The organism is Pelagovum sp. HNIBRBA483 (assembly GCF_040931995.1).
GTDB lineage: Bacteria > Pseudomonadota > Alphaproteobacteria > Rhodobacterales > Rhodobacteraceae > JAEPMR01.
Map to the genome: position 1 here is coordinate 282313 of NZ_CP162412.1, position 113013 is coordinate 395325.

Sequence of the window (113013 nt, forward strand, 5' to 3'; positions counted from 1 at the left end):
ATCTCTGGCGGCGACGGTGACGATGTCATCTACGGCGATGGCGGCGCAGGCACCGATAGTCACGGCACCGATGGCGGCGATGGCCACCGCAACCAGACCGGCCAAGGCCATGAGAGCCACGGCGAAGGCTACGGCTACGGCCACGAAGGCGACGGTCATGACGGCGAAACCGCTGCCACCAGCTTTAATGATACGATCAATGGCGGCGCAGGCGACGATACCATTTTTGGCGGTCAGGGGGATGACACCATCTATGGCGGCGCAGGCAATGATGTCATCGACGGTGACGGCGGCGCCTATGATGACGGCAGCCATGACGGTGATCGTCACCAGAACCAGACCGGCCAAGGCCACGAAAGCCACGGTCAGGGTTATGGCTATGGCCATTACGGTGATGACCACAAAGATACCGGCACCTATGACGACAATATCAGCGGCGGCACGGGCGATGACACGATCATCTCCAGCAAGGGCACCGATACCATAGACGGTGGTGATGGCCGCGATACCTATACCTCGCAAGGCGGCAGCGTCACTGACGAGACGATCAATGTCACCGTCAACAACGATGGCGACGGCACGGTTGAGAAGGCCTCGACAGGCACCACCGATACTGTCTCCAGTGTCGAGAATTTCGTCGCGGACGAGGCCGCAGCGGAGGCCGATGAAATCACGCTGACAACTGCCGTTCAGCAAGAGGATATCGCCACCGATATCGAAGGGCTGGACGATAACTCTTCTGGTACTTTCACGCCGGTCTATGGCGGCGCGGCGGTTTCGTTTGGTCCGGGCACCGATTACCTTCTGTCGAACATCCTCAATGGCACCTCGCCGGATGGTCAATTGCCCGCTTATGGGCCGAATGGCTCCTATTCCATCACCGCCGGTGATGAGGACGGCCGCGTTGGTGATATCACCTTCTCTAACTTCGAAACGATCAACTTCAACATCGTCTGCTTTGCACGCGGTACGCGGATCTCTACCCGCAAGGGCGAAATCGCGATCGAAGACCTCCGCCCCGGCGATGAGGTAATCACCGTCGATCGCGGCTTCCGCCCGATCCGTTGGATCGGTTCAACGAGCGTCGCCGCGCAGGGCAAATTCGCCCCGGTTGTGATCCGCAAGGGAGCAATGGGCAACAGCCGCGATCTGCGCGTCTCGCCGCAGCACAGGATGCTGGTCAAGGGCTGGCATGTCGAACTGCTCTTCGGCAAGCGCGAGGCTCTGGTGCCCGCCAAGGCACTGATCAACGATGAAACCGTGTTCCAGCTTGAAGGCGGCAGCGTCGAATATTTCCACATGATGTTCGACACCCACGAGCTGATCTACGCCGAAGGCATCCCGTCCGAGAGCTTCCATCCCGGTCAGGTCGGCATGGGTGCCTTCGCCGAAGAAACCCGCGAAGAGATTTTCGAACTCTTCCCCGAACTGCGCGAGCGTCTCGAAAGCTACGGCGGCTCGGTACGCGAGTCGCTCAAGGTGAGCGAAGCCAAGATCCTTGCCGAGAATCCTGACATCCTCACACTTGTTGAGGAGGTCTGATCCGAAGCGGTGGGGCATGTCGGATCAGAAAGGCCGGGCTGATCAGCCCGGCCTTTTCTTTTGCCAACACCCGTGTTTTCGGCAGGTCAGATCAACTGACGCCATCCCGCACGTTGAGCAGATTGGTCAGCCAATCAGGGTCCATCTCCGGAACCGAGGACAGCAAGAGCTGCGTATAGTCCGGATAGGGCGGAGCGAGGATCTCGCTCTTCAGCCCCTGTTCCACAACTTTCCCTTGGAACATCACCACGATCTCGTCCGAAATCGCCTGCACGGTCGCAATATCATGGGTAATAAAGAGATAGGTAATCCCAAACTCCTGCTGCAGCCGCATCAGTAGCTTCAAAATACCTTCTTGCACGATCTGATCGAGCGCAGAGGTAACTTCGTCACAAATGATCACCTCAGGCTCGGCCGCCAATGCCCGCGCGATACACACACGCTGCTTCTGACCACCCGAAAGCTCCGAGGGCAAACGATCAAGAAAGCTCTCATCCAGCTCAATCATATTCAGCAGCTCAATGACGCGCTTCTCCCGCGCGCGGCCCTTTAGCCCGAGATAAAAATCGAGCGGCCGCCCGATGATTTCCTCTACCGTTTGCCGCGGGTTCATCGCGGTATCGGCCATTTGGTAGATCATCTGGATCTTTTGTAACTGGTCCTTCGAGCGATCCTGAAGCTTGGGCGGTAGGGCTTTGCCATTGAACCGTACTTCGCCATTGGACTGCGGCAGCAGCCCTGTGATCACCCGCGCCGTTGTCGACTTGCCAGAGCCGGACTCGCCAACCACAGCCACCGTCTTACCGCGCGGCACTTTGATCGACACATTGTGAAGCACCTTCACGGTCCCGTAAGCAGCATCGACGCGCTCAATTTCAAGCGCAATATCGTCACTCTTTTCTTCGGGCTTCTCTAGCGAGCGCACGGACCAAAGCGATTTGGTGTAGGCCTCTTGCGGATCGGTCAACATCTTGCGGGTTTCGGCTTCCTCAACCTCGTCACCATAGCGGAGAACCTTGATGAAATCCGCCATCTGCGCCACGACAGCAAGGTCGTGGGTGATGTAAATCGCCGCCGTGTTGAACTCCTCGACGATCTTGCGCATCGCAGCGAGCACTTCGACCTGCGTGGTCACGTCGAGCGCCGTCGTCGGCTCGTCAAAAATGATCAGATCAGGCCGCGGCGACATCGCCATCGCGGTCATCACCCGCTGCAACTGACCGCCCGATACTTGGTGCGGATACCGCTCGCCAATGGCTTCGGGGTTCGGCAACTGTAACGCACGATAAAGGTCTATCGCATCCTGTCGGCTCTCGCGATCAGGGCGGATGCCTTCGCGCGTGGCACTTTCCACCGTTTGGTCAATCAGCCTGTGCGCAGGGTTGAACGATGCCGCTGCCGATTGCGCGACATAAGCGATGCGCGTGCCCCACAGATGGCGTTTCTTCCTTTCAGGCAGCGTCCGCAGGTCGATCCCGTCAAACATGATCGAGCCACCCGTGATCTTGCAGCCCGGTTGCGCATAGCCCATCGCGGCCTTGCCCAGCGTCGATTTCCCCGCGCCGGATTCCCCGATCAGCCCCATCACCTCGCCACGGCGCAGCGTCAGATCAACGCCTTTGATGATGTGATGCCAGCGCTCGTCAGAGAATCCGTCAATCCGGATGTCTTTCATCTCAAGGAGGATATCGCCCTTATTATTAGTGCTCATCACGAAGTCCACTTGTCTGATGCAGGAACCAGTCGACAATGAAGTTCACCGCAACTGTCAGAAGCGCGATTGCAGCCGCCGGCAGCAGTGGCGTCAGCCCTGCCTTCAGGTCATAGGCTGCGAATTGGATCAGTGAGGCGTTCTCCCGCACCATCGAGCCCCAGTCTGCGGTCGGCGGTTGAATGCCAACGCCAAGGAAAGAGAGCGCCGAGATCGTCAGGAATACGAAGCAGAAGCGTAAACCAAACTCCGCCACCAAGGGCGGCATGATGTTCGGCAGGATTTCGCGGCGCATCACCCAGCCCAGCCCTTCGCCGCGCAAGCGCGCCGCTTCGACATAGTCCATCACCACAACGCCAACCGCGACCGACCGCGTCAGGCGGAACACGCGGGTCGAGTCCAGTACCGCGATGATCAGGATCAGGCTGGTGACGGTCGAACCAAAAATCGAGAGCAACATCAGCGCGAAAATGAGGCTTGGGATCGCCATCAAAACATCCACTGCACGGCTCAGGATCTGGTCAAGCCAGCTCCGGTTTATTGCGGCGACCAAGCCCAGCCCGCCTCCAATCAAGAAGGCGAGAAAGGTGGTAACAAGCGCAATGCCCATCGTATTTCGTGCGCCGTAGATCAGGCGCGAGAGGATATCCCGCCCGATCTGATCGGTGCCGAAAACATGCCCATCACCCCAAGGAAGATATGCCGCAAAAGAGCTGTCCGCTTCGCCATAGGGGGCCAATACCGGCGCAAAGAGCGCGACGATGATGTAGAAGGTCACGACGATCATGCCGAACCAAGCCGTCACGGGCGCTTTCTTCAATACAAGCCAGATCCGTTCCGAACGGGTCCGGCGCTTGCGAACGGCACCGACTTCCGCGGCGGCCGAGTATGTTTCGGGTGTTTCGCTCATCTCGGGTGCAACAATCTCGGGTTGGTAACGATGCCAATGATATCGGCGATCAGGTTCAAAAGGATGTAGGTCGCGGCAAAGATCAGCGCGCAGCCCTGCACCACGGGGATATCCCGCGAGGTCACGCTATCAACCATCAATTGCCCGACCCCGGGATAGACAAAGACAACCTCAACCACGACAACGCCGACCACCAGATAGGCGAGGTTGAAGGCGATCACGGTGGCGATCGGCGCCCATGCATTCGGCAGTGCGTGCTTGATGATGACCTCGCGCTGCGACGCGCCCTTGAGCCGCGCCATTTCGATATACGGGCTGGCCAGCAGGTTGATAATCGCCGCCCGCGTCATCCGCATCATATGCGCGACGATGACCAGCGTTAGCGTCATGGCGGGCAGGGCGATGCGGAACAGCCGCTCCATGAACGGTGTGCTGGCATCCACATTCGCCAGCGACGGAAACACCGGCCAGAGCGAGGCGAGCAGCAGGATCAGGATATAAGCAACAAAGAACTCCGGCGTGGAAATCGTCGTCAGCGTCGCCGCGTTCACCGTCCGGTCATAGGCGGAATTTCGGTAGAGCGCGGCCGTCACACCAAGGAACAGCGCCAGCGGCACAGCGATCACCGCGGTGACAGCGGCGAGGAACAACGTATTCGACAGGCGCGGCGCAATCAGGTCGATCACAGGCCGCGAACGGTCCACGCCGGATGAATTGCGCCCCGAGAAGGATGTTCCCAGATCGCCTTGAAGAACACCCGCGACCCACTCGACGTATCGGATCGGCGCAGGTGTATCGAGCCCAAGCTCCCTGCGGAAGGCCGCCACAGTTTCCTCGGTTGCTGCCTGTCCAAGCACAGCTTCCCCGAAATCACCGGGCAAAAGCGAGACAGCACTAAAAATAATGGCGGATACGATAAATAGCGTCAGAAGGCCCAAACCTAGGCGCTTCAGCACAGTCGCGAGCACTGGATGCAAGCTTCTTCCCCCTGTCTTCCCCTGTTTTTATCTGCTTCCGCCTTCTTTTTGGCGGCGGGTGTCCCGTCATAAGACAGAACCGATGCGTGGTTGTAAACCTTTTTGCCGTCACCTCGCGCACCCGCCAATTATGGATGAGCGACATTTCCCACGTCGAATTTGAGCAAAATGCTGGACCTGACGCGCGGAATCGGTTGGTATCTAGGGGATCCCTCTCTGACTGCGGTCGAGACGAGGGAGCAAACAGGGAGAAAAAAGTGAAAAAAGATATCTACCTCAAGAACAAAGCGTCCCAACTGACCACCGGCCAGATCGACCGGCGTTCGTTCATCATGTCGTCTCTTGCCGCTGGCGTCACTCTGCCCGCCGCAATGTCTATGGCAGATATGGCAATGGCCCAGACGCCGAAGTCCGGCGGTCTTTTCCGTGCTGGCATGGCCTACGGCTCAACGACAGACAGCCTCGATCCAGCGACTTTCGAAAACGGCATGATGACCATGGTGGGCTACACCTATGGTAACACGCTCACCGAGATTGCCGCTGATGGCAGCCTCATTCCTGAATTGGCCGAAAGCTACGAGCCGTCCAATGGCGGCGCAACTTGGGCCTTCAACCTCCGCCGTGGTGTTGAATTCCACAACGGCAAGACGCTAACCGCTGACGATGTCTTGGCGACCTACGCGTATCATATGGGCGAGGACTCGACCTCTGCGGCCAAGGGTCTGCTTTCCGCAATCACCGGAATTCGCAAAGAGGGCGACTATCAGGTTATCATCGACCTCGATTCCCCGAACGCCGACTTCCCGTTCATTGTGTCGGATTACCACCTGCTGATCCTGCCGGCCGAGAATGGCGAGGTCGACCCGAACTCCGGCATCGGTACCGGCGGCTATGTCATGTCCGAGTTCGATCCGGGCGTACGACTGCGCAGCACGCGCAACCCGAACTACTTCAAAGAGGGCGCAGCCCATTTTGACGAGCTTGAGTTGATCTCGATCATCGACGTAACCGCTCGCCAGAACGCTCTGATGAGCGGCGATGTCGACACCATCAGCCGGATCGACCCCAAAACGGTGAACCTGCTGGCCCGTGCCCCGAACCTCAATATCCTCGAAACCACCGGCACACTGCACTACACCTTCCCGATGCGCCTCGATACCGCGCCGTTCGATAACTACGATCTGCGCATGGCTCTGAAGCTGTCGCTCAAGCGTCAGGAACTGGTGGACAAGATCCTCCTCGGGCACGGTGCTGTTGGTAACGACCACCCGATCTCGACGGCAAACCGCTTCCATGCAAGCGACCTGCCGCAGCGCGAGTTCGATCCGGAACTGGCCGCGCATCACTACAAGAAGTCCGGCCATAGCGGTCCGATCCAGCTGTCCTCTTCGGACGCGGCATTTGCAGGCGCGGTCGACGCCGCTCAGCTCATCGCCGCCTCTGCTGCCGAAGCAGGGATCGACGTTGAAGTGGTTCGTGAGCCTTCCGATGGTTACTGGTCCAACGTCTGGAACAAGAAGGGCTGGAGCGCCTGCTACTGGGGTGGCCGTCCGACCGAAGACTGGATGTTCGCATCGGCTTATGTCGAAGACACCGAGTGGAACGACACCGCTTGGCGCAACACTGAAGCTGCCAACCAGTTCAACGCGCTGGTCAAAGATGGCCGCTCCGAACTGGACGACACCAAGCGTGCCACGATCTACGCCGAATGCCAGCGCCTCATCAATGATGACGGCGGCGCCATCGTCGCGATGTTCGCCAACTACATCATGGGCCTTGGCAATGGTCTGACCCATGGCGAGAACGTTGCCGCGAACTGGGATCTCGACGGCCTCAAGGCGCATGAGCGCTGGTGGTTCTCGTAAGTTCGACCCCATAAAAATGCAGCACCCGGCGGTTTCCGCCGGGTGTTTTCGTTTTGGCTCAGTTGATTTGGGATCGGCGTAGCGCCCTTACGAGCGGCGCAGCGTGTCCCCGGCATTCAGCTTGGGCGAAATTTCGATCAGCTGCGGCTTCTGCTCCGCGCCTTCGGCATTCTGCTCCGAAATGATCCGCGCCGCGGCTTCTCCAATCTCGCGCCGGCAGGCATCCATCGTCGCCAGTCTGCGCGGCAAGCCATCAAGCAATTCCACACCGTTGAAGCCTGCAAGCCCGATCTCACTCGGAATATCGACACCCTTTTCCAACAGATGCAGCAATCCACCCGCGCCGATCATGTCGTTAGAATAGTAGAGGAAATCCAGATCAGGCGAGCGTTTCAGCATCGCCTCTGTCATTTCGCGCCCCTTCGCCAGTGCCGAACCACCGGAGTAGAACTCCTGATCGACGATCTCGATACCGGCCTTGGCGAGGGTCTGGGTGAATCCTTCAAAACGCTTACGCGCGCGGTGATCCAGCGGCATCTTGGTGCCCATGAATCCGATCTTGCGATAGCCCGCCGCGATGATCTCCTCGGCCATGATACGCCCCGCGCGCCGGTGCGAAATGCCCACGCAAGAATCGATCGGCTGCCCGTCGATATCCATGATCTCCACCACAGGGATACCAGCCCGCGCCAGCATCGCCCGCGACGCTTCCGAATGCTCAAGCCCAGCAATGATGACACCCGATGGCCGCCATGACAGCATCTCGAAGAGCACTTTCTCTTCCCGCTCGGGCAGGTAATCAGTGACACCCACGACCGGCTGAAGCGGCGTATCCGCGAGCACGTCGCTGATCCCAGAAAGCACCTCGGGGAACACCATATTCCCCAGTGACGGGATGATAACAGCAACAAGATTGACCCGCTGTGATGCCAAAGCGCCTGCGATCTTGTTTGGCACATAGCCAAGCTTCTTGGCTGCTTCCTGAACTTTTTGCCGCGTCGCCTCGCTCACATCGCCCTTATTCCGCAAAACGCGGCTGACGGTCATTTCACTAACGCCGGAGGCTTCCGATACATCCCGCAAGGTGAGTGGGCGTTTATTGTTATTCGTCACTGAAAAGGGTTCCTCATCCAGTCCTTTCTCATTTGTTAGCGTTTGTAGCACGGCTTGTCCAAGCCTCATGCGCCTAAACATTGACCTCAAGCGCGTAACACGGCATTCAGCCAGAAGCGGCTTCGTAGCTCAGGGGATAGAGCAACCGCCTCCTAAGCGGTAGGTCATAGGTTCGAATCCTATCGAGGCCGCCATTTATTCCGCTCCACTGGACGCTCTGCCCATCCAGCCTCTCAGAAATTTCCGCGGCTTGTTCTTGACCGTGCGCCGTCCTAATTGGATGCATGAGAACATTGGCCGCCCCTTGGCCGCGACTTGGAAAATGCCGCACACATGACACACCATCCCCATTCCATTGATGCCGACCTGCTCGCGCAAATTCGCAGCCGTTTCGCACATGTCGATACCTGCCCGTTCGAAGGCGAGCGCGTCTTTTTCGAAAATGCAGGCGGCGCTCTGACCCTGAATTCGGTTGTCGAAACCTCAGCGAAATTTGCTGCCATTCCCGACAATCAGGGCCGCGATAACCCTGCCGCCCATGCACTTGTAGCGATCATCGAAAAGGCAAAAGCCGATATGGCGGTCTTTTTCAATGCGCCTGAGGGCAGGTTCTTCGTGGGTGAAAGCGGCACCGAACTGCTCTTTCGCCTGATCCGCAGCGCCTGCCTTGGCACCGAGGGCGGGCAGGTACTCGGCAGCACGCTCGAACACCCCGCAACCCGCAGCGCCGCCCGCCATTGGTCCGAGGTCGCGGGTAAATCCCACGTTCTCGTGGCGCATGATGATGCAACCGGCACCGTCGAGCCGCAGCATTATGCCGCCGCGATCACACCCGATACCCGCGTCGCCACGATCCTGCACACATCGCCCGTCTCCGGCATGGGGGTCGATGTGGCCGCCATCGCCGCCGAAATCCGCAAGGTTGCGGCGGAGTGCATCATCATCGTTGATGGCATCCAACACGCGGCGCATGGGCGGCTTGATATCGCCAGCTACGATGTCGATGGCTATGTCGTCTCGCCCTACAAGGTGTTTTCGCGGCACGGCTATGGCCTCGCTTGGGTGTCAGACAGGCTCAATGCCCTCAAGCATGAGCATCTGATCGACGCGCCCGGCAATCCGTGGGAATTTGGCACCCGCGATACCGGCTCCTACGCGACCTTCTCTGATGTTGTTGATTACTTCGACTGGCTCGGCGGCGCAGTGTCCGCTGCCACCGACCGGCGCGAAAGGATCGTCGCCGCAGGGGAGGCCATCCATGCACATGAAGCGGCGCTCACCCATGCAATGATCCACGGCACCGGCAATAACAAAGGTCTGGCAGATATGCCGGAGGTCACGATTGTCGGCGGTGTGGATAACCCCCGCCGCGAAGGGCTGGTCACGATCGCGGTCGCAGGGATGGATGCGCCGGATGTCGTGACCGAGCTACGCAAACGGGGCATTCGCACCCATACGCGCAAGGCGGATCACTACTCCGCCAATATCCTTGCGCCCTTGGGGATGAGCGCCGCCGTTCGCGTGTCGATGTGCCATTATAACAGCGAAGCGGAGGTCGCTAAATTCCTCCAAGCCATGCGCGAAATCACCGAAGCCGTGCGCTAGCTTACCAGTCAGGCGCCGTTCGGGTTGGTGAGTTTCGCAACGACCCGCGCGGCGTCTATCTGCCCCACGGCCACGCCATCCCGCGTCACGCCGATGACATTGCTTTCCGCCAGCGCGGTCATCACCTCTTTCACCGGGGCATCATGCGCAACACTTTGCGCGGGCGCGGCGGTCGTTGGTTCCATCACATCACCAGCGGTCAATACCCCGAGCGGGTTCATATGCGCCACAAAATCCGCGACATACTCATTTGCGGGGGCCGTGAAGATCTCCTGCGGGGTGCCGCATTGCACAATGCGCCCACCTTCCATGATGGCAATCCGGTTGCCGATCTTAAACGCCTCGTCCAGATCGTGACTGACGAAAACGATGGTCCGTTTGAGCCGCGCTTGTAAATCCAGCAACTCATCCTGCAATCGTGTACGGATCAGCGGATCAAGCGCCGAGAAAGGCTCGTCCATCAGCAGGATCGGCGCGTCGGTGGCAAAGGCGCGGGCAAGCCCCACGCGCTGTTGCATACCACCTGATAGCTCGCCCACCTTCCGCTCTGCCCAATCAGCAAGGCCAACCAGTTCCAACTGTTCGTCGGTTTTGCGCGCGCGTTCCGCTTTCGGGATGCCCGCCAGCTCCAGCCCCAGCCATGTGTTTTCCCGCACGGTGCGCCACGGCAGCAGCCCGAATTGCTGGAACACCATCGCCACATGCCGCTGGCGAATATCGCGTAGCGTTGCGGCTGCGGCCTTGGTGACATTGACCATTCCGCCTTCGGTACGCACCTCGACAGAACCGCGCACCACTGGATTGAGCGCATTCACCGCCCGCAACAGGGTTGATTTCCCGGAACCCGAAAGCCCCATCAACACAAGGATTTCCCCTTCGGAAACGTCAAGGCTGCAATCATGCACGCCCAGAACCTGCCCAGTAGCGGCCTGAATCTCCGAGCGGCTTTGCCCCGCATCCATCAGCGGCAGGGCAACTTCGGGACGGTCGCCAAAAACGATCGACACATTGGAAAAGCTTACAGCGGTCATTTGCGGTCGATCCTCAGCATACGGTCCAGAAGAATGGCCAACACCACGATGACGAAGCCGGATTCAAATCCCAGCGACGTATTCACCTGATTGAGTGCGCGCACCACCGGCACGCCAAGCCCGTCCGCGCCCACAAGCGCTGCAATGACCACCATCGAAAGCGACAGCATGATCGTCTGGTTCAGCCCCGCCATGATTTGCGGGAAGGCATAAGGCAGTTCTACCTTCCACAAGACCTGCCTTGGCGTCGCGCCAAAGGCTTGCGCGGCCTCCAACAGCGGTTTCGGCGTGGCGGTCACACCCAGATGCGTCAAACGGATCGGCGCGGGCAGGACGAAAATCACCGTCGCAATCAACCCCGGCACCATGCCGATCCCGAAGAAGACAATCGCGGGGATCAGATACACAAAGGTTGGCAAAGTCTGCATCAGGTCCAGCACAGGGCGCATCCCCGCATAAAGCCGCGGCCGGTGTGCCACCGCGATCCCGATTGGCACGCCGATCCCCATACAAACGACGCAGGCAGAAAGCACCAGCGTCAGGCTCTCGGTGGTTTCTTCCCAATAGCCTTGGTTCATGATGAACAGAAAGCCCAGCACCACCAAGCCAGCAAGTTTCCAACTGCGTTGCATGGCCCAAGTCAGCCCCGCGAACAGCGCAATGATAATAAGGGGATGCGGGCTTTGCAGCACCCACAAAATACCGTCGATCAGCGCTTCCATGCCATCCGACAGCCCGTCGAAGAACCACGCGCCATAGGTTTGCAGAAGGTCAAAGACCCACTCGGCATAGTCACCAATCGGTATCTTGTTATCTGTCAGCCATTCCATTCCGTCGCCCCGTTCCGATCACGTCCGCCAGCGTTTTCCGCCGGTCTGTCGTTTCTTGTAAAAACCCCCGGCGCGCTGGGCGGGCCGGGGGTCAGTGGTGCTTAGTTCAGCGCGGCGCTGACAGCGGCCATAGCGTCACCGCCATCGGCGGTGGTGACACCGTCGAGCCAGCCGTCCAAAACGCCCATATTGGCCTTCAGCCATGCAGCAGCGGCCTCGTTCGGATCTTCGCCATCATCGAGGATCGCCGCCATGATCTCGTTTTCCATCGCCAGCGAGAACTCGAGGTTGCTGAGGAGCTGACCGACATTGGCGCACTCCTCGACATAGCCTGCGCGCGTGTTGGTATAAACCTGCGCGCCGCCAAAGTTCGGGCCGAACCAGTCATCGCCACCGCTCAGGTAGGTCATGTCGAAATTGGCGTTCATCGGGTGCGGTTCCCAGCCGAGGAAGACAACCGGCTCGCCACGGCGGTCAGCACGGGCCACCTGTGCCAGCATGCCCTGCTCGGAGCTTTCAGCGACTTCAAAACCAGACAGGCCGAACTCGTCAGCCGCAATCATATCCATGATTAGGCGGTTACCGTCATTGCCCGGCTCGATGCCGTAAATTTTGCCTTCAAGCGCGTCTGCATGGGCGGCGATGTCGGCAAAGTCGGCGATGCCAAGATCGGCAGCCGCTTTGTTGACGGCCAGCGTATATTTCGCGCCATCGAGGTTCATCCGCACGGTATCGACGGTGCCTGCCTCGCGGTAGGGCGCGATGTCAGCTTCCATCGTCGGCATCCAGTTGCCGAGGAAGATGTCGATGTCGCCATTGGCCAGCGAGGTGTACGTCACCGGCACGGAAAGCACCTTCACGTCCGTCTCATAGCCAAGCGCGTCGAGCACGGTCGTCGTCGCGGCGGTTGTCGCGGTGATGTCGGTCCAGCCCACATCGGAAAAGCTAACGGTGCCACAATCCGCCAGCGCAGGGGACGCCGCCACGAGGGCCAGCGCCGATAGCATCGGTTTGAATTTCATCTTCGATCTCCCGTTGAAGATTTTTCTTGATTGACGAGTCAATAAAAACCCATCTAGGTTTGCAATGCAAATAAAATATCAGATGGGACCGTGATGCCAAAGCTCGGAATGGAGCCGATACGCCGCGATGCGCTGGTCAAAGCGACCATCGCCGAGATCGGCGCAGCGGGCACGCTGAGCGTTACGGTCAGCCAGATCGCGCGGCGGGCAGGGGTGTCCAGCGCACTGGCGCATCACTATTTCGGCGGCAAGGAGCAGATTTTCGAAGCCGCCATGCGCTTCACGCTTGATGTCTACTCCGCAGAGGTGCGCGGCGCTCTGGTCATGGCAAAGGATCACCGCTCCCGCGTCGAGGCGATTGTGCGCGCCTCCTTCTCGCCCCGCAATTTCCGGCGCGAAACCGTGGCGGCATGGATGAACTTCTACGTTCTGGCGCAGGTGTCTGAGGAGGCCCGCCGCCTTCTGACGATCTATCAGCGTCGCCTGCGCTCCAACCTCGCACATGATCTGCGCCCGCTCGTCGGCGCCCGCGCGCGCAGCGCTGCCGACCGTATCGCCGCCCTCATTGACGGTGTCTACCTCCAGCAATCGCTTGGCCGCAACGCCCCCGATGGCGCACAGGCGATTGCAGAAGTCCTCGGCTATCTCGATCTCGAACTCGCGAAAGGTCTTTCATGACGCGCCCGAACATCCTTATTCTGATGGTGGATCAGCTCAACGGCACGCTTTTCCCAGACGGCCCCGCCGAGTGGCTTCATACGCCCAATCTGCGCAAACTGGCCGCCCGCTCTGCCCGCTTCGCCAATGCTTACACTGCCAGCCCGCTCTGCGCGCCGGGTCGGGCGGCGTTCATGTCCGGCCAGTTGCCCAGCCAGAACGGCGTTTATGATAACGCCGCCGAGTTCTCGTCCTCCATTCCAACCTACGCCCACCACCTCCGCCGCGCGGGCTATCAGACCTGCCTGTCTGGCAAGATGCATTTCGTCGGCCCTGATCAGCTTCATGGGTTCGAGGAGCGGCTGACCACCGATATCTACCCGCCCGATTTCGGCTGGACGCCCGACTACCGCAAACCCGGCGAGCGGATTGACTGGTGGTATCACAACATGGGTTCGGTCACCGGCGCGGGCGTGGCCGAGATCACCAACCAGCTCGAATATGATGACGAGGTTGCCTACAACGCCCGCGCCCGCATTTACGATTATGCGCGCGGCGCGGATGAGCGCCCTTGGGCGCTGACCGTCAGCTTTACCCATCCGCATGACCCCTACGTTGCCCGCCGCAAATACTGGGATCTTTATGAGGAGTGCGCCCATCTCGCGCCCACGGTCGCCCCGATCGCCTACGAGGATCATGACCCCCACAGCCAGCGGATTTTTGACGCCAATGACTGGCGCAGCTTTGATCTGACCGATGAAATGGTCGCCCGTTCGCGCCGCGCCTACTTCGCCAACATCTCCTATATCGACGATAAAATCGGCGAGATCATAGAGGCATTGGAAACCACCCGTCAGGCAGAGAACACCATCATCCTCTTCGTCTCTGATCACGGCGATATGCTTGGCGAGCGCGGTCTGTGGTTCAAAATGTCCTTCTTCGAAGGCTCCGCCCGCGTGCCAATGATGATCGCCGCGCCGAAGGTCGCCGCAGGCCGGATCGACACGCCCGTATCGAATATCGACGTCTGCCCCACGCTCTGCGATCTGGCAGGCATCGACATCTCCGAAATCATGCCGTGGACAACCGGCGAAAGCCTTGTGCCGCTTGCCAACGGCACCCCGCGCACCAGCCCCGTCGCGATGGAATACGCGGCCGAGGCCAGCTACGCCCCGATGGTCGCGCTGCGTCAGGGGCAGTGGAAGTATACCCGTTGTTCGCTCGACCCTGATCAACTGTTCGATCTGGAGTCTGATCCGCATGAGTTGGTGAACCTCGCGGGCGATCCGGCCCACGCCAGCACCTTGGCCGAGTTCCAAGCCATCGCTGTTGCCTGCTGGGATCTTGCCCGCTTCGATGCGGATGTCCGTAGTTCGCAGGCGCGGCGCTGGGTGGTCTACGAGGCATTGCGTAACGGCAGTTATTTCCCTTGGGATTACCAGCCCCTGCAAAAGGCATCCGAGCGCTACATGCGCAATCACATGGATCTCAATATCCTCGAAGAAAGTAAGCGTTTCCCGCGTGGTGAGTAACCGATGCGATTTGCATCGCGAGTGTAAGGAAGTCGAATGAAAGCGGAATTTGTTATCGTGGGCGCAGGCAGCGCGGGCTGTGCCATGGCGTATCGGCTCGCTGCGGCAGGGCGCAAGGTCATCGTCATCGAATTCGGCGGCTCAGATGCTGGCCCACTCATCCAGATGCCGGGCGCGCTCTCCTATCCGATGAATATGAAGCTCTATGATTGGGGCTACAAAACCGAGCCGGAGCCGCATCTGGGCGGGCGCAGGCTGGTGTGTCCGCGCGGCAAGGTGATCGGCGGATCATCGAGCATCAACGGTATGATTTATGTGCGCGGCCACGCGCATGATTTCGATCATTGGCGCGATCAGGGCGCGGCCGGCTGGGGCTATGCCGATGTGCTGCCTTATTACAAACGGATGGAGGATTGGCACGATGGCGGTCATGGCGGCGACCCCGCTTGGCGTGGCAAGGGCGGTCCGCTGCACGTCACCCGTGGCCGGCGCGATAACCCGCTGGTGCAGGCTTTCGTCAAAGCAGGCGGCGAGGCGGGCTACCCCGTCACCGGCGATTATAATGGCGAGCAGCAGGAAGGCTTCGGCGCCTTTGATATGACCGTCTGGAAAGGCCGCCGTTGGTCCGCTGCCAGCGCCTACCTCAAGCCCGCGCAAAAAACCGGCAACTGCACCGTGGTGCGCGGCCTCGCCCGCCGCATCGTCATTGAGGATGGCCGCGCCACTGGAGTCGAAATCGCGCAAGGCGATCAGATCTCCGTGGTCGAGGCCAGCAACGAGGTGATCATCGCAGCCTCCGCGCTGAACTCCCCCAAACTCCTGATGCTGTCGGGTATCGGCCCCGCCGCGCATCTTGCCGAACACGGTATTCCCGTGGTGGCGGACCGCCCCGGCGTCGGTGAAAACCTGCAAGACCATCTGGAACTTTATATCCAGATGGCCGCCAGCCAGCCGGTGAGCCTTTTCAAATACTGGAATATCTTCGGCAAGGCATGGGTCGGTCTGCAATGGCTTCTGGCAAAAACCGGCCCGGGTGCCTCCAACCAGTTCGAAAGCTGCGGCTTCATCCGCTCGTCAGCGGGCATTGATTACCCCGACATCCAGTACCACTTCCTGCCCATCGCCGTCCGCTATGACGGGCAGGCAGCGGCAGAGGGCCACGGCTTCCAAGCCCATGTCGGCCCGATGCGCTCCAAGTCACGCGGCAACGTGACCCTGCGCAGCGCCGATCCGGATGCCGATCCGGTGATCCGGTTCAACTACATGTCCCATCCCGATGATTGGCAGGAGTTCCGCACCGCGATCCGCCTCACCCGCGAAATCTTCGCGCAACCGGCCTTCGCGCCCTATGTTCGGCACGAGATCCAGCCCGGCGCTGATGTGCAAAGCGACGATGCGCTTGATGATTTCATCCGTGAACACGCCGAAAGCGCCTATCACCCTTGCGGCACTTGCAAGATGGGCGCGGCGAGTGACCCAACGGCCGTCGTCGATCCCCATGCCCGCGTCATTGGCGTTGACGGGTTGCGCGTGGCGGACAGCTCGATCTTCCCGCGCATCACCAACGGTAACCTCAACGCGCCGTCGATCATGGTGGGCGAAAAGGTCAGTGACCTGCTCCTTGGGCGCGATCCCCTCGCCCCCGATAACGCCAAGCCGTGGGTTCACCCCGACTGGCAAAACGCCCAACGTTAAGCCGCGCATGGCGGGCAGGGTGGAAGAGCGCCCCACCCGCCGAGCGCGCCGTCACCCCGCCTTCAGATAGGGGATAGTTCCGGCAATATCCGTGTCGTCGATCACGCGGAAGTTGGAATGGCTCCCCGCCTGCCGTGCCTGTCCATAGGGCGCGTATTCAGGGTCCGCCGCAAAAGCATCCAGCGCCGCGCGGGACGGGAACTCCAGTATCGCAATCAGTGTGCTGCCGTTTGCTTCGCCTTCCAATGTCTCGATATTGCCGCTGCGGGAGAGGTATTTCCCGCCATGTTTTTCAACCAACTTATGCACGTTGCCAGCATATTCCGGCACCCAGCCATCGTCGGTCACGGTAATGTCTGCAATTAAATAAACACTCATGGTTTCGCTCCTATTCTGTGGCCGGTCGGATAGACCGAGCCGATGCCAGACAGCCTGCCAAACGCCCGCGACACCCCTCCAGTCCCGAAACTGGAGCGGCCAGTACAGAAACTGGACTAGCCCGATGCAGCGTATGGGGTACGATGGCAGCACATAGCACAGGGGGAGTGACATGGCTCAAGCTGGATACAAGCAATTCTGCCCGCTCGCGATGGCGGCTGAAATTCTCTGCACCCGCTGGACGATGGTTCTGATGCGCGAGTTGATCGCCGGTTCCACCCGTTTCAACGACCTGCGCCGTGGCGTGCCGAAAATGTCGCCAACGCTCCTTTCCCAACGCCTCAAGGATTTGGAAGAAGCTGGCATCGTCGAGCGTAAACCCGTTCCTTCCGAGCGCGGCGTCTTTGAATACAGCTTAACGGAAGCTGGCCGTGATCTGCGCGAGGTGGTCATCGCCATGGGCATGTGGGGGCAGAAATGGGTCGAGTCTTCCCTCTCGCTCAAGAACCTCGATCCCTCGCTCCTGATGTGGGACATGCGCCGCAACCTGAACCCCGATCCGCTGCCCGACAAACGCACCGTGATCCAGTTTCTGTATCACGACCTCCCCTCCACCAAGCGCGACTGGTGGCTGGTGATCGAACCGGCAGGCGAGGTGGACCTCTGCTGGGCCGATCCCGGCTTCGAGGTTGATCTCTACGTCTCAACCGACCTGCGGACCATGACCGCGATCTGGATGGGCGTCACCGACGTGGAGACGGAGCGCGACAAGTTCGAGTTCACCGGCCCGCGCGAGATTTCCTCTACAATCCAGACATGGCTCGGCCTCAGCCCCTTCGCCGTGCAGAAAAAGCTTGTTTCTTGAGTAGGGCCACCGCGCCTAATTGCCCGCATCAAAGACCGACAGCGCCAGCTCCAGCGAGTCGCGCACTGTGGCGCGATCCGCTCCGCCCGCGCGTTGCATGATCGCCAGCCCGATCTGCGCACCCAGATAATGCGCGCCTGTCTCAATGGATACGCCACCCAGATCGTCCCCCGCATCGCGGCACCGCTGTAGCACCTCGCGATAGGCACCCTCCGCCGCGTGATCGAGCGTCTCTATCCGCTCTTGCGTCACTGGCCCGAATCTGTGCTTGCCGTTCCGCATTTTGTAGAACATGCAGCCCGTCGCCATCCGCGGATCGTCGCAGGCAAACTCAACCAGCTTCGCCAGTATCTCTCCCAGCCTGTCCCCTTGCTCTAGGATGCCGAAAACATCACCCAGAACGTTATCCGCATAACGGTCCAGCGCCGCTCTGGTCAGCCCGTCCTCGTTGCCAAATTCCCGATAGACCGACGGCTTTGAAACGGATGCAAGCTGGCAGACGGTATTCATCGAAACATCCGCAGGATTGGCCTTCCAATAGGCATCAATCGCCACATCAAGCAGTTTCTCTGCGTCTAGCTTCTTTGGTCTACCGCGCATTGTTTAATCGTATACCTTTTTATACTAACCGGTATTTAATTCTTGACCCAAGTGAGAATTTATTCGTACCAATTGGTGCATAATTCATTCACGCACTGCCCGCAAAGGACATTCGATGTCGGATTCACTGGTTTCTACACTAGGTTTGCTCCTCTGTCTCGCCCCTGCGCTGGTGCACGGGGTCGAGGTTATTCGCCCGCTCTGGGCGCGGTGGGTGGTCAATTGGGTGCTACCGTTCTTTGCCCCCGGCGTGCCAAAGCCCAAACAGTTCCTGACCCATGATACACAGCTCGCCATGCTGGACGGCGCGCTGGGCGCGGCTCCGGATGAGCGCCGCCGCGCAGGTGAGGATTACATCTTCCTCATGCTCTTCGAGCAGCGGCAGGGCGCCTTGGCCTTTCTCGCCATCGCCGCGGGCGTCGCCTATGGCTTCGCCCAGCCATTAGCAGACCGGCATATGCTGCACTTCATTCTGGCGATCATGTCTGCGCTGTTCATGCTGGTTAACGCCAATCATGCAGGCATCCGGTTTCTGGGAACGCATCCCAGAATCTCTCACAACGGCCGTAATGTGGGGCTTGTTTTTGCACCGTTCTGGGCGCTGTCCACTGCGCTGAACTTTCTGGCGTTCCAAGCCGCAACCATGTGATCGCGCGGCTAGGACGCTGGGATGTACAGCGTCTGCACCGCCCCGCCTTCTGCGTGATTGCTAACTTCAAGGTGGCCGCCCAATCGCAGGGCGGCCTCCATCGCGATGGTCAAACCGATCCCCAAACCACGAACCGTTCCGTGTCCTTCGGTCAACCGTGCAAACCCGCCTATCACATCCGTTAGACGGTCGCGATCAAAGCCGGTGCCAGCGTCCACGAATGCAATGCTGACATAGTCGTCATCATCGTCGATGCGCACGGTCAACGGCACGTTTGAAGGGGTGTATTTCTTAACGTTGTCGAGCAGCTCGGCAATGGCAGCCTCAAGGATTTCCTTGTTAGTCAGGAATACTTGCCGCGACCGGACATCAAAGAAAAGTGGCCGATCAGGAGCGTCTTCAAAGAACGCCCGCGTCGTCTTCTCGACAAAATCAGCAATATCAGTGCGCACGAGCATATCGCTCCGGTCATCTTCTCGCAGCGCAACAAGTTTGTCCGATTTGCCAACCATCTCGGTGATGCGCATGCCGGAATCGTGGATCATATCCACTTTCTCCGCAGTGGCATTATCAAGCTCCGTATTCTCCCGTAACAGGCTGGTCAGCCCGACAATGGCGTTCAGCGGCGTTCTGATTTCGTGATTCACGCTACGGAGGAACTGAAGCCGGCTCTCTCCCAATGACTTCGAAAGCCGCAGCGCCTTGTTCAACTCGCTGCCGAATTTCGAGTGATAAAACGAGAAATAGGCAAGTTCCGCCCCGACCATCGAAAAAATGGTCAAACCCACCAGCAGGGTTGAGACAAGAAGCGCCGTATTATCGACAATTTCGAAGTTCGACAAAAGATAAAAGTGAAGGAAAATCGAAACCAGCCACAGCAGAAACGACAGGCCCGCCAACGCGGCTGTAAGGCGCTTGTACCTGTCCCAGTCAAAAAGCGCGAAGGGCAATCCGGCGGTAAGTACAAACATGAAGGAAAGATGCCCATCATCATGCACCACTAATGACCCCCAGAAAATCGCCGCATTGGCAGCCAGAATCCACACGATACGCGCGCTGAAATGTTTCTCGACAGAGTGCAGAAATATCGCGGCCAAAAAGCCTGCAACCGAAAGCCCCGCCGCCGAGAACAAATGCGGCGCCCTCAACATCAGGGCCAGCAACGCCCAAGCGATCCCAAAGACCAGCGCCAGCCTGACGAGCGTTTTGGACAGAAAGATATTTGTGTCGTCACCAGCGGTTTGGGCGGGCATGTTTTTCCAGTCGGAGCTTCCTGTTCTCAAAACGTTACCAGTTTCCCGCGGGTCGCGCCACTGTCGGGCACGTCCGTCAAAATCGCCGCTTCCGGTACCTGACGCAATACGCTCGAGGTGGCTCAGAATGAAGTGCTGCTGCGGCTCACGCCCCCAAATGCCGCTCGCCGCGTTTCTTCGCCAGCGCGATCTGCTTTTGCCGCTCGCGGAAACGCGCCTTGTCGGCTTCGCTCGTCTCGTCATGGCACAGATGGCAGGACACGCCTTCCTCATATTCCGGCTTTGCACGATCTTCCGGCAGGATCGGGCGGCGGCAGGCATGGCACAGCTCATGCGGGCCTTCCTTCAGCCCGTGTTCCACCGATACCCGCCCGTCAAACACGAAACAGGCGCCGTTCCACAGGCTCTTCTCGGCGGGCACATCTTCCAAGTATTTCAAGATACCACCCTTCAGGTGATAAACCTCCTCAACCCCCTGTTGCAGCAGGTAGTTGGTCGATTTCTCACAACGGATACCGCCGGTGCAGAACATTGCGATCCGCTTGTTATGGAAACGCTCCTTGTTTTCCTCCCACCACAGAGGAAACTCGCCAAAGCTCTTGGTCAGCGGGTCTTCGGCCCCTTCGAAGGTGCCTATCGCGACTTCGTAATCGTTGCGCGTATCAATCACCGCCACATCCGGCGCCGATATCAGCTCGTTCCAATCAGCTGGCGCCACATAATGCCCGACCGAGGCACGCGGATCGACGTCAGGTTGCCCCATCGTGACGATCTCTTTTTTCAGCCGCACCTTCATCCGCGCAAACGGTTCTTCCTCGGCGGTGCTTTCTTTCCACTCCAGATCGGCACAGCCGGGCAGGGCGCGGATATGCGCCAGCGCCGCGTCAATGCCCGCGCGTGATCCGGCGATGGTGCCATTGATTCCCTCGCGGGCCAGCAGCAACGTTCCCTTGACACCCTCGCGCTGGCACAGATCAAAGAGCGGTCCCTTCAGCGCGGCAGGATCGGGGAAAGGGGTGAAGTGGTAGAGAGCGGCTATCGTGTACATATGCGGCCCATAATACTTGCGGTTGCAACGCACAATAGCGCGGATTGACCCATACCCGCAGCAACGATAGTTTTGTCGAACACTCACTTTTAGATTGTTTATTTTATGCAGACTCCGGAACACGCCCTCGTCGTGGTTGACGTCCAGAACGACTTTTGTCCTGGCGGGGCGCTTGCTGTCGCCGAAGGGGATCAGATTGTCCCCGGAATCAATGCGTTAATGAAGCAGTTTCACACTGTTGTGCTTACGCAGGATTGGCATCCTGCGGGCCATTCCTCCTTCGCTTCCTCGCATGCGGGCAAGGCGCCGATGGAGCTGATCGACATGCCCTACGGGGCGCAAGTTCTCTGGCCCGATCATTGCGTTCAGGGCAGCACTGGTGCGGCGTTCCATCCGGATCTCGAAACAGACCGCGCCAGCCTGATCATTCGCAAGGGCGCGAACCCCGAGATCGACAGTTATTCCGCGTTTTTCGAGAACGATCGCAAAACGCCGACGGGGCTGGTGGGCTATCTCCGCAACCTGAATATCAAACAACTGACCTTTGTGGGCCTCGCGACCGATTTTTGCGTCAATTTCTCGGCGCTCGATGCGGCCAGCCTCGGCTTCGCGGTTTCGGTCAAGTTGGACCTGTGCCGCGGGATTGATCTGGACGGCACTATGGCCGCGACGCTGGAAGGATTTGGGCTGAAAGGGGTCGCCCTTGAATAGGGCAGAAAATAATAGCGCTGACTCCGCACTCTACGCAGACACACTCGCCAACTTCGAGCATTCTCGCAGTGCCGCGGGTCGCCCTGTTTGTTATGCGCGCGAACAACTCAGGTTCGCTCTCCTCCGCATATTACTGATCATCGCCGGCAGTTTGACGTTCTTTATCTTTGCGAACGAGCGCATTGCGTGGCTGGGCCTGATCATCTGCCTGCTCACCGAACTGTCCGAAGATGCCTATCTCATGTGGATGCGCCGCCAGTCTGGGCGCTTTCTGGCCTCGAGGGTCAACTTTGTCTTGATCTGCCTCTTCGCCTTTTTCCAAGCCAGCGGATTCTCACTAGCGACTTGGATGACATGGCTGATCACGCTTGAGTTCTTGCCTGATGTGACGATGATCCTATTCCTGAGCGTGGTCGCGGCGGGCGCATCTTATGTGATCTCGCACATGTTCTGGCCCGCAATTTTGCGCACCATCCCTCCGGCGATCGCCGCTTTCTATATCGTTAATTTTACGTTCGCTAACCTCACAATAGAACAATCTTCGGGGTTCTCGATTTTCGTCGCGACAACTCTCCTTATCGCCATCCTGACCGCCATGCTCATTGGCGCGGTCTATTTCAGCATGAGAGATAGGGAGAAAATCCGCCGAGAGCTGCTCGCTTCGCAGGTCGCGCTGGCTGATACGATTGCCGATTTGCACACGAAAGCCGTTGAACTGCGCAAGATGGCAACGATCTCCGAACAATCCGCCGATCCGGTCGCAATCATCGATTCAGGTGGGCTGATCACATGGATCAACCCCGCCTTTGAAAAGACTTTCGGTTTCTGCACATCTCAGGCCCATGGCCGGACACTTCGTCAGCTCATTGGCGGTGAGGAGACGGATGAAAAAGCCATCGCGAAGGCCGATGAGGCGATACGGACGGGTCAGCACACCCGCTTCGAGATCGCCAACTACACCAGGGACGGGATCCGCATTTGGACCGAAGCAAGCCTGAATCCAGTTCTCGGTGATGAAGGCCAGCTGGAGCATGTCGTCTGCATCATCCGCGATATCGGCAATTTCAAACAGCGCCAGTCACGCCTCGTTGCCGCGCGTTTCCAAGCGGAGCAAACCGCGCGTGCGCGTGCCGATATACTGGCGAATATGAGTCACGAAATCCGCACCCCGATGAATGGCATCCTCGGCATGACCGACCTGCTGATGCAGACACAACTTTCCGGCGCTCAGCGCGCTTATGCCGAAGCGATTGAAAGTTCCGGCCGCAGTCTTCTGACGATCATCAACGACATCCTCGATTTCTCGAAGCTTGAGGCAGGCGCACTCGAAATTTCGCCCGTCCAGGCATCCGTGACGCGTGTGATTAACGATGTGTTCAACCTGTTGCGCCCGATGGCCGATGCCAAGGCGCTCAAACTGGAATGCGAAGTCTCCGATGATGTGCCCGAGTTGGTCATGGTCGATGAGGTACGCCTGCGCCAAATCCTCACAAACCTTGTCGGCAACGCGCTCAAATTCACCGAAGAGGGCAAGGTGAGCGTCTCCGTTCTTGCCGAGGCAGGTTCATTGATCCTGATGATTACCGATACCGGCATCGGCATTCCATTCGACAAACAGGAGCGCATATTCGATCAGTACGCTCAGGTCGCAAGCGCGCAAAACCGCGCCGTCAGGGGCACCGGTCTTGGGTTGGCTATCTCGCGGCTTCTGGCGCGTTTGATGGGGGGCGATGTGACCATCGCTGAGTCGGTACCTGGCAAAGGCACCACGTTCCGTGTCTCGGTTGAATTCAGCCATGTGGCAGAGGCCAAATTCGTCGAGGAGTCTGGCCGCAGCAGCGAGGAACGGATCGCCTTCCTCAAAGACCAATTCAACGGCCGGACAGTTCTCATCGCAGAGGATAACGCCCTCAACGCAACCCTGCTGGAGACGTACCTGTCCAAACTCGGGATCGAAACCATGGTCGCGGTCAACGGCCTGATCGCGGTTGACCGTTTTGCCGAACATCGCCCGTTCATGATCTTCATGGACGTCAACATGCCTGAAATGAACGGTCTCGATGCCTGTCGTGAGATTCGCAAGATGCGGGGCGAACAGCCGCTGATCATCGCCCTCACCGCCTCTGCTTTCGATCAGGACCGCGAAGCCTGCCTTGAGGCGGGGATGGATGAGTTCCTCTCCAAGCCGCTTTTGGGCGACGATCTGTACCGCAAACTCGAACAGATGTTTGAACAGGGCGTCGTGGCCTAACCAATTCCTGCTTGGCGCAGGCCCCTTTGATCCCGTATCACTACCGAGCACCTCAGGAGGCCGCGCATGGACATCGCCACCCGCGTCTGGAACCACAAGTGGAAGATCGACCCGATCGTCCGCTCCCTCATTGATACCGATTTCTACAAGCTTCTGATGTGCCAGTCGGTGTTCCGCAATCGCCGCGACACCACCGTCACCTTTTCCCTGATCAACCGCAGCAGCCACGTCCCCTTGGCAGAGCTGATCGACGAGGGCGAACTGCGCGAACAGCTCGACCACATCCGCTCCCTCTCGCTCTCCCGTGGCGAAAGCACATGGCTGCGCGGCAACACCTTCTATGGCAAGCGCCAGATGTTCCGCCCCGATTTCATGGAGTGGTTCGAAAACCTCCGCCTGCCGCCCTACCACCTCGAAAAACGCAATGGCCAGTATGAGTTGACCTTCGAAGGATCCTGGCCCGAGGTCATGCTGTGGGAAATCCCCGCCCTCGCCGTGCTGATGGAGCTGCGCTCCCGCGCCGTGCTCGACCGCATGGACAAGTTCGAGCTGCAAGTCCTCTACGCCCGCGCGATGACCAAGCTCTGGGAAAAGATCGAGCGCCTCCGCGCTGTTGACGGCCTCCGCCTCGCGGATTTCGGCACCCGCCGCCGCCATTCCTTCCTCTGGCAGGATTGGACCGTACAGGCGATGATGGAAGGCTTGGGCGACAAATTCGTCGGCACCTCCAATTGCCGCATCGCCATGCGCCGCGATATCGAGGCCATCGGCACCAACGCCCACGAGCTGCCGATGGTCTATGCCGCGCTGGCCGAAGATGACGCCGCGCTGGCCCGCGCTCCATATGACGTGCTGGCCGACTGGCACGAGGAGCACGACGGCAACCTCCGCATCATCCTGCCCGACACTTACGGCACCGAAGGCTTCCTCTCCCGCGCCCCCGACTGGCTCGCTGGCTGGACAGGTATCCGCATCGACAGCGGCGCGCCCGAGGCTGGAGCCGAAACCGCGATCCGCTGGTGGAAAGAGCGCGGCGAAGACCCCCGCGACAAGCTGGTGATCTTCTCCGACGGACTGGACGCCGACCGCATCATCGCCCTGCAAGAACAGTTCGCAGGGCGGGTGAAGGTTTCCTTCGGCTGGGGCACGCTCTTGACGAACGACTTCCGCGGCTTGGTGAAAGACGACGCGCTGGCGCCGTTCTCCCTCGTGTGCAAAGCCGTTAGCGCCAATGGCCGCCCGACGGTCAAGCTGAGCGACAACCCGAATAAGGCGATGGGGCCAGACGCCGAGATCGCCCGCTACAAGCGGGTTTTCGGCGTCGGTGAACAAAAGCCGCTGGAAGTGGTGGTGTAGCCCCGCCCGAACAGCGCCGCAGGCGCCGGGCGCGCGCCGGACCGCCCCCACGGTCTGGCGCGATGTCACCCGCGAGCAACGCCCTAAGGTCATCCGGTCTTGGCTGGCATAAAGCGCCATGTTCAGAGGGAAAGGCGCCAGCCCTCGGTCCGGCGCGTGCCCTTCGACTTTCTACGATTCAATTAAAGCGCATCGCCAAGGCGGTTTCCAAGATCCCCTCGGTATTCAGGTAATCACTCCACCTTCCCCCTCAGCGCCTTCACTTCCCCCCGCTTCTTCTTCTCGTCCAGCCGCCGCCGGACGCTTCCCTTCGTTGGGCGGGTAGGGACGCGGCGTTTGGGGGTTTCCGTGGCTTTGCGGATCAGCGCCACCAGCCGCTCCCGCGCGATCTCGCGGTTGCGGGCTTGGCTGCGGGTGTCTTGCACAAAGAGCACCACCGCGCCTTCGGTCGTCCATTTCTGCCCCGCCAGTCGCTTCAGCCGCCGCTTCACCGCCTCCGGCAGCGAGGGGCTCCGCGCCGCCTCGAAGCGCAGCTCCACCGCCGTCGAAACCTTGTTCACATTCTGCCCGCCTGGGCCGCTGGCGCGGGCGAACTGCTCGGTCAGTTCCCAGTCCTGAAGGGAGATGGTGTCGGTGATCTGGAGCATCTCTTTACGGGGCGGTTCGGGGTGAAAATCAGGGCCAGTCTAGCCGAAAAATGCTGCAGGTGCGATATGCATAGGTTGTGCATCAGTTGTGCATGGATTGTGCACCGCATATTCGGGCATTTTGTGCGTGGTTTTTCTGCGCTGCAGCGAATGAAAAAGGGCCGCCCTGGCGACAGGTGCGGCCCTTCGAAAGTTCAGGAGGTGGGGTCGGTTAGATCACGTCCCACCTGGGGGTTTTCGTCAGCCAAGGGCTGCCTTAGCGACGGACCTCCCAAGTTGTCCCGACACCTTTCTCCAATACCTTTCTAGACACTGGATCACCTCCTTTCATTGATTTCGCCTATGGGTAAGGTGCCACAGATTTTGTATCTGTCAAATAAAAATCCACTACTAATCGTAGTTTTCCATACGGCCTCACCGGGTTTCGGTGGTGTCTGCGTCGCCCTCGGGGTTCACGAAGGTCAGCAGGACAAGGCCGATCACGAACAGTCCGATCACCGGCGAAACGCCCAGCCGCGGGCTTTGGGTCCAGAGCGTGAAGATCCCGATCAGAGCAGGCGCCAGAAAGGCCGTCGCCTTGCCGGAAAGTGCAAACAGCCCGAACGCTTCCGTCGGCCGCCCCTCCGTCGCATGCCGCACCATCATCGTCCGACTAGCCGCATACACAGCCCCCCCCGCCCCACCAATCGCGGCGCCGCAGAGGTAGAAAATGATGTCCGGAAGATTGCTACCTTCAGCCAGCGGAAGGCCGAAAAGGCTCTCGCGCGTCATCCCGACGATGATCGTGCAGACAAGCATAAGTACCCAAATACATACGCGAATTACCGGCTTTGGCCCAAAGCGGCTATCGAACATGCCGCCGATATATGTGGCTATTCCCGCAGTCACAGCGCCGACGATCCCGAACACCGCAATCATCGTCAATGACCAGTCCAGAACCAGTCGCGCATAGACCCCGCCAAAGCCATAAAGCGCGTTCAAGGCGTCCCGATAGAACATCGAAGACGCAAGGAAGCTTGCTAGGCTGCGGCGCTTGAACACCGAGGATATGGAGGCTCTCAGGTCGCTTAACGCGGCTCCAATTCCGCCTTGCTTGACCACAGGTTTCGATTCCCTGACCCATAGGAAATAGGGGATCATAAAGACAATATACCAGATCGCGATAAAGGGGCCTACGACGCGCGTACCCTCTCGGCTTTCGGGGTTAAGCCCGAATGCTGGCTCCGTACCGATGAGCGTCGTTCCTGCGGTATCATTCGCCTCGAAAAAGAACAAAAGCATGATGAAAAGGCTCAATACACCGCCCCAATAGCCGAAGGATGCACCCGATCCGCTGATCTTCCCAATCGCCTCACGGCCACCAAGACTTGGCAATTGTGCATTGGTAAATATCAGCGCGAATTCGGCGGCGATAAAGCCAAGCGAAAAGGCATAAAGGGTGAACCATAGCCCGCTTCCATTGGGCAAAAGATGCCACATCATCCAAGCGGAAATAACGTAAACGACGGAGAAGCCGAAGATCCATGGCATGCGCCTTCCAGTGCTGTCCGCATAAGCGCCGAGGACTGGACCGAGGAAGGCGATGACCAATCCCGCCATTGTCTGCCCCAAGGACCACATCGATTGCGCGCGCGCGTCGGCTGCCTCTTCCGATAATCCGTTTGTCAGGAAGAAATCGGCCGCAACACCCGCAAAATAAGGCCCAAAGATAAAGGTTAGCCCAAGGGTATAGTAAGGTTGTGCCGCCCAGTCGAAGCACATCCAGCCGAAAACCCGCCTCTTGTTCATCGGGAACCCCATCCGTGTGTCTGCCGTCAGTAAGACCGCCAATGTGGCTTCATGGCAAGCATTCCGTTCCGGTAGCCATTAAGGGATTGCCCTGTGTGGCAATGATGACTACCTCACTGACGTAGACAGAAAGGACGGCCATGGTTTCCATTTTCCAGATTTTGATGCTGATCCTTGGCATCGCGCGCTTCTTCATCATCGTTCATTTTGTGATGAGCTGGCTTATCGGCTTCAACGTACTGAACGTCCGGCAGCCGTTGGTCGCCCAGATATGGTATGGGTTGCAGCGCTTGCTTGAACCGATCTACGGGCCGATCCGTCGCATGCTGCCGAATATGGGCGGGCTGGATCTTGCGCCACTCGTCGCGCTGATCGCGATCTATGCGCTCGAAATCATTCTGCGGAACAACGTCGCCGTCTTCTACTAAGAGCAGCGTAAGCGGCCCTTGCCTGATGCTTTCGGCTGTGGGATCGTAGCGTTAACGAGCAGTTCAGAATAGACAGGTACATTTCCCCATGAGCGCTGCCACGCTTCTTCGGGATGTTTTCGGATTCGAAGACTTCCGCCCCGGACAAAAAGAGATTGTCGAGGCAGTCGCTGAGGGTGAGCAGACACTGGCGATCATGCCAACAGGAGGAGGCAAGTCTCTCTGCTTTCAATTACCGGCGCTGATGCGCGATGGCCTCACGGTCGTTATCTCACCGTTGATTGCCTTGATGCGGGATCAGGTGCGCGGCCTTTCTGAGGCAGGTGTCAAAGCGGCGGCGTTAACGTCGGCTAACACACCCGAGGAAATGGACGCGATATGGAATGCGCTTGCGTCAGGTGAATTGAAGATCCTCTACATGGCGCCAGAGCGCCTCGCGTCCGGAGCCATAGCACCTGCGCTGAGGAGGGCAGGCATTTCTCTCATCGCCGTGGATGAAGCGCACTGCGTCAGCCAATGGGGTCACGATTTCCGGCCGGATTATCTGCGCATCGGTGAGTTACGCCGCCAACTCGATGTACCACTCGCGGCCTTCACCGCGACCGCCGACGCAGAGACCCGCGACGACATCGTCCAAAAGCTCTTCGCCGGTGCGTCGCCTCGTGTCTTTTTGGGTGGCTTTGACAGGCCCAACATCCATTTGGCCTTTGCTGTAAAGGACAAACCGCGAAACCAAATCCTTTCTTTTGTTGAAAAGCGCGCTGGGCAAAGCGGCATCATTTACTGCGGCACGCGAGCGAAAACCGAAACTCTTGCCGCCGCGCTGGCGCAGGCCGGAAAGCGGTCCTGTTTCTATCATGGCGGGATGGAGCCAGAGGATCGAAAGATCGTCGAGGCACGTTTCCAGCAAGAGGACGGATTGATCGTCGTCGCCACGGTTGCGTTTGGGATGGGTATCGATAAGCCAGATATCCGGTGGGTTGCTCACGCGGATCTGCCGAAGTCAATTGAGGCATACTATCAGGAAATCGGCCGCGCAGGCCGCGACGGGGCACCTGCAGAGACGCTAACGTTGTTCGGTGCAGATGACATTCGCTTTCGCCGCCAACAGATTGATGAAAGCCTCGCACCAGCCGACAGGCGTGATGCAGATCACGGACGCCTGAATGCCTTGCTCGGGTTGGCCGAAGCGCAGAAATGCCGCCGTCAATCGCTTCTCGCATATTTTGGCGAAACCAACGCGGCCTGCGGCAATTGCGACCTATGCGATGAGCCGCCCGATATTTTTGATGCAACGACGCCTGTACGCATGGCGCTGTCTGCTGCCTTGCGTACATCAGAGCGTTTCGGTGCCGGTCACCTTATAGATATTTTGCGCGGGATAGAGACGGATAAAGTCCGCGCATGCGGGCATGAATCTCTCCCGACCTTCGCTGTTGGTAAGGAGTTCGACAAACGCCAGTGGCAGGCAATCTTCCGACAGATGATGGGGCTCGATCTTGTCCGCCCAGACAGTGAACGCCACGGAGCGTTGCGGATGACAGATCATGCCCGCCCTATCCTGCGCGGCGAGCAGGAAGTCACCCTTCGGCGCGATAGCTTGTCCGTTACCCGAAAGGGGCCGGTGGTCAAAGCGCTTGTTTCCGAAGAAGATGCGCCATTGCTCTCCGCGCTGAAAGCAAAGCGCCGGCATTTGGCTGAGGCAGCCGGCGTTCCGGCCTATATTATTTTCAATGATCGAACATTGATAGAGATGGCTGAAACCAAGCCAGAAACACTCGACCAGATGTCTCGTATCGGCGGCGTTGGTGCCAAGAAACTTGCATCATATGGCGAGGCTTTCCTTGAAGTCATTAATCCGGACGCAGAGATTCCCCATCCGCGCAGGGCGAAGCTTGCCGGCCAGCGAGAAGGCGAGGTTTTTGACCGGCTGTTGGCTGTCCAAGCGGAGCTTTCCCGCGGGACAGGTGGACATGAGAAACCGCTGACCTGCTCTGCGTCTCTGCTGGCGCGCGTCGCAAAGGCACGACCCCGCGATATATCGGGGCTCACAAAACTTCTTGGTGATCGTCATGCCGAGCGTTTCGGCGACGCATTCCTAGAAATTCTGAAAGAGGCTTGAGGTCTCCGGTTCGCTGCCTAGATGGTGCTGCACGAGATGAGGTATCCCGATGCAAACGTTGATTTCGCCAGCAAAGTCGCTTGATTGGTCGCCGGTCGCTATCGAGCCGACAACGCCTGTATTCCTGAGGGAAGCCCGCAGTCTGGCAAAAGTGTCGCGCCAGCTTTCTGCAGCGCAATTGAAATCGCTGATGGGCATTTCGGACGATCTTGCCCAGCTGAACCACGATCGCTTCAAAGCGTTCAAAGCCAATCCCGATCAATCGGTGACAAAGCCAGCGGTATACGCATTTAACGGCGATACCTACCAAGGCTTTGATGTGAAGAGTCTCGACGAAGGTTCTTTGCTCTGGGCGCAGGATTACCTCCGTATTCTTTCCGGCTTGTATGGTTTGTTGCGCCCGCTGGATGCGATTCAACCATATCGGCTCGAAATGGGCAGCCGCCTTAAAACCGCTGCTGGCAAGAACCTTTACGAATTTTGGGGCGACAAGATTGCCAATGCCCTGAACAAAGAAGCACAGGATCGCGGAAGCGATACCTTGGTCAATTGCGCGAGTGAGGAATATTTCAAAGCCGCAAGCCGAAAGGTTCTTGCCGTCAACGTGGTCACCCCCGTGTTCATGGAGGTGAAGACCGGTAAGCCGAAGATCGTAAGTTTCTACGCGAAGAAAGCGCGTGGTGCGATGGCACGGTTCATCTGTGAAAACAGAATTTTGGAACCGCGGGACATCCGCAGTTTTGACGTTGGCGGCTATCGGTTTGAGCCAGCGCTTTCAGAGGAAAATCGGCCTGTTTTCTTGAGGGACGACCCTGCCATTGATTAATCGCGGCCCACTAGCGAAGAGATGATTTGAGCTTTTGGAAATCCTGTGTTCATCATGCTGGCAACGGTCGGCGGGGTGAACAGAAATGACAGATTTCCTAGGTCAGATTGAAGCCGAATTGGATGAGATCCGAGCGGCAGGCCTTTTCAAACACGAACGTGAAATTCAGACGGCACAAGGCACCCATATCGGGGTCAATGGCCGTGAGGTGATCAATCTTTGTGCCAATAACTATCTCGGGCTTGCCAATCACCCGTCTTTGATCTCTGCGGCGCAAACGGCCATGGAGACGCATGGGTTCGGCATGGCTTCTGTTCGTTTTATCTGCGGTACGCAAGATTTGCACCGACAACTCGAAGAGGAGCTGGCGGCGTTTCTCGAACAGGAAGATGCGATCCTTTTCGCGGCCTGTTTCGATGCCAATGGCGCATTATTCGAGCCTCTGATGACCTCGGAGGATGCAATTGTCTCCGATGCTCTCAATCATGCATCAATCATTGATGGCATTCGCCTAAGCAAGGCAAATCGGTACCGGTACAATAACTCGGACATGCAGGATCTGGAGAACCAGTTGAAAGCAGCCAGATCCGATGGCGCCCGCCGGATCATGATCGCTACCGACGGTGTCTTTTCGATGGATGGCTATTTTGCCAACCTGAAAGACATTCGCGCGCTGGCGGACCGTTATGAAGCGCTCTTGATGGTCGATGATTGTCATTCAACGGGTTTCATTGGCCCACAGGGGCGTGGAACTCCGGCCCATTTTGGGGTGAAGGCGGATGTGATCACCGGAACGCTCGGTAAGGCACTTGGGGGGGCGCTTGGCGGCTATATTGCTGGCCCCAAACCTATTGTTGATCTTATGCGTCAACGGGCACGCCCCTATCTTTTTTCTAATGCTCTCCCGCCTGCTATCGTTGCTGCGGGCATTGAGGCGCTGCGTTTGGTACGGGAGGGTGATCAACTGCGCGAAAGCCTGTTTAATAATTCCCGATATTGGCGCGCTGGCCTTGAGGAGCTTGGGTTTGATGTCCTTCCGGGAGAGCATCCGATTATTCCTGTGATGCTCTATGATGCGAAATTAGCGCAGAATATGGCTGCGCGGCTTTTCGAATTGGGCGTTTTCGTTTCGGGCTTCTTTTTCCCCGTCGTCCCACAAGGGCAGGCGCGCATTCGCACCCAGATGAACGCAGCGCTGACAAAGGTGGATCTTGATCATGCGTTGGGAGCGTTTGAAACAGCTGGGCGTGAAACAGGAGCGCTATCATGAGTAATCAAATGCAGGCTCTTACCAAGTCTAAGCCGGAGGCTGGCCTTTGGCTTGAGCGCCATCCGGTGCCGGAAATTGGCCCCGATGATGTGCTGATCAAAGTCAACAAAACCGGTATTTGTGGAACGGATATTCATATCTGGAATTGGGATGATTGGGCGGAGAGAACGGTGCCTGTCCCCTTGATAACCGGCCATGAGTTTGCGGGCACTATTGTTGAACTTGGCAAGGATGTTACCGGCCTTGAAGTCGGCCAACGTGTCTCTGGCGAGGGGCATCTTGTTGGTAAGGACAGCCGCCAAAGTCGGTCGGGCAGGTTTCACTTAGACCCTGCGACACGCGGTATCGGGGTCAACGAACCGGGTGCATTTGCAGAGTATCTGCGGTTGCCGGCCTTCAATGTTGTTCCTCTCCCCGACACCGTATCAGATGACATCGGCGCTATTCTCGATCCTCTTGGCAATGCGGTTCACACGGCGCTTTCGTTTGATCTGATCGGCGAGGATGTCCTGATAACAGGTGCAGGGCCGATTGGCATCATGGCGGCTGCAGTCGCGCGGCATGTCGGTGCCCGTCATGTCGTGATAACCGACATTAACCCCTACCGCCTGCAACTCGCGGAGCAGGTAACGGACGTCATTCCCGTGAACGTGGCGGACGAGGATTTGAAGGACGTTATGCAACGTTTGAAGATGAAAGAAGGGTTTGACGTTGGGCTTGAACTGTCCGGCAATCAACGCGCACTCGATCAGATAGTCGAGGCTCTTGTCATGGGCGGGCGCATCGCGCTTCTTGGTATCCCGCCCGGCAAGTCTCCTGTGGATTGGAGTAGGATTGTATTTAAGGCAATTACCATCAAAGGGGTCTACGGCCGCGAGATATTTGAGACTTGGTATAAGATGATCGCGATGCTCGAGAATGGGCTTGATGTGTCGGGCATTATCACGCACCGATTCAAAGCCGCTGATTTTAAAGACGGTTTTGATGCCATGCGAAGTGGTATGTCAGGTAAGGTCGTCCTCGACTGGACCTAGCGCGACGCGGCGGTTACGAGCGGTGTGAGACTGCTTATCCCCAACTACGCGGTGTGGCGACGGCCGCGCGCAAGCTGACCGATTACGGAGATCCTGTTGGACGCTTCATTCCCCTTCACCCGCGATCTTGTTCTTATCGGAGGTGGCCATGCGCACGCGCTCTTCTTGCGCATGTGGGGGATGAAACCTTTGGCGGGTGTCAGGGTTACCGTCATTGATCCTGCGCCAGCCGCTGCCTATTCAGGTATGCTGCCCGGCTTCGTTGCTGGCCATTACCAAGCCGACGAACTGTCCATAGATCTTGTGCGGCTGTGTCGCTTTGCGGGCGCGCGGTATGTTGCCGCTGCAGCGACTGGGATTGATCGTCATGCGAAGCAGGTTCTGGTCGAGGGTCGCCCGCCTATTGCATATGACGTCGCTTCAATTGACGTCGGCATTCACAGCAAAATGGAGGTCAAAGGCTTCGCGGAGCATGCGGTCGCGGTAAAGCCGTTATGGCGCTTCGCAGAGGCATGGAACAGGTTCACGGTCACCTCCAATGCTGGTAGCCGGGTAGTTATCATTGGCGGTGGAATTGCGGGGGTGGAGTTGGCGCTCGCCGCAAAATATGCGCTGGGTGACAATGCCGAGGTTTGTATCGTCGATCGTGCGAAGCTGTTGTCCGGCTTTCGGAAACATACGCGGGATAACCTTCTAGAAGCATTAAGGCGAGCAAAGATATCTTGGCGCGAGGGCATTGAGGTTTCCACCATAGAGGCTGGCAAGGTCTGTTTTAGGAACGGACAGGAATTACCAGCTGATATGGTCCTCGGAGCGGCCGGAGCGCGACCGCATGCGTGGTTGCAGGAAACTGGTTTGAACCTCGTCGATGGGTTCGTCGTAGTGGACGAAACGCTACGCGCGTCGGATGAAAGCATTTTTGCAGTCGGAGATTGCGCGCATCTTAGTTTTTCGCCACGCCCGAAGGCTGGTGTGTTCGCCGTAAGGCAGGGACCTGTCCTATTCGAAAACCTCCGAGCAGCCCTGTCAGGCAACGCTTTGCGGAATTATCGGCCCCAGAAAGACTACCTGAAACTTATTTCGCTCGGTGGTAAGAGCGCATTAGCCGAAAAGTTTGGTCGTTCTCTCCAAGGTCCCTTTTTGTGGACCCTCAAGGACCGAATTGACCGTAATTTCATGCGCCGGCTGGGCGAACTACCGAAGATGCAGAGGCCTGATCTGCCGATCGATCGGGCCGAGGGCCTTCTGGAAGAGTACGGAAACGAGCAACCCTGCGCAGGGTGTGGCGCGAAAGTTGCGGGCTCTGCCCTTGCGTCTGCACTCAGCGATATCCCGATTAACGAGCGAACGGATGTTACTGTTTTTGCGGGTGATGACGCAGCGTTGGTGCAAATGGGGGATGCGCGGCAGGTGTTAACGACGGACCATCTCTCAGCGCTGGTAACTGATCCTGTATTGATGACGCGAATTGCTATGGTTCATGCTCTTGGCGATATTTGGGCGATGGGCGCAACGCCACAGGCGCTTCTTGTTTCGCTGACATTGCCGCGCATGTCTGTAACATTGCAAGAGCGCACCATGAAAGAAATCATGCGCATCGCTCAGCAAGATGCGCATAGATTTGGTGCTACAATCGCTGGTGGGCATAGTTCATTGGGTGCGGATCTCGTTATCGGCTTCTCTGCGACAGGCTTACTCTCGCGTGACCCGATAACCCGAGAGGGAGCAAAAGTCGGTGATGCATTGATCCTGACAAAGCCGATAGGAAGTGGCGTTTTGATGGCCGCCGAAATGCGGGGGATCGCCAGAGGCGCGGATGTAGTGCAGGCTTATGAAATGATGTGCCAACCTCAAAACGTTGCATCTCAAATCTTGTCGGGCGCAAACGCAATGACCGATGTGACTGGTTTCGGCCTCGCAGGTCACCTTGCGGGTATTTGTGCTTCGTCCGGTTGCGGAGCTAAGATTTGGCTGGAGAACGTTCCGGTCCTTGAGGGCGCCGAGGTTCTTTCGCAGCAGGGTGTTCGCTCAACGCTTTTTGAAGTGAACAGGGCGAATGCTGGAGCGATTTTTGGGGCGTCCGGTGCTCGGGCTGACCTTCTATTTGATCCACAAACGGCTGGGGGTCTCTTGGCTGCAGTGCCTGCTGCCGAAGTCGGAAGTTGTATGAAAAGTTTGGTGGAAGCTGGATACACAGCGGCCCATATCGGAGAAATCACCTCAGATGCCGGAGCAATTCTGGTGACTTGAGCGCTTGTCGGATCTCGGCGGCAATGTCTTTAAGTGCACGATCCGCCAGTGATGGCGCATCAATGACTTTGATTGTTGACCCCGCGTTGTTATTTCGAGAGCGGGCGTATGAGGGGTCGTAGTGCTCACTCATGAGAGAAGAAACGAGTGCAATCCGGTCATCGGCAGCTAACAGGCTCTCCCAGTTATCGACAATCTCATGCCCTCTGAACTGCCTGAGCGGTTGAAGCTTTTCGGCCATTCGTTCTGGATCATCGAGAATATCCTTGTAGGCGTGAACAAGATACTCCGCCCGCTCTTTCAGAGGCGCCGTAATCTCAATTCGCGGCGCGGCTCGCATGAGTTCCCAGAGGCGAGGTGGTATATTGATTTGCCCGATCTTGCTGCTTTCTGCCTCCAGCAGCAGGGGGTGTTCTCGGTTTAGCGTAGTGATCTTCGTTGCGAGTAGTGTTTCAAATGCTTTCTGACTGGGCTGCCCGCCCTCTAGTTCGCCAAGCAGTGACCCACGATGATTGCTAAGGCCTTCGAGATCAAGTGTTTGGGTTCCGTCCCCATACAAAACGTCCAGTAAGGAAGTTTTCGCTGTGCCTGTAAAGCCGTCAAGGAGCACTACTTTGAGATCGAGAGGATCGTCATATAGAATGCGATGCACGAGCTTTCTGAAGGTTTGGTACCCCCCCGAAACTGTCTCTGCTCTCCACCCTACCTCTTGCAAGAAACGACTGAAGAAACCGGACCTTTGACCGCCTCGCCAACAATAGATCAATGGCCGCCAGCTCCCCTCCATTTCCGAAAGCGTTTCTTCAAGGTGTCGAGCGGTATTCTTTGCGACCAGAGCGCCCCCAATTTTTCGTGCTTTGAAAGGGCTTTCCTGTTTGTAGATTGTTCCCACAATGGCGTGTTCTTCGTTGGAGAGAACGGGGAGGTTGATCGCGCCGGGAATATGGTCTTCCGCGAATTCGGCTGGCGAGCGCACATCAATCACCGTGTCATAACCGTGGGACATCAGGTCTATGAGTGATGAGAACGTTTGAGCCATAGGCGGCGTCTATCTGATAAGAATTGGCGCAGAAAGTGAAATAAACTGGCTCCCTCTGCGGCGTTGCGTGCCCATGCTTGGCCTTTATTTGATGTCAGTGTTTATTTTCTCGCGTCCTCTCGAGGTGAGAACGAAGACGTCTTTTCCCTCAAAGACAGCAGGCATAATTTCCCGCCCCTTTGCGGCGCCACCATCAAGATTGACCCTGTTGCCATAGTGGGTTGGCGAGTCGACGATGGTGTGCCCATGAATGACCAGCGCTTCATGGGGTTGGGTGTGATTCAAGAATTCATCTCTGATCCACAAGAGGTCTTCTTCGCGCTGCTTTCGCAGGGGGATATTCGGACGTATCCCCGCATGGACAAACAATAGGTCCTGCGTCTGGTAGCTAAGTTGCATACCTTCAAGAAATTCAACGTGCCTACGGGGCACAGCATCGCGGGCGTCTTTGTGAATGTCACGTTGGCTCCGCCCTTCACGAACTTCAACGCCGTAAGAGGCAAGCGTTTTGTCGCCACCCAGGCGTGGGTCGAGCCAGTTCAGCCCGAGTCGCAGACGAAGATCATGTTTGGGGGTTGGCTCAAGGTACCAGTGTAACATTCTGTCATGGTTGCCTTTGATAAAGATCCAACCCGGGTTTGCTTCTTGGCAGGTGATAAGGAGATCAAGGACTTCACGGCTCGCAGGCCCTCTGTCTGTAACATCGCCCAAGAAGACAACCTGCGCATCTTGATCTCCATCTGCCTCAATGCGCTCCAGTGCTTGTTCAAGTAAGGCGATCTGCCCATGAATGTCGCCGATAGCATAGATCATTCCGTCACCTCAATTTTCTGGCGTTATGCAATTTCAGTTAGGGAAATTCCATTGATAGATTGATCGAACGGCGTGATCGCCGCGAAAAACTTGGCGATCACTCCATATCGATGTATGGATGATGACGGAATTCCATCATGGGGGCGAATGTGGCGCGACGTCCGACTGCAAACGATGTTGCTCGCGAAGCGGGTGTGAGTGTAACGACCGTCGATCGTGCAATGAATGGCCGCGCAAGGGTCAGGGAAGAGACCATTCGAAAGATCGCCGAGGCTGCACATCGCATCGGTTACCATGGCAAAGGTTTGTTTGAAGATCGGCTCAAGACTGTCGTTCCCGAGGTTACATTTGGATTCATCCTGTCCAAGAAGGGGCAAGAATTTTACCAGATTTTCGCGCGGGAGATTGAGAAGGCTGTCGCGCAGCGGACCGATGTTCGAATCCGTGCTGATATTAGGTACGCATCGTCCCAGGCGCCGGACGAGTATGCGCGGTTGTTGTCAGAGTTGGGCGAGAGTTGCGATGCAATTGCCTGTGGTGCCGTCAACGACCAACGCCTCACCCAAGTGGTGCAGAGGTTAAAAGACAATGGTGTTCCTGTCTTTTCGATCCTTAATGACTTTGCCCAGGGTGTCAGGAAAAATTATATTGGCACCAACAATATGAAGAGCGGCCGGGTGGCCGCAGGATATCTCACACGGACTCTCAAGCAGTCCGGCAAGCTCGCAATTTTTGTTGGTGGAAACCGATGGCACGGCCATGATTTGCGCGAGGTCGGATTCCGTTCATTCGTTCGAGAGGTAGATCTCGGCTTCACTGTCCTTGATACGCTTGTCAATTTGGAGACGCGGCAGGTGACCTACGAGGCAACACTCGACCTCCTTAACCGCCACCCCGATCTGAAAGGTATTTATGTTGCCGGGGGTGGAATGGAGGGGGCGATAGCGGCTTTGCGGGAGATGCATCCTGCTCCTCGGGTTGGGCTTGTAGTAAACGAATTGACCAGTGAAAGCCGTGCCGGGATGATTGATGGTTATGTCTCGATGGTTATGCAGACACCGCTCGAAATTATTTGCCCTGAATTGGTAAACCTGATGGTCAAGGCGGCCCGAAAAGACGACGATGGCACTGTCGGCCAACATTTTCTCGATCCCCTTATCATCCTCCCAGAGATGCTTGCATGACGTAAAATCATCATTTTGCGTGCGCAGAAAAACGTCATTTTTGATGTGAAAATCCCCCATCAAGCTTGACCGAATCTCATCTGCGCAGCAACGTCGCCTCAACCTATGCGGTGCCACTGGGCAAAACGCGGGTGACGGGAGGAAATATGCACTTTTCGCTTAATCAAATGACGGTGCCTGACATGGGCTTTGCGTCATTTCTGGATTTAGCGGTGCAGCTCGGTTGTTCCGGCGTCGAAGTGCGAAACGATCTAGGCCGACCTCTGTTCGATGGTATTGGCGCCTCTGAAGCTGGCGCATCAATCCGGCGCAAAGGGCTGATCCTCTTTGGCGTGAGCCAAGTTTACCCGTTCAACGATTGGAATGATGAACGAGAAGTGGCGGTTAGACGGCTGACAGAAGCAGCTGTCGAGGCGGGTTCGAAGTCGATCAGTTTGATACCTAGGAACGATGGAACCGGTCTCGGGAATGGGGAGCGTCAGGCGAAGCTCAGGTTGGCACTGCGTTCAATTTTGCCGATTTTGCGAGAGTTCGGGATGATTGGTTTGGTTGAGCCGTTGGGATTTGGGCGTTCCTCGTTGAGGTCCAAAGAGGAACTTGCGCAAATGATTTCATCTCTGGATGCAGAGGCCGAAATCAAGATCGTTCATGACACGTTTCATCATACGCTTGCTGGAGGCGGCGCGCTGTTTCCCGAGGGCACGGGGATCGTCCATATTTCAGGCGTAGTCGATCCGCTGCTCTCGATCGGAGAGATGGAGGATGAGCATCGCGTGCTCGTTGATCATCGTGACCGGATCGGAAATATCGATCAAATTGCTGCGTTGCTATCGGCTGGGTATCGCGGCCCGCTCTCGTTCGAGTGCTTCTCGCCGGAGATTCACCGGCTCGAAGATGCTTTCTCGGCGATAAAAGGATCAATGGATTTCATATCTTCCCAAATTGCCGCAACCGCGGCGTGAGGGAATGTGAATGACCCCGATTTGGGGTTTCCGGCAAAAATAGGTGCACCGGACACCAACTATGGGAGGAAAACCATGAAAAAGACCCTTATTGCATCTGGTGTCGTCGCGTTGATGTCGACAACAGCCATGGCTCAGGAAATCGGAGCAACGTTTTCGAGATTTGATGACAACTGGCTGACGGTCCTGCGCAACGGCATGGTCGAATATGCATCGACCATTGATGGCCTTGTCTATCAGCAGGAAGATGCGACCGATGATATTGCGAAGCAGATCGACCAAGTTAAGAACTTCGTCGCCTCTGGCGTGGATGCGATCATCGTGAACATCGTTGATACGTCTGCCGGTGCAGCCGTTTCTGCTGCTGCAGGAGATGTGCCGCTTGTTTATGTGAACCGTGAACCTGACAACGTCAATGAACTGCCACCGACGCAGGCTTTCGTTGCTTCAAACGAAATCGAGTCAGGTACGCTCTCCGCGTTTGAAGTTTGTAAGAACCTGCGCGCTGAAGGCAAAGGAAGCGGCGCGCGCGGCTACCTGATGAACGGCCAGCTTTCGAACCAAGCGGCGGTTCAGCGCTCGAAAGATGTCTACGATGTTATCGGCATGGACATGTGTAACTTCATGGAAATCATCGACGAGCAAACAGCGAACTGGTCGCGTGATGAAGCGCAAGACTTGATGACCAACTGGATGTCATCTGGCGAACCGTTTGACTTCGTACTGGCAAACAACGACGAAATGGCAATTGGCGCAATTCAGGCCATGAAAGCTGCCGGAATGGATATGGCCGATTTTCAGGTCGGTGGTGTTGACGCATCGCAAGATGCTCTTCTTGTGATGGCGGCAGGCGATTACGATGTCACCGTATTCCAGGACTCTGTTGGTCAAGGTACGGGTTCGATTGACGCTGCGCTGAAGCTTATCGCTGGCGAAAAGGTTGATCAGAAAGTGTACATCCCGTTCGTTCTCGTCACGCCTGAGAACATGGGCGACTTCCTCGCGAAGAACTAAAGGTCCGAACCAGAAAATTCGGGGCGGCGCTCTTTCGTGCCGCCCCTACTTTAAAAGTCAATCGCAGGGGAGGCGAGCATGGCGGATACCAGCCACGGGACTGGCGGTCTTACATTCGACAAGTCCAAGAGGAATTGGCCCAATGAGCTCAATATCCTATTGGCCTTGATCATCATTATCGTGATTTTTGAGGTTATTGGCCAAGTCGCACCTTACATGCGTGGTCAAAGCTTCCTCTTCGATACAAATGACCGTTTTGACAGCATATTCAATGAAGCACGTCTCCAGATTATCATCCTACAAGTTGCGGTAATCGGCATTATCGCGCTCGGGGTCACGCAGGTCATCATCACTGCTGGGATTGATCTTTCATCCGGTCCCCTAGTTGCTGCGACGGCGATGATTGCGATGAGTTTCGCGCAGGTTGCAGAGGTTAACGGATTCGCAAATCCGAAGGCGATATTTGGCCCTTGGGCCATGGATCTGCCCGTCGTCGTACCGGTCGTTATCGGCCTCGCATTCGGTGCGTTCATTGGTGTGATAAACGGAACCTTCATTGCCTACTTCCGTATCCCACCCTTCATCGCTACTCTTGGTATGTTTCTAATTTGTCGGGGGATTGCGCTTTGGTGGTCCGGCGGTAATCCGATCTCGTTCCCCACGGAGGGCTATGCGTGGATCGGTTCGGGAATGATGCCGGTGGTCTGGTTTGTCATTCTCGCGATTATCTTTCAGTTCATCATGAGCTTTACAGTTTACGGCAAGCATACCTATGCAATCGGCTCCAACGAAGAGGCCGCGCGGATGTCAGGTATCAACGTTCGGCGGCACAAAGTGATGGTCTACATGATTGCTTCGATGTTGGCTGCGTTTGCGGGCATCGTGCTGAGTTCGAAAGCGGTGACCGCTCAGGCGGGCATGGGCGAGTTCTATGAACTTTTCGCAATCGCTATGGCGGTCATCGGCGGGATTAGTCTGACAGGCGGCCGCGGTTCCATAATCGGCACGGTACTGGGCGCTATGGTGATCGGGGTTATCCGGTCTGGTTTCACATACATCAAACTTGATGGTTCCTACCAGCTGATGGCCATGGGCGGCATCATCATCGCAGCGGTCATTCTTGATCAGTACCGCCAGCGTAATCGCGCTTGAGCTTGGGGAGAGAAGAAATGAGCGACGAATTCGTTCTGAGAACCGAAGACCTAACCAAGCACTACGGTGGCGTTCATGCGCTTCAAGGTGCGAATTTCAAGCTCCGGAAAGGTGAGCATGTTGCGATCATGGGCGACAATGGCGCGGGTAAGTCGACATTCGTTCGCCAGATCACCGGTGTGGAGCAACGGACCCGTGGCAAGGTTTGGCTTTACGGTGAGGAGGTGAACTTTGCAGGCCCGCTCGATGCGCGCGAAGCAGGAATCGAGACGGTTTTCCAAACGCTGGCTCTTGCTGATGATTTGGATGTGCCTGACAACCTGTTCTTGGGTCGCGAGAAGACCTACGCGAACTGGTTGGGTCCGTTCCGTTTGCTTGACTACAAAGGGATGCGGCAGGCGACGATTGATGGCCTGAACCGGACGGCGGTAAAAATCCCGAATATCCGTAACACAATCCGGAACATGTCAGGCGGTCAGCGCCAATGTGTTGCGATTGCCCGCACCGCGACTTTCCATTCTAAGCTTACGATAATGGATGAGCCGACGGCAGCGCTTGGCGTTCAGGAAACTGCTCAGGTGGAAAATATCATTCGGACGCTGAAGGAAGCCGGTGAGCCGTTGATCTTGATCAGTCACAACATGCGTCAGGTTATGGATCTTGTTGATCGTATCGTGGTCTTTCGACGTGGCCGGATCGTTGCCGATCTCAAGAGAGACGAGACGGACGGGCAAGATGTCGTTGCTTATATCACGGGGGCGAAGACCCAACCTGAGTTTGATGTCGAGGGCGTAACCTGACGCCAATGCTGGTCTAAACTCACTGAACTTGCAGCAGTAACTGGTGGATTGCTGCGACACACCTGCGCCGTATCTTCCGATATGGCGGAACAAAGAGCGCCCAATGGCCCAAGTAACAAAAACACACGGCTCACATGATGTAAGCGTCATGCTTGTTCATGCCGCGGCTTGTCAGTCTGGCCGCACGATTGCTGTTCAACTCTTCGTTGGCGCCTCCGGGCGTTGCGTAAACGTTGGGACCGATCAGGCAAAAGGCGGCGTTACCAGCACTAAGATGCCAGCCGGGTGAGGGGCGCACAATCCATTGCGATGACCCGCGTGGTTGTTGACTATTATCGATTTGTCCCTGCGGCATAGCCTGAATGAAGGAAGAACAAATGACAGTTAGATTTGGTGTTTTGGGGGCAGGTCGCATTGGCCAAGTTCATGCTGGCGCGATTGCATCGGTCGCCGGTGCTGAACTGACTGCTATTGCCGATCCTATCGCCGCTGCGGCCAAGAGCGTCAGCGAGAAGTATGGTTGTGATGTACGCACAATAGACGAGATTGCGGCGAGTGATGATATAGACGCCGTCATCATTTGCACACCGACAGACACACACGCGGATCTGATTGAACAGTTCGCGAAGCTCGGGAAAGCGATCTTCTGTGAGAAGCCGGTTGATCTGTCGCTTGAACGCGTACGGAAGTGTTTGGCTACCGTGGAGGCCGAAGATGCCACGTTGATGGTCGGGTTTAATCGCCGGTTCGACCCAGATTTCATGGCGCTGAAGGCAGCGATTGATACCGGCCAGATTGGTGATGTGGAAATGCTCACAATCACCAGTCGTGATCCGGCGGCTCCTCCTATTGAGTATATCACACGCTCCGGTGGGATATTCAGGGATATGACGATCCACGATTTTGATATCGCCCGCTGGTTGCTGGGCGAGGAGGTGGACTCGGTCATGGCAACGGCCTCGGTTCTGACCGACAAAGCAATTGGTGAAGCTGGGGATTTTGACAGCGCAAATGTTTTGTTGCGAACGGCCAGCGGCAGGCAGGCAGTCATCACAAACTCGCGCCGTGCTATATATGGTTATGATCAACGGATCGAGGTTTTGGGTTCGGAGGGGTTGGTCGCAGCAAAGAACCGCCACGAGTCCAACATAGAGACTGCAGACTCAAACGGCTATAACCGCCCGCCACTGCTGAATTTCTTTATGACCCGATATACCGAGGCCTACGCAAACGAGATCAAGGCTTTTGTTGCGGCGGTTTCAGATGGCGGTCCAACGCCAACGGCAGGAATGGACGGGCTCATGGCCATAGCGCTTGCTGAGGCGGCGGTTCTCTCGGTCAAGGAAGGCAGAGCGGTTTCACTTGCCGAGATATTGAACTGAAAAGGGGGCGGTTGAGATGTCGCGGCTTGATATCATTACAATCGGTCGAAGTTCGGTTGATCTCTATGGCGCTCAGGTGGGTGGCCGTTTGGAAGACATGGGTTCTTTCAACAAGTACATCGGGGGTTCACCAACGAACATTGCCTGCGGAACTGCGAGGCTTGGCCTTAAGTCTGCGGTCATCACGCGTGTCGGTGATGAGCATATGGGGCGATTTATCTGCGAGCAGTTGGCCCGCGAAGGGGTCGACACGCGGGGTGTCATAACCGATCCAGAACGGTTGACCGCACTTGTCTTGCTGGGAATACGCGACGAGGAGCGGTTCCCTTTGATATTCTATCGGGAAAACTGTGCCGATATGGCCCTTTCTGAACAGGATATAGACCCGGATTTCATTAAGGAAGCGCGTGCGGTTGTCGCAACGGGGACCCACCTATCCCATCCTCAGGTGGAAGCCGCGACCCTTCTAGCGCTGAAAATTGCGCGGGCGAATGGAATTCAGACAGCGCTCGATATCGACTACCGGCCCAATCTTTGGGGTGTGGCTGGGCATGGAGATGGAGAGAGCCGTTTTGTTGAAAGTGAAAAAGTCACGACCAAACTGCAATCCACTTTGCATTTCTTCGACCTGATTGTCGGCACGGAGGAGGAGTTTCACATCGCAGGTGGAACGACTGATACCTTAGCCGCCCTAAAAGCCGTTCGCGCGGTTTCCGAGGCGACTCTGGTTTGCAAGCGTGGGGCCGCTGGCGCCGTTGCGTTTGAGGGCGACATTCCCGATAGCCTCGATCTTGGCCAAACAGGCGCTGGTTTTCCAATTGAAGTCTTCAACGTTCTTGGTGCCGGTGATGGTTTCTTCTCTGGCCTGCTAAAAGGATGGTTGGACGGAGAAGATTGGCCGACTGCGCTGAAATACGCCAATGCATGCGGCGCATTCGCTGTCAGCCGACATGGCTGCACACCGGCTTATCCATCGCTGAAAGAACTCGAGTTCTTTCTAAATTGTGGCGTCCAGAGGCCAGATTTGCGTAATGATGCGGAGCTTGAGCAGATCCATTGGGCGACGAACCGCCATGCAGACTGGACGACGCTTCGAACCTTTGCATTCGATCACCGGATGCAACTCGAGGAGATGGAAGGCTATACGCCGCAAAAAGGTTCCGCTTTCAAAGAACTTTGCCTCGATGCCGCTCTTCAGGTGCAAGCTGGGCAAAATGGGTTTGGCATTCTCTGCGACAATCGGATCGGTCGAACGGCATTGCATCGCGCATCAGGTACGGGTCTATGGATCGGACGACCGACGGAATTGCCCGGATCGCGCCCGATAGAGTTCGAGCCTGAATTGGGAGAAGACTTGGGGCAGCTTGGCGAGTGGGCGCGCGAGAATGTCGTCAAGCTGTTGGTGTTTGCACACCCTGATGATGATGCGGAAACACGCGCGCGTCAGGAGCGCCGCGTAAAGCACCTCTTTACCGCAGCTCGGCGGAATGGGCTCGAGTTTCTGTTGGAAATCATTCCCTCGAAGGTCGGCGCTGTCGATGACGAAACATCGGCAATCCTGATCAACCAATTCTATGCAGCGGGGATTTACCCTGATTGGTGGAAGCTGGAGCCTTTCAAAACAGATCCGGCATGGACCAATGCCGTTGCAGCTATCGAGAGCAATGATCCGAATGTTCGTGGAATTGTCGTGCTCGGGCTTGAAGCTGAGGAAGCTGAATTAGCCAAGAGCTTTGCACTTGCAGCAAGGCAACATTTGGTGCGCGGCTTTGCTGTTGGGCGGACGATTTTCGGCAATGCCGCTAGAGCGTGGATGCGGGGGGAGATCAGCGATGCGGAGGCTCGCGACGAGATGGCCACAAAGTTCAGAAGGCTCTGTGAGATTTGGGATACGGCACGGGAGAATGCGACATGACCAAGACAATTAGGCTGACCGCTGCGCAGGCGATGGTTCGCTATCTTGCGGCGCAAAAGATTGCCTCGGGCGAGAATTTTATCGCGGGCTGTTGGGCCATTTTCGGGCATGGGAACGTCGCCGGGCTGGGCGAAGCTTTGTACCAAGTTCAAGATGAAATCCCAACCTATCGCGCGCATAACGAGCAAACGATGTCGCACACGGCGATCGCGTATTCCAAGCAGCTGCGCAGGGATCGCGCGATGATGGTAACTTCCTCAATCGGGCCGGGTGCCACGAACATGGTAACGGCCTGCGCGCTGGCTTATGTTAACCGCCTTCCAGTCCTGTTTGTTCCAGGAGATGTTTTTGCCCATAGAGGGCCTGATCCGGTCCTTCAGCAACCAGAGAATTTTGCAGATGGCACCGTTACGGCGACTGATACGTTCCGACCGATCTCTCGTTATTTTGACCGCATTACTAGACCTGAACAGCTACTGACGGCCCTCCCGCGTGCGATTAGGACGATGACCGATCCGGCCGATTGTGGGCCAGTGACGTTGGCATTCTGTCAAGATGTGCAAGCGGAAGCATTTGATTGGCCAGAAGCCTTTTTTGACGAAAAGGTCTGGCGGCGTCGCGTCCCTCAGCCTGATCCAATTGAGGTGGAGGCAGTCGCGGCGCTTCTGCGAGAGGCCAAGCAGCCGGTTATCGTTGCTGGTGGCGGAACGCACTATGCGCACGCTACCGAGACATTACGCGCTTTCGCTGAGGCACACCAAATCCCGGTGGTGGAGACGCAAGCTGGCAAATCGGCTCTGCCGTGGGATCACCCCCTGAATCTGGGGCCGGTAGGTGTGACAGGCGCAACCAGCGCCAATTCAGTATGCGGTCAAGCGGACCTTGTTCTTGGCGTGGGTACACGGTTCCAGGATTTTACGACAGGTTCATGGTCGCTGTTCGAAAATCCAGAGCGACGTTTGGTAAGCCTGAATGTGCAGGCATATGACGCGGCTAAGCGCGGGGCGGAGCCACTCTGCTGTGACGCCAAAGCTGGGCTTGAAGCACTTTCGACAGCCATTTCGGGCACAGTTTTTGAAGCGCCTGATGCATCGCTAAAAGCGGACTGGTTTTCGTTGGTGGATCCGCTGACGGATGCGCCGGAAGATGACTCGAATACTTTGCCAACCGATATGCAGGTTGTTGGCGCAGTTCAACGAACTGCAAGTGATGGCACGGTCGTCATGTGCGCTGCCGGCACGATGCCTGGCGAATTGCACAAATTGTGGAAGGCCGGAAAACCCGGGTCGTATCACATGGAATATGGCTTTAGCTGCATGGGCTACGAGATTGCTGGCGCAATCGGTATCAAGATGGCCGAGCCGGAGCGGGATGTGGTCTGCTTTACCGGCGACGGGACCTATATGATGGCCAATTCTGAATTGGCTACCGCATGCATGATGGGGATCAAGTTTACGCTGGTAATCACCGATAACAGAGGGTTCGGTTGTATTAATAGGCTTCAGATGGGGACAGGCGGAGAGGAATTTAACTGCCTGCTAGACAAATCCTATCATGTAAAACCGTCCCAAATTGATTTCGCGGCCCATGCGGCTTCAATGGGCGCAAAAGCCGTGAAAGTAACAAGCATTGCTGAGCTTGAAGAGCATCTGAAACGCGCAAAATCCCATGATGGGGTCTATGCAATCGTGCTCGACACAGACCCTTATCCGAGCACTCCACATGGCGGATCATGGTGGGAGGTCGGCATTCCTGAAGTCTCGACCCGTGAGAGCGTGCACGCGGCAAGAGCAGTATTTGATGAGAAACGTCGCAAACAGCGCAGCGTATAAGGAGCTGACAATGAGCGTTAGGGTCGGGATTTCACCGATTGCATGGCAGAACGACGATCTGCCTGACATCACTTCAGAGTTCACCATGGAGCAAGCTTTGAAAGAGGCACGCGAGATTGGGTATACTGGTGTAGAGCGCGGGCAGAGAATGCCGCAAGATACGGAGAGCCTCAGGGTTTATCTCGACCGTTACCAGCTTGCTTTGTGTGGCGGTTGGTGCTCGGGCAACCTGTTGGTCAATGACATCGAAACGGAAAAGGCCGCGATCAAACAGCAAGTCGAACAATTCATCGCGCTGGGCGCGCCGTGTATCGTTTATGCGGAATGTTCAAATACCGTTCAGGGTCAACTCGGCACGCCAGTGAATAACAGGCCGAGGTTATCAAGCGATGAAATCAAGTCGTACGGAAGAAAGCTCAGCGAGATAGCGAAGTGGACCACCGATCTAGGTATGCCGCTGGCATATCATCACCACATGGGATCGATCATCGAAGCAGAAGCCGAAGTTGATGCATTGATGGATGGCTCGAGTGAGCAGGTGACGCTATGCTTCGATAGCGGACATCTCCTTTTTGGTGGTGGTGATGTGATGGCGACCCTTAATCGTTGGGCCAACCGTGTGCATCATGTCCATTTCAAAGATATCAGACCCGACATTGTCGCGGACGTTCGAGAGAACGATCGAAGCTTCTTGGACGCGGTAATAGCAGGCGCTTTTACAGTTCCAGGGGACGGCTGCATCGACTTTCAGGCGATCGCGAATGTATTGAAGGGGATGAATTACGAGGGCTGGATTGTTGTCGAAGCGGAGCAAGACCCAGCCAAGGCCCCCCCGTTCGAGTACTCCAAAATGGGTTATGAGCACATCCTCAATGTATGTGACCGTGCGGGCCTTCCCGTGAGCCAATAGAGGAGGGAACCATGAGGCATGGTGTCTATTTCGAAGAAGCGGATTGTGATCTGCCTTCATTCCAAGAGCTGATTTCGCGCAAGCTATCAAAAGACAGTGTGCCGCTTGTCGACGAGGTGGAAAGGAATATCCCGATCTACGATATGGATCGGCTGCGTGACGTGTTGAATACGGAAATGCGGCAGGAACTTATGGCAGAATGGGCGGCGGTGTTTTCTGCACATTCTGGCATTGTTGTGCTAAAGGCGGCCTACGGTGACACTGACTGTATCGATGCTGCATCGGAAGTGTATCGCAAGATCATTGATGAGGAGCGCACATCAAGCTCTGGCGGAGATCATTTCGCCGCGGCGGGAGCCAACGATAGAGTGTGGAATTCTCTCCAGAAACTCTGCTTGCGTGCGCCGGACGTATTCCTGCCATACTTTGCGAATGACCCGATAGCGGCTGTTTGCGAGGCTTGGCTTGGCCCCTGGTATCAGATGACTGCGCAGGTGAATCAGGTCCGTCCAGGGGGGAAGGCGCAAACAGTTCATCGAGATTATCATCTGGGGTTTCAATCGTCGGCGGATGTGTCGCGGTTTCCAATACAGGCACATCAGATCTCTCCATTGTTAACCCTACAAGGGGCAATCGCGCACGTTGATATGGAAATTGAGAGCGGGCCTACGAAACTCTTGCCGTATTCGCATCTCTTTGAAGCGGGTTATCTTGCGTACCACAACCCAGAATTTGGACAGGTTTTTGAGGATAATTTCGTCCAACTGCCGTTGAAAAAGGGAGATGCTATTTTTTTCAATCCTGCCGTCTTCCACGCGGCGGGAGAAAACAAAAGTAACAACGTAAACCGGCTAGTGAATTTATTGCAGATTTCATCGGCTATGGGGCGTGCGACAGAGGCTGTGGATCGGGTTGCTATGTGCAAAGCGCTCTATCCATCTGTGCTTCGCGCTTGGTCTGACGATGGGCTCTCCGAGGCTGAGCTTGACGCGGTCATCGCTGCAAGCGCCGCGGGATATTCTTTTCCGACAAATTTGGATAGCGATCCGCCTCTGGGAGGCATGGTGCCACAGTCTCAGGCGTCATTGATCAAAGATTCGATTATGCAGCAAATGCCTTATGAAGCGTTTCTGGAGGCGTTGTCGGCTCAGGTGGAAAGACGCAGTGCGTAAAGGGAGTGTTCGATGTCAAAGCTGCATTTGAAGCCATCGGGTACGAATGGAAAGGTGCATGACGTCACCCCTGACTCTGCAGGTTGGGATTACGTTGGATTTTCACTTTATCACCTTCAGGCAGGGGAAAGGGCGCGCGAGGCCACAGGCGAGCGAGAGGTCATCCTCGTTTTAGTTGAAGGAAAGGCGAGTATAACGGCGGCTGGCCGAGAATGGGGTGTTCTCGGCGATCGCATGAATGTTTTCGAAAAGACGCCGCCCCATTGTCTCTATGTGCCCAATGGTAACGAATGGAGCCTTGTTGCCGAGACAAACTGTATCGTCGCTGTTTGTTCGGCGCCTGGTGCTGGCGGACATGAAGCGCGGCGAATTGGACCGGCAGGTATTACTCTTACGCAGCGGGGCAAAGGCGTAAATACCCGCTTCATCAATAACATTGCAATGGAAGCCGAAGACTATTGTGACAGCTTGTTAGTGACCGAGGTCTTCACCCCTGACGGTAATTGGTCGAGCTACCCTAGTCACAGGCATGACGAGGATAATTACCCAAATATAACATATCTGGAGGAAACATATTATCACCGCATAAACCCCGCTGATGGGTTCGGCATCCAAAGGGTATACACCGAGGACGGATCACTCGATGAAACCATGGCCGTCAAAGACGGTGATGTGGTGCTTGTACCTCGTGGTCACCATCCTTGCGGCGCGCCATATGGATTCGAGATGTACTACTTAAATGTTATGGCAGGCCCCCTTCGGAAGTGGCGGTTCAAGCCCGATCCGGTCGTGGCGTGGATCATGGAAAGAGATTCCTAGAAAGGTTTTTCGAACCTCTGGGCTTACGGGATCGCCAAGGTCTTCGACTGCGCATCAAATTCTTTGGCTGATATGAAATTTTCACTTGTTTTTTCATTGCTGTATGGCAACGTGAAAAAATATGGAGGATTTTCATGTCTCAGTTGCGCGCGTCTGATGCACTTCTTGATCCGGTCGAGACGCTCGGCGCGGACATCAGAGCATTGCGGAAGGCTCGCGGACTAACCCTTAGCGCATTGGCCGAAAAATTGGGCCGCTCGGTAGGCTGGTTGAGCCAAGTTGAGAGAGATATCTCCTCGCCGTCTATTGATGATTTGAGAGAAATTGCGGGGATGCTGGATGTTTCCATATCAAGTCTTTTCCGCTCAAATATGCGTGGTGCCGAAAAGGGCCACGTCGTTCGTGAGGGCTCTAGGCGACCCATTGGCAGTAGGGAAGTTGGACTGGTTGAGGAGTTGTTGTCACCTGACCTCACGGATGACTTTGAAGTGGTCCATTCGACGTTTGAACCTAGTGCAATTCTTTCGAAGGCCGTGTCCCGACCGACCCAAGAGTTGGGTTTTATAGTCAGTGGGCAACTGACTTTGTGGATTGGACCTACAAAATACGAACTTTCTCAGGGGGATAGCTTCCGAATTAAGGGCGAGGCATTTCGCTGGGAAAATCCGCATCAAGATCAATGCAAAGTAATTTGGGTGATCGCGCCGCCGATCTACTAGGCGGCTTTAGGGAGAGAAAAGAATGAGTGATTTTCCGACGACCGCGCGCGTTGTTATCATTGGGGGAGGTGCTGTTGGTGCCTCATGTGCTTACCACATCTCCAAGGCTGGTTGGGATGTTGTGTTGCTTGAAAAAAATGAACTAACGGCGGGCAGTACATGGCACGCCGCTGGCAACTGCCCTTCCTTTTCGACGAGTTGGGCGGTCATGAATATGCAGCGATATTCGTTGGACTTGTACCGCCGTCTGGCCGACGAAGTCGACTATCCGATGAATTATCATGTTACGGGATCAATCCGGCTCGGTCACAGCAAGGAACGCATGCAGGAATTCGAGCGCGCTCGGGGCATGGGCATATATCAGGGCATGGACCTTGAAATGATGCAGGTGTCCGATATCAAGGAGCGGTATCCTTTCATTGAAACTTACGATCTGTCGGGTGGGCTATATGATCCGGATGACGGCGATATTGATCCGGCGCAGCTTACCCAAGCGCTTGCCAAAGGTGCGCGCCAGATGGGGGCAAAAATCCTTCGTTTCACGCCCGCAACTGGCGTCAGCAAAGAGAATGACGAGTGGATCGTTCACACCGAAAAGGGTGATATACGCTGCGAAAAGGTCGTGAATGCGGCGGGATATTACGCGCAAAGGGTCGGGGAGTGGTTCAAGCCGTTTGGCGGTCGCACGGTGCCGATGGCCGTGATGAGCCATCAATACTTTCTCACTGAGCCGATCGAAGAATTGGAGCGCTGGTCGAAAGAGAACGGGAAGCTCCCTCTGCTGCGCGATGTGGATTCCAGTTACTATCTAAGGCAGGAAAAGTACGGCTTGAACTTGGGTCCGTATGAGAGAAATGGCAAAGCGCATTGGATTACACCCGATGATCCGATGCCGGATGACTTCAGTTTCCAGCTATACCCCGACGATCTTGAACGCCTTGAGTGGTACATTGAGGATGCGATGGCGCGGGTGCCTATCCTTGGCGCATCGGGTGTAGGGCGGGTCATCAACGGCCCGATCCCATATGCGCCGGATGGTTTACCTCTCATTGGTCCGATGCCTGGGGTGAAAAATGCCTATGAGGCCTGCGTTTTCACCTTTGGCATCACGCAAGCCGGTGGCGCGGGAAAGGTTTTGGCTGAGTGGGTAACCGAAGGGCAGACCGAGTGGGATATGTGGGCTGTCGATCCACGCCGTTTCACGGACTATACTGATCCCCAGTATTGTATCGACAAAGCAATGGAGGTTTATGGCCACGAGTATGCGATGCATTTCCCGTGGCATCGGTGGCCAGCTGCTCCGGATCGCCGTTTGTCGCCTGTTCATGATAAGATTATCGCGCAGGGCGGCCAGATGGGCGCTTATAATGGCTGGGAACGGGCGAATTGGTTTGCCCAATCCGGCGATGATACCAGCGAAGAAGCAACAGAGACTTGGGCGCGATCCGGCCCTTGGGAGCCGCGTATTCGGGAAGAATGTGAAGCGGTCAGGGACAATGTCGGTGTGCTCGACCTGCCGGGCTTTTCGCGCTTCAATCTTGACGGCGAGGGTGCCTCAGACTGGTTGCGCAGCCGGATAACAGGGGCTTTGCCAAAGATCGGCCGCATGAACCTCATCTACTTTGCTGATGAAAGAGGCCGCGTGCTGACTGAGATGTCATGTTTGCGGCATGGTGAAAACCATATGACGCTAATCACTGCAGCAAGCGCCCAGTGGCATGATTGGGAAGTGCTCTGGCGAAACCTCCCCAGCGGGCTGACATTGACAGATCGTAGCGCAGATTTTTCAACATTGATTGTCGTGGGTCCACAATCGCGCGCGCTCTTCGAGCAAATCGGTACAGATGCGGATCTGAGCCAAACATGGCTGAGTCATCAAACTGCAGTTGTTGCGGGTCGTCCTTGCTTGCTTGCTCGGGTTAGTTTTGCTGGCGAGCTCGGCTGGGAAGTCCACGCAGAAAACGAACATATTCCGGCACTTTATGAATCTGTAATTGGCGCTGGAGCCAAGCCATTTGGCATGTGGGCTTTGAACAGCCTGCGTTTAGAGAAGGGCTACCGGACGTGGAAAGGTGATCTATCAACAGATTACAGCGTTCTACAAAGCGGACTGGAGCGCTTTGTAAAATGGGATAAGCCTGACTTCGTCGGAAAAGCCGCAATGGAAGTGGAGCGCCAGCAAGGAATTTCTAAACGTTTTACCACATTGGTCATCGATGCACCCGAAGAGTTCGACGCGCCATACATGGCGACGATCTGGAAAAACGGTGAAATCGTTGGCGAAGTGACCAGCGGAGGTTGGGGTTATCGGGTCGGAAAATCCATTGCTCTCGGGATGGTTAAACCTGAATTGGCTACCGAAGGTACGGCGCTCGAAATCGATATTTTTGGAACACGCTTCGCCGCGACCGTGCAGGCCGATGCTCCGCTGTGGGATCGCGATAATGAAAGGCTTCGTGCATGACACAGCTCCCGAATAAAGCGCGTGTTGTTATCATCGGGGGTGGGGTTGTTGGATGCTCAGTGGCATACCACTTGTCCCAACTCGGGTGGACCGATGTGGTTTTGCTTGAACGGAAGCAATTGACCTCTGGGACGACGTGGCACGCAGCGGGCTTGATCGCGCAGCTGCGCGCTACGGCTAATATGACCAGACTGGCAAAGTACAGTCAGGAGCTCTACGGCTCTCTGGAAGCAGAAACCGGCGTAGCGACCGGTTTTAAGAGAGTCGGGTCGATTACCGTTGCTCTGACTGAAGAAAGGCGGGAGGAGATCTTCCGCTCGGCGGCTATGGCGCGTTCCTTTGGTGTGGAGATTGAAGAGATCTCACCGGACGAGGTCAGGAAGCGTTATCCTCATTTGAATACAGACGACGTTAGAGCCGGTGTTTATCTCCCTAAAGACGGGCAAGGCGACCCTGCGAATATCGCGCTGGCATTGGCTAAAGGAGCGCGCCAGCGCGGTGCAATTGTGCGAGAGCGGGTAAAAGTTAGCGCGATCAAACGATTGGGCCGGCGTGTCACGGGAGTGGATTGGCTGTCAGAGGACGGTGATCGCGGCCACATTGCCTGTGACATGATTGTCAACTGTGCGGGCATGTGGGGCCACGAGGTTGGCAGGATGGCTGGGGTGAACGTACCGCTGCATGCGTGTGAACATTTTTATATCGTCTCGGAACCCATCCAGGGCCTAACGCAGCTGCCCGTCCTCCGGGTGCCTGACGAGTGCGCTTACTACAAAGAGGATGCAGGGAAGATAATGCTCGGGGCGTTCGAGCCCAACGCAAAACCCTGGGGGATGAAAGGCATTCCCGAGTCTTTCGAGTTTGATCAACTTCCTGAGGATTTCGATCACTTTGAGCCGATTCTAGAGGCTGCTGTGAACAGAATGCCCATGTTGGCAGAAGCGGGGATACATACGTTTTTCAACGGTCCTGAAAGTTTTACTCCTGATGATGCATACCACTTGGGGCTTGCGCCTGAGATGGACAATGTATGGGTGGCAGCTGGATTTAATTCGATCGGTATCCAGAGTGCGGGTGGGGCAGGTATGGCCTTGAGCCAATGGATGGATGCGGGCGAAAAACCATTTGATCTGGGTGATGTCGACATTTCCAGAATGCAGCCTTTTCAGGGAAACAAGCATTACCTTTACGAACGCTCAAAAGAGACATTGGGCCTTCTGTACGCAGATCATTTTCCGTTCCGTCAAAAAGCAACAGCGCGTGGGGTGAGGCGAACGCCGTTTCATTACCAACTCGCAGAGAATGGTGCCGTATTTGGCGAACTTGCCGGCTGGGAACGGGCGAATTGGTACGCGCGAGACGGGCAGGAACGGGAATATGCCTACAGCTGGAAACGGCAGAACTTCTTCGATAACGTGGCCGAAGAGCATCGCGCCGTTCGGTCTGGGGTTGGCATGTATGACATGTCAAGTTTCGGGAAACTCCGAGTCGAAGGCACGGATGCGGAGGCGTTCCTCAACCGCGTATGCGGTGCGGATATGCGCGTTCCAGCCGGAAAGATTGTTTACACCCAATTCCTGAATAACAGAGGCGGCATCGAAGCGGATGTTACTGTCACGCGTCTTAGCGAGACGTCTTTCCTTGTGGTGACCCCTGCAGCTACGCGTCTCGCTGACGAAACGTGGCTTAGGCGACATGCCGAAGGGGCGAAGGTGGTCATTGTTGATATGACCGCTGCTGAAGGCGTTCTCGCAATTATGGGACCGAAATCGCGGGAGGTCTTACAAACGATTTCCCCGAATGATTTTTCGAATGAAGCAAACCCGTTCGGAACCGCGCAAGAAATTGAATTGGGCTTCGGTCTTGCGCGGGTGCATCGGGTTTCATACGTCGGGGAGCTAGGCTGGGAAATTTATGTTTCCTCAGACATGGCGGCACATGCGTTTGAGACATTGCTCAAAGCTGGCGAGGAGCATGATCTCAAGCTTTGTGGAATGCACATGATGGATTGTTGCCGCATTGAGAAAGCTTTTCGCCATTTTGGGCATGACATTACCTGCGAAGATCATGTGTTAGAGGCCGGGCTCGGTTTCGCTGTTGGCAAAAACAAAGGTGATTTCATTGGGCGCGCCGCCGTCGAGGCCAAAAAAGAAAGTGGTTTGGAACGGCGTTTGTTGCAATTCAAGCTGACCGAGTCTGAGCCACTACTTTACCATAATGAGCCGGTTATCCGAGATGGTGAGATTGTTGGCCATCTCACATCTGGCGCCTATGGACACCATTTAGGCGCCGCTATCGGTATGGGGTACGTTCCCTGCAAGGGTGAACGCGCCGAGGATCTATTGAGCTCGCTCTATGAAATAGATGTCATGGGCACCCGAGTGCGTGCGGAGGCGTCGTTGAAACCTATGTACGACCCAACTGGTGCGCGCGTGAAGACGTAGACCTCGGATATCGTCTGCGCTAAGCGGAGGCATGTCTGATGTCTATTCACCACCTAATGATCCACTCGTGATCCTACATGAGGATCACGAGCTACTCGTCGTTGATAAGCCGTCAGGCTTGCTCTCAGTGCCGGGAAAAGGTGAGCATCTTTCAGACTGCCTTTTAGCGCGGGTACAGGCGGCTTTTCCGACGGCGTTGCTTGTACACCGGCTGGATAGAGACACCTCTGGCGTTATCGTTTTCGCTCTTTCACCTCATGCCCAACGGCATTTGGGCCTCCAATTCGAAAGACGGCAGGTGAAGAAGACCTATGTTGCGCGCGTGTGGGGCGAGATCAGCGACAAGAAAGGCTCTATAGATCTTCCTTTGATTGTTGATTGGCCAAACCGCCCGCTACAGATGGTCGACTTCGAGAACGGAAAAAAGGCGGTGACTGACTGGCGTGTCGTGCGCGCGCGGGCTGGGGAAACACGCGTTCGGCTTATGCCGCAAACGGGGCGCAGCCATCAGCTAAGGGTTCATATGAAAGAGATCGGTCATCCGATTCTAGGGGATCCGTTTTATGCCCACGGCCCAGCAAGGGAGTATCCGCGCCTTATGCTGCATTCAGAGACTCTCCAGTTGCGCCATCCTGACGGCGGTGCGGGGGTCCGTATCAACGCACCTGCACCCTTCTAGCTTCCATTTGATCCCGCCGCCGACTGGTGCGTGCTGTCTCGGTTCGTGTCATCGCTAAGAGGTAAACGCTTCGATGGTGCACGACGATGTTCTTTATGTGAATGTCGAAGAGAAGGATTGATTCGAGGTAGAGACTTTATGGCGAGTAAAGCGCCTCCTTTAATTATCGGCTGGAGAGAAGTCATTCAGTTGCCAGAACTGGGGCTTTCTGGCTTGAACGCAAAGATCGATACCGGTGCGCGTACATCGGCGTTGCATGCCCGCAAGATTGCGACCTTCCAGAAAGACGGGGAAACTTGGGTAAGGTTCAATGTACGCCATCGCGAGGTCGCAGGCGCTGTTGATTGCCAAGCGCGCGTAGTGGATGAGCGTTGGATAACGAATACATCTGGTAAGCCTGAAAGCCGCCTGATTATCAGCACGATGATGCAGCTTGGTAAGCGGTCTTGGCGAATCGAGTTATCTTTGGCTGACCGGAAGGCGATGACGATGCCGATCATTCTCGGGCGGACAGCACTCAGGCGGCGTAATATCTTGATAAGTGCAGGTCGGTCGTGGGTGACCCAAAAACCTGGAAAGGAACACCAATGAAGATCGCGATGTTGGCTCGAAACGCGAACCTGTATTCCCACCGACGCCTTGTGGAAGCCGCAAAAGCTCGTGGGCATGAGTTGGAAATAATCAACACGCTTCGATGCTATATGAACATTGCCAGTCGTCGTCCCGAGGTATGGTACAACGGAGAAAAACTGCCCCGTTTTGATGCAGTTATCCCGCGTATCGGTGCCTCTGTAACGTTCTACGGGCTTGCCGTGCTTCGACAGTTCGAGATGATGGGCGTGTATCCTGTCAATGAAAGTGTCGCGATCGGTCGCAGTCGCGACAAACTGCGTTCGATGCAACTTCTTGCGCGGGATGGAATCGGGCTTCCTGTGACAACATTCGCGCATGACCCTAAACAGACCGAAGAGGTTATTCGATTGGCTGGTGGTGCTCCGGTCGTTGTGAAACTGCTTGAGGGAACTCAAGGTATTGGCGTTGTCTTGGCCGATACAGAACGATCTGCAAAGTCAGTGATCGAGGCTTTCCGTGGGGCGGGCGTCAATATTATGGCGCAAGAATTCATCCGAGAGGCCGGCGGCAGCGATATTCGTGCGCTGGTAATCGGAGGGAAGGTTGTCGCAGCGATGCAGCGGAGTGGAGCGAAGGGTGAGTTCCGCTCCAACTTGCATCGCGGTGGAAGTGCCAAAGCGGTGAAGATTACGCCGGAAGAACGCGCGACCGCCATTAGGGCCGCCAAGACGCTTGGTTTGAATGTCTGTGGCGTTGATATGTTGCGCTCCAATCACGGGCCGGTTGTGATGGAGGTGAATTCGTCACCTGGATTGGAAGGGGTCGAGAAGGCTACTGGGCGAGATATCGCCGGAAAAATCATCGAGTTCATTGAGAAAAATGCGAAAGATGGAAAAACAAGAACCAAAGGCAAAGGGTAGATGCGGTTCTGCGCGTAGTTGACATAGATGACCTTGCGCTTCAGTGAGGCCTGCAAGCGCCAAACTTTGAAAAGGAAACGCTGTGTCTGATGATCGCCTCATTGTTGCAATGGATGTTCCGAATGCTTTGGCTGGCCTGGAGTTGGCGCGTAGGCTTGGCGATACGGTCAGCTTTTACAAGATTGGTCTTGGCATGCTGACCGGTGGGGGATTGGCGCTCGCGGATGAGCTGAAGAGAGAATACGGAAAGCGCATTTTTCTGGACATGAAGTTCTTCGATATCCCAGCCACGGTTGAGGCAGCCGTTCGCGGAATTGCCCAATTTGATCTAGATTTTTTAACAGTGCATGGCGATCCGCACGTTGTTCGGGCTGCGAAAGAAGGTGCGTCTGGAACTGATCTGAAAATCTTAGGTGTAACAGTGCTGACTTCGCTTAGCCGCGAAGATCTGGATGCAGCTTGCATCAAAAACGGGGCAATCGACGAATTGGTGGTTGAGAGAGCCATCAAAGCCTTTGAGGCCGGCGCGGACGGTGTGATTGCAAGCCCCCAAGAAGCGGCTCGAATTAGAGATCTTCCAGAAGCGAACAGAAAATTGATCGTCACGCCCGGTGTGCGCCCGACAGGGGCTGATCTAAACGATCAAAAGCGTGTCATGGCTCCGGCTGACGCGGTGAAAGCGGGCGTTGATCATATCGTTGTCGGGCGCCCGATCTGGCAAGCTGCTGACCCTGCTGCCGCTGCAAAAGCGATAGTGGAAGAAATGCAGCATGCTGACCAAACTGCCGGATGAGGGGAGCTCAAACATTTTTCCTTCGCTAATTGATGACTAGGCGAATTGAGAAATTGTTTGGGTCAGCTTTGTTGGCTGCACCGAAATTGGACAATTGTCGTTTCGCGAATCGCGGCATAGTTTTCTACGCATGCCATCAATGTGCCGAGACTGTTGCGCGACGTTTGAGGTGGGACCTCGCTGTCCCTCCTGCCGCAGTCCTCGGACCGTTTCTCATCTGGAATTATTTAGCCTTCACATCGCGCACATGGATTGCGACGCATTCTACGCAAGCGTGGAAAAACGAGACAATCCAGAACTTCGAGACAAACCCGTTATAATTGGGGGCGGTCGACGGGGGGTGGTGTCGACCGCTTGCTATCTGGCACGGATCAAAGGTGTTCGTTCAGCGATGCCGATGTTTCAGGCACTTCGGCTGTGCCCTGAAGCGGTAGTTGTTAGGCCGCGGATGGACGCCTACGCTGAAGTCTCGCGTGCTATTCGCGACATGATGTTTGATTTGACCCCTCTGGTGGAGCCGCTCTCTTTGGACGAAGCATTCATGGACCTGTCGGGGACTGAACGTGTGCATGGTGCCCCGCCGGCGGTCGTTCTGGCGAGGCTTGTTAAGCGCATGAAGGCTGAGTTGGGAGTATCTGGTTCGATCGGTCTGTCACACAATAAGTTCTTGGCAAAAATCGCTAGTGACCTCGATAAGCCGCATGGTTTTTCAATCATTGGGGTTGAGGAAACGACGGATTTTCTAAGCCGCAAACCAGTTCGCATGATCTGGGGCGTGGGACCATCTACACAAGAAAGTCTGGCTTCGGCGGGGATACGCACGTTCGACGACCTTTTGAGATGGGAACTGGAAGATTTACAGAAACGGTTCGGGAACACCGGCGCGCGCCTCTGGAAGCTTGCGCGCGGGCAAGATGCGAGAAGTGTTTCCAACTCAGGGAACATTAAGACCATTTCAAATGAAACAACGTTTGAGTCGGATGTTTCGTCAGTGGATGTACTGGATGGATATTTATGGCGCATGTCTGAGAAAGTCAGCGACCGTGCGAAGGTGCAATTGAAGGCTGGGCGCATCATAACGCTGAAGTTGAAAACAGCTGATCATAAAATCATTACGCGACGGAAGAGCCTGCATCAGCCTACGCAAATGACCGAAAGCATTTATGGCGCCGCGAAAAATATGCTAGATCGTGTCGCGTTGGGTTCTTCTTTCAGATTGTTGGGCGTCGGCTTGGGTGGCCTTACGTCTTCGAACGAAGCGGATTTGGAAGGCGATCTGTTGGACCCTGATGCAATGCGTCGCGCAAAGGCTGAGCGGGCTACAGACAGCATTCGAAAAAAATTTGGCAAAGGGTCAATTCTGAAAGGACGGGCGTTGCGTTGAAATCTATTCGGCTGCGATCTTCGATGTTCTTGGCCTGCCAATTTCGACGATCTCCGCGATGACGCGATCAAGGCGAGATCTGAAATCGTAAAAGCCTTCAAGGCGTGTGATCTGTTTCTCGTTCATATAGAGCGATCTGTTTATTTCTATCTGAACAACATGTTGATGAAATGCCGGGTGGCCGTAGCGCTGGGCAATATAGGCTCCTGCGAAGGGCTGATTATGAGCCACTTGAAAACCAGCAGATGTGAATGCGGCCTCAATCTTGTCGACAATGAGTTTTGAACATGCACCACCGAAGCGGTCCCCCAGCACGATGTCGGGTCTTGGGGTGCCCTTTCGAGTTGCGCTGCGCAAGGCTTCATCGGGCATTGAATGACAGTCGATCAGGATTGATTCACCAAATATCCTTTTATTCTCAAGGATAAGTTTCTGCAGTTCTGTGTGATATGGCTGCCAGTATTCGGAAATTCTCCTATTAGCTTCTTCGAGGCTGATCTTGCCGTGATAAATATGGCGCCCGTTAGCGACAACGCGCGGTACAACACCTAATCCGTTAGTAACTCGAGCAGATTGGGGGGCTTTGCGAACGCCTGTAATCAGCGCAGGATCAAGATCGTCAGATGCGCGGTTCAGGTCCAGGAATGCACGCGGCGCGTTAGCTAGGAGCAAGGGTGCGCCGTGTTGGATCGCGCTTGAGAACAGTTCATCAACGAACGCGTCCTCGGACGAGCGTATTGCCTGCATATCGAGGAGTGTTTGATCCATCAGGGCACGACTGTAATTTCGCCCGCTGTGTGGCGAGGCAAAAATCACACTCGTCTGCTGATCTCTTGGACGGTGAACCAAAAAACTTGTGATCGTCATGGGGCCTCCTCGAAAAAAAGAATAGCGCATAAATCCGTTTTGCCAAAAGCGCTTGATCCCCCCAGCGACTCTTTATATAGACCCGCTCACCCGAAGCGGTTTTCCGCCTCGCATGTTTGATCTATGTGCGTGACTATTCGGTAAGGGCGGTTAGCTCAGCGGTAGAGCACTACGTTGACATCGTAGTGGCCACTGGTTCGATCCCAGTACCGCCCACCATGAATTTGCCGGGTGTCGGTTGGAGCCGCGCCTGTAATGAAACCAAGGCGCAATCCGCGCGCCGCGACATGAGGAGAGGGACATGAAAGTTCGTAACTCGCTTCGCTCGCTCAAGCAGCGCCACCGCGATTGCCGCGTAGTGCGCCGCAAGGGCCGCGTTTATGTGATTAACAAAACGCAGCGACGGTTTAAAGCTCGCCAAGGCTAACGCTTCTGGCAGAATGAAATGAAGGGGCTACACGAAAGTGTGGCCCTTTTTCTTTGGCCGGCTGGTTTTCTAGCGTTATGTTTAGGTGGAAGAATTCTTGAGAGAGATAAGATGCTAAATCCCCGTCGAATGATCAGTAGAGCGAGTTTTGTCATTTTGACGGGTCTTTTGGGGCTTCCGGCAATCGCGCAGGATTTCTGTGGCGGAGTAGGCGCCGAGGGTAAATGGATCGGCGGAACAGCTGAAGCTTCTGATATTTCGGTTGCGGGGGACCATCGTGAGCAGATTGCGCTTGTGCTTGGCTCAGCGCCTTATATCGCCTTGTTTTCCTTGAGCGCTCCTATGGAAGTTCGGTTGGAGGCGGCGGGGCGTGCCGGTTCAGACACCATTATTGAGTTGCTTGACTCCAACGGCGCTTCGCTCGCTTTCGATGATGATTCGGGAGGTGGTTTTGATTCACGTTTGGAGCTTCCGCTTTCGTCTGGAACCTATTGTTTGCGTGTTGAAAATTATGAAGACACCCCGATGTCGGCATTCGTGCGTGTTGGGCGGCCCGAGCACGAACCACTGACAGTTGGGATCGCGAGCGCTGACAATTCATCCAATTCTGTTGCGATAGGTGAAGGTTGTGGTGATGGGTTCTCTCAGGAATTACAGCTCGGATTGCCCGGCGTTGGAGCTGTGATTGATGTGCCAGCATGGTCATTTTCCTTGCCGGTGCCGACGGCCGTCTCAATTACAGCGGAAAATGAGGACGCTGATCCGCAAATCACACTTTATTCAGCGGATGGTGCCTATATCGATGAGAATGATGATGCGGTCGGGTTAAACTCGCGACTTGATGTCAGGCAGCCGCTGGCAGCTGGTGAATACTGCATCGAGATGCAGGCTCTCTCTGATGAATTCGCGCCAGTCACCGTTACGGTGAGTGAATATGATCCCGATGCGGCCATGATGGCGATGTATGATCAAGGCATCTCTGCGCCACCTCTGGACGGCTCGTACCCGATCGTTGATCTGGGTGTTTTGCAGACGCGCATGCGGAAGGACGTGCAAAACACGGATACCGCCACTTGGTACACGGTCACTGTTGAACAGACCGGTCTGCTACTGGTTGAAGCGATATCAGTGAATTTCGAGGGTGATCCAGAGATGAGAGTCTTTGACGATTTCGGTCGTGAAATCGCCTACAATGATGACTTTGGTTCGGGATATGACTCTCAAATCGCTGTAAGGCTTAACGCTGGTACCTATATGGTTGCGTTGCGAGAAGTAAACACCGGTGCTCAAGCATTCACACGTTTACTGATGGAGTTGTTTGTTCCGGCACAATAACCGAAAAGTACCCAGAAAGAGATTCAAACTCCTGAATGCCACTTTCGAGGACGCAGTTGATCTTTCGACCCGTGGCTCGGAATGATGAAAGAACTTCAATAGATCCGGAAAGGCATTGGATGGGTACCATAACTCTGGTTCGGCATGGGCAGGCGAATTCATCGGCAAAGGACGAAGATGGCTATGATCGCCTGTCGCCACTTGGGTGGCAGCAAGCGGAATGGTTGGGTGATTGGTTTCGGGATCAGGAAGAGAACTTTGATCTGGTCCTGAGTGGCAGTTTGCGGCGCCAAAGGGAAACATCGACAGCGATTGGCTTCAATACACCCGAGATCGATCCGCGCTTAAATGAAATGGACTATTTCAATCTCGCCGCGGCATTGCGTGAGGTTCACGGAGTGCCAATGCCTGAAGGCGATGGTTTTATTCACCATATGGAACATGTTTTGGAAGCTTGGCATCGTGCAGAGATCGCCGGCAACGAGACATATGAGTCGTTTGAATCTCGAGTGAATGGTGTACTCGAATTAGCAACTCAACCGGGAAAGAATGTGCTCTGTGTCACATCCGGGGGTGTGATTGGAATGGTTCTTCGACATCTCTTGGATCTTAACCCACGCCGCATTGCGCATGTCCTCGCACCGATCAGAAACAGTTCGATCCATCGCATTCATGTTTCACCCGCTGGGGCCATTCTTGCTGGATTCAACTCGGTGCCGCACCTTGAGGCTGTAGATAGGCGCTACGCACAAACTTTCTTCTGAGGAGTCGCTATGCATCTATGGGTTAGAGCTGAGTGCCGAGAGACTGAAAGGCGCGTCGCGCTATTGCCGGAACAGGCTGCCAGATTGGTAGCAAAGGGTGTCAATGTCACGTTGGAGAGAAGTGACGTTCGCATTATTCCGATCGAGGGATACGAGGCAGCTGGATGCACGATTGCGTCAGCGGGTGGGTGGGAAAACGCCCCAGAAGACGCCTTTGTTCTTGGTTTGAAAGAACTTCCTGATGACGGTTCGCCACTACGACACAAGCACATTATGTTCGGTCATGCCTTCAAACACCAACCAGCTGGCAAAAACCTTTTGAAGCGTTTCGCGGTTGGTGGCGGGGAATTGCTGGATTTGGAGTATCTGGTTGATGAGGCTGGGAAACGTGTTGCTGCTTTTGGGTACTGGGCTGGATTTGCCGGAGCCGCGGTTTCAATAATGGGTTGGCTTAGGCAAAAAGAACTCATTGGTGATACTCACCTGTCTGCGTTCCCTCATTCAATGGAAATGATTGAGCCACTTAGAACTGCGATTATGAGTATGAAGAGGCAAAGGCCATCAGTCCTAATTATTGGAGCGCTGGGGCGTGTAGGTACAGGCGCACGAGAAGCTTGTGAAGCATTAGGGCTTCAAGTCACACTCTGGGATCAAGAGGAAACGGCGCAAGGTGGTCCATTCCACGAGATTTTTGAGCATGACATTTTGTTGAACTGTATTCTTGCCCGACCAGGATGCCCGGTATTTGTTCCTGAGGACGCCAAGGCGATGCCTCGCAGCTTGAGCATGATAGGTGACATCGCCTGCGACCCAGAAAGCGACTTTTCGCCGATCAAAGTGTATAATCGTGTGACGACTTGGGATGATCCCTACTTCCGCGCATCGGAGGACCCAGTTTTGGAAGTAATGGCTGTTGATAATCTGCCGTCGCTGCTCCCCCTTGAAAGCAGCGAAGACTTTTCAGAGCAGCTATTCCCATTCTTGCTGGGATTGTTCGGTTTGGGTGCTCAAGAAGACGCTACGGTATGGGAGAGGGCGCGGCAGACATTCGCGCTTCATGTGCCTCGTATTCAATAGAGCTGATCTTCTTCGTCTGAGGCGGATATTCCCAGCGCATCCAATCCATTTTCTAGGTGATCGGCAAGATGCGGAGAGCCTTTGAGGTACTCTGAAGTTGGTGTTGTTGCTTCTGCGCGAGCCGTAGCAATAGCTTCCCCGAGTTCTTCGGCTTCAAAGCTGCCCCGTCCGATCCAGAAGAGGGCAACCAATGAGGCCTGCTCGTCTTCGTTGAGCCGCTCTACGAAGGCGTCAAATTCTCCCTCTCCACGATCCAGTTCTCGTGCAAGGATAATGACTTCGGCTACTTTGTCGGTCGATATTGCGAGCATTTTCGTGCCCTTTCCTTAGCGTTATTGGACTAAGAATGCAGCACTGATGATAGAGATACATTGATCTCACGCAAACTTACTTCCGGCCGAATAGGCGGAAATAGGCCCAGTCCGGTAGAAATTGAGAGAGCCGGAATACCCAAGAGAAGATAGTTGGGAAGCTTTTCTTGAACTTGCCTGTTTCCATATGTTTTCGCATTTCTACCGCTGCATCTTCTGCCGAAAGGATGAACGGCATATTGAAATCGTTCTTGTCGGTAAGGCGTGTCTTGATGAAGCCGGGGTTGATAAGCTGAACTTCAACCGGCGAATTCCACAGGTCTGCCTGCATTGATTCAGCGAGCGACATCATTCCAGCTTTTGAGGAGCAATAACCGATCGCTCCGGGTAAACCTCTGAAGCCTGACAGCGATCCAGTGAGGACGATATGTCCTCTCCCGCGGCGCAGCATATTGCCGATAACGGCGCCAACAACGCGCGAAGCACCCAGAAAGTTTATCTCGCCCATGAGATCAGCTTTTTCATTGTTCCACTCGTAAGCGCTCATCGGCCAGTATACGCCCGCAAGATAAACAACGCCGTCAAGCTCTCCGATTTCGCTGGCGGCGCTCTCCACAGAATTTCGATCGGTTACGTCAACGGGGATAGCCAACGCCTTGCTCGGGAGTTCAGCAACAAGTGATTGCAGTCTGTCAACCGAACGGGCGGAAACCACGACTTCACACCCTGCGCGACTAAGCTCGTGCGCAAGGGCGCGCCCAAGACCCTCACTCGCCCCGATCAGCCAGTAGCGTTTCCCGCTCCAAATGCGCTTGTTCATGATGCCTCCTGATGTAGCGATAACATAGGTGCTCGGATTTGACCGTTATCCGTAAAGTTCTTGTTGGTAGAATTTATGTGATGTTCGACGGGAGGCATGTTCTAGTATTTGGCCACATTTGCGAAACCCATTATGAGATTTGTTCTCGCGGAATTGAAACGAGCACTCCGATCGCAATGACTTTCAAACTAATAGGAACCAGCGCGTAAAGCATTGAGAGTATATCCAGAGAAAACGCTGTTTGCTGTTCTGCATCGGTGGAGAAACCGGATGCTTCCAAAATCGGGAGAACTGTTACGGCGGCTATGGCGAGCGTCAGTTTGCTTGAGAATGACCAGAGCCCAAAACCTTGGCTCCCGTTAGGAGAAATTTCTGACATTCGCTTCGCAAACAGGGCGGGTAGGAGGGTAAGATCTGCACCGATCGATGCACCAGATGCCAGGCAGATGAGCGTGAATAAAATCAAGTCCCCTGCTGACAAGAAATATGCGCTGCCGAAGCTCAAGATCGCCAAAATCATTGCCGCCATCAACGCCCGACGTACCCCGATGCGACCGGCGATAGCCGACCACATTGGAGCGGACACGGCTGCCGCCAAGAAGAACAAGACCAGCAAAGGCCCTTCCCAGCCCCGCGCCATCAATTTTGATTCGACGAAGAATAGAAAGAGAGTGGAGGAGACCGCCAGCGGCATGGCGTTGATGAGTGCCAGTATGAGGAGGCTCCTGGACGGGCGGTCCAGGATCACGGTTCTTATGGAAGTGGGGTCACTTTTGATGTTGGAACGCCTCCCCGCTTCCTTGCGGAATGCAAGGATTGCAACCACCGCCAAAGCGGCGAAACACCAACTAAAGATTTGAAATGGAGCGGCGCTAAAGTTGACTAGCAACGCGGGCGCAATTGCGGCGATACAAATCCCAATGAGTGCTCCGCTTTCCCTCCATGCCGCGAGGCGAAAGTGGCCACCTGAGAGGCGTTCGCTTGCAGCAATGCCAAAGGCGTAGAAATTGATTGAAAGAAAGCTAAAGGCCGAAAAAAGTCCGGATATGGTGAGCGCGAACCACAACAATGGGGTTAATAGAGGGTTCGATGAAAATAGGCCGATCATCGAAATAGCGAGTAGAAAGCCACCCAGTGAGAAAGCTAATGGGCGCCACTTTCCGATTCGCTCAGAGATCCACCCCAGAATGGGATCCTGAATCACATCGAAGAGCCTTAGAAAGAATAATACGCTTCCCAGTGTTGTCAGCGATACGCCGAAATTGTCTGCGAAGTACTTGGGCGCGTAGATGTAAATTGGAAGACCGGCAGCTGATATGACACCTGCCATTAGAGAGTACGCGGCCAGCGGAACTGCCCGCGCTTCTGTGGTCATCGTGAAACCTCTTCCAGTGGCGGTTGTGGCCGTGAACGAAACGAGACGCCTTTCTGCCACAGTCTCAGAGCTTGCCAATGGATTAGTGCTAACACGCGCCGTGAACCCAGTGGCCGGCGCAGCAGTGCCCAAAGTATGCTGAAGCTTGTCAGCGGAGTCCGATTGCCCGAAAGGGTCGCGATGAGCCCACTTTCAGGAGATGTAAATTCTATTCTGATCGCGATTCTATCGGCGCGTATATCGAACCTAAAGGAGTATTCCCCTGCCACTGGCTGAAAGGGCGAAACATAGAAAATCTTCTTTGCCGTTAGTGTTTCATCGGCGCGGATTGGGCGTAGATCATCATGATGGCAAAGATAAGAGTGGCGATCACCGTAGGTGTTGTTCACCTCTGCAATAACGACGCGAAGGACGCCTTGCCGATCATAGCAAAGCCAGAAGCTGACGGGATTGAAACAATGCCCTAGTATCCGAGGCTGAGCGATTATTTCGATGCGTCCATCAAGCTCAATTCCGTTCTCTTCTAGAGTTTTTCTCACCCATTTGGCGCCGGAGCCTTTTTCCGGCGCGCCACCGTGGTCGCTGTCGTTGAGAGAGGCTACGTTTCGCGCATTCCTACTGAAAAGATAAGGAGTCGGGAGCGGTTTTTCGGCGTCCATCATCACATAGTCCACGGTGTAGCGGAACGCATTTTGAGTTGCGCCCCGCCGCCCGTGATAAGTTTCACCAGCGATGTGATGGATGTATGTCATTCTGCGGCGACCCCAACATTCGCTTCGGAAAGGTCTATGCCGCGAACGACATCCAAAGCGCTTGCAAGCCCGTCTTCGTGGAAGCCATGTTTCATCCAAGCACCACAAAACCATGTGCGATTGGTCCCGTTGAGCTGTCTTGCAGCATTTTGAGCGGCCAGCGCTTTTTGATCGTAGACCGGATGCCGGAGTGTCACCTCGTCCCAAATTAGCTTTTCATCAATTGGGCGGGTGCTGTTCAGTGTCACGAAGAAATCATCCCGCCGCAGCCACGGTTGAAGGGAGTTCATCCAGTAGGTGAGATCGATGCGATCCGAAGGTTTGTCTTTATCTTCAGTGTAGACCCATGAAGACCAAACCTTTCTTGATTTTGGCATGATCGAAGCATCCGAGTGCAAGACAATAGAGTTCGGTTGGTAACTGATTGCACCAAGCACCGATATTTCGTCCGGTGAGGGGTCTGCAAGCAGTGCTAAGGTATCGTCAGAATGTGTGGCGAAAACGACTTCATCAAAACGTTCCCATTCGCCGCCCCATGTTTTGATTTCTATACCTAGCACATCCCTTCTGACTGCCTGAACTGCTGTGCCGAGCCGGATGTCAACGCCTCGCTGACCCATCGCATTTTCGAGCCGAGATACATACTCGCGAGAGCCGCCGTTCACCGTGTACCATTGGTGCTGGCCAGAGTGATGGAGCAATGCATGATTCTCAAAAAACTGAATCATTGCTCTCGCCGGAAAATCCATAATCTTCTCAACGGGTGTCGACCAAATAGCGCCCGACAAGGGAGCGAGATAATAGTCTCTAAACCAAGAACCTAAGCCCAGTTTCTGGATAAGCGCGCCGACTGTAAGGTTGGGGTCCTGAGATGTTTCCAGCGCGTGCACGTTGAAATGGAAGATGTCCCTGCACATACGCAGGAACCGCGGGTTCAGCATGTTTCTCTTCTGCGCGAAAAGAGCTCCAAAGCCCGCCAAGCCGTATTCAAGCCGTCCACCGTCAATCGATGCACCGAAAGACATGTTCGACTCGACCACTGGAACCTCTAGCTCGTCAAACAATTCTGCCAGATTGGGGTAGTTTGCGTAATTGAAGACGATAAAGCCTGTATCGACAGCGCAATCGGCGTTGGGGCCTGCAAGTCGAGTGCGGGCATGGCCTCCCAGACGATCTTCACTTTCGAAAAGAACAACGCGATGGTTTTGAGACAACTTATAGGCTGCTCCCATTCCAGAAATTCCGGCCCCGACCACGGCAATCGTCTTTTGCGCCAGGGCGCTTTTCTCGAACGGCATCAAATTGTCTCCAGTGAATTTGTCTTTGTCGCAGAGAATACGGCGGGGGTCTATAAACGGATTATAAATAAGAGACTTATATCGTTTTGATCCAATTTCGTGCTGTCGCCGTAACAGATACGACCGCGTGACGTGATCCTATCTCGGAAAATAGATGCAGCCGCTGATCGGCCTGTTTATAAGCAGGGAGCAGAGACTTCATCTGGCCGATTGGAACGAGTGGCGTGAGCGAGAATATCAAACCGAGTGCAAAGACTTGGGTCGAGGAAATGCAACGCATTCAAGAGGCGGCAGATAGCCGTGCGTTCGCGGACCTTTACCAGTTTTTTGCACCACGGGTGAAAGCATTCATCATCAAGACGGGTTCAACGCCCGACGTAGCAGAGGAAGTGACACAGGAAGTTCTGGCAACAGTTTGGCGAAAGGCCAAGCTGTTTGATCCGACTAAAGCGAGTGTATCGACTTGGATTTTTACCATCGCACGAAACCGTCGGATTGACATCGTTCGAAAGGTGCGACGGCCTGAACCTGAAGATCTTGTATGGGGGCCTGAGGCGGAGCCGGATCAAGCAGATGCGATGGCTTTGCAACAGGAAACTGAGCAACTGAGCGAGGCACTTGCAAATTTGCCTGAAAAACAGCGAATATTAATTGAGAAAGCCTATTTCAGCGAGCTGAGCCACAGAGAAATTGCGGAACAAACCGGTTTACCACTGGGCACGATCAAATCGCGAATTAGGTTAGCGCTTGAAAGGCTGCGCTACAGCATAAAGTGAAGCAGAAATGACCGAAATAAAACATCACCTTACCGACGCCCTCTTGATGGCTTACTCTGCAGGTTCAATGCCTGAAGCTTTCAGCTTGGTCGTGGCAACCCACATTTCGATGTGTGATGACTGCCGTGCGCGAATGGGTAGTTTTGATGCTGTTGGTGGGGAGCTGCTTATGGAAGCGGGCGCTGCCGAAATGACGGCAGGCTCACTGGATGCTGTGATGAGAATGATCGCGGGAGAAGAACCTGAGCCGTTGCTTGAGAAATCGCATGATAATGTAGAGTATCTTTTCCCCGAGCCGCTGCGCAATTACGTTGACTGCTCTCCGGATGACATCAAATGGAAGAAAGTCGGCGGAGGCGTATCGCAGTTGGTGCTTCCGACAAAAGGGGAAGGAACAGTGCGATTGCTAAACATCCCAGGTGGTGTAGCTGTGCCGGATCATGGGCATAGAGGAACGGAACTAACTTTGGTGCTTCAAGGTGCGTTTAGCGACGAAGTGGATCGATTTGGGGTTGGTGACATTGAGGTGGCTAACGAGGATTTCGACCACCAGCCCATAGCGGCACCCGGTGTGGCTTGCATCTGCTTGGCGGCAACTGACGCACCGCTCCGCTTCTCCGGACTGCTTCCGAAAATTGCGCAGAAGTTTGTAGGTATATAATTCCTAGTTTTACTTTTGGGGTGGGGTGAGCGGAAGTATCGCCTCATCCGTTTCAGGCGCGAGCTCTTCGAAATCGAAATTATCAAGTCGTCGGGCACGTTTTCCTGCCTTCTCAGCGCTTATTTTGATATCAGAGATATCTTTGGCGGCTTGCCCGAAGTGACGATCTAGATTTTCGACCCGTTGTCCGAGGCGATCCACGTCCTGATAAAGTAAACCAAGTTCTTTTCTGATAGCACCGGCTTGTTCACGCATACGTGCATCCTTGAGAATCGCACGCATCGTATTCAGCGTCGCCATGCAGGTGGTAGGAGAGACAATCCAGACTCTCGCAGTGAAGCCCTCACGAACAACTTCGGAGAAGTTTGCGTGAAGTTCCGCGTAAATAGCCTCGGAGGGAAGGAACATTAGCGCGCCGTCAGCTGTCTCTCCCTCGATAATGTATTTTTCCGAGATCGCTCGAATATGTGCTCTGATCGCTGCTTTGAGTTCACGCGCTGCTACAGAAAGCTCTTGCTCCGTTTTAGCGTTGCGAAGTCGCTCATAAGGTTCGAGCGGAAATTTACTGTCGATGACAATAGAGCCAGGTGGATTGGGCAACTGGATCAGGCAGTCCGCTCGCTTGCCGTTTGATAGTGTGTGCTGAAGATTATAGCTGTCAGCTGGTAGAGCTTTGGAGACAATATCGTTCAGCTGAATTTCGCCAAATGCTCCGCGTGTTTGTTTGTTTGACAGGATATCCTGCAACGACAAAACGTCGCCTGAGAGTTTTGTGATGTTTTCTTGTGCTTTGTCGATTGTCTTGAGACGTTGCTGGAGTTCGCCAAGTGATTGGGCAGTGTTTCTGGCAGAACTGGAAAGATTTTGGTTCATCGCTTCGGTGACGCTGCTGAGCCTTTGTTCCATCAATTGAAGTGTCTTGCTTTGCTGTTGAGCCTGCGCCTCGGCAACCGAGTTCAGCCCACCAAATAGCTGCTGCTGCCCGTCTGAAAGGCTTTGAACGCGCTGCCCTAGCCCACTCATCTGTGATGCCATCTGCATCACCGCTTCGCTAGACTTTCTAACCCGCTGACCTGTGCGCAAGAGCAGAATGACGAGTACTACAGGCAGAACGAACAGCAGCAAGATGCCTACATCTTGGGCATTGCTGAGATCGAGAGAGGTTTCGCCAATTGAAATCATGTGCGCCCAAATAGCCGCTCGATGTCAGAGAGCTTCAGCTCGACATATGTGGGCCGGCCGTGATTGCACTGACCTGAAAAGGGCGTCGACTCCATTTCACGAAGCAAAGAATTCATTTCTTCTGCGCGCATCTGGCGCCCTGATCTGATTGAGCCGTGACAGGCCACACGGCTTAGAATTGCTTCAATTTTTGTTTGAATGGTACTGCTATTATCCAGGTCGATTAGTTCATCCAAGATATCTTCAACCAGCTTCTTCGCGTTAATTTCCCCCAAGATTGCAGGTGTTTCCCTCACAGCAATTGCACTTCCTCCGAAGGGTTCGATGACGAGGCCCAACTGCGAAAATTCATCGCTGAACGCGAGAAGTTTTGCGGATTCCTGCTCCGTCATTTCAATAATTTCAGGGATCAACAAAGACTGAGATGGAACGCCGTTTTCCGACATCTGTTTCTTGAGCCTTTCATAAACAAGGCGTTCATGTGCAGCATGTTGGTCAACGATGATGAAGCCGGTTTCGGTTTGGGAAATGATGTAGTTCTCGTGGATTTGTGCGCGTGCGGCTCCGAGCGGAAGGCTGGTTGAGGCATGTGTAGAATTATCTGAAAAATTTTCTACGCGCGCCGATGGAGTGGCCATTTCGGCAAACCCCGCATCATCGCTGACGCGCTGTTCGGGGAAATTGTAGGGACGAGAGAAACTACTTTTCCTCTCCATTTGATAGATCCGAGCGCCTTGGGTGCTTTCTGTCTGAAACGAGCCAAGAGTAGCAGCTGCTACTGTTGACGATGAGCGATGTCCGGCCTCCAAAAGTGCATGCCTTAGGCCTGAAACGATGAGGCCGCGCACCATTCCTGGGTCGCGAAATCGAACTTCGGATTTCGCGGGATGTACATTGACGTCGACCAATGAGGGTGCGCAGTCGATGAAGAGTGCAGCCGCAGGATGACGATCACGGCTCATGAAATCCTTATAGGCTCCCCTTAGAGCACCAAGCAGCAATTTATCCCGAACAGGGCGTCCATTGACGAAGAAAAACTGAGCTACTGCCGCGCCCCTCGAATATGTTGGAAGCGCCGCGTAACCAGACAGGTGGAACCCCTCTCTTTGCGCGTCTACTTTCAGGCTATTTTCTGCAAAGTCTTTGCCTATGATCTGTGCAAGGCGATGCTGGAGGGCATCGAAGAGATCACCGTTTTCGGCATCGGCGCGGAATACAACCTTATCGTTTCCGTTAGAGCAGTCGCGCAGGGTAAAGGTAACATAGGGTTGAGCCATTGCTAACCGCTTCAGCGTGTCAGAAATGGCTTGGCTCTCCGCGCGATCTGACCTCAAGAATTTCAAACGCGCAGGTGTCGCAAAGAAAAGGTCCCTCAGCTCTATCACAGTTCCTTTTGAAAGAGCGGCTGGCCGAACGGGCGCGACCTGACCCCCGACAACTGAAATACTCGCGGCAGTCTCATCTGAAGTTCGGCTCGTAATTTCCAGTCTTCCAACCGCCCCCAGAGAAGGCAGTGCTTCGCCACGGAACCCAAATGATGCGATGTTGATGAGATCAGAACCGTCGATCTTTGACGTGGCATGCCGTGATAGAGCCAATGGCAACTCGTTGGCAGCAATTCCATGACCATCGTCGACGACGCGGATGAGAGTTTTGCCACCATCGGCTATCGAAACTTCGATACGCGTCGCTCCAGCGTCTAGAGAATTTTCTACGAGTTCTTTGACCGCAGAGGCGGGGCGTTCCACCACTTCACCGGCAGCAATCCTGTTGATTGCTGCGTCATCAAGCTGTCGAATGGACGGTCTCGTGGCAGTTGGTTGAACCCCCGAGATGTTGCGGTTTTGTTGCTCCATACCCCAACTTATAGCATGGTAGGTTGCGATTCTGCGAGGCATTATTCGGCAAGATCTCTGTCCTGCGCCCTCACTAACAGAGAGCTACCTCGCGCGCCTTGTTTATCCGGATGGCGGGGGCGGCACGCTTATTCCAGCATTTTGAAGACGGAGCCATTCGGCGTAGGAGTCGAGCGTTTTGCCGCGCCCGCTCGAAGTCAAAAGGGATAGCGCACCATCGGCGCCAGTCGCTGAAATTGACGAAAGCAAAGCGGAATCAGAAACTGATCCGGAGGAGGTTTGCACCAGATTTGCCCTGCCGCCTAAAGCTGAAACTGCGGCTCCTTGCGGATTTGGGTCCGTCAGGTTTGCTGCACCTGGCGTAGGCTCGGGAAGGGAGGAAAAGTCCGAAGGCATTTCGAGCGCGCGCGCGGGCAACACGCTGAACTCGTCAGGGCCAGAGCTTGTATTTTCTCTTGCACCGCATGCTGAGAGCGCCAAAAGCCCTATCAAAGGCAGTATGGTTGAAGCTCGTATCATGTTTACCCCTCGGTCAGTTTCATCTCTTTCTACTGGTTTGATCCGGATGCGTCACTCGATTTTGCCTATGATAAAACGCTCCAGGTTAGGACCGTCTTGACTTTTCTTTGGGGTGCTCATTGTCGGAATGGAAAAGGACAAGACCAATTGCGCCTCCGAAGACGGCTATATCTGCCACATTGAAAGCGTAGGGATTGTTAATACCGCAGCACGAGAAGTTGAGGAAGTCTGCAACGGCCCCGTAGATGAGACGGTCTATGACATTTCCGATAGCGCCACCCACCAATAGACCAGCAGAAAAGAATACCCACTTCGACCCGCCATCCCGCCCTACCCAGAACAGCACGGCGGCGGTGATAACCAATGCTAGGGTCACCAGCACCCACCTCATATCGAAGCTAGAGAACAAGCCAAAGTTTACCCCCGTGTTCCATGCCATGCGCAGCTGAAAGAACGGTGGGAAAACATCAATGGCGCCAATATCCTTTAGATTAAGAAATTGCACGACAATGAGTTTACTTATCTGGTCGGCGAGGAAGACTGACAGGCTTGTCCAGAGCGTAATGCGCATCACTCTTCCTCTCCAATTAGTGCCGGAAATGGCGCATGCCGGTAAACACCATTGCAATACCAGCTTCGTCAGCCGCGCTAATGACGTCATCGTCACGCATGGAGCCACCGGGCTGGATTACGGCGGTCGCTCCTGCGTTTGCTGCTGTTAATAGACCATCAGGGAACGGGAAGAAGGCGTCGGAAGCAACGACCGACCCTTTTGTCAGCGGTGAAGGAAGTCCAAGAACCTCAGCCATATCCATTGCTTTCTGTGCTGCGATACGGGTGCTATCAACTCGGCTCATTTGACCTGCGCCTACACCCACTGTCACCGCATCCTTCACATAGACGATTGCGTTGGATTTCACATGCTTGGCAACTTTCCATGCAAATAACATATCCGAAAGCTCCTGATCGGATGGAGCTTTTTTCGAAACGACCTTCAGATCGTCGAGTGACAAAGCGCCGTTGTCTTTATCCTGTAGAAGCATTCCGCCGGCGACTTGGCGGATGTTCATGGAAGCGGAGCGCGGGTTAGGCAGGGTATTGGTCGTCAATAGCCGAAGGTTCTTCTTGGTTGCGAAAATCTCGCGGGCCTCTTGCGTTGCACCGGGCGCGATGACGACTTCAGTAAAAATATTGATAATTTCGCGTGCTGTTTCGGCATCTAGGGGTTGGTTGAAGGCGACAATACCACCAAAGGCAGAAGTCCGGTCGCAGTCGAAGGCAGACTTATAGGCTTGCAGTAGGGAGTCGCCCCGCGCAACGCCACAAGGGTTTGCGTGTTTGATAATCGCGCAGACTGGTCCTTCGGCGGCCGGAAATTCTGCTACCAATTCAAAAGCTGCATCAGTATCGTTTATGTTGTTGTAAGATAACTCTTTGCCTTGATGTTGAACAGCTGTCGCAACACCCTCCCGATCTGAATCTGTCGTGTAAAATGAGGCTGACTGATGCGGATTTTCGCCATAACGAAGGCTCTGCGCGAAGGTCCCTGAAAAGGTTCGTCTGCGTGGAGTCGCATTGCCAATGGCATCAGCCATCCAGTTCGAGACTGCGGCATCGTAGGCGGCCGTTCTCGCATAGGCATTCTGAGCAAGATATTTACGGAATGAAAGCGACGTTTGGCCTTCATTCTGATCGAGCTCAGCGATGAGTGGTTCGTAGTCTTCAATATCCACGACAACGTTTACAAAAGCATGGTTTTTAGCTCCCGCCCGTATCATGGCAGGCCCGCCAATATCTATGTTTTCGATGCATTCGTCGTAGTCAGCTCCTTTCTTCACCGTTGCTTCAAACGGGTAGAGGTTCACTACAAGGAGATCGATGCCTTTGATGCCGTGATCCTGCATCGCGGCGACATGGGCGGGCTTATCTCTAAGCGCAAGAAGCCCACCGTGCACCATCGGGTGCAGGGTTTTGACACGGCCGTCCATCATTTCTGGGAAGCCAGTGATCTCCGACACGTCTTTTACGTCCAGTCCAGCGTCCCGTAATGTTCTTGCGGAGCCGCCTGTTGAAAGGAGTTCTATACCCCGAGAGGCAAGTCGGGTTGCGAGATCGACCAAACCTGTTTTGTCCGAAACAGACAGAAGGGCGCGGCGCACGGGGTACAAATCAGTCATGGAATCCTCTGGGTCAGGGCACATCAGTGTCTGGCTGATCTTTTTGAAGGAAGTCCCGTAGGGCGGTCGGGGTATCCTGTGCCTTCGAAAGCGACCAGCGCACGCGTGTCGAATAGGACATTGCGCGGCCAGATAAAACCACCTGTTCAGCTTCGCGAGGTCTTAGCCGCCCGTTTTCTAGGTATACTGAGGGCTCAATCCTCATTTCGGCTTTGCTATCATGGCGGAAAATCCAGATTTCCCCACTCCTCAAAGTCAGAGAAATAGCGCTTCCACCAAGATCTAGCGACGAAAGGACCTCCGGATGCAAATGAAAGCGAATCGTGAAAGGAATGCCTAGGCTCTCCTCGCGATCCATTGCTGAATCGAAAATTGCTCGGTCGGATTTTGATAATGTTGTAAGAAGGTCCTCTCCGGAGATTGCTCTGCCATCCGACGACATATCCAAGGTTCGAGCATGAGTTAACCCGTGGGTGCGCTGGTAACCGTTATGAGCCGCTTCAAGTCTTCTGCCATCCGATAACGGCGTGAACTCTGCTGGGACCTTGTCCGGTACCTCGATCAAGTACTCTCGGGTGATCCCGCGTACCCTGTTGCCGGGCGCAAGTCGTGAAGAGGAAAAGCCATCAATCGAAAGTGTCGAATGACTAACCGTCGCGCGCCCCGCCCGGCGCCAATCTTGCCCGAAAACCACTCCAGATCCGCAATTGACTATGAGTTGTCGCCGCCCTGACGAAAGCTCAAATGCCAAAGTCGATGCGTGGGCATTGTGGCTTGCAGTTCCAGATGGGGGCGAGGCGCTATCAAGCACGAGGGATGTGCGCCCAGCCGCTAGCCTTGCGAAGCCCATGTAAAGCTGGGCCGAAGGGAGTGTCGGGATCCCTGAAGTCGATAGCGCATGATCGAGTCGTCCCTCGATGCCGCGACCGCCCCCATGGAATCGCGCAAGCCCGCCGTCTGTATGCCGCACTGCCCTGAGCGCAGGAGCAATCCTTTCGAGGGCGCTACAGATGGGGGCTGGTGCTGTTAATCCAGCACCATTCAAGGCGATGACCACCCAGTTCAGAAGTGCAAAGACTTCGAGCAATTCCTCAGGATTGCGGGAGATGATGCCGCCGTCAGCACCGATCTGTTTTTCGCAATCTTTTGCAAGAATCTCGATCGCTTCTCGCGCGTGACTTGCCATGCCGGAAAGTGACAGGCTGGCGTAAATGACCCCGCAAAGGGCTTCAAACCGCGGTAATCCAGTTCGAGCTTTGTGCCAGCGCTTGGAGAGGAAAATGGTTTGTTGTGTAAGGCTCAGGAAGAAGCGTTCTGATTGGACCTGATCACTCCCTTTGAGGAGAAATATACCATGATTTATCCAGCGTATCAGGCGTCGGCCCGCGAGGCTTGGCGTCCAACCTGGCCCTTTTGCACTGCCGAACAGTGAAATCCATTCCTGTACCCACTTTTGAGCATGTGCGCGGGCATTCGCATCGCCGACAGCGGCTAGATCGTCGAGCCATGTGAAACCGTGGATGATCTCGTTAACTTCTGCGGCTTGGCTTGATAGTTCCCAGATTGAGCGATCAGGAGCTTCGATAAGCGTTCCGGCAAAAAGAAAGTTGCCGGCCAGAAGCTGTCTGCCTCGCGCATATATACCGATTGTTCTTGGTTCGGGTTGCGTCACGAAACTGGTCGGAATTCGCACTTTGGCGGCCCGTCTCGCGGCCAACCTGTGGCCCAAGACCACCCAACTCTCAGAGAGTTTTTCGAACCCGCTCAATGCGCCAGAGCCTCTTCCCTATCATATGAATTTTTAGCGTCATGATAGGAGGCAAGTTGTGGTCTGTCACGCCGGCTTTCGAAACCGCACCGCGTAAAAGCCATCCATTCCGCCCAACTCTGACCAAAAGTCGGGTCGCAAGCGGATTCCGCCTTCCTCAGAAACCCAATCTGGTTCGAGGCCCCGAAAGTCCGGTTGCTCGACCACGAGATCATTGTTGCGCTGAAGGGCTTCTTCAGTCTGGATCTCTCCTTCGTCCGGTAGCAGCGAGCATGTACAGAAAACGAGCCGTCCCCCTGGCTTAACAAGCGAAAGTGCATGATCGAGAATTGAACTTTGTTGACTGATAAGAAACGCAAAATCGCTCCCGTCTTTTGCGTATGGTAAGTCGGGGTGTCGGCGAATTGTGCCTGTAGCAGAGCATGGGGCGTCCACGAGTACGGCGTCAAAGCCAGTCTCGTTGAATTCTGTCGCTTCCGCGGCGACGCATCTCGCAGAAAGTCCTGTTCTGGCTAGGTTGTCTTCCATTTTTTGGAGGCGAGATTTGGAGATGTCGACGGCTGTTACCTGCGCGCCAGAGGCGGCCAGCTGCATGGTTTTGCCGCCTGGCGCAGCGCAGAGATCGAGGATTTTTTCACCTGCTTCCGGTGCGAGCAATTTTACAGGAATAGCCGCGGCTGCGTCTTGAACCCACCAATCCCCCTCAGCATACCCTGGGAGATCTGAAATCTGCCCAGGCTTTGAAATTCGGATAGATCCTGTTGGCAGTATCAGCCCTCCCAATTGAGCCGCGACTTTTGCCGGATCAATTTTTGCGGATATATCCAACGGTGCGCCTCGGAAGTGCGCGCGCTCGATCCCAGTGATTGCTTGTTTCCCCCAAGCGGAAATCAACGGTTGGCGCAGCCAATCCGGTACGCGCGGTTCGGGCAGCCGTTCCCAAGCGCCGGGCCGCTCTTGAGCTATCTTTCTCAGAACGGCATTCACGAGCCCCTTCATCGAGGCGGTTTTTTTTGACGCGCCAACCATTTCCACGCATGCATTGACGACTCCGTGCGCGGCTTCTCCATTCGCCCAGATTTCGATCGTTCCGAGCCTGAGTGCGTTTTTCACTGACAATGGCGGCTGCTTTTTTAGAAAGGGCTTGAGCATCCGGTCGGCTCTGTCCATCGCGCGGAGGGTGTCGAGTGCCAGCCGTTGTGCACGCGCCCGATCTTCGGATGATAGTCCCGCAAGCACTCCCTCCGACACAAGTTCCGAGAAAAGTAACTCTTCGCCGGTTATCTTGTTCAGGATGAAGTGCGCCGTGCGTCGCGGTGCGAGACCATTCTGGGACATTTGATCCTCTTGAGCATTTGTTATGCCGCCGTATATCACTGTTAGATGAGGAACAAGGAATGTGGTTTTGAGCAAACTGTCCAAAGAATTACCTGAAGCCGCAAAAAGAGCGCTCAAAGAGGCAGAAGAGCGTCGCAGAGCAATGGGGGATGCTCAGCTTCCGCCGGAACTTGGCGGACGTGATGGGCCCGAGCCTGTTCGTTTTGGGGACTGGGAAAAAAAGGGTATCGCGGTCGATTTCTAGTTAATTTCCGGTTTTATCGGATGGAGAACGTGCCGGAGCGCCCCTTCCCACCGTCGACAGTGAAGCGTACCTTTTGATCGGCTGACGCCTCTACCAACTGGCAATTGTATTCGATCTCGTATCCAGACCAATCCATGGTGCGGCAGAACAAGCCGTCTTCCCAAGACCAGGTTCCTGATACCTCAGAGCCGATGGCCTTTCCTGCGATTGTCCCATCATTTGATACGGTTAGTTCCACGCCGAACAACCCGAGCCTCAACGTTCTGCCGACAACCAATTCTTCGAATTTGGCCTTTTCATAGATTGGAACGAAGTCATTCGAAGCGGTTGCGGGTGTAGATAACCATATTGCAAAAGAGCTGATGAGCGCTGTTTTAAGGTGTTCCATGTCATACCCTCGCCTTCTGAGTGAGTACGACGGTAGGCCTGAAATGGTTCACTTTAAGTCTTGGCGGGTTCTCAAAGACCAAGAACATCCATCATTGAGTACTCCCCTGGTGGTTGCCCCTGCCCCCATATCGCCGCCCTCAGTGCCCCTCGCGCAAAGAGTGCACGATCAGTCGCAACGTGGCGAAGTGTAATTCTTTCGCCTGCCGCCGCAAAAAGGACGTCGTGCTCGCCAACAATGTCACCACCGCGAATGGATGTGAAACCGATATCGCCGCGCTTTCTTGCTCCGGTGATTCCATCGCGCCCACTGTCAGAAATATCTTTCAGGTTCTTTCCTCTGCCCTCGGCTGCGGCCTCTCCAAGCATTAGAGCCGTTCCTGAGGGGGCATCCACCTTCATATTGTGATGGGCTTCGATAATCTCTATGTCGAAGTCTTCGTCTAGAACCGCTGCAACCTTCTTGGTGAGTTGTACAAGAAGATTTACACCAAGGGACATGTTCCCTGCCCGAACGATGACTGCGTGCCTTGCCGCTGCGCTAATAGCGGCAAGATCATCATCCGATAATCCAGTTGTTCCAATCACATGGACTGCGCGCGCCTGAGCCGCGAGTGCAGCATATTCCACAGTGGCAGAGGGGGCCGTGAAATCAATGATAGCTTGCGCACGAGCAAAGGCTTCAAGCGGGTCGTCAGAAACTTGCACTCCCAAGGGCGCGCCGCCCATTGCTATTCCGACGTCTTTGCCGATCCATTCATGTCCGGTACGCTCAAGCGCACCGACAAGCTTCACTTTTTCGGATGCGGTAATCGTCTTGATTAGCATTTGACCCATCCGGCCCGAAACGCCCGTTACCACGATACCTGGCTGTTCTGTCATGTTGCCCTCGTTTCTGTTATCTTCTGGGTGCACGTCATAGCTTCGCTTGGCAAGAGCCTCGAAGCCGCATAAATGGACAATATGACAAAGAAAAGATTTGATACATTGGCGGGAGCGCCTTCGCAGCGACAGCTTCGGGTAGGTGAACTTATTCGCCGGTCGCTTTCAGATGTGCTTGCACGAGGGGACGTGCACGACCCTGATCTGGGGCGCATGTCGATTACTGTAGGCGAAGTGCGCTGTTCACCCGATTTGAAACACGCGACAGTTTTTGTTCTTCCGCTTGGAGGTGACAAGAAGCAAGAGGCATTGACGGCCCTTCGCAAAAACAAGGCTGAGCTGCGCCGACTGGTGAGCAAGGGCATTAGATTGAAATATGCGCCTGATCTTCGCTTCGAAATCGACGAAACCTTCGACCGGATGGATGAGACGCGGAGACTTTTGTCAGAAGATCACGTTCGTCAGGATCTTGACGATTGAGGCCGTTTGCCCTGCGAGTTGGATGGGGGTTAGTTTTCTCCGTCATTCTCGCGGTGCCAGGCACTGCACTCGAGTGTCGCGTTCATGACTTCGAGGGCAATTCCTACGAAGTATGTGACATTGACCCCGGCGAAGATGATTTGCGCTTGTTCCTGCGTGATGGGGACGGTGTCATTGGTACGTTCCAGAGACTGGTTGAGCATGTAGCGCCCAGAAAAGTCCACTTTGCGATGAACGCTGGTATGTTTCATCCTGACCGCAGCCCAGTCGGGCTCTACCAAGAGACGGGCAAGGTGATTTCTCCACTGGTTCTGAGCGAAGGGCCAGGAAACTTCGGCATGCTGCCGAACGGCGTGCTCTGCATCACTGATAGAAGCGTACGCATTTTCGAGAGCAGAACCTTTAATCTTTCTAATGTCGTTTGTCGGGACGCTACTCAGTCCGGCCCTCTATTGGTACTGGAAGGAGAGCTTCATCCGAGACTCATCCCGAATGGAACATCTCGGTTTGTTCGAAACGGTGTCGGTGCCGATCCTGATGGGAAAAGAGCAACGTTCGCAATTTCGCAGTCGCCCGTAAATTTTTATGATTTTGCACGTTTCTTTCGCGATGGCCTTGGTTTCTTGCACGCACTGTATTTCGATGGAAACATTTCTAAGTTCCATTCTACTCAGCTGGGGCGGACGAATTTTGGTTTGCCGGTCGGGCCAATTGTTGCTGTCATCGGAGGAGCAAATCTTGACGGCAATGAACGCGAAAGATAATCGGCATATCTTTCAAGCGGTTCGAGGGCTCCATGGCGCGTAGACGGAAAGGCCGAAATATCTCTGGTTGGCTCATCGTCGACAAACCGGCAGGGATCACATCCACGGCAGTCGTTAATAAGGTTAGGTGGGCCTTTGATGCGCAGAAAGCTGGTCACGCTGGGACGTTGGATCCTGATGCCACTGGGGTGCTAGCCGTTGCACTGGGCGAGGCCACTAAAACCGTCCCATATGTATCAGAATGCTTGAAAGCATATGAATTCACGGTACGCTTTGGCCAGTCCACGAATACAGATGACGCTGAAGGCGAGGTGATTGGGGAATCCGCATTGCGCCCGTCAGACGACGCAATCAAATCCGCGTTGGGATCTTTTGTTGGTGAGATTATGCAAGTGCCGCCGATTTTCTCGGCTGTGAAGGTGGATGGGCAACGAGCATACAAAATGGCGCGTGACGGTCACGATCTACAACTTGCTGCGCGACCGCTATGGGTTGAGTCACTCGTTTTAATCGACAGGCCTGATGAGGATCATGCGCGGTTCGAGCTGGTATGCGGCAAAGGTGGTTATGTGCGCTCTATAGCGAGGGACCTCGGAGGGAGTTTGGGGTGTTTGGGGCACGTTAGGGAGCTTCGGCGCATTTGGTCCGGTTCGTTCCGAGCAGACGAAGCTGTAGATATGGAAACTGTAGATCGTTTGGCAAAGACGTCCGAAATTGATAGTTATCTGCGACCCATTCAGGAGGGTCTACAAGGTCTGCCAGAAGTAATCGTGGCGGCGGATAATGTGCAAAAGCTTCGCAATGGAAATCCCGCTAGGGTGATCGCTTCATCGGTTGGATACGGTGACGAATGTTGGGTCAGTCATCAAGGGGAACCGGTGGCCGTAGGCATCTACCGCTCTGGAGAAATTCATCCTAATAGGGTGTTCGTGAAAGCCGACGAATGATCATCAAGTCGTTTCAGAAGGGCGACGCACATTCTGAGGCTTGGTATTCGGATTGTGAACGTTATCGTTTCATGCTGACCCGTATTTGGGACCCGCGCGGAAAGCGAGCGGTCTTTATCATGTTGAATCCCTCCACTGCGACTGAAGCTCAGAACGATCCCACCGTTGAGCGTTGTGAGCGGCGCGCCCGCGCACTCGGTTTCGGTGGGTTCAGGGTGGCAAATATCTTTGCTTGGCGGGCGACCGATCCGAAGGACCTACGAGCAACCAGTGATCCCGTTGGCCCAGAGAACGACGAGAGCATTATTGAAAGTGCTCTTTGGGCGGATCATATCGTCTGTGCATGGGGAGTGCATGGCTCGCTGCACGGGCGCGGGCAGTTCGTTGAAGCCATGTTGCGGGAAAAAGATTTCACCCTCTTGCATCTGGGGCTCACGAAAGACGGTCACCCAAAACACCCTCTGTACATATCCTATCGGCGCGAATTAGAGGCCTGGGAGTAGTTAACCCTGTTATCGAAATTGCAAGGTTAACGCAGTGCATTCTGATAATCTGACCCCCTCGCTGAAAACGCAGCTTCAAGGGGGTGTACCCATGCTAGCTATGTTGTCCCTTCTTTGTCTCGGTTTGATGGGGATGGCTTTTTTGCCAGATCCTATTCCTGATTCCGAAAATGACTCTGACGATACCGTCGCGTTAAAAGATAGCGAAAGGAATGAGGCTGAACGCGATTCTGAAGAGGCATTTTTCTTCGGGACGGAAGCCGATGACGTCTTAGAAAAGGGGGATGGCGAACAATATCTCGATGGATTTGAGGGTGATGACCTAATTTCGGGCGGCGGCGGAAGTGACATCCTGCATGGAGGTCCGGGAAGTGATTTCATAAATGGTGGAAGCGGTGATGATTTCCTAATCGGACATACTGGCAATGATCAGCTTTTCGGCGGAAACGGAGATGATGAACTTGTAGGCGGCGACGGCAAGGACTCGCTCTTCGGCGGGCCAGGTGAAGATTCGTTGTCCGGCTATTTGGGTCAGGACTACCTCGTCGGAGGAGCGGGTGAAGATGTGTTGTTTGGCGGAGCCAGTCATGATGTCTTGGACGGAAAGACCGATGAGATTTCTCCCGAACGCGATTTTCTCAATGGTGGCTCCGGGAATGATATTCTCGTTGGAGGCATGAAAGATGTTATGAGTGGGGGGACCGAAGCTGACTTATTCATCATCGATATCACTCTAAATGACGGTGCAAATCCCGCGCAAATTGACGATTTTGAAAAGGGTGTGGATGCGATCGAAATTGCCTTACTGCCGGATCTCGAACCCCCAAAAATCGAAATAGTAGCACAAGGAAATGGAAGCGCGCTCCTCTTGGATGGGCACTTAGCACTCCTTGTAACAAATACTTCATATCTTGAAGCGTCCGATATTTCGTTCGTTCGATCCGCTTAGAATGGAGGAACGACAGAAATTTCTTTTAAAATTCACTAATCTCTTTTAAAGGAACAGCTTCGCATCCGGAGCCGGATTCGAAATCTCCACGGGCCTTGCTGGACGACATCCCGGCTTGCGCCATAACCCTTTGTTCTGAAAGGAGCCCTCGATGTCGATTACTGCAGAAGAAAAAGCCCGACTGATCAAAGACTTTGGCACGAAAGAAGGCGATACTGGTTCGCCCGAAGTTCAGGTCGCCATTCTGACGTCGCGGATTTCGACGCTGACCGAGCACTTTAAGACCCACAAGAAGGACAACCACGGTCGCCGTGGCCTTCTGAAGATGGTTGCTCAGCGCCGTAAGCTTCTCGACTATGTCAAAGGCAAAGATGAGGCACGCTATCAGGACCTCATCAAGCGTCTTGGCATTCGTCGCTAAGAAGATTTGTCGTTTTGACTTGAAGCGCCCGCTCGTTCGAGCGGGCGTTTTTCATTTAGCACTTTTACAGCACAAAGCTTTTTCTTTTCCTTTTTCTCAAACTCCTGTATGGCCCCGCCATCTGGAACGTGACGCCTTAGACCCTGGCGCATGAGATGATGGAAGGGTCGGTGGCAATGGGGCTACCAATGAAATGAGAGACCCGGGAACGCCCGGGAGTGCTCTCCGACAGGATACGATGATGTTTAATGAAGTAAAAAAATCCATCCAGTGGGGCGAAGAAACGCTGACACTGGAAACGGGCAAAGTTGCCCGCCAAGCCGACGGGTCGGTTATCGCGACTCTCGGCGAAACAAGCGTGATGGCGAACGTCACGTTTGCAAAGGAGCCGAAGCCGGGGCAGGACTTCTTCCCGCTGACGGTCCATTATCAAGAGAAATACTACGCAGCGGGCAAAGTTCCAGGCGGCTTTTTTAAGCGGGAAGCACGCCCGACCGAGAAAGAAACCCTGACTGCACGTCTGATTGACCGTCCGATCCGCCCACTCTTTGTTCCTGGTTTCAAGAATGAAGTGCTAGTGATGTGTACGGTATTGAGCCACGATCTGGTTAACGACCCTGACATCGTTGCGATGATTGCAGCTTCCGCAGCTTTGACGATTTCGGGTGCGCCGTTCATGGGGCCGATCGCGGGTTGCCGCGTCGGTTTCGAAGATGGTGAATACATTTTGAACCCGACCGTTGATGATATGCAGGGCTTGCGCAACAACCCTGAGCAGCGCCTTGATCTCGTTGTTGCGGGCACCAAGGAAGCGGTCATGATGGTCGAGTCCGAAGCATACGAATTGTCTGAAGCAGAAATGCTGGGCGCAGTCACATTCGCGCATGAACAGATTCAGCCGGTGATTGATCTAATCATTGGCCTGGCCGAAGACAGTGCAAAAGAGCCGTTTGATTTCACCCCTCCAGACTATTCCGAGCTATTTGAGGCTGTGAAGGCTGCTGGCGAAGCGCAAATGCGCGAAGCATATGCTATCCTTGACAAGCAGGCGCGTCAGACGGCTGTCGCTGCGGCGAAAGAGCAAATCAAGGCGAGCTTGTCCGAGGAGCAGCTTGAAGATGCAAATCTCGGCTCCGCGCTCAAGAAACTCGAGTCCACTGTACTTAGAAGCACAGTGGTCAAGGACGGAAAGCGTATCGACGGACGTGCGCTCGATGAAGTGCGTTCGATCGTCTGCGAAACCGGCCTACTTCCGCGGACGCACGGCTCGGCACTTTTCACCCGTGGCGAAACGCAGGGCTTGGTTGTGACCACGCTTGGCACCGGTGACGACGAACAGATCATTGATGCGCTGCATGGAAACTTCCGTTCCAACTTCCTGCTGCATTACAACTTCCCGCCCTACTCGGTTGGTGAAGCTGGGCGCGTTGGCCCTCCGGGTCGCCGTGAGATCGGACATGGTAAATTGGCATGGCGTGCGCTTCAGGCGGTCCTGCCAGCAGCGACTGACTTCCCGTACACCATTCGCGTTGTCTCCGAGATCACCGAATCCAACGGATCCTCGTCTATGGCGTCTGTCTGTGGCGGTTCGTTGTCCATGATGGATGCAGGTGTACCGCTCAAAGCGCCGGTCGCAGGCGTCGCAATGGGCCTCGTCCTTGAAGATGACGGCTCTTACGCGGTGTTGACCGACATCCTCGGCGATGAAGACCATCTCGGCGATATGGACTTCAAAGTAGCAGGGACGGAAAACGGCATTACCTCGCTCCAGATGGACATCAAGGTTGCCGGCATCACCCCTGAAATTATGGAAAAAGCGCTCGACCAAGCAAAGCGCGGGCGGATGCACATTCTCGGAGAGATGGCAAAGGCCCTGACGGAAGCTGGCGATTTCAGCGTTCACGCTCCGCGCATCGAGACAATGCAAATCCCAACTGACAAGATCCGTGAGGTGATTGGCTCGGGCGGTAAAGTGATCCGCGAAATCGTTGAAGTTTCGGGCGCAAAGGTCGACATTAACGACGAAGGCATCATCAAGATCGCTTCCCCGAACGGTGAGGCAATCAAGAAAGCCTATGACATGATCTACTCGATCGTGGCAGAGCCGGAAGAGGGCAAGATCTACCGCGGCAAAGTGGTGAAACTTGTCGATTTCGGAGCTTTTGTGAACTTCTTCGGCAAGCGCGACGGTTTGGTTCATGTGAGCCAGATTGAAAACCGGCGCCTCAATCATCCATCTGACGTCTTGAAAGAGGGTCAGGAAGTTTGGGTTAAGCTTCTGGGCTTCGATGACCGTGGCAAAGTTCGTCTTTCGATGAAAGTCGTAGACCAGGAAACCGGCGAAGAAGCAAAGAACGAAGAAGAGTCCGAGTAATCTTCTTCAGTTGTAGAGTTGAATTGGCCCAGCTGTTTGCTGGGCCTTTTCTTTTGGCAGACTCCTATTCTCTGTAGCCAAATTGAAATGCCGTTGATCGCCGCGCATCTTCAGGCTTGCAGTTTTGAAACCGATCACCATCTTTGACCTGAAGGTCCAAAAACTCGTGCTGCATAGCGGGCGAAATTCGGTTGGACGCTTATATAAGGAGAAAGCCATGAACTTGGAAAAGTTCACGGAGCGGTCCCGTGGGTTCATTCAGGCCGCCCAAACCATTGCAATGAGAGAGAGCCACCAAAGGCTCGCTCCAGAACACCTTCTCAAGGCACTTCTCGACGATGAGCAAGGACTTGCCGCGAACCTCATTGGAAAAGCGGGAGGCAATGTTGGCCGCGTCAGAGAGGTATTGGAGGTTGCGCTTGAAAAGATGCCGAAAGTTACCGGCGATGCAGGTCAGGTCTACCTGGACAGCGCAACCGCGAAGGTCGTTGCTGAGGCAGAGAAACTTTCCGAAAAAGCGGGTGATAGTTTTGTTACCGTTGAGCGTTTGCTGACGGCACTTGCGATTGTGAAAACCCAGGCCAAAGATGCGCTTGAGGCTGGGGGCGTTTCCGCTCAGGCGCTTAATGCGGCAATCAATGATGTTCGCAAAGGCCGGACAGCGGATAGTGCAAACGCCGAAGACGGATACGATGCGCTCAAAAAATATGCCCGCGATCTCACGGAAGCCGCCGAACAAGGGAAGATCGACCCGATCATCGGTCGTGACGAAGAAATTCGCCGTGCAATGCAGGTTTTGAGCCGCCGGACCAAGAATAACCCTGTGCTGATCGGTGAGCCCGGTGTTGGTAAAACCGCGATCGCTGAGGGCCTAGCGCTTCGCATCATCGATGGCGATGTACCCGAAAGCCTTCGAAATAAAAAGTTGCTCGCCCTGGATATGGGTGCGCTCATTGCTGGCGCAAAATATCGTGGCGAATTTGAGGAGCGTCTCAAAGCCATCCTGAAAGAGATCGAAGTAGCCGCTGGTGAGATCATACTCTTCATTGACGAGATGCATGTGTTGGTCGGGGCAGGAAAAACCGATGGTGCGATGGATGCGGCGAACCTGATCAAGCCCGCTTTGGCCCGCGGCGAACTGCATTGCGTAGGGGCAACCACGCTCGACGAATACCGTAAATATGTTGAAAAAGATGCGGCCCTCGCGCGGCGTTTCCAGCCGCTCGTCGTGGAAGAGCCAACGTTAGAGGATACAGTCTCCATCCTGCGAGGCATCAAAGAGAAATACGAACTGCATCACGGTGTTCGCATTTCGGACTCGGCGTTAGTCGCAGCGGCGACCCTGTCGCACCGCTATATTACGGACCGTTTTTTGCCTGATAAAGCTATTGACCTTGTTGATGAAGCCGCGTCGCGCTTGCGGATGGAAGTCGATAGCAAGCCCGAAGAGCTTGATGCCCTGGATCGCCAAATCCTCCAGATGCAGATCGAAGCCGAGGCTCTGAAGAAAGAGGATGATACTGCTTCAAAGAGCCGCCTTGAGAAGCTTGAAAGGGAACTGGCTGATCTTCAGGAACAGTCAGCAGAGATGACTGCCATGTGGCAGTCCGAACGTGACAAGCTCGAGGGTGCACGCGGAATGAAAGAGCAACTCGATCGCGCGCGCGCCGATCTCGAGATTGCAAAAAGGGAAGGAAACCTCGCAAAAGCTGGTGAACTTTCATATGGCGTCATTCCACAGCTTGAGCGGCAACTTTCTGAGGCAGAGGATCATGAACAAGATTCGTTGATGGTTGAAGAGGCTGTTCGCCCCGAGCAAATAGCCGAGGTTGTCGAACGCTGGACGGGTATCCCGACATCAAAGATGTTGGAAGGAGAACGTGAAAAGCTCTTGCGTATGGAGCAAGAGCTTGGCCGTCGCGTCATCGGGCAAAAACCTGCGCTGCGGGCCGTCTCAAACGCCGTTAGGCGCGCGCGCGCTGGGCTGAACGATGAGAACCGCCCACTCGGTTCCTTCTTGTTCCTTGGGCCTACAGGTGTCGGCAAGACTGAGCTGACAAAAGCGGTCGCTGAATATCTCTTTGATGATGACAACGCGATGGTTCGCATTGATATGTCAGAATTCATGGAGAAGCATGCAGTAGCGCGCTTGATTGGTGCGCCTCCTGGTTATGTAGGATATGATGAAGGGGGCGTTCTAACCGAAGCCGTTCGGCGCCGACCTTATCAAGTTGTGTTGTTTGATGAGGTCGAGAAGGCGCATCCCGATGTCTTCAACGTTTTGCTTCAAGTCTTGGATGACGGTGTGTTGACCGACGGACATGGCCGAACGGTCGACTTCAAGCAAACATTGATTGTGTTGACCTCAAATCTGGGTGCCCAGGCTTTGAGCCAGCTGCCTGATGGTTCTGATGCTGCTGAGGCGAAGCGAGACGTGATGGATGCGGTAAGAGCACATTTCCGACCGGAATTCCTGAACAGACTCGACGAGACGATCATCTTTGACCGACTTGGTCGCGCCGACATGGATGGAATTGTCGAGATTCAGTTGCGTCGTCTTGCGAAGCGTCTATCGAGCCGAAACATTTCCCTCGACTTGGATGAAAGTGCGCGGAAGTGGCTGGCTGATGAGGGGTATGATCCTGTTTTCGGCGCGCGCCCATTAAAACGTGTTATTCAGCGCGCGCTGCAGGACCAACTCGCGGAAATGATCCTTGCCGGTGAAATTGCTGACGGCGATGTCGTGCCAGTTTCGGCAGGATCCGAAGGGATGATTGTTGGCGAGCGGATTTCAAGATCTGACAGATCTTTCCCTAACGACGCGGTTGTTCACTGATGAGCGGATCCCGCAGCCCCGAGTGCTCTTGGGGCTGCGCGACAGATCAAATATGCGATTAGATCATTCGGATAACGTCTTTATTGATCGCGAGCATATAGCCACGCCGAGCGATATTTTTGACAAGAAGCTCACTTATCATCTGATTGCCTAGGCTATCGCGCAATCGTTTAATCCGGGTCGCGCCGGCGGCTTCGTCACAATCAGCGGCAGAGCGTCCGGAAATTACGGCTTCAATCTCAGCTCCGGACAAAACCTCGTCATCCATCCGCGCTTCAGCAAGTACGCTCAAAGTTTCGATTGCGGCGTCGGTCAGCTTGAATTCAAAGTTGTTGAGCAAGACGACGTTCTGATCGCGACTGATCAACAGGGAATTGACGTCGATGCCACGGCGCTCGATATGCCCCATGCGGCGGTTCAGAGCTACGAGCATCAACAGAAAACTTACCGCGGCTATAAGGAGTGCTGCAGAAAAAACCAGCAGGACAAAGATCACAAAGCGGTACGATGTCAGTGTGTCGGAGAAAGCTGTCCCTGATTGTGCGAGAATTTCCAGTAATTTAATGTCTGATGGTGACGTGAGCGCAGTGTTCTCAACGAACAATGTCTCAACGCGTTCGTTGAAAGCGTTGGCGTCAGGCAAATTTATGAACAACAGAACTGCTGCGCAGATCAGCAAGAATGCTATTGAAGCGATTCCACCCCAAACAATCCGCGTGCCCGCCGCTTTGACGTCAGAAGCGGAGGAAGTAGTCTCCTGCACTCTCTTTCCTTTCCTCAAGGCCGTCTTCGGGAAAGACAGAAAGGACCTTCAGAAGTTCCCATCCATTTTTTCCAAGGCGATCTTCCAACTCTTTGTCGGCGATGTCGAGGTCGCAGGTTCCGAAAATCTCGGAAACACCGTAATGAAGGCGCAATGGATTATCTTGTTTTGCCTTGTAGTCTGCAAAACAATCAGCACTCGCGATTGTTGCGAAAGAGGAAAGACAGATGGTGAGCAGAAGCAATCTAAACATGATGATTACAAGAGCGGACTGAACCTTGTAATGCAATAACAACTGCAACTAAGCAGCTATTTCATCGCTCATGCTCTTTAGGTTTGACGTGAGTTGGAGGGCAGGTTGTGTGCCAGACGAGTAAACAACATCTCCGGTGCAAAATATGTCGGGTGAAGTCAGTTTTGGAGAGGACAACCTGGTGACGCTATGACTTTGATTGGTCCAGACTTTTCCTTTGAACGTGAACACATGGCTTCCGGTGCCCGCTGGGTGGTTGGCATAGATGAAGTCGGCAGGGGGCCAATTGCTGGTCCGGTAACCGCAGCAGCTATTATCCTGGATCCAGAAAACATCCCCGACGGCCTGAACGATAGTAAGAAGTTGTCGATCCGCAGGCGCGAGCGGCTATTTGCAGAAATTCTCGAAACTGCTGTTGTGGGCGTCGCGCATGCGAGCGTCGATGAAATTGACGAACTCAACATTTTAAGAGCGTCTCACCTAGCGATGGAGCGCGCGTGTTCGCTGCTCAGTATTTCGCCGTCGATGGCGCTTATCGATGGGAATCTTGTGCCGAAAGGACTCCGCATCCCCAGCGTGGCGATTGTGCGGGGAGACGCGCGTTCACAGTCTATCGCAGCTGCGTCGATTGTCGCCAAAGTGACCCGCGACAAGATCATGGTGGATTTAGAGCAACAATACCCTGGATACGATTGGGCGAAAAATGCGGGATATCCGACAAAGGCGCATTTAGAGGCGCTTCGAAATATTGGTGTGACCCCTCATCATAGGCGCTCTTTTAAACCGGTCCACAATATGTTGTATCAAGAGAAATCATAACACATTGATTCAAAAAAGCTTTTGACACCGAATCGCCTCTGACTCATTTTAGTCCTCAAGATCGAGTGGGAAAAACCACCGTCATTAGAGGCAAAAAATGAAGACAAAAACAAAAGCGGCGGGTGCGTCTACGCTCCCTTTAAACACTATTATTGATGGTGATTGCATCGAGGTTATGAACAGCTTGCCGGCTGGATCAGTGGATCTCATATTTGCTGATCCGCCATATAATCTTCAATTGCGTGGTGACTTGCACCGCCCCGATAATTCTAAGGTCGATGCTGTTGACGATCACTGGGATCAGTTTGACAGCTTCGCGCGCTACGATGCCTTCACGCGAGCATGGTTGAAGGCTGCAAGACGACTGCTAAAGCCGAACGGAGCAATCTGGGTGATTGGTTCCTATCATAACGTATTCAGGCTTGGAGCAGAGCTTCAAAACCAAGGTTTTTGGCTTTTGAACGATGTGGTCTGGCGCAAGTCTAACCCTATGCCGAACTTCCGCGGCAAGCGGTTCACCAATGCGCACGAAACACTGATTTGGGCGTCTAAGGAAGAGGGTGCTAAATATACTTTCAACTACGAAGCATTGAAGGCTTTGAACGAAGGGATCCAGATGCGATCCGATTGGGTCATTCCTCTTTGCACTGGTCATGAACGTCTCAAAGACTCAAACGGTGACAAGGCACACCCAACTCAGAAGCCAGAGGCATTGCTTCATAGGGTTCTTCTGGCCACCACAAATCCGGGTGACGTTGTTTTGGACCCATTTTTCGGAACGGGTACAACAGGCGCTGTCGCTAAGATGCTTGGGCGCGAATTTATTGGTATTGAGCGAGAAGCTGCATATCGCGAGGTAGCAGAGAAAAGGCTCGCATCTGTCCGCAAGTTTGACAAAGACGCATTGGAAGTGAGTGCTTCAAAGCGGGCGGAGCCACGCGTTGCCTTCGGAGTTCTGGTCGAACGTGGCATGCTGCGTCCGGGAGAGGAGCTGTGGTCAATTAATGGGCGTCATAAGGCCAAGGTGCGTGCTGACGGAACTTTGATTGGAAATGACATCAAAGGCTCGATCCATCAGGTCGGCGCCCATCTTGAAGGCGCGCCTAGTTGCAACGGTTGGACTTATTGGCAGTTTAAACGCGAAGGTCAGAAAGTTCCAATCGACGTGTTGCGCCAACAAGTGCGTGCCGAGATGCGCGAACATTAACGCTTTACCGCCGGTGCCTGTGGCTTGATCACGAAAAGGCACGAACTGCCCCGCCGAATGGCGGGGCTTTTTTATATCATTGAGGGATTGGGGTCTGGGCGTTCTTATATGGCTCCCAGTCGGTAATTTCAGGGTAATGCATTGCCCGCCATTTTCGAACTTGTGGGTTCATCTTGCGTCGCCAGAGCGGCGGTATCATCGCGAATATCGTCATAAGTGGATAGCCGTGAGGCAACTGCGGCGCTTCGAGTTCATCATAGTTTTGCAATAGCGGAAACCGCCGGCTTGGTTTGTAGTGATGATCTGAATGCCTTTGAAGATTGATAAGCAACCAGTTGGACCAGCGATGAGCGGCATTCCATGAGTGACGCGGCAAAACATGTTCGTACTTGCCGTCGCCAAGGTGTTTGCGTGTCAATCCATAGTGTTCCACATAATTGGCAAGTTCCAATTGCCAAACTGCCACGAATGCTTGCGTGATAAATAGAAAGACACCGAGCAAGCCTCCGAACCAGAATGCACAAGATAAAAAGAATATCTGAAGAAGTCCGTATTTCCAGAAAGGGTTTCTGAAAGACCACACTAAGCGCCCGCTTCGGATTAATTTCTCGCGCTCTGCAGTGAAAGAGGATGTAACGCATTCCTTTAGCACACGAGGAAAAAAGCGGTGGAATCCTTCATTGTACCGCGCTGTTACTGCATCCCGAGGAGTGCCAACATAACGATGGTGCACCAACAGGTGTTCGGATCTGAAATGTGAGTATAGCACCGATGCCAATAATATATCGGCCAGCCAGCGCTCGCCGCGCTGTTTCTGATGCATCAACTCATGTGAGTAGTTGATCCCGATCGTACCGCTCAGCACCCCAAAGCTAAAAAACACACCCCATGACTCGACCATGCTCAAGTGGGATGCTTTCGGGACGTACCACAGCAGTCCGAAGAGCGTCGCCATCTGAACAGGCACCCACGCAAGTGTCACAGCGCGATACCAAAACAGCTCAGCTTCCGGCGTTTCTGGGTCTTCATTCTTAGTGTTAAGTCCGGCGACGAGATCCAGTATTGAGAATAGCTGCCAGGTTGCCAGTGGCACGAGGAGCAGCGTCCATCCGCCTTGGAAAACGCTGATCCACATCAGCGGTACTAGCAGAAATGAGAGCCAAAAAGGTAATGCTGCGAGGAGTGCAGTTCTTGTGCCGTGCATAACAACCTAATTCCCGACTTGAACATCGATAGCCTACCGCTATCCACATGCACTCTCAATTCCACAAATCGTCGCTGGATATCACCTTAAAAACTTTCCTCATCAGGCTCGGCAGATCAGAAGGTCGCAATTCATCGCTCGGCATCCAAAATTGGTTCGGGGCCAGAGGAATATCCGGGGCCCAAGCATAGTGAACATCCAACTTTAGGTGAAAGTGCGTGAACGTATGTTTGACTTGATTGCCATATCGTTGCCAATGCGCAGCAAAAGGGGGCTCCACCTCGGGGTTAAGCTCGGCCCATGTCGAAGAGGGCCAGCACACCATGTTACCTAACAGTCCCTCGGGTGGACGGCGCTCAAGTAGCCACGCACCATCAAATCTGCGTCGTGCGACGAAAGCATTTCCGAATCTCGTCGGCTTTGCCTTCTTGGGCAGTTTTTCAGGAAGTGTATTCTGGAGGGACGCCGCGAAGCCCGCGCAGCCGCTTCGAAGTGGACAGATGTCACAGGATGGAGCGCGAGGTTTGCAAATGGTCGCGCCGAGATCCATCATCGCTTGGGCAAAGTCACCTGGACGATTTTGCGGCGTCAGGCGGGTAACGTGTTGAAACAGTTCTGGCTTGGATGTGGGCAGTGGTGTTTTGATGGCAAAGAGGCGCGATATTACGCGTTCGATGTTACCATCCATAACTGGTTCAGGAAGGTTGAACGCAATCGAGCTAATCGCGGCGGCAGTGTACGGACCTATACCTGGCAGCGAGAGCAACGTTTCGAAATCGCTGGGGAACTGACCTGCAAAATCTTGGTCTATGACCCGGGCGCATTTCAACAAATTCCGAGCTCGGGCATAATATCCTAGGCCAGCCCACTCAGCCATAACATCGGAATCTTCAGCTTTTGCGAGAGCCGAAACGTTGGGCCAGCGCGTGGTGAATGCTCTAAAGTAATCTCGCACGACGACTACGGTTGTTTGCTGAAGCATGATTTCCGAAAGCCAGATCCTATACGGGTCAGGCTGGACCCCGGCAGCGCGCTCTTTTGGGCCGATACGCCATGGCAGAACGCGGGCATTTCCGTCGTACCAGCTCAGCAAGTCATCAGAAATCTTCTGGTCACGCAATATTTACTCTCCCTTAACCACGCTTTTACTGGCGACAGAAACTGCATCCTCTAGTATGCCCATTTAGGATGGATCAGAAACAGCGCAAAAAGATATCTGGTGGGTTTGCGCGAGCAGGCAAGCTGCTTCAAACGCGTATCAATGAGGCAAGCGCGAAGCGCGGCTTTGGCGAGACGCGCGTGTTGACCCATTGGCGAGAGATCGTTGGTCCCGCTACCGCAAATGTTTGCCGCCCCGTGAAGATATCCTACAAAACGGGCGGTATCGGCGCGGTGTTAACCATTCTATCGAATGGTGCGCACGCAACGATCCTTTCCATGCAAAAGCATGATATTCTTGAAAAGGTGAATGCTTGTTATGGGTATCGTGCTATACACGATATTCGGATCACTCAAACGGCTCCGACCGGATTCAGTGAGGGACAAGTGGAGTATGTGGCGCCTCGCCAAAAATCGGAGGCGCCGAGAGAACTTTCGAGCCGTGATAGAAACATAGTTGCTACGATAGCGACTGGGGTAGAAGATACTCGCCTACGAGCCGCTTTAACTGAATTGGGTGGTTCGATATTGGCGCGAAACGGACAAAAGACAGTTAGGAGCAGTCATGGATCGTAGACTTTTTTTGGCTTCGACAGGTGTCGGTGCTGTAATGGCAATGAACGTGCCTTTGCCGCTCTTCGCTCAAGAAGCAATAGATGCTGCCGTTGAAGTTACGGAGATGGTTATTGGTAACCCCGACGCTGAAGTCGAAGTCATCGAATATGCTTCATATACTTGTCCCCACTGCGCGAATTTTCATCAATCCGTTTACCCGACTTTGAAATCGGATTTCATAGACACTGGGCTTATTAAGTTCGTTTATCGCGAAGTTTACTTCGACCGCTTTGGGCTTTGGGCTTCAATGGTGGCTAGATGTGGTGGCGAGCAAAGATTTTTTGGCCTCACCAAGATGTTATATGAAAAGCAACGGGAATGGACCGCTGGCGGTGATCCTGTTGCCATCGCGGAAAACCTCAGAAACCTCGGGAAGGTATCCGGTCTTACCGATGAGTTATTAGATGGATGCATGACTGACGCCGCCAAAGCACAGGCGCTCGTAGACTGGTTCCAACAGAATACAGAGGATGACGGGATCAACTCTACGCCAAGTTTTGTGATAAACGGCGTGAAATTCGAGGGAAGTTGGGATGATGAACTCATCCCTGCCATTGAAGCGGCCCTTAGCTAGTTCCGTCTTTGTTTAGATGTGATATTTTCAGACAACGCTTCTTTTAAGGGAGTCTTGTCTGAAAACTGCAATCTCACAGGCAATGTGATAACTTTTTGGCGGAAGCTCGGCGGTAATCTTGCTGCGTCTTTTTCTGTAGTGACAAGTTGCGCGACGCGCAGTTTTGCTTCGCGTTCAAGGCGCTTTAGCAAACCATCCGAGAGGGCTTGGTGATCTGTGAGGGCAACGCCTCGGATCACTTCGGCCCCTAATCTTCTGAGAGTTTCGAAAAATTTCTCAGGATGACCTATTCCCGCAAAGGCAAGGACGCGCATGCCCGCCCATGGCATTCCAGTCGCAAGTGGGATCAATTCACCTTGGAGAATTGGGGTGGCTTTATGAAGTTGCGTTTCGCTCAAAAACTGTTGGCGTTCTTGCTCAGTTCCGATCAGCGCCACAAGATCCGTGCGATCTAGCCCTGATTGTACTGGTTCTCGTAATGGCCCAGCAGGAATGACGTGGCCGTTACCAAATCCTCTTCTGGCGTCGACAACAACAATTGAGAGATCCTTTGGTATGTCAGGGTTCTGATGACCGTCATCGAGCAAAATCACGTTTGCACCTGCTTTTTCCGCCATAGCGACGCCAAGCGATCTGTCGCGCGCTATCCAAGTTGTTGCAAATGAAGACAGCAACAACGGTTCGTCACCCACGTCTTTGGCAGAATGGCGTCTCTCATCAACTTTAAGCGGCCCCTCCAGATTGCCGCCGTAACCTCTTGATACTATGTGAGGATTTGAACCAGTACCCTGCAAATACTGTGCAAGCGCTATGACCGTCGGTGTCTTGCCCGTACCTCCCGCGTTGATGTTTCCTACACAAATCACCGGGATGCTGGACCGATACTTCGGTTCTCGCCTCAATCGCCGGGCAGTACCAAAAGCATAAAGCGCTGCAAGCGGCGTCAGTAGGCGCGCTGCAACACCGGTACGCTGATACCAGAAATTTGGTGCTCTCATGCAGCGGACCTATTAGCTATTAGAGACGTTAGAGTTGTTTCCATTGTCTTGGCGATTTCTGCGCCCTCAGAGATGACGGACCATGCGCGGCTTGCCTGTTCGGCGTTGATATTGGCAGCAAGAAGATCCTCCACTGACGCGGGTAGCTCTTGTGTTTGAGTTATTTGGGTGCTGGCATTTGCCGATGCAAGGCGCTCGAACTTTGGACCATAAGGGGCAGTCCCTGGACCATGTATAATGGCCGAGCCTAGTGAAGCTGGGTCAAACGGATCCAGTCGACTTGCCTCGGATAAACTGCCGCCAATAAAGGTGATGGGCGAAAGCCGTAGCCAGTTGGCCTTTCGATCAAGGCCTTCAGTGACGAAAATCTGGGTGGCATCGGAAATCGGATCGCCTTTGCTTTCGAATGCTATGTGCATGCCACTATCTGCGTAACACGATTCATCCTTGTCGGATTGAGCGACGATCAAGAGGAGCCGATGTGCGCCTCTGCTGGCTTGCTTATGCGCGCGGAGAATCTCTTTTATTTCAGTAACATGAGGATCAAAGGCAAGCCAAACGGGCCTTGTTTTAAGGGCTTCGCCGATCTCGCCAAGCGCGGTTTCATCCACTGTGGGAGCAGGGTGCGGATCGTCCAAAATACCAATGTTTTCAATGTTAGTGGGCGGTGTTCCGTAGCGGCGGAGGCGGGTGGCGGAGGGGGCGTCGGTTGCGAGGACGACATCGAAGCGTCGAAACAGCGAACGGCGCGATGTTCGGAACCAACCGGCGGGCGTACGGCTGATGTTCTCGTCGCTTGCGTTCAGAAAAATTCGTTTAGTTTCAAAGGGATCAAGTGCTGTGAGATAGGCGGGGACGAGGGGGCCGCCGAGCCATATCAGGATGTCCGGTTGCCAGTGGCGGACGAAGGTGCGCGGGTTGGTGAGGGCCTCGATCGGTTGCATGATGAAGGCTGGATGGGGTGCCTCGGCGGGCAGGGTGTCGGCGGTTAGAACCACGGTGATGTCAGTGCCGCCTTCCTCTAGCCGCTCAATTATTTTTGCAATTGATATCAATCCCTTATGGGTTGGGCAGTGGAGCCAGATCAAATGCCCAGGTGGGCGGGAAGGCCAATCTGTAGGGGTCAACGCGGGCGCTCCATCAGAGTTATTCAGCACTCAATTCCCGCCTATGTTACCGGCGTTTGAGATCAAGCGACAGCCCTGCAAAACTCCAAAATGGCCCATGCACAACTGATGCACAATCCATGCACATCTTATGCATATCGCACCTGCAGAAACTTTTATGAATGGTTAACAGCGCAACACTCAAACAAGGGCGTCAATCAACTGTTCGTGCAGTACCTTTCCGCCCGCAACCATGCCGTTGATCTGCGGATGCGGATTGTTGAATAGAGGGTGACTTCCGAGACGGTCGCTCACCGCACCGCTGGCCTCTGCCACGATCAGGGAACCGGCGGCGACATCCCATTCCCACGTCGGGCGCAAAGTCAGCATCGCATCGAAGCGGCCTTCGGCCACCAGACAGAGCCGGAAGGCGAGGGAGGAACGGAACGCGCGGTGAAATGGCGGCGGCGCTGTGGCACGCCAATGCTGCGGCTCGAGATTGGGGCGGGTAGTGAGCACTTGAGCCGCGTCTAGGTTCACACGGCGCGATGCGACGATCGGCAAGCCATTGCGGGTGGCGCCCCGCCCGAGAGCGGCTGCGTAGGTGACATTGCGCTGAGGCAGGTGGACAGCGGCCGCCAGCACCACGCCCTTTTCGACCACCGCAAGGGAATGCCCCCAATCGCGGCCACCATCAATGAAGGCGCGGGTGCCATCAATTGGATCGACGATGAAGACCCGATCCTGCGCAAGCCGTTCGCGGCTGTCGGTCGTCTCTTCCGACAGCCATCCGTAATCGGGGCGTGCGCTGGTCAGCCCCTTGCGGAGCATTTCATCGACAGCCAGATCGGCTTCGGTCACGGGGCCAGCTTCATCCGGTTTGTGCCAGACCTTCACGTCCTTCTGGAAGTAACGGTTGGCGATGCGACCGGCTTCCTCGGCTGCGTCGATCAGAAGGGAGAGATCACTCTCCGGCAAGGGTGAGCCCTTCGACGAGCAAGGACGGTACAACGCGGCTGAGGTGCATGCGGGCGTCATTGGCGGGGGTGATCCGCATCAACATATCACGCAAGTTTCCGGCAATCGTACATTCGTTCACGGGGTAGGCGATTTCGCCGTTCTCGACCCAGAAACCGCTGGCGCCGCGAGAGTAGTCACCTGTGTTGGGATTGATCGTTGATCCGATCATCGAGGTGACGAGGAGGCCCGTGCCCATTTCCGCCAGAAGATCGTCGAAGCTTTGGGTGCCTTGGGTCAAGGCGATGTTGGAAACGCTGGGCGAGGGCGGTGCGCCCGTGCCGCGCACGGCGTTGGCTGTACTTTCCATGCCGAGCTTGCGGGCATTGGCGAGATCGAGCACCCAGCCGGCCAGCACGCCGTTATCTACCAATGCGCGTTCGCGTGTTGGCAGGCCTTCGGCATCGAAAAGGCGCGAGGCGGAGGCGCGTTTGCGGTGTGGGTTTTCGGTGATCGACAGGCCTTTGGGCAGTACCTGTTCGCCCATCGCGTTGCGCAACCAGCTGGAGCCGCGCGAGATTGCAGCGCCGTTGATGGCCATCAGCAAATGCCCGACGAGTGAATCAGAGATGCGTTCGTCGAAGAGCACCGGATAGGCGCCGGTTTTCGGGCGGCGGGGGTTCATACGGGCGACGGCGCGCGCGCCAGCGGAGCGACCGATTTCGATAGCGCTGCGGAGGTCCGATTGGAATATCCGGCTATCGTGATCGTAGTCACGTTCCATGCCTGTGCCTGTGCCGCTGATGGCAACGCAAGAGATGCCGCGATCTGATCGTTGGTATCCGGCAGAGAACCCATTACTGGCCGCGATATGAATACGCCGGTGGCTGTAACCGGCGGAGGCGCCTTGTACTTGTGTAACCCCTGTTACGCCAAGGGCGGCGGCTTCTGCCTCGGCGGCATCGCGTTGTAGTGCTGCCGGATCGGGCTCTTCGGACGGATCGAACATCTCAAGCCGTTTCGTATCCAGATCGGTGGCGAGCATGGAGGGGTCGGCCAGCCCTGCATAGGCATCGTCTGGTGCTTCCTTTGCCATTGCGATGGCACGCTCGGCGACCTGACGGAGCGCTTCGTCACGGGTATCGGAGGAGGAAACACAGGCTTGTTTTTGCCCGATGAGGACGCGCAAGCCAACATCAATGCCTTCGGAGCGTTCAGCGTGTTCGAGTTTGCCGCCGCGCACATCAATGCTGGTTGATGTGCCATCGACTGCGAGTGCGTCGGCGGCATCCGCGCCAGCGGCGCGGGCCAGTTCCAGCAGGCGGGTGGTCAGGCTCTCGAGCGATTGGGTCATCGGTTTTTCCTCATGCTTTGGTCATGAGGTAGCCCCACCGACCCGCCATCGCAAGGGCAGGCTACTGGATGCGCTGCCCGTTGATGATCACATGACCATTTTCGTTGATTTCGAGGGTGCTGCGCAATTCGTCTGGGCCGATGACATTTGCAAACATGCCGAGCATCATCCGCGCGCCCATGATCTGATCTTGCGGGAGCATTCCCATTGCGGCGAGTTTTTCCAGCAGGGCGTTGATGCCTTTTGCCTCAATGATTGCCGATCCTTGTGCGCTGGGCATATCGGGGATCGGACCCGGGCGGTTGTAATCGAGATCGAATGCGCCGCTGCCTGTGATCTCGGCCCCAGCGCCGGAGAGTTCCAGCCCTTCGATGGCGAGGCTATGCACCTCGGCGGGCACATCAGCGCCCATCATCGAGTCGACCTGATCCGGGTCCAGCAGATCAAAGAGCAGCCGCATTGTGCCTGAGAGGCTCAGGTTGAAGTTGATCGGGCTGTTTTCGAAGTTTCCGGCGGGGTCGATCATGTTCCAGAACAGGTCATCAATTTGCAGATCGCTGAAGCCGAGAGCTGCGGAGAAGGGCACAGGCGTGGCGCTGCGTGCAAGGGGCGTGTCGAAGGAGAGTTTGTAATCCCCGAGCGACACCGTGGCAGGGGCAGGAAGCAGCATGGAGCGGATCTCGACATTGAGATTTTCGAACGTACTGGCGAGGGCGAGGCGCTCTTCATCGACGGAGGCGAAGGTGCTGCCCCCGTCGCCAGTGATGATCGCGGAGTTTGGCTGACCGTCTTCGACATAGGTGATGAGGGTTTGGGAAGGGCCGTATGAATAGGTGCTTTGCCCTTCAAGCCCAGCTGTCAAGGCATCTGCGGAAACCTCATAGGCAAACCCCGCTGGCAGAACGGCATCGGTTTTCTGGCTGAAATCGGTGATCTGGCTGGTGAGGTTGAATTGGGCATCATCCTCGGCAAACTCGAAGAGGAGATCGAGCGAGCCGAAGCCGAATTCATAGGAAATGATCTGGGGAAGGCTGGTCGAATTGGTGTAGCTGCCGGTGAGTGCGTTGACGAAGATCGTGCCGCCGACAGGGACAGGATCGCCGCGATCGAGTGCTTCGGTAATGGTGAGGGCGGTGCGGTCCGACGCGATGTCATAGGTGAGCATCGTTGGGTCGCCCGAGACGGTCATGGCCATATCCCCGAAACTGATCTCGACAGTCACCTGATCCCCTTGCGCGCCAAGGGTCGGGATGATCACGACAGGCATTGTGTCGGGCAGGGTGACGCTGACCGTGCCATCGGCATTCTGACTGAAGCGCAGGGTATCTAGCGTGGCTTTGAGGTTGATATCCGGGTCAGAGAGGGTGACGACCATATCCTCGATGATGAGGCTGTCGCCCTCGCGGCGTTCGACCCCGACGGTGACGGCTCCTGCGCCCATGACCGCAAGATCGTCTTTCCAACTCTTCCAGACATCGGAGACGCTGACATCCGCGAAGGAGGTCACTGGAAAGAGGGAAAGCGTGACGGGAAGCAGCAGTCTGGTCACGGGAGTGCGGCGGCGCATCGGAAATCCTTTCAAAGGTACGAGATGATGATCGGGTGCCTTGCTCTGGCGGTCAAGGTCGGTGATGGTGCGCGCATCATGAAACGGGGAGCTGAGGCGCATGGCAGGATCAAACGCAACCAATGTTGCCGGAAAGACCGTCGCGATCACGGGGGCGAGCCGAGGGATAGGAGCGGCGGCGGCGAAACGCTTTGCCGAAGCTGGCGCCCGCGTGGCGCTCATTGCGCGTAGCCGTGACGCGATTGACGCCTTGGCCGATGAAATCAACGCATCCCAAGGCGCGAACCGTGCTCTTGCCATCGCCGCGGACGCTGCGGCACCCGGAGAGATCGCGGCAGCCATCGCGAGGACGGTCACGCATTTTGGGCGGTTGGATGTGCTGGTCGGAAATGCAGGTGTTATCGGTCCGATGAACCGGATCGACCTTGCTGAAGCGGACGCCTTCCGAGAGACAATCGCGATCAATCTGACAGGCGTTTTCGAGGGGATTCAGGCTGCAGCGGCGGCGATGATCCCCCAAGGGGGTGGGACGATCATTACTGTATCTTCCGGCGCGGCGCAGCGGCCGTTGGAGGGCTGGGCGGCGTATTGCAGCTCGAAGGCCGGTGCCTACATGTTGACCCGCTCTGCTGATCTGGAATTGCGCGAAAAAGGCATCCGAGTTCTCGGGCTTTCCCCCGGGACGGTGGCGACGGATATGCAACGGGTCATAAAGGAAAGCGGTGTTGGGCCAATCGCGCAGTTGGACTGGTCAGCGCATATCCCGCCGGAATGGCCCGCTGAAGCGCTGCTTTGGATGTGTGGGGAGGAGGCTGATCCGTGGCTGGGAGATGATGTTTCGCTGCGGGACGACGACATCAAACGCAAGATCGGGTTGATCGCATGATCCGTATTGAACGCGAAGGACCGCGCCTGACGATCACGCTGAACCGGCCGGAAAAGGCCAATGCGCTGACATTCGAGATGCTGGCCCAACTGGCGCAGGCGGTGACGAACAACGCCGATGCGCGGGTGCTGGTGCTGACCGGCGCGGGAAAGGTTTTTAGCGCGGGCATGGACCTTGCCGAGGCGCAATCCGGCCTGCCGCGCAATCCGGTTTGGAGCGATGCCTCAGAAGCAATTGCGGAGTTTCCGGGCCTGAGCATTGCGGCGCTGAACGGCACCTTGGCGGGCGGCGCATTCGCGCTGGCACTGCCGTGTGACCTGCGGGTTGCGGTGCCGAACGCGAATTTCTTTTATCCGGTGATGAAACTGGGTTTTCGCCCGCAACCGCATGACCCTGCGCGGCTGGCTGCGCTTGTCGGGCCTGCCCGCGCCAAGTTGATCCTTATGGCGGGAGAAAAAATCTCGGCCGAGGAGGCGCTGAGTTTTGGATTGATCGACAGGATTGCCACAGCTGACGAGATGGAAGCGGTTCTGGAGCGGTTAACCGAAGGTGTGTGCGCGGCGAGTGATGCCCATCTGCGCGCGATCAAGGCGATGATTGACGGTTAGCGCCGTTTCCCCGGTGTGCGGGAGATAAAAGACGGCGGACGTTTTGCGACCCATGCGGCGAATTTGGCAATGCGGGGGTGGCTTAGCAGCGCCTCAGGTGTGTTGTAATTGCGGGCAAGCTCGGCCTCGCTCAATGTGGCGTGAATCTCTTTGTGGCAGATGTGATGCAGCAGCACGGTTGGCCCGCCCTTGCCGCCCTTCAGCTTGGGGATCAGGTGATGCAGGCTTTGCGGAACGTCGGGCGGGATCGGACGCTGGCAGAGGGGGCAGACGGGGTTGTCTTGCATCGCGGGTTGCACCTTAAGGATTGGTATGGGCAAGAAGATGGCATGAAACGGGACGAGAGCAAGCGATGGTGACGCGCGCTGCGGTGATCGGCGCTGGCCCTGCGGGGCTGATGGCGGCGGACGTGCTTTCGGCGCATGGGGTGGCTGTGACCGTTTATGAGGCGATGCCATCGCCCGCGCGGAAATTCCTGATGGCGGGGAAATCGGGCCTGAACATCACGAAAGAAGAGCCTTTCGAGCCGTTCATGCAGGCGTATGGCGCGTCTATGCCCGTGGCGCTGCGCCGTGCGTTGGAAGGTCTTGGACCGGCTGAGGTGATGGCATGGGCGGAAGCGCTGGGCCAGTCGCTTTTTACGGGGAGTTCTGGGCGGGTGTTCCCGACAGTGATGAAGGCCTCCCCGCTGCTGCGGGCATGGCTGGCGCGGCTGACGGCGCAGGGGGTCGTGCTGGAGCGGCGAGCGCGCTGGGAGGGCTGGGACGGTGATGCTTTGTTGATCCGGCGCCCTGGCGGGGTGGAACGGGTGCGTGCCGATGTGACGATACTGGCGGCAGGTGGGGCAAGCTGGCCGCGGCTGGGCGCGGACGGGGCATGGGCCGGCTGGATGGGCGCGGCGGATGTCGCGCCGTTTGCGCCTGCGAATATGGGGTTCGAGGTGGACTGGACGCCGCATATGGCGCGGCATTTCGGGGCGCCGGTAAAAGGTTGTGTGTTGCGGGCGGGCGCGTTGGAGGCGCGGGCGGAATTTGTGATCTCGGCGCGGGGGGTTGAAGGCGGAGGTATTTACGCTGTCTCTCAGGCGGTGCGCGAGGGGGCGCCGCTGGTGGTCGATCTGGTGCCTGATCTGGAATTGGCGGTGGTTGCGAAACGGCTCGCGAAGCGGCGTAAGAAGGACACAGTGACGGCGCATTTGCGAAAAGCGCTGCGGCTTGATCCGGTGAAGATTGCGCTATTGCAGGAGTTCGGGCGGCCGTTTGAGGGTGATTTGGCGCAGAAGATCAAGGGTTTGGAACTGCGCCATGCGGGGCCGCGGCCGTTGGCGGAAGCGATTTCAACGGCAGGGGGGCTGCGGTTTTCGGCGCTTGATGACGGGTTGATGTTGCGCGGGCGGAACATGGTTTTTGCCGCGGGTGAAATGCTTGATTGGGAGGCACCAACAGGCGGGTATCTGATTACGGCTTGTCTTGCCACGGGGCGCTATGCGGCTTTGGCGGCTTGTCAGCGCCTTGCCTCCGCTGCGGGCGCGGCGGGAAGAGGATAGCCAGCGCGGCGGCGGCGAGACTGGCGAGGAAGCCACCTAACGCGATGGCGACAGCAGGGCGCGGCGCGGTGGGTGTGACTGGCAGCAGCGCAGGTGCGATCTGATAGATCGGCGGTGGCGCGATCAATGCACTTTCGGCTTGGGTAAGGGCGCGTAGGCGGAGATAGGCGATGGTTTCGGACGCTTGGGTGACCTGCATGCGCAGTTGTTGCCAATGTAAGCGGGCGGTGGTTTCCGCCGCGACCTGAGTATCGATGTCAGTGATTTCGTCCGCGAGGCGCTGGGCGCGGGGGCTATCAGGCGCGAGCGTTGCGTGACTTTCGCTCAGGGCGCGGCGGCGGTCCAGCAGTGCAGGGCGGGGATCGGGGGCGAGGAGGTCGTGCGCTGTTGTGAATTGTTCTGCTGTACTCGTAGCAAGCTTGTGTGTGTCCTCGGCGGCGGCGCGGCGTTCGGCAATCCATGTGGCATGGGCTGCGGCGCGGCTATTTTGGGCTGTGGCGCTCTCGTTCAGGTGCAAGCGTGCGAGGCGATTGGCGACCTGCATGGCGCGCTGCGGGGTCGGGTCGAGGACAGAGATCTCGAGTACGCTGCTATCAGGCAACGGGCGAATGATGATTTGCTGCGCGAGGGTGGCGGCATGGCGTGCGTGAGGGCTGCGGGCGTTGCGGGCCTGAAGGAAAGGAGAGTGACCTTCGAGCCATTGTATCGCGGGTAGGGTGCGCAGGGTGTCAAGCAGCGGCGCAGGGGGCGCGGGCACTGGTGGGATGTCGTTGGCAAGGCGGACGAGCAGGGCAGGATCACGCAGGGCGGCTGCGGCGCTGTTGAGCCGTGTCACGGATGGCGACAGGCGCGGCATCACGCTGGCGACGTCGAGGGAGGCAGCAGGAGCGCTGCTTTCTGTCAGCGCGAGCCGCGTGGTGGCGGTGTAGAGCGGTTGCGCCAGAAACAGCGACCATAACCCCGCTGCAACCGCGCCTGCCACTGCGGCGAGAAGCACCCGAAACCGCGCACGCCACAACAGCGCCCCGAGGGGCGGCACGGTGGCTTGCGGACGAAGCTCCTCTAGCAGAGTGCGGTTATGAATCGTCATGAAGCGAGAATACCGGGCGCTGTGTGGAGGCTTTCTTAACCAAACTGCGGTTGCATGGTCCCATGCAGAACAGAATGATTCAAAATGTTGATACCGGCGCTGTTTGGAGGCGACGGAGGGCGTTTTATGTGGCGGGTGGCAAACGGGTTTTGGACATTGCCTTGGTGATCTGCGCGGCCCCGTTTGCACTGCCAGTGGTTGCTGTGCTGTGGGCTGCGGTGCGTTTGCAGGACGGCGGCTCCGGATTCTACAGCCATCCGCGTGTCGGGCATGGGGGCAGGCCGTTCCGCTGTTACAAACTGCGGAGCATGACCCCAGAGGGAGGACAACCGCTCCGGCAGATGCTGGAAACTGATCCTGAACTGCGTGCTGAGTGGCGCGCACGGCAAAAATTGACTGCCGATCCGAGGATCACGCCGTTGGGCAGTTGGCTCCGCCGCACCGGCTTTGATGAACTGCCACAGCTTTGGAATGTGCTGTGCGGCGAGATGAGCCTTGTTGGTCCGCGGCCGATCACAGCGGAGGAATTGCGGCATTACGGGGTTGCCTCAGCGCGATATCTGGCTGTGCGACCGGGTTTGACGGGCCTGTGGCAGATAACCGGCCGCAAGTCGCGAGGGGATTGGCACGCCCGCAGGCAGCTTGATTTGAACTACCTCTCCCATATGTCACTCTCGCGTGACTTTTTGATCCTCGTAAGGACGGTTTCTGCTGTTTTGCGGGCAGAGGGAGAGTAGCAACTGCCCAAAAGGCCAGCAGGCAGGGCGAGCCAGAGCCAGTTTGTGTAAAGGGTGCGGTAACCGCTTACCAGTCCGGCGGATAGAAGGCTGCCCAAGGCAAGCAAAATAAGCGCGCGGCAGGTTGCATCGCCGCGCAGTGCTGGATGCAGCCAGGCTTTCAGGAAGATCAACGCGCCGGTAATATGCAGTACAAGGCTGGGAAGGCCCTCTTCGAACAAGCGGGTGGCGATATGAGCGTTAATGCCTGCGGGAACTTGCCCGAAGCGCAAACCCAGTCGCTGTGCGACCTCGTAGGCATAGGGTGTGATTGTGTGATTTTGCCCCAAGCCATTGCCAAAGACGTCGCCCGAGAGGAGTGGACCAGCCGCGCCAAGCATGGTGGCAAGCCGCATTGAGGCAGAGCGCCACGCGGCGCCTGTTTCCCATCGTGGCTGAAAGAACGTTAGCCAGAAGAGCAGCGCTAAAGCCGCCACCAGAACTGACAGCGCGCAGAGACGTCGCACCCCAACACCGTGCAGCGCAGCAGCAGCAAGCAGATAGGGCGGGGCCAATAAAAGCGCTGTCGTTGATCGGCTGAGCGCAAGGGTTGCGAGGCATGTGAAACCCAGCATCCACGCCCATGCACGGGGTGACGCAAACGCGACAGCCGCCCCGACCAGAAGATGGATCGCGAGGCTGGAGACTTCTGGAAACAAAGCGAAAGCGCGGCCCATATGCGGCGGCAGACGGAAGGTCGCGTTGTTGCGGAAGTCGAGCGTTTCGGCGCCCAATTTGAATTGCGCGAGTGCGAGGATTGTCATCGCGGCCGTCGCGACGAGAAAGCCGGACAAAAAACCGCTGCGAGCATCGGCATGACCGCAGATAGCACCGAAGAGAAGAATGGCGCCCGTGCCACTGATGACGGCATGCGCAAGCGGCAAAACGGACAGGGGGCCGGTGAAAGCTGCTGAAACCAGTGCTGAAGCCATATGAAGCGCGGCCACTATGAGCAGTTGTGGTGGGCAACGTGGCAGAAGCCAGAGCGCCAATGGCCAACCGAGAATGACCCAGAGATCAAGCATTTGCGCTGGTAGTGGTGCCTGAATGATGGCCAGCGCCGGAAACCAAAGGCCGATCCCTGCGCCGAAGGCCCAGATGGTCAGTAGCCTGCTTTGGAGCGCGTTAGGCGGCATGACGGCTCGTGAAAAGTGATGTGATGACTGCGTGTGCCTGCCTCTCGAAATCGCGCGCCTGAACGAAGGCTGTTCCTGATTGCAGTTCCGCGCGCAACCTCGCGCGGACCTCCGGGCCTGCGGCCTCTAACGCGAGGATTTTTGCGGCTGCTTCGTGTGGTGTTGTGGCGTGGAGCATCGCATGAGGGACGAGCTCCGTTACGCCACCCGATGGGGCGACGATTGGTAAAATGCCGGCGGCAATCATCTCACCAACGCTGATGCCGAAATGCTCCGGCGCAGTCGGGTGATAGCCGTAGCGTGTGCGTGCGAGAAGCATCGCGCGGGCTGCAAAAGTGGCATTTGGGTAGAGCGACAGGCCAACTTTGTTGCGGTGTCGCTTTATGAAGCGCGAAGCGAAGCGGCTTTGGGCGCGGCCAATGAGCGCGAGCTGCGCTGGATACCCACCGGCGCGGAGGGTAGTGAGCAATGCGATGCTTTTTTCGGGCGCTTTTTCTGCCGAGATGCGGCCGATGGAGAGGATGGAGCAGGCCGTGCGCTCCGTTGTAGGGGTGCCGAGTGGACTGGTATCCAGAGGCGGGTAGAGGACGGTTGTGGCGCCGGCGATCTGCTGGGCTGTCCATTCGCTGTTGGCGATGCGGGCGGGTGTTTGGCCGATGGCTCCCGCTCCTGCAATGTGATGGCAGAGGCGCGTGTAGCCCCGTCGGATGGTGTGTGTGGGCTTTCGCAACGCGCGCAGGTGGGAGGGGTGGCAGGAAAACAGCCACGGCGCGTGGTGGATTGTGGTTGTCGGGGTTTGCAGTGGCGGCCCGTCGCCATAGGCAAGGATGACATGGTTATAGGCGGGCGCGATGGCGCGCGCCTGGCGGCAGACCAGAGCCCAGGCCAGCAGGGCGGGCAGAGGCGAGGGGCGTGCGGCCGGGTCTTGCGGCAGGCCTTTTGACAGGCCGTGAACATCTAGGTGATGCACTTCGTGGCCGGCCGCCATCAATGCATCTGTCAGGCGCGCGGTGTAGAGTTCGGCGCCGCCAGCCTGCCGGTGGTCTCGTTCAGCGATGAGGATCATGCGCCTTCCAGCAGTTGCGTGAGCATGGCGTGTTCCTGGGGTGAAATGGCGGGCGTTGCATTGCGGAACCAGAGCGGGCGCAGCGCGGCTTTCGCGGCAGGAGGTAGGGCGTGGCGTAAGGGGGCGTGCCATCCGGCGCGATGAAGAAGATGCGCGAGCGGCGGGCAACGGGGCAAGGCGCTGGCGTTGCGGGCAATACGGGAACGGTCGAACCCCTGCGGTGCAATGCCGAGAAAACGGGCGATGCAGAGCAGGGTGCTGCCTGGCGCAGTGATCAAGGTGTCAAATTGGATGTGCAAACAGCGCTCGGGCGGAAAAACGGCGCGGAGGCGCGCCAGAGCTGCGGTCTGCTGCGACGGGCGGAGCAGGTAACGCAGGATCGGCGGGCCGGAGTGCGCGCGTTCAGTGGCAATTTCGGATGTGAGGCTGGCGCGGGTGCGGCCTGTGCGGCGAGCCAGACCGTAATGCGAAATGGCCCGCGCAACGGGATCGCGGGTGAGCGTGATAATACGGGCATCGGGGCAGGTTCGGGCGATTTCGGCGGCGGCGCTGGTGCTGGCAAGGTAGCTGGTCGAGGCATCGAGCCGCCAGCGGGTGTTCGCAATAGGGTCATAGAGGCTGGCGTAATCCGCAATGGTCGACAGAAGCGCGAAGTTGCCGCGTGCGCGCGGAGAAAGGGGATTGGTGACATCAAGCAGGCGTTGGAGCTGCGGGTCATCGGGAGGTGGGAAGTCTTCCCGTGCGAAGTAATTGGGCTCCTTGATTGGTGGGAGCGCGATGTCAGGGTGGCTCGATAGCCAAGCGGAAAGCTGGGTTGAGCCACTGCGCGGGGCAGCGAAGAGGAACAGGTTGGGTAAAGTGTTCATGCGGCTTGTTCCTGTGCGTGTGGGGCAGGAACCGCTTCGGTCTTGGCGCGAGGTGGCGAGCCGAGGCGCCCGATAGCAAAGCCGCCGTAAGCGGCAAGGGAAACCGCAAGGACGTAGGGAAAAAGCGCGGGGCGGGAGCGGGCGGCGTGCAGGGCCAGTAGGGCGGTGATGCCGAGCGCGAACAGCGGAACGATCCACCAAAAGGTGCTGATGGTAATAAGAGACGTAATCACAATGGCGCGCAGGGCCATAGGCAGGGGGCGGCGCAGGTGCCGACCATAGCCGTTACGGTGGTATTGGCGGAAAAGAGCGGCGAGGCTGGCGCGCGGGAGGTAGGTGACGGGATGGCTTGTTTGCAGATGGATACGCCCGCCAGCGGCGCGGAGGCGCTGATCATAATCGAGATCTTCGGCTGCGGGGAGCCTTGCGTCGTAGCCGCCGAGAGCGCGGAAGGTGCTGAGGCGGAATGCGGCATGGTGGCCATGTGCCGCGAAACCGGCGCGGGCATTGGCGCGTCGGTAGACGGCACCGCGATGACCGAGCGGATGGTTCAGGAAGAGCGCGGCGGCCGTTTGCCATGAGGTTTTCGCATACTGGGGATTGACCAAGCGGAGTGAGACGACGCTATCAGCGGCGGCTTCCGTCAGCAGGCGGGCGACGGTGCTGACGTAGCCGCGTGGGTAGTGGGAATGTGCGTCGATCCGGACAAGTGTGGAAGCGCCATTGCGGTCGGCCCATTCGGCTGCAAGATTAATGGCGTGGGCCTGCGTGATACCATGATTATCAATCAAAATCAGACGGTTGGACGCCGCCGCATGGCTGCGGATTATATCGCGGCTGGAATCGCTGCTGCCACCGTCGAGCATCAGGATCGGCCAGTCCCCCTCCGCCAGTAGGGAGGTGATCAACTGGGGGAGGGAAGCGGCCTCGTTGAGTACGGGAACCGCGACGACGATGCCGTAGTTTGACCGAGGCGCACACATTATGCGACTGCCGCGTGGAGCGCCGGATAGCCGAAGCGCTGCATCTCATCATGGTATCTTTCGGCCACGAGGGCGGAAAGCTCGGCTGTGTAGAGCGCCTGCCAACGCACACGCGGGCGCGCATTAAGGCGTGGTACATCCGTGATCCGGATGCCGTAATCGGTACCTAGCCGAGGAAGGACGTTTGCAAGTTCTTCGGTGCGATAGACTTCATCCACAAAGTCGGCGCACCACTCAGACAGGCGCCAAGTTCCGTATTGGCGCCATTTCTGATGGCGCGCTCCGCCACCACCGCGACCGGCGGGTTTGGTTGCCTTTATCCAACGGGCAAAATCAGGTGGGCCGATTCCAATCCCCTGACGGAGCCGCCAGACGGGATCGACGTCTGCGATCATGCGATAGAGTGAAACCAAGCGGGCATAAGGGTTTCGAACGAAGGTGATGCGCCTGTATGA

106 protein-coding genes and 2 tRNA genes (2 of these 108 cut by a window edge) are annotated in these 113013 nt (G+C 55.7%); 62 read left to right on the plus strand and 46 right to left on the minus strand.

Annotated features, from left to right (window positions below; genetic code table 11):
- Positions 1-1542 carry the 3' portion of a Hint domain-containing protein gene (locus AB1E42_RS01440; RefSeq protein ID WP_368345228.1) on the plus strand. It extends 171 nt beyond the left edge of the window, so only the last 1542 of its 1713 coding nucleotides appear in the window; its start codon lies beyond the left edge, outside the window; its stop codon occupies positions 1540-1542.
- A gap of 91 nt (positions 1543-1633) precedes the next feature.
- On the opposite strand, the gene AB1E42_RS01445 is transcribed toward AB1E42_RS01440, so the two are convergent.
- Genes AB1E42_RS01445 through AB1E42_RS01455 form a run of 3 tightly spaced genes read right to left on the minus strand, consistent with a single transcriptional unit; the run spans position 1634 to position 5140 of the window.
- On the minus strand, positions 1634-3253 hold the full coding sequence (locus tag AB1E42_RS01445; RefSeq protein WP_368345229.1) for an ABC transporter ATP-binding protein: 1620 nt from the start codon (positions 3251-3253) through the stop codon (positions 1634-1636).
- A complete protein-coding gene (locus AB1E42_RS01450; protein ID WP_368345230.1) occupies positions 3243-4163 on the minus strand; it encodes an ABC transporter permease in 921 nt (306 codons plus the stop codon). Before AB1E42_RS01450 ends, AB1E42_RS01445 begins: the two co-directional genes overlap by 11 nt.
- Positions 4160-5140 carry an ABC transporter permease gene (locus tag AB1E42_RS01455; protein ID WP_368345231.1) on the minus strand — a complete coding sequence of 327 codons (981 nt, stop codon included), beginning with the start codon at positions 5138-5140 and terminating at the stop codon, positions 4160-4162. The genes AB1E42_RS01450 and AB1E42_RS01455 overlap by 4 nt, the downstream gene beginning before the upstream one ends.
- Before the next feature lie 257 nt (positions 5141-5397).
- On the opposite strand from AB1E42_RS01455, the gene AB1E42_RS01460 reads away from it, so the two are divergent.
- Complete coding sequence (locus AB1E42_RS01460) at positions 5398-7005, plus strand: ABC transporter substrate-binding protein (protein WP_368345232.1); 1608 nt, start codon at positions 5398-5400, stop codon at positions 7003-7005.
- 87 nt (positions 7006-7092) lie between these two features.
- Here AB1E42_RS01460 and AB1E42_RS01465 read toward each other — a convergent pair whose 3' ends face one another.
- A complete protein-coding gene (locus AB1E42_RS01465; RefSeq protein ID WP_368345233.1) occupies positions 7093-8118 on the minus strand; it encodes a LacI family DNA-binding transcriptional regulator in 1026 nt (341 codons plus the stop codon).
- 118 nt (positions 8119-8236) lie between these two features.
- Here AB1E42_RS01465 and AB1E42_RS01470 point away from each other — a divergent pair.
- Together AB1E42_RS01470 and AB1E42_RS01475 are read left to right on the plus strand one after the other, a co-directional pair.
- Positions 8237-8312, plus strand: a tRNA-Arg gene (locus AB1E42_RS01470).
- Positions 8313-8451: 139 nt separating this feature from the next.
- Complete coding sequence (locus tag AB1E42_RS01475; RefSeq protein ID WP_368345234.1) at positions 8452-9723, plus strand: aminotransferase class V-fold PLP-dependent enzyme; 1272 nt, start codon at positions 8452-8454, stop codon at positions 9721-9723.
- A gap of 8 nt (positions 9724-9731) precedes the next feature.
- On the opposite strand, the gene choV is transcribed toward AB1E42_RS01475, so the two are convergent.
- The 3 genes from choV to AB1E42_RS01490 form a co-directional block, all read right to left on the minus strand.
- Positions 9732-10754, minus strand: a complete 1023-nt coding sequence (gene choV, locus AB1E42_RS01480; protein WP_368345235.1) for a choline ABC transporter ATP-binding protein — start codon at positions 10752-10754, stop codon at positions 9732-9734.
- A complete protein-coding gene (gene choW, locus AB1E42_RS01485) occupies positions 10751-11584 on the minus strand; it encodes a choline ABC transporter permease subunit (RefSeq protein WP_368345236.1) in 834 nt (277 codons plus the stop codon). Before choW ends, choV begins: the two co-directional genes overlap by 4 nt.
- A gap of 101 nt (positions 11585-11685) precedes the next feature.
- Entirely contained in the window at positions 11686-12606 is a 921-nt protein-coding gene (locus AB1E42_RS01490) for a choline ABC transporter substrate-binding protein (RefSeq protein ID WP_368345237.1), read from the minus strand.
- Positions 12607-12699: 93 nt separating this feature from the next.
- Between AB1E42_RS01490 and betI the strand changes: the two genes are divergently transcribed.
- Genes betI through betA form a run of 3 tightly spaced genes read left to right on the plus strand, consistent with a single transcriptional unit; the run spans position 12700 to position 16490 of the window.
- Positions 12700-13284, plus strand: coding sequence for a transcriptional regulator BetI (betI, locus tag AB1E42_RS01495; RefSeq protein ID WP_368345238.1), 585 nt, complete (start codon positions 12700-12702; stop codon positions 13282-13284).
- Positions 13281-14795, plus strand: coding sequence for a choline-sulfatase (betC, locus tag AB1E42_RS01500; RefSeq protein ID WP_368345239.1), 1515 nt, complete (start codon positions 13281-13283; stop codon positions 14793-14795). The genes betI and betC overlap by 4 nt, the downstream gene beginning before the upstream one ends.
- 36 nt (positions 14796-14831) lie before the next feature.
- Positions 14832-16490 carry a choline dehydrogenase gene (betA, locus tag AB1E42_RS01505; RefSeq protein WP_368345240.1) on the plus strand — a complete coding sequence of 553 codons (1659 nt, stop codon included), beginning with the start codon at positions 14832-14834 and terminating at the stop codon, positions 16488-16490.
- 51 nt (positions 16491-16541) lie between these two features.
- On the opposite strand, the gene AB1E42_RS01510 is transcribed toward betA, so the two are convergent.
- Positions 16542-16868, minus strand: coding sequence for a DUF1330 domain-containing protein (locus AB1E42_RS01510; RefSeq protein ID WP_368345241.1), 327 nt, complete (start codon positions 16866-16868; stop codon positions 16542-16544).
- A gap of 172 nt (positions 16869-17040) precedes the next feature.
- On the opposite strand from AB1E42_RS01510, the gene AB1E42_RS01515 reads away from it, so the two are divergent.
- Positions 17041-17733 (plus strand): winged helix-turn-helix transcriptional regulator, encoded by a 693-nt coding sequence (locus AB1E42_RS01515; protein ID WP_368345242.1) that lies wholly within the window; start codon positions 17041-17043, stop codon positions 17731-17733.
- A 15-nt stretch (positions 17734-17748) separates the two neighbouring features.
- Here AB1E42_RS01515 and AB1E42_RS01520 read toward each other — a convergent pair whose 3' ends face one another.
- Positions 17749-18333 (minus strand): TetR/AcrR family transcriptional regulator, encoded by a 585-nt coding sequence (locus AB1E42_RS01520; protein WP_368345243.1) that lies wholly within the window; start codon positions 18331-18333, stop codon positions 17749-17751.
- Between the two features lie 115 nt (positions 18334-18448).
- Here AB1E42_RS01520 and AB1E42_RS01525 point away from each other — a divergent pair, with 115 nt between their 5' ends.
- Entirely contained in the window at positions 18449-18982 is a 534-nt protein-coding gene (locus AB1E42_RS01525) for a hypothetical protein (RefSeq protein WP_368345244.1), read from the plus strand.
- 8 nt (positions 18983-18990) lie between these two features.
- On the opposite strand, the gene AB1E42_RS01530 is transcribed toward AB1E42_RS01525, so the two are convergent.
- Together AB1E42_RS01530 and AB1E42_RS01535 are read right to left on the minus strand one after the other, a co-directional pair.
- Entirely contained in the window at positions 18991-20235 is a 1245-nt protein-coding gene (locus AB1E42_RS01530; RefSeq protein WP_368345245.1) for a sensor histidine kinase, read from the minus strand.
- A gap of 145 nt (positions 20236-20380) precedes the next feature.
- Entirely contained in the window at positions 20381-21283 is a 903-nt protein-coding gene (locus AB1E42_RS01535) for a rhodanese-related sulfurtransferase (protein WP_368345246.1), read from the minus strand.
- Positions 21284-21388: 105 nt separating this feature from the next.
- Between AB1E42_RS01535 and pncA the strand changes: the two genes are divergently transcribed.
- The 3 genes from pncA to pncB all read left to right on the plus strand — a co-directional run bounded on the left by pncA (position 21389) and on the right by pncB (position 25601).
- Complete coding sequence (pncA, locus tag AB1E42_RS01540; protein ID WP_368345247.1) at positions 21389-21994, plus strand: bifunctional nicotinamidase/pyrazinamidase; 606 nt, start codon at positions 21389-21391, stop codon at positions 21992-21994.
- Complete coding sequence (locus tag AB1E42_RS01545) at positions 21987-24245, plus strand: ATP-binding protein (protein ID WP_368345248.1); 2259 nt, start codon at positions 21987-21989, stop codon at positions 24243-24245. Before pncA ends, AB1E42_RS01545 begins: the two co-directional genes overlap by 8 nt.
- Before the next feature lie 66 nt (positions 24246-24311).
- The gene (pncB, locus tag AB1E42_RS01550) at positions 24312-25601 is read left to right on the plus strand and encodes a nicotinate phosphoribosyltransferase (protein ID WP_368345249.1); all 1290 of its coding nucleotides are present in this window, start codon (positions 24312-24314) and stop codon (positions 25599-25601) included.
- Positions 25602-25834: 233 nt separating this feature from the next.
- Here the strand turns inward: pncB and arfB are convergent, their stop codons facing one another.
- Together arfB and AB1E42_RS01560 are read right to left on the minus strand one after the other, a co-directional pair.
- Positions 25835-26248 carry an alternative ribosome rescue aminoacyl-tRNA hydrolase ArfB gene (gene arfB / locus AB1E42_RS01555; protein ID WP_368345250.1) on the minus strand — a complete coding sequence of 138 codons (414 nt, stop codon included), beginning with the start codon at positions 26246-26248 and terminating at the stop codon, positions 25835-25837.
- 414 nt (positions 26249-26662) lie between these two features.
- On the minus strand, positions 26663-28036 hold the full coding sequence (locus AB1E42_RS01560) for an MFS transporter (protein WP_368345251.1): 1374 nt from the start codon (positions 28034-28036) through the stop codon (positions 26663-26665).
- Between the two features lie 140 nt (positions 28037-28176).
- Between AB1E42_RS01560 and AB1E42_RS01565 the strand changes: the two genes are divergently transcribed.
- From AB1E42_RS01565 to selD, 6 genes are all read left to right on the plus strand, one after another.
- On the plus strand, positions 28177-28464 hold the full coding sequence (locus AB1E42_RS01565) for a YggT family protein (protein ID WP_368345252.1): 288 nt from the start codon (positions 28177-28179) through the stop codon (positions 28462-28464).
- An 88-nt stretch (positions 28465-28552) separates the two neighbouring features.
- The gene (gene recQ, locus AB1E42_RS01570) at positions 28553-30586 is read left to right on the plus strand and encodes a DNA helicase RecQ (protein WP_368345253.1); all 2034 of its coding nucleotides are present in this window, start codon (positions 28553-28555) and stop codon (positions 30584-30586) included.
- A gap of 49 nt (positions 30587-30635) precedes the next feature.
- Positions 30636-31412: a peroxide stress protein YaaA gene (gene yaaA / locus AB1E42_RS01575; RefSeq protein ID WP_368345254.1), complete on the plus strand. Its 777-nt coding sequence runs from the start codon at positions 30636-30638 to the stop codon at positions 31410-31412.
- 85 nt (positions 31413-31497) lie between these two features.
- Entirely contained in the window at positions 31498-32682 is a 1185-nt protein-coding gene (locus AB1E42_RS01580; RefSeq protein WP_368345255.1) for a glycine C-acetyltransferase, read from the plus strand.
- Complete coding sequence (gene tdh / locus AB1E42_RS01585) at positions 32679-33716, plus strand: L-threonine 3-dehydrogenase (protein ID WP_368345256.1); 1038 nt, start codon at positions 32679-32681, stop codon at positions 33714-33716. Before AB1E42_RS01580 ends, tdh begins: the two co-directional genes overlap by 4 nt.
- 96 nt (positions 33717-33812) lie before the next feature.
- Positions 33813-35966, plus strand: a complete 2154-nt coding sequence (gene selD / locus AB1E42_RS01590; RefSeq protein WP_368345257.1) for a selenide, water dikinase SelD — start codon at positions 33813-33815, stop codon at positions 35964-35966.
- Here selD and mnmH read toward each other — a convergent pair.
- Together mnmH and AB1E42_RS01600 are read right to left on the minus strand one after the other, a co-directional pair.
- Positions 35932-36951, minus strand: a complete 1020-nt coding sequence (gene mnmH, locus AB1E42_RS01595; RefSeq protein ID WP_368345258.1) for a tRNA 2-selenouridine(34) synthase MnmH — start codon at positions 36949-36951, stop codon at positions 35932-35934. The genes selD and mnmH overlap by 35 nt on opposite strands.
- A 138-nt stretch (positions 36952-37089) precedes the next feature.
- Positions 37090-37818: a metallophosphoesterase gene (locus AB1E42_RS01600; RefSeq protein WP_368345259.1), complete on the minus strand. Its 729-nt coding sequence runs from the start codon at positions 37816-37818 to the stop codon at positions 37090-37092.
- Positions 37819-37955: 137 nt separating this feature from the next.
- On the opposite strand from AB1E42_RS01600, the gene AB1E42_RS01605 reads away from it, so the two are divergent.
- The 19 genes from AB1E42_RS01605 (at position 37956) to AB1E42_RS01695 (ending at position 60936) form a co-directional block, all read left to right on the plus strand.
- Complete coding sequence (locus AB1E42_RS01605; protein WP_368345260.1) at positions 37956-39002, plus strand: LacI family DNA-binding transcriptional regulator; 1047 nt, start codon at positions 37956-37958, stop codon at positions 39000-39002.
- Between the two features lie 146 nt (positions 39003-39148).
- Complete coding sequence (locus AB1E42_RS01610) at positions 39149-39964, plus strand: TIM barrel protein (RefSeq protein WP_368345261.1); 816 nt, start codon at positions 39149-39151, stop codon at positions 39962-39964.
- 75 nt (positions 39965-40039) lie between these two features.
- Positions 40040-40978 (plus strand): substrate-binding domain-containing protein, encoded by a 939-nt coding sequence (locus AB1E42_RS01615; protein WP_368345262.1) that lies wholly within the window; start codon positions 40040-40042, stop codon positions 40976-40978.
- Positions 40979-41056: 78 nt separating this feature from the next.
- Positions 41057-42130: an ABC transporter permease gene (locus AB1E42_RS01620; protein ID WP_368345263.1), complete on the plus strand. Its 1074-nt coding sequence runs from the start codon at positions 41057-41059 to the stop codon at positions 42128-42130.
- 17 nt (positions 42131-42147) lie between these two features.
- Positions 42148-42930: an ATP-binding cassette domain-containing protein gene (locus AB1E42_RS01625; RefSeq protein WP_368345264.1), complete on the plus strand. Its 783-nt coding sequence runs from the start codon at positions 42148-42150 to the stop codon at positions 42928-42930.
- A gap of 377 nt (positions 42931-43307) precedes the next feature.
- Entirely contained in the window at positions 43308-44312 is a 1005-nt protein-coding gene (iolG, locus tag AB1E42_RS01630; protein ID WP_368345265.1) for an inositol 2-dehydrogenase, read from the plus strand.
- A gap of 16 nt (positions 44313-44328) precedes the next feature.
- On the plus strand, positions 44329-46227 hold the full coding sequence (gene iolC, locus AB1E42_RS01635) for a 5-dehydro-2-deoxygluconokinase (RefSeq protein WP_368345266.1): 1899 nt from the start codon (positions 44329-44331) through the stop codon (positions 46225-46227).
- Complete coding sequence (iolD, locus tag AB1E42_RS01640; RefSeq protein WP_368345267.1) at positions 46224-48059, plus strand: 3D-(3,5/4)-trihydroxycyclohexane-1,2-dione acylhydrolase (decyclizing); 1836 nt, start codon at positions 46224-46226, stop codon at positions 48057-48059. The genes iolC and iolD overlap by 4 nt, the downstream gene beginning before the upstream one ends.
- 10 nt (positions 48060-48069) lie before the next feature.
- On the plus strand, positions 48070-48969 hold the full coding sequence (iolE, locus tag AB1E42_RS01645; protein ID WP_368345268.1) for a myo-inosose-2 dehydratase: 900 nt from the start codon (positions 48070-48072) through the stop codon (positions 48967-48969).
- Between the two features lie 11 nt (positions 48970-48980).
- The gene (locus tag AB1E42_RS01650; protein ID WP_368345269.1) at positions 48981-50141 is read left to right on the plus strand and encodes a phytanoyl-CoA dioxygenase family protein; all 1161 of its coding nucleotides are present in this window, start codon (positions 48981-48983) and stop codon (positions 50139-50141) included.
- A 12-nt stretch (positions 50142-50153) separates the two neighbouring features.
- The gene (iolB, locus tag AB1E42_RS01655; RefSeq protein ID WP_368345270.1) at positions 50154-50960 is read left to right on the plus strand and encodes a 5-deoxy-glucuronate isomerase; all 807 of its coding nucleotides are present in this window, start codon (positions 50154-50156) and stop codon (positions 50958-50960) included.
- A 134-nt stretch (positions 50961-51094) separates the two neighbouring features.
- Positions 51095-51679, plus strand: coding sequence for a helix-turn-helix domain-containing protein (locus AB1E42_RS01660; RefSeq protein WP_368345271.1), 585 nt, complete (start codon positions 51095-51097; stop codon positions 51677-51679).
- 22 nt (positions 51680-51701) lie between these two features.
- Positions 51702-54143, plus strand: a complete 2442-nt coding sequence (locus AB1E42_RS01665; RefSeq protein WP_368345272.1) for an FAD-dependent oxidoreductase — start codon at positions 51702-51704, stop codon at positions 54141-54143.
- Positions 54140-56587, plus strand: coding sequence for an FAD-dependent oxidoreductase (locus tag AB1E42_RS01670; protein ID WP_368345273.1), 2448 nt, complete (start codon positions 54140-54142; stop codon positions 56585-56587). The genes AB1E42_RS01665 and AB1E42_RS01670 overlap by 4 nt, the downstream gene beginning before the upstream one ends.
- A 31-nt stretch (positions 56588-56618) precedes the next feature.
- Positions 56619-57266, plus strand: a complete 648-nt coding sequence (locus tag AB1E42_RS01675; protein WP_368345274.1) for an RluA family pseudouridine synthase — start codon at positions 56619-56621, stop codon at positions 57264-57266.
- A gap of 138 nt (positions 57267-57404) precedes the next feature.
- Positions 57405-57857: an ATP-dependent zinc protease gene (locus tag AB1E42_RS01680; protein ID WP_368345275.1), complete on the plus strand. Its 453-nt coding sequence runs from the start codon at positions 57405-57407 to the stop codon at positions 57855-57857.
- Positions 57854-58759, plus strand: coding sequence for a 30S ribosomal protein S6--L-glutamate ligase (gene rimK / locus AB1E42_RS01685; protein ID WP_368345276.1), 906 nt, complete (start codon positions 57854-57856; stop codon positions 58757-58759). Before AB1E42_RS01680 ends, rimK begins: the two co-directional genes overlap by 4 nt.
- Positions 58760-58868: 109 nt before the next feature.
- Positions 58869-59552 (plus strand): orotidine-5'-phosphate decarboxylase, encoded by a 684-nt coding sequence (pyrF, locus tag AB1E42_RS01690; RefSeq protein ID WP_368346343.1) that lies wholly within the window; start codon positions 58869-58871, stop codon positions 59550-59552.
- Between the two features lie 130 nt (positions 59553-59682).
- Entirely contained in the window at positions 59683-60936 is a 1254-nt protein-coding gene (locus tag AB1E42_RS01695; protein ID WP_368346344.1) for a DNA polymerase IV, read from the plus strand.
- A gap of 3 nt (positions 60937-60939) precedes the next feature.
- On the opposite strand, the gene AB1E42_RS01700 is transcribed toward AB1E42_RS01695, so the two are convergent.
- Complete coding sequence (locus AB1E42_RS01700) at positions 60940-61803, minus strand: N-formylglutamate amidohydrolase (RefSeq protein ID WP_368345277.1); 864 nt, start codon at positions 61801-61803, stop codon at positions 60940-60942.
- Between the two features lie 144 nt (positions 61804-61947).
- Here AB1E42_RS01700 and AB1E42_RS01705 point away from each other — a divergent pair.
- From AB1E42_RS01705 to AB1E42_RS01725, 5 genes are all read left to right on the plus strand, one after another.
- Positions 61948-62022 (plus strand) — tRNA-Val (locus AB1E42_RS01705).
- An 82-nt stretch (positions 62023-62104) separates the two neighbouring features.
- Positions 62105-62230: a type B 50S ribosomal protein L36 gene (ykgO, locus tag AB1E42_RS01710; protein WP_010141322.1), complete on the plus strand. Its 126-nt coding sequence runs from the start codon at positions 62105-62107 to the stop codon at positions 62228-62230.
- Between the two features lie 111 nt (positions 62231-62341).
- Positions 62342-63565: an ABC transporter substrate-binding protein gene (locus AB1E42_RS01715; protein WP_368345278.1), complete on the plus strand. Its 1224-nt coding sequence runs from the start codon at positions 62342-62344 to the stop codon at positions 63563-63565.
- Positions 63566-63684: 119 nt separating this feature from the next.
- Complete coding sequence (locus AB1E42_RS01720) at positions 63685-64329, plus strand: histidine phosphatase family protein (protein WP_368345279.1); 645 nt, start codon at positions 63685-63687, stop codon at positions 64327-64329.
- Positions 64330-64338: 9 nt separating this feature from the next.
- Complete coding sequence (locus tag AB1E42_RS01725) at positions 64339-65406, plus strand: saccharopine dehydrogenase (RefSeq protein WP_368345280.1); 1068 nt, start codon at positions 64339-64341, stop codon at positions 65404-65406.
- Here the strand turns inward: AB1E42_RS01725 and AB1E42_RS01730 are convergent.
- The 5 genes from AB1E42_RS01730 to AB1E42_RS01750 form a co-directional block, all read right to left on the minus strand.
- Positions 65400-65717 carry a DUF3775 domain-containing protein gene (locus tag AB1E42_RS01730; protein WP_368345281.1) on the minus strand — a complete coding sequence of 106 codons (318 nt, stop codon included), beginning with the start codon at positions 65715-65717 and terminating at the stop codon, positions 65400-65402. The two genes, AB1E42_RS01725 and AB1E42_RS01730, sit on opposite strands and share 7 nt — an antisense overlap.
- A gap of 76 nt (positions 65718-65793) precedes the next feature.
- Positions 65794-66537, minus strand: a complete 744-nt coding sequence (locus AB1E42_RS01735; protein ID WP_368345282.1) for an SDR family NAD(P)-dependent oxidoreductase — start codon at positions 66535-66537, stop codon at positions 65794-65796.
- 130 nt (positions 66538-66667) lie between these two features.
- On the minus strand, positions 66668-67912 hold the full coding sequence (locus tag AB1E42_RS01740) for an MFS transporter (RefSeq protein ID WP_368345283.1): 1245 nt from the start codon (positions 67910-67912) through the stop codon (positions 66668-66670).
- Entirely contained in the window at positions 67909-68664 is a 756-nt protein-coding gene (locus tag AB1E42_RS01745; protein WP_368345284.1) for a DUF1365 domain-containing protein, read from the minus strand. The genes AB1E42_RS01740 and AB1E42_RS01745 overlap by 4 nt, the downstream gene beginning before the upstream one ends.
- Positions 68661-69962 (minus strand): NAD(P)/FAD-dependent oxidoreductase, encoded by a 1302-nt coding sequence (locus AB1E42_RS01750; protein WP_368345285.1) that lies wholly within the window; start codon positions 69960-69962, stop codon positions 68661-68663. The genes AB1E42_RS01745 and AB1E42_RS01750 overlap by 4 nt, the downstream gene beginning before the upstream one ends.
- A 269-nt stretch (positions 69963-70231) precedes the next feature.
- Here AB1E42_RS01750 and AB1E42_RS01755 point away from each other — a divergent pair, with 269 nt between their 5' ends.
- Together AB1E42_RS01755 and AB1E42_RS01760 are read left to right on the plus strand one after the other, a co-directional pair.
- Positions 70232-70738, plus strand: a complete 507-nt coding sequence (locus tag AB1E42_RS01755; protein WP_368346345.1) for a sigma-70 family RNA polymerase sigma factor — start codon at positions 70232-70234, stop codon at positions 70736-70738.
- 7 nt (positions 70739-70745) lie between these two features.
- Entirely contained in the window at positions 70746-71399 is a 654-nt protein-coding gene (locus AB1E42_RS01760; protein ID WP_368345286.1) for a ChrR family anti-sigma-E factor, read from the plus strand.
- A 9-nt stretch (positions 71400-71408) separates the two neighbouring features.
- Here AB1E42_RS01760 and AB1E42_RS01765 read toward each other — a convergent pair whose 3' ends face one another.
- The 7 genes from AB1E42_RS01765 to AB1E42_RS01795 form a co-directional block, all read right to left on the minus strand.
- Positions 71409-72581 carry a DNA recombination protein RmuC gene (locus AB1E42_RS01765; RefSeq protein ID WP_368345287.1) on the minus strand — a complete coding sequence of 391 codons (1173 nt, stop codon included), beginning with the start codon at positions 72579-72581 and terminating at the stop codon, positions 71409-71411.
- Positions 72578-74437, minus strand: coding sequence for a DNA mismatch repair endonuclease MutL (gene mutL / locus AB1E42_RS01770; protein ID WP_368345288.1), 1860 nt, complete (start codon positions 74435-74437; stop codon positions 72578-72580). The genes AB1E42_RS01765 and mutL overlap by 4 nt, the downstream gene beginning before the upstream one ends.
- A gap of 102 nt (positions 74438-74539) precedes the next feature.
- Complete coding sequence (locus tag AB1E42_RS01775; protein ID WP_368345289.1) at positions 74540-74956, minus strand: DUF3035 domain-containing protein; 417 nt, start codon at positions 74954-74956, stop codon at positions 74540-74542.
- An 85-nt stretch (positions 74957-75041) separates the two neighbouring features.
- Positions 75042-75527 carry a signal peptidase II gene (gene lspA, locus AB1E42_RS01780; RefSeq protein WP_368345290.1) on the minus strand — a complete coding sequence of 162 codons (486 nt, stop codon included), beginning with the start codon at positions 75525-75527 and terminating at the stop codon, positions 75042-75044.
- A gap of 16 nt (positions 75528-75543) precedes the next feature.
- Positions 75544-77133 carry a bifunctional phosphoribosylaminoimidazolecarboxamide formyltransferase/IMP cyclohydrolase gene (gene purH, locus AB1E42_RS01785; protein ID WP_368345291.1) on the minus strand — a complete coding sequence of 530 codons (1590 nt, stop codon included), beginning with the start codon at positions 77131-77133 and terminating at the stop codon, positions 75544-75546.
- A 13-nt stretch (positions 77134-77146) separates the two neighbouring features.
- Positions 77147-78826 (minus strand): heparinase II/III family protein, encoded by a 1680-nt coding sequence (locus AB1E42_RS01790; RefSeq protein WP_368345292.1) that lies wholly within the window; start codon positions 78824-78826, stop codon positions 77147-77149.
- Positions 78827-78967: 141 nt separating this feature from the next.
- Positions 78968-80239 carry an RsmB/NOP family class I SAM-dependent RNA methyltransferase gene (locus AB1E42_RS01795; RefSeq protein WP_368345293.1) on the minus strand — a complete coding sequence of 424 codons (1272 nt, stop codon included), beginning with the start codon at positions 80237-80239 and terminating at the stop codon, positions 78968-78970.
- Positions 80240-80306: 67 nt separating this feature from the next.
- Between AB1E42_RS01795 and AB1E42_RS01800 the strand changes: the two genes are divergently transcribed.
- A complete protein-coding gene (locus AB1E42_RS01800) occupies positions 80307-80483 on the plus strand; it encodes a DUF1674 domain-containing protein (protein ID WP_368345294.1) in 177 nt (58 codons plus the stop codon).
- Between the two features lie 13 nt (positions 80484-80496).
- Here AB1E42_RS01800 and AB1E42_RS01805 read toward each other — a convergent pair whose 3' ends face one another.
- Positions 80497-80871, minus strand: coding sequence for a dihydrodipicolinate reductase (locus AB1E42_RS01805; protein WP_368345295.1), 375 nt, complete (start codon positions 80869-80871; stop codon positions 80497-80499).
- Positions 80872-80942: 71 nt separating this feature from the next.
- The gene (gene dapB / locus AB1E42_RS01810; RefSeq protein ID WP_368345296.1) at positions 80943-81752 is read right to left on the minus strand and encodes a 4-hydroxy-tetrahydrodipicolinate reductase; all 810 of its coding nucleotides are present in this window, start codon (positions 81750-81752) and stop codon (positions 80943-80945) included.
- An 81-nt stretch (positions 81753-81833) separates the two neighbouring features.
- Here dapB and rbfA point away from each other — a divergent pair, with 81 nt between their 5' ends.
- Positions 81834-82232, plus strand: a complete 399-nt coding sequence (gene rbfA, locus AB1E42_RS01815) for a 30S ribosome-binding factor RbfA (protein ID WP_368345297.1) — start codon at positions 81834-81836, stop codon at positions 82230-82232.
- A gap of 29 nt (positions 82233-82261) precedes the next feature.
- On the opposite strand, the gene AB1E42_RS01820 is transcribed toward rbfA, so the two are convergent.
- Positions 82262-82483 (minus strand): hypothetical protein, encoded by a 222-nt coding sequence (locus tag AB1E42_RS01820; protein ID WP_368345298.1) that lies wholly within the window; start codon positions 82481-82483, stop codon positions 82262-82264.
- Here AB1E42_RS01820 and AB1E42_RS01825 point away from each other — a divergent pair.
- The 7 genes from AB1E42_RS01825 to clpB all read left to right on the plus strand — a co-directional run bounded on the left by AB1E42_RS01825 (position 82475) and on the right by clpB (position 91026).
- Positions 82475-82996, plus strand: a complete 522-nt coding sequence (locus AB1E42_RS01825) for a phosphodiester glycosidase family protein (protein WP_368345299.1) — start codon at positions 82475-82477, stop codon at positions 82994-82996. The genes AB1E42_RS01820 and AB1E42_RS01825 overlap by 9 nt on opposite strands.
- Positions 82997-83028: 32 nt before the next feature.
- Complete coding sequence (gene truB, locus AB1E42_RS01830; protein WP_368345300.1) at positions 83029-83943, plus strand: tRNA pseudouridine(55) synthase TruB; 915 nt, start codon at positions 83029-83031, stop codon at positions 83941-83943.
- Positions 83940-84446 carry a DUF1643 domain-containing protein gene (locus AB1E42_RS01835; protein ID WP_368345301.1) on the plus strand — a complete coding sequence of 169 codons (507 nt, stop codon included), beginning with the start codon at positions 83940-83942 and terminating at the stop codon, positions 84444-84446. The genes truB and AB1E42_RS01835 overlap by 4 nt, the downstream gene beginning before the upstream one ends.
- 91 nt (positions 84447-84537) lie before the next feature.
- Positions 84538-85395 carry a calcium-binding protein gene (locus tag AB1E42_RS01840; protein ID WP_368345302.1) on the plus strand — a complete coding sequence of 286 codons (858 nt, stop codon included), beginning with the start codon at positions 84538-84540 and terminating at the stop codon, positions 85393-85395.
- Between the two features lie 151 nt (positions 85396-85546).
- A complete protein-coding gene (gene rpsO / locus AB1E42_RS01845; protein WP_368345303.1) occupies positions 85547-85816 on the plus strand; it encodes a 30S ribosomal protein S15 in 270 nt (89 codons plus the stop codon).
- A gap of 241 nt (positions 85817-86057) precedes the next feature.
- Positions 86058-88190: a polyribonucleotide nucleotidyltransferase gene (gene pnp / locus AB1E42_RS01850; protein WP_368345304.1), complete on the plus strand. Its 2133-nt coding sequence runs from the start codon at positions 86058-86060 to the stop codon at positions 88188-88190.
- A 217-nt stretch (positions 88191-88407) separates the two neighbouring features.
- Positions 88408-91026 carry an ATP-dependent chaperone ClpB gene (clpB, locus tag AB1E42_RS01855; RefSeq protein WP_368345305.1) on the plus strand — a complete coding sequence of 873 codons (2619 nt, stop codon included), beginning with the start codon at positions 88408-88410 and terminating at the stop codon, positions 91024-91026.
- Positions 91027-91084: 58 nt separating this feature from the next.
- On the opposite strand, the gene AB1E42_RS01860 is transcribed toward clpB, so the two are convergent.
- Positions 91085-91789: a transcriptional regulator gene (locus tag AB1E42_RS01860; protein WP_368346346.1), complete on the minus strand. Its 705-nt coding sequence runs from the start codon at positions 91787-91789 to the stop codon at positions 91085-91087.
- Here AB1E42_RS01860 and AB1E42_RS01865 point away from each other — a divergent pair.
- The 3 genes from AB1E42_RS01865 to AB1E42_RS01875 all read left to right on the plus strand — a co-directional run bounded on the left by AB1E42_RS01865 (position 91674) and on the right by AB1E42_RS01875 (position 94068).
- Positions 91674-92081, plus strand: a complete 408-nt coding sequence (locus AB1E42_RS01865; protein WP_368346446.1) for a hypothetical protein — start codon at positions 91674-91676, stop codon at positions 92079-92081. The genes AB1E42_RS01860 and AB1E42_RS01865 overlap by 116 nt on opposite strands.
- A gap of 150 nt (positions 92082-92231) precedes the next feature.
- Positions 92232-92861 (plus strand): ribonuclease HII, encoded by a 630-nt coding sequence (locus tag AB1E42_RS01870; protein ID WP_368345306.1) that lies wholly within the window; start codon positions 92232-92234, stop codon positions 92859-92861.
- Between the two features lie 97 nt (positions 92862-92958).
- Complete coding sequence (locus tag AB1E42_RS01875; RefSeq protein ID WP_368345307.1) at positions 92959-94068, plus strand: site-specific DNA-methyltransferase; 1110 nt, start codon at positions 92959-92961, stop codon at positions 94066-94068.
- A 76-nt stretch (positions 94069-94144) separates the two neighbouring features.
- On the opposite strand, the gene AB1E42_RS01880 is transcribed toward AB1E42_RS01875, so the two are convergent.
- Entirely contained in the window at positions 94145-95272 is a 1128-nt protein-coding gene (locus AB1E42_RS01880; RefSeq protein ID WP_368345308.1) for an alkane 1-monooxygenase, read from the minus strand.
- Between the two features lie 55 nt (positions 95273-95327).
- The gene (gene mutY, locus AB1E42_RS01885; RefSeq protein WP_368345309.1) at positions 95328-96392 is read right to left on the minus strand and encodes an A/G-specific adenine glycosylase; all 1065 of its coding nucleotides are present in this window, start codon (positions 96390-96392) and stop codon (positions 95328-95330) included.
- A 68-nt stretch (positions 96393-96460) separates the two neighbouring features.
- Between mutY and AB1E42_RS01890 the strand changes: the two genes are divergently transcribed.
- On the plus strand, positions 96461-97006 hold the full coding sequence (locus tag AB1E42_RS01890; RefSeq protein WP_368345310.1) for a DUF721 domain-containing protein: 546 nt from the start codon (positions 96461-96463) through the stop codon (positions 97004-97006).
- Entirely contained in the window at positions 96996-97619 is a 624-nt protein-coding gene (locus AB1E42_RS01895) for a DsbA family protein (protein ID WP_368345311.1), read from the plus strand. Before AB1E42_RS01890 ends, AB1E42_RS01895 begins: the two co-directional genes overlap by 11 nt.
- On the opposite strand, the gene lpxK is transcribed toward AB1E42_RS01895, so the two are convergent.
- The 5 genes from lpxK to AB1E42_RS01920 form a co-directional block, all read right to left on the minus strand.
- A complete protein-coding gene (lpxK, locus tag AB1E42_RS01900) occupies positions 97616-98617 on the minus strand; it encodes a tetraacyldisaccharide 4'-kinase (protein WP_368345312.1) in 1002 nt (333 codons plus the stop codon). The genes AB1E42_RS01895 and lpxK overlap by 4 nt on opposite strands.
- Positions 98614-99744: a 3-deoxy-D-manno-octulosonic acid transferase gene (locus AB1E42_RS01905; RefSeq protein ID WP_368345313.1), complete on the minus strand. Its 1131-nt coding sequence runs from the start codon at positions 99742-99744 to the stop codon at positions 98614-98616. Before AB1E42_RS01905 ends, lpxK begins: the two co-directional genes overlap by 4 nt.
- A gap of 180 nt (positions 99745-99924) precedes the next feature.
- Complete coding sequence (locus AB1E42_RS01910) at positions 99925-100701, minus strand: 3'(2'),5'-bisphosphate nucleotidase CysQ (RefSeq protein WP_368345314.1); 777 nt, start codon at positions 100699-100701, stop codon at positions 99925-99927.
- On the minus strand, positions 100688-102034 hold the full coding sequence (locus AB1E42_RS01915; RefSeq protein WP_368345315.1) for a TldD/PmbA family protein: 1347 nt from the start codon (positions 102032-102034) through the stop codon (positions 100688-100690). Before AB1E42_RS01915 ends, AB1E42_RS01910 begins: the two co-directional genes overlap by 14 nt.
- A 61-nt stretch (positions 102035-102095) precedes the next feature.
- Positions 102096-103601 carry a hypothetical protein gene (locus AB1E42_RS01920; protein WP_368345316.1) on the minus strand — a complete coding sequence of 502 codons (1506 nt, stop codon included), beginning with the start codon at positions 103599-103601 and terminating at the stop codon, positions 102096-102098.
- A 100-nt stretch (positions 103602-103701) separates the two neighbouring features.
- On the opposite strand from AB1E42_RS01920, the gene AB1E42_RS01925 reads away from it, so the two are divergent.
- Entirely contained in the window at positions 103702-104487 is a 786-nt protein-coding gene (locus tag AB1E42_RS01925) for an SDR family oxidoreductase (RefSeq protein ID WP_368345317.1), read from the plus strand.
- The gene (locus tag AB1E42_RS01930) at positions 104484-105095 is read left to right on the plus strand and encodes an enoyl-CoA hydratase/isomerase family protein (RefSeq protein ID WP_368345318.1); all 612 of its coding nucleotides are present in this window, start codon (positions 104484-104486) and stop codon (positions 105093-105095) included. Before AB1E42_RS01925 ends, AB1E42_RS01930 begins: the two co-directional genes overlap by 4 nt.
- Here AB1E42_RS01930 and AB1E42_RS01935 read toward each other — a convergent pair.
- Positions 105092-105382 (minus strand): HNH endonuclease, encoded by a 291-nt coding sequence (locus AB1E42_RS01935; protein ID WP_368345319.1) that lies wholly within the window; start codon positions 105380-105382, stop codon positions 105092-105094. The genes AB1E42_RS01930 and AB1E42_RS01935 overlap by 4 nt on opposite strands.
- A gap of 68 nt (positions 105383-105450) precedes the next feature.
- On the opposite strand from AB1E42_RS01935, the gene AB1E42_RS01940 reads away from it, so the two are divergent.
- Positions 105451-106641: a TIGR03862 family flavoprotein gene (locus tag AB1E42_RS01940; RefSeq protein WP_368346347.1), complete on the plus strand. Its 1191-nt coding sequence runs from the start codon at positions 105451-105453 to the stop codon at positions 106639-106641.
- Here the strand turns inward: AB1E42_RS01940 and AB1E42_RS01945 are convergent.
- On the minus strand, positions 106553-107731 hold the full coding sequence (locus tag AB1E42_RS01945; protein WP_368345320.1) for a Wzz/FepE/Etk N-terminal domain-containing protein: 1179 nt from the start codon (positions 107729-107731) through the stop codon (positions 106553-106555). The genes AB1E42_RS01940 and AB1E42_RS01945 overlap by 89 nt on opposite strands.
- Positions 107732-107805: 74 nt before the next feature.
- Here AB1E42_RS01945 and AB1E42_RS01950 point away from each other — a divergent pair, with 74 nt between their 5' ends.
- Entirely contained in the window at positions 107806-108468 is a 663-nt protein-coding gene (locus AB1E42_RS01950) for a sugar transferase (RefSeq protein ID WP_368345321.1), read from the plus strand.
- Here AB1E42_RS01950 and AB1E42_RS01955 read toward each other — a convergent pair.
- The 5 genes in view from AB1E42_RS01955 to AB1E42_RS01975 are tightly spaced (each overlapping or abutting the next) and all read right to left on the minus strand, a layout consistent with a single transcriptional unit that may run on beyond the window.
- Positions 108384-109643, minus strand: coding sequence for a hypothetical protein (locus tag AB1E42_RS01955; RefSeq protein WP_368345322.1), 1260 nt, complete (start codon positions 109641-109643; stop codon positions 108384-108386). The two genes, AB1E42_RS01950 and AB1E42_RS01955, sit on opposite strands and share 85 nt — an antisense overlap.
- The gene (locus AB1E42_RS01960; RefSeq protein WP_368345323.1) at positions 109633-110709 is read right to left on the minus strand and encodes a glycosyltransferase family 4 protein; all 1077 of its coding nucleotides are present in this window, start codon (positions 110707-110709) and stop codon (positions 109633-109635) included. Before AB1E42_RS01960 ends, AB1E42_RS01955 begins: the two co-directional genes overlap by 11 nt.
- Complete coding sequence (locus AB1E42_RS01965; RefSeq protein WP_368345324.1) at positions 110706-111575, minus strand: sulfotransferase; 870 nt, start codon at positions 111573-111575, stop codon at positions 110706-110708. Before AB1E42_RS01965 ends, AB1E42_RS01960 begins: the two co-directional genes overlap by 4 nt.
- The gene (locus AB1E42_RS01970; RefSeq protein WP_368345325.1) at positions 111572-112558 is read right to left on the minus strand and encodes a glycosyltransferase; all 987 of its coding nucleotides are present in this window, start codon (positions 112556-112558) and stop codon (positions 111572-111574) included. The genes AB1E42_RS01965 and AB1E42_RS01970 overlap by 4 nt, the downstream gene beginning before the upstream one ends.
- A protein-coding gene (locus tag AB1E42_RS01975) for a sulfotransferase family 2 domain-containing protein (RefSeq protein ID WP_368345326.1) crosses the window boundary here: on the minus strand, positions 112558-113013 show its 3' portion. It continues 201 nt past the right edge of the window; only the last 456 of its 657 coding nucleotides appear in the window; its start codon lies beyond the right edge, outside the window; it ends in the stop codon at positions 112558-112560. Before AB1E42_RS01975 ends, AB1E42_RS01970 begins: the two co-directional genes overlap by 1 nt.

Excerpts from the sequence above, each read along its gene's own strand:
- AB1E42_RS01445 (WP_368345229.1), bottom strand. The coding sequence starts at position 3,253 with ATGAGCACTAATAATAAGGGCGATATCCTCCTTGAGATGAAAGACATC.
- AB1E42_RS01450 (WP_368345230.1), bottom strand. The coding sequence starts at position 4,163 with ATGAGCGAAACACCCGAAACATACTCGGCCGCCGCGGAAGTCGGTGCC.
- AB1E42_RS01475 (WP_368345234.1), top strand. The coding sequence starts at position 8,452 with ATGACACACCATCCCCATTCCATTGATGCCGACCTGCTCGCGCAAATT.
- choV (WP_368345235.1), bottom strand. The coding sequence starts at position 10,754 with ATGACCGCTGTAAGCTTTTCCAATGTGTCGATCGTTTTTGGCGACCGT.
- choW (WP_368345236.1), bottom strand. The coding sequence starts at position 11,584 with ATGGAATGGCTGACAGATAACAAGATACCGATTGGTGACTATGCCGAG.
- AB1E42_RS01490 (WP_368345237.1), bottom strand. The coding sequence starts at position 12,606 with ATGAAATTCAAACCGATGCTATCGGCGCTGGCCCTCGTGGCGGCGTCC.
- betI (WP_368345238.1), top strand. The coding sequence starts at position 12,700 with ATGCCAAAGCTCGGAATGGAGCCGATACGCCGCGATGCGCTGGTCAAA.
- betC (WP_368345239.1), top strand. The coding sequence starts at position 13,281 with ATGACGCGCCCGAACATCCTTATTCTGATGGTGGATCAGCTCAACGGC.
- betA (WP_368345240.1), top strand. The coding sequence starts at position 14,832 with ATGAAAGCGGAATTTGTTATCGTGGGCGCAGGCAGCGCGGGCTGTGCC.
- AB1E42_RS01510 (WP_368345241.1), bottom strand. The coding sequence starts at position 16,868 with ATGAGTGTTTATTTAATTGCAGACATTACCGTGACCGACGATGGCTGG.
- AB1E42_RS01515 (WP_368345242.1), top strand. The coding sequence starts at position 17,041 with ATGGCTCAAGCTGGATACAAGCAATTCTGCCCGCTCGCGATGGCGGCT.
- AB1E42_RS01520 (WP_368345243.1), bottom strand. The coding sequence starts at position 18,333 with ATGCGCGGTAGACCAAAGAAGCTAGACGCAGAGAAACTGCTTGATGTG.
- AB1E42_RS01525 (WP_368345244.1), top strand. The coding sequence starts at position 18,449 with ATGTCGGATTCACTGGTTTCTACACTAGGTTTGCTCCTCTGTCTCGCC.
- AB1E42_RS01530 (WP_368345245.1), bottom strand. The coding sequence starts at position 20,235 with ATGCCCGCCCAAACCGCTGGTGACGACACAAATATCTTTCTGTCCAAA.
- AB1E42_RS01535 (WP_368345246.1), bottom strand. The coding sequence starts at position 21,283 with ATGTACACGATAGCCGCTCTCTACCACTTCACCCCTTTCCCCGATCCT.
- pncA (WP_368345247.1), top strand. The coding sequence starts at position 21,389 with ATGCAGACTCCGGAACACGCCCTCGTCGTGGTTGACGTCCAGAACGAC.
- pncB (WP_368345249.1), top strand. The coding sequence starts at position 24,312 with ATGGACATCGCCACCCGCGTCTGGAACCACAAGTGGAAGATCGACCCG.
- arfB (WP_368345250.1), bottom strand. The coding sequence starts at position 26,248 with ATGCTCCAGATCACCGACACCATCTCCCTTCAGGACTGGGAACTGACC.
- AB1E42_RS01560 (WP_368345251.1), bottom strand. The coding sequence starts at position 28,036 with ATGAACAAGAGGCGGGTTTTCGGCTGGATGTGCTTCGACTGGGCGGCA.
- AB1E42_RS01565 (WP_368345252.1), top strand. The coding sequence starts at position 28,177 with ATGGTTTCCATTTTCCAGATTTTGATGCTGATCCTTGGCATCGCGCGC.
- recQ (WP_368345253.1), top strand. The coding sequence starts at position 28,553 with ATGAGCGCTGCCACGCTTCTTCGGGATGTTTTCGGATTCGAAGACTTC.
- yaaA (WP_368345254.1), top strand. The coding sequence starts at position 30,636 with ATGCAAACGTTGATTTCGCCAGCAAAGTCGCTTGATTGGTCGCCGGTC.
- AB1E42_RS01580 (WP_368345255.1), top strand. The coding sequence starts at position 31,498 with ATGACAGATTTCCTAGGTCAGATTGAAGCCGAATTGGATGAGATCCGA.
- tdh (WP_368345256.1), top strand. The coding sequence starts at position 32,679 with ATGAGTAATCAAATGCAGGCTCTTACCAAGTCTAAGCCGGAGGCTGGC.
- AB1E42_RS01600 (WP_368345259.1), bottom strand. The coding sequence starts at position 37,818 with ATGATCTATGCTATCGGCGACATTCATGGGCAGATCGCCTTACTTGAA.
- AB1E42_RS01605 (WP_368345260.1), top strand. The coding sequence starts at position 37,956 with ATGGGGGCGAATGTGGCGCGACGTCCGACTGCAAACGATGTTGCTCGC.
- AB1E42_RS01610 (WP_368345261.1), top strand. The coding sequence starts at position 39,149 with ATGCACTTTTCGCTTAATCAAATGACGGTGCCTGACATGGGCTTTGCG.
- AB1E42_RS01615 (WP_368345262.1), top strand. The coding sequence starts at position 40,040 with ATGAAAAAGACCCTTATTGCATCTGGTGTCGTCGCGTTGATGTCGACA.
- AB1E42_RS01620 (WP_368345263.1), top strand. The coding sequence starts at position 41,057 with ATGGCGGATACCAGCCACGGGACTGGCGGTCTTACATTCGACAAGTCC.
- AB1E42_RS01625 (WP_368345264.1), top strand. The coding sequence starts at position 42,148 with ATGAGCGACGAATTCGTTCTGAGAACCGAAGACCTAACCAAGCACTAC.
- iolG (WP_368345265.1), top strand. The coding sequence starts at position 43,308 with ATGACAGTTAGATTTGGTGTTTTGGGGGCAGGTCGCATTGGCCAAGTT.
- iolC (WP_368345266.1), top strand. The coding sequence starts at position 44,329 with ATGTCGCGGCTTGATATCATTACAATCGGTCGAAGTTCGGTTGATCTC.
- iolD (WP_368345267.1), top strand. The coding sequence starts at position 46,224 with ATGACCAAGACAATTAGGCTGACCGCTGCGCAGGCGATGGTTCGCTAT.
- iolE (WP_368345268.1), top strand. The coding sequence starts at position 48,070 with ATGAGCGTTAGGGTCGGGATTTCACCGATTGCATGGCAGAACGACGAT.
- AB1E42_RS01650 (WP_368345269.1), top strand. The coding sequence starts at position 48,981 with ATGAGGCATGGTGTCTATTTCGAAGAAGCGGATTGTGATCTGCCTTCA.
- iolB (WP_368345270.1), top strand. The coding sequence starts at position 50,154 with ATGTCAAAGCTGCATTTGAAGCCATCGGGTACGAATGGAAAGGTGCAT.
- AB1E42_RS01660 (WP_368345271.1), top strand. The coding sequence starts at position 51,095 with ATGTCTCAGTTGCGCGCGTCTGATGCACTTCTTGATCCGGTCGAGACG.
- AB1E42_RS01665 (WP_368345272.1), top strand. The coding sequence starts at position 51,702 with ATGAGTGATTTTCCGACGACCGCGCGCGTTGTTATCATTGGGGGAGGT.
- AB1E42_RS01670 (WP_368345273.1), top strand. The coding sequence starts at position 54,140 with ATGACACAGCTCCCGAATAAAGCGCGTGTTGTTATCATCGGGGGTGGG.
- AB1E42_RS01675 (WP_368345274.1), top strand. The coding sequence starts at position 56,619 with ATGTCTGATGTCTATTCACCACCTAATGATCCACTCGTGATCCTACAT.
- AB1E42_RS01680 (WP_368345275.1), top strand. The coding sequence starts at position 57,405 with ATGGCGAGTAAAGCGCCTCCTTTAATTATCGGCTGGAGAGAAGTCATT.
- rimK (WP_368345276.1), top strand. The coding sequence starts at position 57,854 with ATGAAGATCGCGATGTTGGCTCGAAACGCGAACCTGTATTCCCACCGA.
- pyrF (WP_368346343.1), top strand. The coding sequence starts at position 58,869 with ATGGATGTTCCGAATGCTTTGGCTGGCCTGGAGTTGGCGCGTAGGCTT.
- AB1E42_RS01695 (WP_368346344.1), top strand. The coding sequence starts at position 59,683 with ATGCCATCAATGTGCCGAGACTGTTGCGCGACGTTTGAGGTGGGACCT.
- AB1E42_RS01700 (WP_368345277.1), bottom strand. The coding sequence starts at position 61,803 with ATGACGATCACAAGTTTTTTGGTTCACCGTCCAAGAGATCAGCAGACG.
- ykgO (WP_010141322.1), top strand. The coding sequence starts at position 62,105 with ATGAAAGTTCGTAACTCGCTTCGCTCGCTCAAGCAGCGCCACCGCGAT.
- AB1E42_RS01715 (WP_368345278.1), top strand. The coding sequence starts at position 62,342 with ATGCTAAATCCCCGTCGAATGATCAGTAGAGCGAGTTTTGTCATTTTG.
- AB1E42_RS01720 (WP_368345279.1), top strand. The coding sequence starts at position 63,685 with ATGGGTACCATAACTCTGGTTCGGCATGGGCAGGCGAATTCATCGGCA.
- AB1E42_RS01725 (WP_368345280.1), top strand. The coding sequence starts at position 64,339 with ATGCATCTATGGGTTAGAGCTGAGTGCCGAGAGACTGAAAGGCGCGTC.
- AB1E42_RS01730 (WP_368345281.1), bottom strand. The coding sequence starts at position 65,717 with ATGCTCGCAATATCGACCGACAAAGTAGCCGAAGTCATTATCCTTGCA.
- AB1E42_RS01735 (WP_368345282.1), bottom strand. The coding sequence starts at position 66,537 with ATGAACAAGCGCATTTGGAGCGGGAAACGCTACTGGCTGATCGGGGCG.
- AB1E42_RS01740 (WP_368345283.1), bottom strand. The coding sequence starts at position 67,912 with ATGACCACAGAAGCGCGGGCAGTTCCGCTGGCCGCGTACTCTCTAATG.
- AB1E42_RS01745 (WP_368345284.1), bottom strand. The coding sequence starts at position 68,664 with ATGACATACATCCATCACATCGCTGGTGAAACTTATCACGGGCGGCGG.
- AB1E42_RS01750 (WP_368345285.1), bottom strand. The coding sequence starts at position 69,962 with ATGCCGTTCGAGAAAAGCGCCCTGGCGCAAAAGACGATTGCCGTGGTC.
- AB1E42_RS01755 (WP_368346345.1), top strand. The coding sequence starts at position 70,232 with ATGCAACGCATTCAAGAGGCGGCAGATAGCCGTGCGTTCGCGGACCTT.
- AB1E42_RS01760 (WP_368345286.1), top strand. The coding sequence starts at position 70,746 with ATGACCGAAATAAAACATCACCTTACCGACGCCCTCTTGATGGCTTAC.
- AB1E42_RS01765 (WP_368345287.1), bottom strand. The coding sequence starts at position 72,581 with ATGATTTCAATTGGCGAAACCTCTCTCGATCTCAGCAATGCCCAAGAT.
- mutL (WP_368345288.1), bottom strand. The coding sequence starts at position 74,437 with ATGGAGCAACAAAACCGCAACATCTCGGGGGTTCAACCAACTGCCACG.
- AB1E42_RS01775 (WP_368345289.1), bottom strand. The coding sequence starts at position 74,956 with ATGATACGAGCTTCAACCATACTGCCTTTGATAGGGCTTTTGGCGCTC.
- lspA (WP_368345290.1), bottom strand. The coding sequence starts at position 75,527 with ATGCGCATTACGCTCTGGACAAGCCTGTCAGTCTTCCTCGCCGACCAG.
- purH (WP_368345291.1), bottom strand. The coding sequence starts at position 77,133 with ATGACTGATTTGTACCCCGTGCGCCGCGCCCTTCTGTCTGTTTCGGAC.
- AB1E42_RS01795 (WP_368345293.1), bottom strand. The coding sequence starts at position 80,239 with ATGTCCCAGAATGGTCTCGCACCGCGACGCACGGCGCACTTCATCCTG.
- AB1E42_RS01805 (WP_368345295.1), bottom strand. The coding sequence starts at position 80,871 with ATGGAACACCTTAAAACAGCGCTCATCAGCTCTTTTGCAATATGGTTA.
- dapB (WP_368345296.1), bottom strand. The coding sequence starts at position 81,752 with ATGACAGAACAGCCAGGTATCGTGGTAACGGGCGTTTCGGGCCGGATG.
- rbfA (WP_368345297.1), top strand. The coding sequence starts at position 81,834 with ATGACAAAGAAAAGATTTGATACATTGGCGGGAGCGCCTTCGCAGCGA.
- AB1E42_RS01825 (WP_368345299.1), top strand. The coding sequence starts at position 82,475 with ATGTTTCATCCTGACCGCAGCCCAGTCGGGCTCTACCAAGAGACGGGC.
- AB1E42_RS01820 (WP_368345298.1), bottom strand. The coding sequence starts at position 82,483 with ATGAAACATACCAGCGTTCATCGCAAAGTGGACTTTTCTGGGCGCTAC.
- truB (WP_368345300.1), top strand. The coding sequence starts at position 83,029 with ATGGCGCGTAGACGGAAAGGCCGAAATATCTCTGGTTGGCTCATCGTC.
- AB1E42_RS01835 (WP_368345301.1), top strand. The coding sequence starts at position 83,940 with ATGATCATCAAGTCGTTTCAGAAGGGCGACGCACATTCTGAGGCTTGG.
- AB1E42_RS01840 (WP_368345302.1), top strand. The coding sequence starts at position 84,538 with ATGCTAGCTATGTTGTCCCTTCTTTGTCTCGGTTTGATGGGGATGGCT.
- rpsO (WP_368345303.1), top strand. The coding sequence starts at position 85,547 with ATGTCGATTACTGCAGAAGAAAAAGCCCGACTGATCAAAGACTTTGGC.
- pnp (WP_368345304.1), top strand. The coding sequence starts at position 86,058 with ATGTTTAATGAAGTAAAAAAATCCATCCAGTGGGGCGAAGAAACGCTG.
- clpB (WP_368345305.1), top strand. The coding sequence starts at position 88,408 with ATGAACTTGGAAAAGTTCACGGAGCGGTCCCGTGGGTTCATTCAGGCC.
- AB1E42_RS01865 (WP_368346446.1), top strand. The coding sequence starts at position 91,674 with ATGAACAACAGAACTGCTGCGCAGATCAGCAAGAATGCTATTGAAGCG.
- AB1E42_RS01870 (WP_368345306.1), top strand. The coding sequence starts at position 92,232 with ATGACTTTGATTGGTCCAGACTTTTCCTTTGAACGTGAACACATGGCT.
- AB1E42_RS01875 (WP_368345307.1), top strand. The coding sequence starts at position 92,959 with ATGAAGACAAAAACAAAAGCGGCGGGTGCGTCTACGCTCCCTTTAAAC.
- AB1E42_RS01880 (WP_368345308.1), bottom strand. The coding sequence starts at position 95,272 with ATGCACGGCACAAGAACTGCACTCCTCGCAGCATTACCTTTTTGGCTC.
- AB1E42_RS01890 (WP_368345310.1), top strand. The coding sequence starts at position 96,461 with ATGGATCAGAAACAGCGCAAAAAGATATCTGGTGGGTTTGCGCGAGCA.
- AB1E42_RS01895 (WP_368345311.1), top strand. The coding sequence starts at position 96,996 with ATGGATCGTAGACTTTTTTTGGCTTCGACAGGTGTCGGTGCTGTAATG.
- lpxK (WP_368345312.1), bottom strand. The coding sequence starts at position 98,617 with ATGAGAGCACCAAATTTCTGGTATCAGCGTACCGGTGTTGCAGCGCGC.
- AB1E42_RS01915 (WP_368345315.1), bottom strand. The coding sequence starts at position 102,034 with ATGACCCAATCGCTCGAGAGCCTGACCACCCGCCTGCTGGAACTGGCC.
- AB1E42_RS01920 (WP_368345316.1), bottom strand. The coding sequence starts at position 103,601 with ATGCGCCGCCGCACTCCCGTGACCAGACTGCTGCTTCCCGTCACGCTT.
- AB1E42_RS01925 (WP_368345317.1), top strand. The coding sequence starts at position 103,702 with ATGGCAGGATCAAACGCAACCAATGTTGCCGGAAAGACCGTCGCGATC.
- AB1E42_RS01930 (WP_368345318.1), top strand. The coding sequence starts at position 104,484 with ATGATCCGTATTGAACGCGAAGGACCGCGCCTGACGATCACGCTGAAC.
- AB1E42_RS01935 (WP_368345319.1), bottom strand. The coding sequence starts at position 105,382 with ATGCAAGACAACCCCGTCTGCCCCCTCTGCCAGCGTCCGATCCCGCCC.
- AB1E42_RS01945 (WP_368345320.1), bottom strand. The coding sequence starts at position 107,731 with ATGACGATTCATAACCGCACTCTGCTAGAGGAGCTTCGTCCGCAAGCC.
- AB1E42_RS01950 (WP_368345321.1), top strand. The coding sequence starts at position 107,806 with ATGATTCAAAATGTTGATACCGGCGCTGTTTGGAGGCGACGGAGGGCG.
- AB1E42_RS01955 (WP_368345322.1), bottom strand. The coding sequence starts at position 109,643 with ATGCCGCCTAACGCGCTCCAAAGCAGGCTACTGACCATCTGGGCCTTC.
- AB1E42_RS01960 (WP_368345323.1), bottom strand. The coding sequence starts at position 110,709 with ATGATCCTCATCGCTGAACGAGACCACCGGCAGGCTGGCGGCGCCGAA.
- AB1E42_RS01965 (WP_368345324.1), bottom strand. The coding sequence starts at position 111,575 with ATGAACACTTTACCCAACCTGTTCCTCTTCGCTGCCCCGCGCAGTGGC.
- AB1E42_RS01970 (WP_368345325.1), bottom strand. The coding sequence starts at position 112,558 with ATGTGTGCGCCTCGGTCAAACTACGGCATCGTCGTCGCGGTTCCCGTA.